At 71.4% G+C, this 115,049-nt stretch carries 98 protein-coding genes, 2 pseudogenes and 1 riboswitch (1 of these 101 running past the window's edge); of the genes and pseudogenes, 53 read left to right on the forward strand and 47 right to left on the reverse strand.

The genetic code is table 11. From position 1 onward, the window contains the following. On the forward strand, positions 1-439 hold a 439-nt coding region (locus tag QIS96_RS11345), incomplete at its 5' end, for an L-serine ammonia-lyase, iron-sulfur-dependent, subunit alpha (protein ID WP_282542365.1). On the opposite strand, the gene QIS96_RS11350 is transcribed toward QIS96_RS11345, so the two are convergent. The 3 genes from QIS96_RS11350 to QIS96_RS11360 form a co-directional block, all read right to left on the reverse strand. Further along, positions 426-2,717: a bifunctional glycosyltransferase/CDP-glycerol:glycerophosphate glycerophosphotransferase gene (locus QIS96_RS11350; RefSeq protein ID WP_282542366.1), complete on the reverse strand. Its 2,292-nt coding sequence runs from the start codon at positions 2,715-2,717 to the stop codon at positions 426-428. The two genes, QIS96_RS11345 and QIS96_RS11350, sit on opposite strands and share 14 nt — an antisense overlap. A gap of 178 nt (positions 2,718-2,895) precedes the next feature. Beyond that, the gene (locus tag QIS96_RS11355) at positions 2,896-5,148 is read right to left on the reverse strand and encodes a bifunctional glycosyltransferase/CDP-glycerol:glycerophosphate glycerophosphotransferase (protein ID WP_282542367.1); all 2,253 of its coding nucleotides are present in this window, start codon (positions 5,146-5,148) and stop codon (positions 2,896-2,898) included. Between the two features lie 898 nt (positions 5,149-6,046). Continuing rightward, a complete protein-coding gene (locus QIS96_RS11360; RefSeq protein ID WP_282542368.1) occupies positions 6,047-6,361 on the reverse strand; it encodes a DMT family transporter in 315 nt (104 codons plus the stop codon). 16 nt (positions 6,362-6,377) lie between these two features. Further along, positions 6,378-6,438, reverse strand: a riboswitch (guanidine-III (ykkC-III) riboswitch). 272 nt (positions 6,439-6,710) lie between these two features. Between QIS96_RS11360 and QIS96_RS11365 the strand changes: the two genes are divergently transcribed. Continuing rightward, a complete protein-coding gene (locus QIS96_RS11365) occupies positions 6,711-7,265 on the forward strand; it encodes a glycoside hydrolase family 25 protein (protein ID WP_282542369.1) in 555 nt (184 codons plus the stop codon). Positions 7,266-7,431: 166 nt separating this feature from the next. On the opposite strand, the gene QIS96_RS11370 is transcribed toward QIS96_RS11365, so the two are convergent. After that, complete coding sequence (locus tag QIS96_RS11370; RefSeq protein WP_282542370.1) at positions 7,432-8,127, reverse strand: FadR/GntR family transcriptional regulator; 696 nt, start codon at positions 8,125-8,127, stop codon at positions 7,432-7,434. Positions 8,128-8,422: 295 nt separating this feature from the next. On the opposite strand from QIS96_RS11370, the gene leuA reads away from it, so the two are divergent. Both leuA and QIS96_RS11380 read left to right on the forward strand, forming a co-directional pair. Beyond that, entirely contained in the window at positions 8,423-10,117 is a 1,695-nt protein-coding gene (gene leuA, locus QIS96_RS11375) for a 2-isopropylmalate synthase (RefSeq protein WP_282542531.1), read from the forward strand. Continuing rightward, on the forward strand, positions 10,117-10,944 hold the full coding sequence (locus tag QIS96_RS11380) for an ABC transporter ATP-binding protein (RefSeq protein WP_282542371.1): 828 nt from the start codon (positions 10,117-10,119) through the stop codon (positions 10,942-10,944). The genes leuA and QIS96_RS11380 overlap by 1 nt, the downstream gene beginning before the upstream one ends. Positions 10,945-11,005: 61 nt before the next feature. Here the strand turns inward: QIS96_RS11380 and QIS96_RS11385 are convergent, their stop codons facing one another. After that, positions 11,006-11,221, reverse strand: coding sequence for an EF-hand domain-containing protein (locus QIS96_RS11385; RefSeq protein ID WP_282542372.1), 216 nt, complete (start codon positions 11,219-11,221; stop codon positions 11,006-11,008). 56 nt (positions 11,222-11,277) lie between these two features. After that, positions 11,278-12,480: a YVTN family beta-propeller repeat protein gene (locus QIS96_RS11390; RefSeq protein ID WP_282542373.1), complete on the reverse strand. Its 1,203-nt coding sequence runs from the start codon at positions 12,478-12,480 to the stop codon at positions 11,278-11,280. Between the two features lie 156 nt (positions 12,481-12,636). On the opposite strand from QIS96_RS11390, the pseudogene QIS96_RS11395 reads away from it, so the two are divergent. Continuing rightward, a pseudogene (locus tag QIS96_RS11395) lies at positions 12,637-13,691 on the forward strand (RNA-guided endonuclease InsQ/TnpB family protein). Positions 13,692-13,726: 35 nt separating this feature from the next. Here the strand turns inward: QIS96_RS11395 and QIS96_RS11400 are convergent. The 7 genes from QIS96_RS11400 to QIS96_RS11430 all read right to left on the reverse strand — a co-directional run bounded on the left by QIS96_RS11400 (position 13,727) and on the right by QIS96_RS11430 (position 23,036). Next, on the reverse strand, positions 13,727-14,500 hold the full coding sequence (locus QIS96_RS11400; protein ID WP_282542374.1) for a polysaccharide deacetylase family protein: 774 nt from the start codon (positions 14,498-14,500) through the stop codon (positions 13,727-13,729). 358 nt (positions 14,501-14,858) lie between these two features. Continuing rightward, a complete protein-coding gene (locus QIS96_RS11405; RefSeq protein WP_282542375.1) occupies positions 14,859-15,362 on the reverse strand; it encodes an ATP-binding protein in 504 nt (167 codons plus the stop codon). A gap of 338 nt (positions 15,363-15,700) precedes the next feature. Beyond that, positions 15,701-16,468: an enoyl-CoA hydratase/isomerase family protein gene (locus QIS96_RS11410; protein WP_282542376.1), complete on the reverse strand. Its 768-nt coding sequence runs from the start codon at positions 16,466-16,468 to the stop codon at positions 15,701-15,703. A 68-nt stretch (positions 16,469-16,536) separates the two neighbouring features. After that, on the reverse strand, positions 16,537-17,784 hold the full coding sequence (locus QIS96_RS11415; RefSeq protein ID WP_282542377.1) for a L,D-transpeptidase: 1,248 nt from the start codon (positions 17,782-17,784) through the stop codon (positions 16,537-16,539). Positions 17,785-17,985: 201 nt separating this feature from the next. Then, positions 17,986-19,239 (reverse strand): L,D-transpeptidase, encoded by a 1,254-nt coding sequence (locus QIS96_RS11420; RefSeq protein WP_282542378.1) that lies wholly within the window; start codon positions 19,237-19,239, stop codon positions 17,986-17,988. 72 nt (positions 19,240-19,311) lie between these two features. After that, on the reverse strand, positions 19,312-21,159 hold the full coding sequence (locus QIS96_RS11425) for an ABC transporter ATP-binding protein (RefSeq protein WP_282542379.1): 1,848 nt from the start codon (positions 21,157-21,159) through the stop codon (positions 19,312-19,314). Further along, positions 21,156-23,036: an ABC transporter ATP-binding protein gene (locus tag QIS96_RS11430; protein ID WP_282542380.1), complete on the reverse strand. Its 1,881-nt coding sequence runs from the start codon at positions 23,034-23,036 to the stop codon at positions 21,156-21,158. Before QIS96_RS11430 ends, QIS96_RS11425 begins: the two co-directional genes overlap by 4 nt. Positions 23,037-23,245: 209 nt before the next feature. Between QIS96_RS11430 and QIS96_RS11435 the strand changes: the two genes are divergently transcribed. From QIS96_RS11435 to QIS96_RS11470, 8 genes are all read left to right on the forward strand, one after another. Next, entirely contained in the window at positions 23,246-24,166 is a 921-nt protein-coding gene (locus tag QIS96_RS11435; protein WP_282542381.1) for an ABC transporter ATP-binding protein, read from the forward strand. After that, positions 24,163-24,927, forward strand: a complete 765-nt coding sequence (locus QIS96_RS11440; protein WP_282542382.1) for an ABC transporter permease — start codon at positions 24,163-24,165, stop codon at positions 24,925-24,927. The genes QIS96_RS11435 and QIS96_RS11440 overlap by 4 nt, the downstream gene beginning before the upstream one ends. Before the next feature lie 25 nt (positions 24,928-24,952). Then, positions 24,953-26,263, forward strand: coding sequence for a sensor histidine kinase (locus QIS96_RS11445; RefSeq protein WP_408907163.1), 1,311 nt, complete (start codon positions 24,953-24,955; stop codon positions 26,261-26,263). Continuing rightward, positions 26,253-26,915, forward strand: a complete 663-nt coding sequence (locus tag QIS96_RS11450) for a response regulator (RefSeq protein WP_282542383.1) — start codon at positions 26,253-26,255, stop codon at positions 26,913-26,915. The genes QIS96_RS11445 and QIS96_RS11450 overlap by 11 nt, the downstream gene beginning before the upstream one ends. Positions 26,916-26,958: 43 nt before the next feature. After that, complete coding sequence (locus QIS96_RS11455; protein ID WP_282542384.1) at positions 26,959-27,234, forward strand: hypothetical protein; 276 nt, start codon at positions 26,959-26,961, stop codon at positions 27,232-27,234. A 432-nt stretch (positions 27,235-27,666) separates the two neighbouring features. Next, entirely contained in the window at positions 27,667-29,694 is a 2,028-nt protein-coding gene (locus QIS96_RS11460) for a M4 family metallopeptidase (protein WP_282542385.1), read from the forward strand. A 282-nt stretch (positions 29,695-29,976) separates the two neighbouring features. After that, positions 29,977-31,578, forward strand: a complete 1,602-nt coding sequence (locus tag QIS96_RS11465) for a M4 family metallopeptidase (RefSeq protein ID WP_282542386.1) — start codon at positions 29,977-29,979, stop codon at positions 31,576-31,578. Positions 31,579-31,845: 267 nt separating this feature from the next. Then, complete coding sequence (locus QIS96_RS11470) at positions 31,846-33,231, forward strand: maltokinase N-terminal cap-like domain-containing protein (RefSeq protein ID WP_282542387.1); 1,386 nt, start codon at positions 31,846-31,848, stop codon at positions 33,229-33,231. Positions 33,232-33,250: 19 nt separating this feature from the next. On the opposite strand, the gene QIS96_RS11475 is transcribed toward QIS96_RS11470, so the two are convergent. Next, entirely contained in the window at positions 33,251-34,558 is a 1,308-nt protein-coding gene (locus QIS96_RS11475) for an SUKH-4 family immunity protein (protein WP_282542388.1), read from the reverse strand. Next, a complete protein-coding gene (locus QIS96_RS11480) occupies positions 34,555-36,468 on the reverse strand; it encodes a HelD family protein (protein ID WP_282542389.1) in 1,914 nt (637 codons plus the stop codon). The genes QIS96_RS11475 and QIS96_RS11480 overlap by 4 nt, the downstream gene beginning before the upstream one ends. A 6-nt stretch (positions 36,469-36,474) precedes the next feature. Between QIS96_RS11480 and QIS96_RS11485 the strand changes: the two genes are divergently transcribed. Next, a complete protein-coding gene (locus tag QIS96_RS11485; RefSeq protein ID WP_282542390.1) occupies positions 36,475-36,876 on the forward strand; it encodes a hypothetical protein in 402 nt (133 codons plus the stop codon). A gap of 192 nt (positions 36,877-37,068) precedes the next feature. On the opposite strand, the gene QIS96_RS11490 is transcribed toward QIS96_RS11485, so the two are convergent. From QIS96_RS11490 to QIS96_RS11505, 4 genes and pseudogenes are all read right to left on the reverse strand, one after another. Beyond that, a complete protein-coding gene (locus QIS96_RS11490) occupies positions 37,069-37,410 on the reverse strand; it encodes a thioredoxin family protein (protein WP_282542391.1) in 342 nt (113 codons plus the stop codon). Next, a complete protein-coding gene (locus QIS96_RS11495) occupies positions 37,407-37,847 on the reverse strand; it encodes a MerR family transcriptional regulator (RefSeq protein WP_282542392.1) in 441 nt (146 codons plus the stop codon). Before QIS96_RS11495 ends, QIS96_RS11490 begins: the two co-directional genes overlap by 4 nt. 85 nt (positions 37,848-37,932) lie before the next feature. Next, a pseudogene (locus QIS96_RS11500) lies at positions 37,933-38,850 on the reverse strand (glycoside hydrolase family 16 protein); the annotation flags it as partial. A 299-nt stretch (positions 38,851-39,149) separates the two neighbouring features. After that, complete coding sequence (locus QIS96_RS11505; RefSeq protein WP_282542393.1) at positions 39,150-39,728, reverse strand: hypothetical protein; 579 nt, start codon at positions 39,726-39,728, stop codon at positions 39,150-39,152. Between the two features lie 294 nt (positions 39,729-40,022). Between QIS96_RS11505 and QIS96_RS11510 the strand changes: the two genes are divergently transcribed. The 7 genes from QIS96_RS11510 (at position 40,023) to QIS96_RS11540 (ending at position 46,375) form a co-directional block, all read left to right on the forward strand. Next, positions 40,023-40,298, forward strand: a complete 276-nt coding sequence (locus QIS96_RS11510; RefSeq protein ID WP_282542394.1) for a WXG100 family type VII secretion target — start codon at positions 40,023-40,025, stop codon at positions 40,296-40,298. 48 nt (positions 40,299-40,346) lie between these two features. Further along, the gene (locus QIS96_RS11515; RefSeq protein WP_282542395.1) at positions 40,347-40,757 is read left to right on the forward strand and encodes a hypothetical protein; all 411 of its coding nucleotides are present in this window, start codon (positions 40,347-40,349) and stop codon (positions 40,755-40,757) included. Next, on the forward strand, positions 40,754-42,334 hold the full coding sequence (locus tag QIS96_RS11520) for a WXG100 family type VII secretion target (RefSeq protein WP_282542396.1): 1,581 nt from the start codon (positions 40,754-40,756) through the stop codon (positions 42,332-42,334). Before QIS96_RS11515 ends, QIS96_RS11520 begins: the two co-directional genes overlap by 4 nt. A 7-nt stretch (positions 42,335-42,341) precedes the next feature. After that, complete coding sequence (locus QIS96_RS11525; RefSeq protein WP_282542397.1) at positions 42,342-43,154, forward strand: hypothetical protein; 813 nt, start codon at positions 42,342-42,344, stop codon at positions 43,152-43,154. Between the two features lie 8 nt (positions 43,155-43,162). Next, positions 43,163-44,026, forward strand: coding sequence for a hypothetical protein (locus QIS96_RS11530; protein ID WP_282542398.1), 864 nt, complete (start codon positions 43,163-43,165; stop codon positions 44,024-44,026). Between the two features lie 1,089 nt (positions 44,027-45,115). After that, on the forward strand, positions 45,116-45,883 hold the full coding sequence (locus QIS96_RS11535) for a bestrophin-like domain (protein ID WP_282542399.1): 768 nt from the start codon (positions 45,116-45,118) through the stop codon (positions 45,881-45,883). A 72-nt stretch (positions 45,884-45,955) separates the two neighbouring features. Continuing rightward, positions 45,956-46,375, forward strand: coding sequence for an SgcJ/EcaC family oxidoreductase (locus tag QIS96_RS11540; RefSeq protein ID WP_282542400.1), 420 nt, complete (start codon positions 45,956-45,958; stop codon positions 46,373-46,375). Between the two features lie 144 nt (positions 46,376-46,519). Here QIS96_RS11540 and QIS96_RS11545 read toward each other — a convergent pair whose 3' ends face one another. After that, positions 46,520-47,890 carry a cation:dicarboxylate symporter family transporter gene (locus tag QIS96_RS11545; RefSeq protein WP_282542401.1) on the reverse strand — a complete coding sequence of 457 codons (1,371 nt, stop codon included), beginning with the start codon at positions 47,888-47,890 and terminating at the stop codon, positions 46,520-46,522. A 195-nt stretch (positions 47,891-48,085) separates the two neighbouring features. Between QIS96_RS11545 and QIS96_RS11550 the strand changes: the two genes are divergently transcribed. The 6 genes from QIS96_RS11550 (at position 48,086) to QIS96_RS11575 (ending at position 54,472) form a co-directional block, all read left to right on the forward strand. Further along, entirely contained in the window at positions 48,086-49,711 is a 1,626-nt protein-coding gene (locus QIS96_RS11550; protein ID WP_282542402.1) for an ATP-binding protein, read from the forward strand. Further along, positions 49,708-50,406: a response regulator gene (locus tag QIS96_RS11555; RefSeq protein WP_282542403.1), complete on the forward strand. Its 699-nt coding sequence runs from the start codon at positions 49,708-49,710 to the stop codon at positions 50,404-50,406. Before QIS96_RS11550 ends, QIS96_RS11555 begins: the two co-directional genes overlap by 4 nt. Positions 50,407-50,564: 158 nt before the next feature. Continuing rightward, entirely contained in the window at positions 50,565-51,938 is a 1,374-nt protein-coding gene (locus tag QIS96_RS11560) for an extracellular solute-binding protein (protein WP_408907166.1), read from the forward strand. After that, entirely contained in the window at positions 51,935-52,813 is an 879-nt protein-coding gene (locus QIS96_RS11565) for a carbohydrate ABC transporter permease (RefSeq protein ID WP_282542404.1), read from the forward strand. Before QIS96_RS11560 ends, QIS96_RS11565 begins: the two co-directional genes overlap by 4 nt. Before the next feature lie 21 nt (positions 52,814-52,834). Beyond that, entirely contained in the window at positions 52,835-53,662 is an 828-nt protein-coding gene (locus QIS96_RS11570; protein WP_282542534.1) for a carbohydrate ABC transporter permease, read from the forward strand. A 108-nt stretch (positions 53,663-53,770) separates the two neighbouring features. Further along, a complete protein-coding gene (locus QIS96_RS11575) occupies positions 53,771-54,472 on the forward strand; it encodes a helix-turn-helix domain-containing protein (RefSeq protein ID WP_282542405.1) in 702 nt (233 codons plus the stop codon). 145 nt (positions 54,473-54,617) lie between these two features. Here the strand turns inward: QIS96_RS11575 and QIS96_RS11580 are convergent, their stop codons facing one another. Next, positions 54,618-55,643 carry a 6-phosphofructokinase gene (locus QIS96_RS11580; protein ID WP_282542406.1) on the reverse strand — a complete coding sequence of 342 codons (1,026 nt, stop codon included), beginning with the start codon at positions 55,641-55,643 and terminating at the stop codon, positions 54,618-54,620. 244 nt (positions 55,644-55,887) lie between these two features. Between QIS96_RS11580 and pta the strand changes: the two genes are divergently transcribed. From pta to pyk, 3 genes are all read left to right on the forward strand, one after another. After that, positions 55,888-57,963, forward strand: a complete 2,076-nt coding sequence (pta, locus tag QIS96_RS11585) for a phosphate acetyltransferase (RefSeq protein ID WP_282542407.1) — start codon at positions 55,888-55,890, stop codon at positions 57,961-57,963. A gap of 23 nt (positions 57,964-57,986) precedes the next feature. After that, the gene (locus QIS96_RS11590; protein WP_282542408.1) at positions 57,987-59,225 is read left to right on the forward strand and encodes an acetate kinase; all 1,239 of its coding nucleotides are present in this window, start codon (positions 57,987-57,989) and stop codon (positions 59,223-59,225) included. A 74-nt stretch (positions 59,226-59,299) separates the two neighbouring features. Next, positions 59,300-60,727, forward strand: coding sequence for a pyruvate kinase (pyk, locus tag QIS96_RS11595; protein WP_282542409.1), 1,428 nt, complete (start codon positions 59,300-59,302; stop codon positions 60,725-60,727). Between the two features lie 106 nt (positions 60,728-60,833). Here the strand turns inward: pyk and QIS96_RS11600 are convergent, their stop codons facing one another. From QIS96_RS11600 to QIS96_RS11615, 4 genes are all read right to left on the reverse strand, one after another. Beyond that, entirely contained in the window at positions 60,834-62,054 is a 1,221-nt protein-coding gene (locus QIS96_RS11600) for a hypothetical protein (protein WP_282542410.1), read from the reverse strand. Next, entirely contained in the window at positions 62,044-62,592 is a 549-nt protein-coding gene (locus QIS96_RS11605; protein WP_282542411.1) for a DUF6114 domain-containing protein, read from the reverse strand. The genes QIS96_RS11600 and QIS96_RS11605 overlap by 11 nt, the downstream gene beginning before the upstream one ends. A 109-nt stretch (positions 62,593-62,701) precedes the next feature. Beyond that, the gene (locus tag QIS96_RS11610) at positions 62,702-63,337 is read right to left on the reverse strand and encodes a DUF6230 family protein (RefSeq protein ID WP_282542412.1); all 636 of its coding nucleotides are present in this window, start codon (positions 63,335-63,337) and stop codon (positions 62,702-62,704) included. A gap of 697 nt (positions 63,338-64,034) precedes the next feature. Beyond that, positions 64,035-65,003 carry a tetratricopeptide repeat protein gene (locus QIS96_RS11615; RefSeq protein ID WP_282542413.1) on the reverse strand — a complete coding sequence of 323 codons (969 nt, stop codon included), beginning with the start codon at positions 65,001-65,003 and terminating at the stop codon, positions 64,035-64,037. 378 nt (positions 65,004-65,381) lie between these two features. On the opposite strand from QIS96_RS11615, the gene QIS96_RS11620 reads away from it, so the two are divergent. Continuing rightward, positions 65,382-66,008 (forward strand): TetR/AcrR family transcriptional regulator, encoded by a 627-nt coding sequence (locus tag QIS96_RS11620; protein ID WP_282542414.1) that lies wholly within the window; start codon positions 65,382-65,384, stop codon positions 66,006-66,008. A gap of 382 nt (positions 66,009-66,390) precedes the next feature. Here the strand turns inward: QIS96_RS11620 and QIS96_RS11625 are convergent, their stop codons facing one another. The 6 genes from QIS96_RS11625 to QIS96_RS11650 all read right to left on the reverse strand — a co-directional run bounded on the left by QIS96_RS11625 (position 66,391) and on the right by QIS96_RS11650 (position 72,959). Then, positions 66,391-67,479, reverse strand: a complete 1,089-nt coding sequence (locus QIS96_RS11625) for an alpha/beta fold hydrolase (protein ID WP_282542415.1) — start codon at positions 67,477-67,479, stop codon at positions 66,391-66,393. A 115-nt stretch (positions 67,480-67,594) separates the two neighbouring features. Then, the gene (locus tag QIS96_RS11630) at positions 67,595-69,295 is read right to left on the reverse strand and encodes an acyl-CoA mutase large subunit family protein (protein ID WP_282542416.1); all 1,701 of its coding nucleotides are present in this window, start codon (positions 69,293-69,295) and stop codon (positions 67,595-67,597) included. Positions 69,296-69,413: 118 nt separating this feature from the next. Further along, positions 69,414-70,484, reverse strand: a complete 1,071-nt coding sequence (locus QIS96_RS11635; protein ID WP_282542417.1) for an acyl-CoA dehydrogenase family protein — start codon at positions 70,482-70,484, stop codon at positions 69,414-69,416. A gap of 275 nt (positions 70,485-70,759) precedes the next feature. Next, the gene (locus QIS96_RS11640; protein WP_282542418.1) at positions 70,760-71,098 is read right to left on the reverse strand and encodes a DUF3817 domain-containing protein; all 339 of its coding nucleotides are present in this window, start codon (positions 71,096-71,098) and stop codon (positions 70,760-70,762) included. A gap of 67 nt (positions 71,099-71,165) precedes the next feature. Continuing rightward, entirely contained in the window at positions 71,166-71,675 is a 510-nt protein-coding gene (locus QIS96_RS11645) for a MarR family winged helix-turn-helix transcriptional regulator (RefSeq protein WP_282542419.1), read from the reverse strand. Positions 71,676-71,684: 9 nt separating this feature from the next. Continuing rightward, positions 71,685-72,959 (reverse strand): MFS transporter, encoded by a 1,275-nt coding sequence (locus tag QIS96_RS11650; protein WP_282542420.1) that lies wholly within the window; start codon positions 72,957-72,959, stop codon positions 71,685-71,687. Between the two features lie 142 nt (positions 72,960-73,101). Here QIS96_RS11650 and QIS96_RS11655 point away from each other — a divergent pair, with 142 nt between their 5' ends. Together QIS96_RS11655 and QIS96_RS11660 are read left to right on the forward strand one after the other, a co-directional pair. Then, entirely contained in the window at positions 73,102-74,097 is a 996-nt protein-coding gene (locus tag QIS96_RS11655; RefSeq protein WP_282542421.1) for an ArsR/SmtB family transcription factor, read from the forward strand. A 153-nt stretch (positions 74,098-74,250) separates the two neighbouring features. Further along, on the forward strand, positions 74,251-75,321 hold the full coding sequence (locus QIS96_RS11660; protein WP_282542422.1) for a glycoside hydrolase family 6 protein: 1,071 nt from the start codon (positions 74,251-74,253) through the stop codon (positions 75,319-75,321). Positions 75,322-76,235: 914 nt separating this feature from the next. On the opposite strand, the gene QIS96_RS11665 is transcribed toward QIS96_RS11660, so the two are convergent. The 3 genes from QIS96_RS11665 to QIS96_RS11675 form a co-directional block, all read right to left on the reverse strand. Further along, complete coding sequence (locus QIS96_RS11665; RefSeq protein ID WP_282542423.1) at positions 76,236-78,062, reverse strand: glycosyltransferase family 2 protein; 1,827 nt, start codon at positions 78,060-78,062, stop codon at positions 76,236-76,238. Between the two features lie 184 nt (positions 78,063-78,246). Then, a complete protein-coding gene (locus tag QIS96_RS11670; protein WP_282542424.1) occupies positions 78,247-78,441 on the reverse strand; it encodes an acyl-CoA carboxylase epsilon subunit in 195 nt (64 codons plus the stop codon). Between the two features lie 11 nt (positions 78,442-78,452). After that, the gene (locus QIS96_RS11675) at positions 78,453-79,697 is read right to left on the reverse strand and encodes a cytochrome P450 (protein WP_282542425.1); all 1,245 of its coding nucleotides are present in this window, start codon (positions 79,695-79,697) and stop codon (positions 78,453-78,455) included. A gap of 197 nt (positions 79,698-79,894) precedes the next feature. On the opposite strand from QIS96_RS11675, the gene QIS96_RS11680 reads away from it, so the two are divergent. The 4 genes from QIS96_RS11680 (at position 79,895) to QIS96_RS11695 (ending at position 83,751) form a co-directional block, all read left to right on the forward strand. Continuing rightward, entirely contained in the window at positions 79,895-80,974 is a 1,080-nt protein-coding gene (locus QIS96_RS11680; protein WP_282542426.1) for a type III polyketide synthase, read from the forward strand. Positions 80,975-81,032: 58 nt separating this feature from the next. Beyond that, positions 81,033-82,250 (forward strand): cytochrome P450, encoded by a 1,218-nt coding sequence (locus QIS96_RS11685; protein ID WP_282542427.1) that lies wholly within the window; start codon positions 81,033-81,035, stop codon positions 82,248-82,250. After that, entirely contained in the window at positions 82,247-82,783 is a 537-nt protein-coding gene (locus tag QIS96_RS11690) for a cupin domain-containing protein (RefSeq protein ID WP_282542428.1), read from the forward strand. The genes QIS96_RS11685 and QIS96_RS11690 overlap by 4 nt, the downstream gene beginning before the upstream one ends. A 170-nt stretch (positions 82,784-82,953) precedes the next feature. Then, positions 82,954-83,751: a hypothetical protein gene (locus tag QIS96_RS11695; RefSeq protein ID WP_282542429.1), complete on the forward strand. Its 798-nt coding sequence runs from the start codon at positions 82,954-82,956 to the stop codon at positions 83,749-83,751. Here the strand turns inward: QIS96_RS11695 and QIS96_RS11700 are convergent. From QIS96_RS11700 to QIS96_RS11710, 3 genes are all read right to left on the reverse strand, one after another. Continuing rightward, positions 83,731-85,251: a DHA2 family efflux MFS transporter permease subunit gene (locus tag QIS96_RS11700; RefSeq protein WP_282542430.1), complete on the reverse strand. Its 1,521-nt coding sequence runs from the start codon at positions 85,249-85,251 to the stop codon at positions 83,731-83,733. The two genes, QIS96_RS11695 and QIS96_RS11700, sit on opposite strands and share 21 nt — an antisense overlap. A gap of 169 nt (positions 85,252-85,420) precedes the next feature. After that, the gene (locus QIS96_RS11705) at positions 85,421-85,714 is read right to left on the reverse strand and encodes an MTH1187 family thiamine-binding protein (protein WP_282533136.1); all 294 of its coding nucleotides are present in this window, start codon (positions 85,712-85,714) and stop codon (positions 85,421-85,423) included. Next, positions 85,711-86,055 (reverse strand): DUF3817 domain-containing protein, encoded by a 345-nt coding sequence (locus tag QIS96_RS11710; RefSeq protein WP_282542431.1) that lies wholly within the window; start codon positions 86,053-86,055, stop codon positions 85,711-85,713. Before QIS96_RS11710 ends, QIS96_RS11705 begins: the two co-directional genes overlap by 4 nt. A gap of 199 nt (positions 86,056-86,254) precedes the next feature. Between QIS96_RS11710 and QIS96_RS11715 the strand changes: the two genes are divergently transcribed. From QIS96_RS11715 to QIS96_RS11730, 4 genes are all read left to right on the forward strand, one after another. Next, entirely contained in the window at positions 86,255-86,893 is a 639-nt protein-coding gene (locus QIS96_RS11715) for an AIM24 family protein (RefSeq protein ID WP_282542432.1), read from the forward strand. Continuing rightward, positions 86,893-87,543, forward strand: a complete 651-nt coding sequence (locus tag QIS96_RS11720; RefSeq protein ID WP_282542433.1) for an AIM24 family protein — start codon at positions 86,893-86,895, stop codon at positions 87,541-87,543. Before QIS96_RS11715 ends, QIS96_RS11720 begins: the two co-directional genes overlap by 1 nt. Beyond that, a complete protein-coding gene (locus tag QIS96_RS11725) occupies positions 87,540-88,364 on the forward strand; it encodes an AIM24 family protein (RefSeq protein WP_282542434.1) in 825 nt (274 codons plus the stop codon). Before QIS96_RS11720 ends, QIS96_RS11725 begins: the two co-directional genes overlap by 4 nt. Positions 88,365-88,507: 143 nt before the next feature. Then, positions 88,508-88,984: a MarR family winged helix-turn-helix transcriptional regulator gene (locus tag QIS96_RS11730; RefSeq protein WP_282542435.1), complete on the forward strand. Its 477-nt coding sequence runs from the start codon at positions 88,508-88,510 to the stop codon at positions 88,982-88,984. A 37-nt stretch (positions 88,985-89,021) separates the two neighbouring features. Here the strand turns inward: QIS96_RS11730 and QIS96_RS11735 are convergent, their stop codons facing one another. The 4 genes from QIS96_RS11735 to QIS96_RS11750 all read right to left on the reverse strand — a co-directional run bounded on the left by QIS96_RS11735 (position 89,022) and on the right by QIS96_RS11750 (position 94,356). Further along, positions 89,022-90,455 (reverse strand): sensor histidine kinase, encoded by a 1,434-nt coding sequence (locus tag QIS96_RS11735; RefSeq protein ID WP_282542436.1) that lies wholly within the window; start codon positions 90,453-90,455, stop codon positions 89,022-89,024. Next, on the reverse strand, positions 90,452-91,114 hold the full coding sequence (locus tag QIS96_RS11740; protein WP_282542437.1) for a response regulator transcription factor: 663 nt from the start codon (positions 91,112-91,114) through the stop codon (positions 90,452-90,454). Before QIS96_RS11740 ends, QIS96_RS11735 begins: the two co-directional genes overlap by 4 nt. A gap of 1,026 nt (positions 91,115-92,140) precedes the next feature. Further along, positions 92,141-93,097, reverse strand: coding sequence for a methylmalonyl Co-A mutase-associated GTPase MeaB (gene meaB, locus QIS96_RS11745; RefSeq protein ID WP_282542438.1), 957 nt, complete (start codon positions 93,095-93,097; stop codon positions 92,141-92,143). Positions 93,098-93,153: 56 nt separating this feature from the next. After that, positions 93,154-94,356 (reverse strand): acetyl-CoA C-acetyltransferase, encoded by a 1,203-nt coding sequence (locus QIS96_RS11750; RefSeq protein ID WP_282542439.1) that lies wholly within the window; start codon positions 94,354-94,356, stop codon positions 93,154-93,156. 136 nt (positions 94,357-94,492) lie between these two features. On the opposite strand from QIS96_RS11750, the gene mce reads away from it, so the two are divergent. The 8 genes from mce to QIS96_RS11790 all read left to right on the forward strand — a co-directional run bounded on the left by mce (position 94,493) and on the right by QIS96_RS11790 (position 105,456). Next, complete coding sequence (mce, locus tag QIS96_RS11755) at positions 94,493-94,933, forward strand: methylmalonyl-CoA epimerase (RefSeq protein ID WP_282542440.1); 441 nt, start codon at positions 94,493-94,495, stop codon at positions 94,931-94,933. A 294-nt stretch (positions 94,934-95,227) separates the two neighbouring features. After that, the gene (gene scy / locus QIS96_RS11760; protein ID WP_282542441.1) at positions 95,228-99,202 is read left to right on the forward strand and encodes a polarized growth protein Scy; all 3,975 of its coding nucleotides are present in this window, start codon (positions 95,228-95,230) and stop codon (positions 99,200-99,202) included. 183 nt (positions 99,203-99,385) lie between these two features. Continuing rightward, on the forward strand, positions 99,386-100,324 hold the full coding sequence (locus tag QIS96_RS11765; protein ID WP_282542442.1) for a coiled-coil domain-containing protein: 939 nt from the start codon (positions 99,386-99,388) through the stop codon (positions 100,322-100,324). Positions 100,325-100,414: 90 nt separating this feature from the next. Beyond that, positions 100,415-101,395 carry an ABC transporter ATP-binding protein gene (locus QIS96_RS11770; RefSeq protein ID WP_282542443.1) on the forward strand — a complete coding sequence of 327 codons (981 nt, stop codon included), beginning with the start codon at positions 100,415-100,417 and terminating at the stop codon, positions 101,393-101,395. A gap of 4 nt (positions 101,396-101,399) precedes the next feature. Next, complete coding sequence (locus tag QIS96_RS11775) at positions 101,400-102,170, forward strand: ABC transporter permease (RefSeq protein ID WP_282542444.1); 771 nt, start codon at positions 101,400-101,402, stop codon at positions 102,168-102,170. 135 nt (positions 102,171-102,305) lie between these two features. Further along, a complete protein-coding gene (locus QIS96_RS11780; protein ID WP_282542445.1) occupies positions 102,306-103,121 on the forward strand; it encodes a hypothetical protein in 816 nt (271 codons plus the stop codon). Between the two features lie 20 nt (positions 103,122-103,141). Beyond that, positions 103,142-104,458 (forward strand): ABC transporter ATP-binding protein, encoded by a 1,317-nt coding sequence (locus tag QIS96_RS11785; RefSeq protein ID WP_282542446.1) that lies wholly within the window; start codon positions 103,142-103,144, stop codon positions 104,456-104,458. A gap of 128 nt (positions 104,459-104,586) precedes the next feature. Then, complete coding sequence (locus QIS96_RS11790; protein WP_408907167.1) at positions 104,587-105,456, forward strand: ABC transporter permease subunit; 870 nt, start codon at positions 104,587-104,589, stop codon at positions 105,454-105,456. Between the two features lie 23 nt (positions 105,457-105,479). Here QIS96_RS11790 and QIS96_RS11795 read toward each other — a convergent pair whose 3' ends face one another. Continuing rightward, positions 105,480-105,812, reverse strand: coding sequence for an ATP/GTP-binding protein (locus QIS96_RS11795; RefSeq protein ID WP_282542448.1), 333 nt, complete (start codon positions 105,810-105,812; stop codon positions 105,480-105,482). 213 nt (positions 105,813-106,025) lie between these two features. Here QIS96_RS11795 and QIS96_RS11800 point away from each other — a divergent pair, with 213 nt between their 5' ends. Further along, positions 106,026-107,054, forward strand: coding sequence for an LLM class flavin-dependent oxidoreductase (locus QIS96_RS11800; protein WP_282542449.1), 1,029 nt, complete (start codon positions 106,026-106,028; stop codon positions 107,052-107,054). A gap of 83 nt (positions 107,055-107,137) precedes the next feature. Here the strand turns inward: QIS96_RS11800 and QIS96_RS11805 are convergent, their stop codons facing one another. Next, complete coding sequence (locus QIS96_RS11805) at positions 107,138-107,530, reverse strand: SCO5389 family protein (protein ID WP_282542450.1); 393 nt, start codon at positions 107,528-107,530, stop codon at positions 107,138-107,140. Between the two features lie 267 nt (positions 107,531-107,797). Here QIS96_RS11805 and nucS point away from each other — a divergent pair, with 267 nt between their 5' ends. Continuing rightward, positions 107,798-108,469, forward strand: a complete 672-nt coding sequence (gene nucS, locus QIS96_RS11810) for an endonuclease NucS (protein WP_282542451.1) — start codon at positions 107,798-107,800, stop codon at positions 108,467-108,469. 719 nt (positions 108,470-109,188) lie between these two features. On the opposite strand, the gene QIS96_RS11815 is transcribed toward nucS, so the two are convergent. The 3 genes from QIS96_RS11815 to QIS96_RS11825 all read right to left on the reverse strand — a co-directional run bounded on the left by QIS96_RS11815 (position 109,189) and on the right by QIS96_RS11825 (position 113,248). Further along, the gene (locus QIS96_RS11815; protein ID WP_282542452.1) at positions 109,189-111,615 is read right to left on the reverse strand and encodes a MalT transcriptional regulator family protein; all 2,427 of its coding nucleotides are present in this window, start codon (positions 111,613-111,615) and stop codon (positions 109,189-109,191) included. Between the two features lie 273 nt (positions 111,616-111,888). Beyond that, positions 111,889-112,203, reverse strand: coding sequence for an STAS domain-containing protein (locus QIS96_RS11820; RefSeq protein ID WP_282542453.1), 315 nt, complete (start codon positions 112,201-112,203; stop codon positions 111,889-111,891). Between the two features lie 196 nt (positions 112,204-112,399). Then, positions 112,400-113,248: a 3-hydroxyacyl-CoA dehydrogenase family protein gene (locus tag QIS96_RS11825; RefSeq protein ID WP_282542454.1), complete on the reverse strand. Its 849-nt coding sequence runs from the start codon at positions 113,246-113,248 to the stop codon at positions 112,400-112,402. 284 nt (positions 113,249-113,532) lie between these two features. Here QIS96_RS11825 and QIS96_RS11830 point away from each other — a divergent pair, with 284 nt between their 5' ends. Further along, positions 113,533-114,105, forward strand: coding sequence for a cob(I)yrinic acid a,c-diamide adenosyltransferase (locus QIS96_RS11830; protein ID WP_282542455.1), 573 nt, complete (start codon positions 113,533-113,535; stop codon positions 114,103-114,105). On the opposite strand, the gene QIS96_RS11835 is transcribed toward QIS96_RS11830, so the two are convergent. Beyond that, positions 114,102-114,668 carry a hypothetical protein gene (locus tag QIS96_RS11835; RefSeq protein ID WP_282542456.1) on the reverse strand — a complete coding sequence of 189 codons (567 nt, stop codon included), beginning with the start codon at positions 114,666-114,668 and terminating at the stop codon, positions 114,102-114,104. The genes QIS96_RS11830 and QIS96_RS11835 overlap by 4 nt on opposite strands. Positions 114,669-114,901: 233 nt before the next feature. Between QIS96_RS11835 and QIS96_RS11840 the strand changes: the two genes are divergently transcribed. Beyond that, positions 114,902-115,049, forward strand: the start of a protein-coding gene (locus QIS96_RS11840; RefSeq protein ID WP_282542535.1) for a sensor histidine kinase. 1,055 nt of this gene lie beyond the right edge of the window; 148 of the gene's 1,203 nt are visible here — the first part of the coding sequence; it begins with the start codon at positions 114,902-114,904; its stop codon lies off the right edge, out of view.

Here is a 115,049-nt window from a genome sequence, read left to right on the forward strand (position 1 = left end):
AGAAGGCATCGTCCGCTTCCTCCTCGCCGCAGGCGCCATCGGCATGCTCTTCAAGGAGAACGCCTCCATCTCCGGCGCCGAAGTCGGCTGCCAGGGCGAAGTCGGCTCCGCCTGCTCGATGGCCGCAGGCGCCCTCGCCGAAGTCCTCGGCGGCTCCCCCGAACAGGTCGAGAACGCCGCCGAGATCGGCATGGAACACAACCTCGGCCTCACCTGCGACCCCGTCGGCGGCCTCGTCCAGATCCCCTGCATCGAACGCAACGGCATGGCCGCCGTCAAGGCCGTCACCGCCGCCAGAATGGCCATGCGCGGCGACGGCTCCCACAAGGTCTCCCTCGACAAGGTCATCAAGACCATGAAGGACACCGGCGCCGACATGAGCGTCAAGTACAAGGAAACCGCCCGCGGCGGACTCGCCGTGAACATCATCGAGTGCTGAGTCCGTAGCCTGCTTCGCGGCGGTTCCCTCCGGCGGAGGGAATGCGCTTCGGGCCCACGGACGGGGCGGGCACCCGCTGCTGGAGCGGCACGACGGGGGGCAGGGCTTCGGAGGGTTCGCCGAGGATGACCCGGCGCACCACGCGCTCAGCGGCGCGGCCGTCGTCGAACTCGCAGAACCGCTCGCGGAAAGCGGCCCGGAGCCTGCGGGACTCGGCGCCCGCCCACTCGCCGCTGCGGAAGACCTCGGTGAGCCGGCCCTGGTCCGCAGCGACCGGACCCGGCGGGGCCGCGCGCAGGTCGAAGTAGACGCCGCGGGTGTCGCTGTACACGTCCCAGTCCGGGGCGAAGATCACCAGCGGGCGGTCCAGGTTCGCGTAGTCGAACATGATCGACGAGTAATCGGTGATCATGGCGTCCGAGGCGAGGCAGACCTCCTCGGGCGAACGGTGCTCGGTCAGGTCGATCAGCCTGCCGGAGCGGACGGCCTCCTGTTGTCCGGCCGACCCCTCATAGGAGTGGTGGGCGCGCAGCAGGACCACGAACTCGTCGCCCAGCGCCTCGCAGAAGGAGGCGAGTTCAAGCTGCGCGTCGAAGGTGCTGCGGTAGTCGCGAAAGGTGGGTGCGTACAGGAGCGCGATGCGGTCCTCGGGCACTCCCAATCGGCGCCGTACCGCGCGTACGTCCTCGGCGGTCGCCGTGTAGAAGGCGTCGTTGCGCGGATAGCCGTACTCGATGTTCTCGTAGCCGCCCGGGTAGACCCGCTCCCAGATCTCGGTGGAGTGCCGGTTGGACGAAAGGCTGAAGTCCCAGCGCGACACCCGCTGCAGCAGGTGCTGGAAGTTGCCGACCGTGGACGTGGCGGCCGGGTACTGGGACGTGTCCAGGCCCATCCGCTTGAGCGGGGTGCCGTGCTGGGTCTGTACGTGCACGGTGCCGGGCCGCTTGCGCACGGTCTGCTCGAAGTTGACGTTGTTGAAGGTGTACTTGGCGCGGGCCATCACCTCCCAGTACTCAGGGGTGCCGATCACCACGCACTCCACACCATCGGGCATCTGGGAGACGTTCTCTTCGGTGACCAGGAAGACCGACCGCAGGCTGGGGGCGAGGCGGGTGGCCGCGGCGTGGATGGCCGCAGGATTGCACGCGTAGCCACGCCCCCAGTACGACGCGAAGACAGCGAGGTTCTCATCGACCGGCTGCTTCAGGCACGAGCGGTACCACCGGGTGCCGGGGCTCAGCTTCCGCCGTGCCCACCGCAGTGCGACGAACATGCGCCGGACCGGCCGGCGCTTGTTGCGTCGCAGCCGTCGCACGGTGCTCAGCGCACGGAAGACCGAGTACGCACCAGCCGCGAGAAGCCGGTGCTGCACGCCCACAGAACCACCGGGTGTCAGGTAACCCGCCGGACGGTGCTGCCGGTAGAGCCGGGTGGCACGGCGGAAGAAGCGGCGGTGCAGAGACAGAGGCACGCCCCGCCACGGCGAGGTTGCCGCCTTCAGGATCCCGTGCACGCACCGGTGGAACAGCGCGCCGAGCACCGCGGGCGCCGGCTCGAGTTCGGCGGCCCTTGTCATCACCGCGTTGAACTGGTCGAGCTGTTCCATGTGGTGAGAGCCGGGCCGATGGAGCCGTTCATCCTGGCGGCGCAGCAGGTGCCTCACGCAGATCTGCTCCAGCAAACCGATCCGGTCCGCGTGCAGCGCAGCGAGGACACTCCATGCCCAGTCCGTGTACGTCCCCTGGGAGAACAGGAGTTGATGCCTGGTCAGCATTCCCCGCCGATAGGCCGCGCTCCAGGCGGGGACCAGCGGGTCGGCCAACAGCGGGTGGTCCTCAAGTCGGAAGGCCCCCTGGGGGGCGCCGGCCCAGAGCCGGGCGAGGCCTGCGCCCTGCGTGCCGTCGAACCAGTGCACACGCTCGTGGTCGAAGACCAGCAGATCGGGGTCACCCAACGCGGCCAGCCGTGCGTCCACGGCGCCCAGCGCGCCCGGCACGAGCGTGTCATCCCCCTCGAGGAAGAGCACGAACTGCCCGGTGGCGGCGGTGAGCCCGGCATTGCGTGCCGCTGCGAGCCCGGCCTGAGCACCGGAGTGCACAACCCTCACACGTGAGTCACGGGCCGCGTATGTGTCGGCAATCGATACGGGCAGGCTTCCCGGGGCTCCGACCACTGCCAGTTCGAAGTCGCCGTACGTCTGGTCGAGCACCGAGTCAAGGCAGTCGGGCAGCCGACCCTGCACTCCATGAGCCGGAACAATGATGGTGAAGCGTGGCACGTCAGCCTCTCTCAGTGGTTGATCACATGCACAGCGGCAGGCAGGCAGATGCGGCTCCGCAGGTGGGCCACACCCGCCGCGCTGCGGGGCTGCAGCCCCGTGACGGGCCGGTCGCGCCGGAAGAGGCACGCGGGGGCAAAGGGGGCGGAGAGGTGCGCCTGGCCGCCTCGTCCGGCGCTCAACGCGCCGCCATGTGACTGGAGTCGGCCTGGCCCGGCACGAGGAGCGAGGGCTCGGCGCGCGGCAGCAAGTCCTCGCCGAGCAGGATGCGGCGCACGACGCGTTCGGCGGCCTGCCCGTCGTCGTATTCGCAGAAGCGATCACGGAACGCGGCACGCCGGCCGGAGTCCGCATCGCCTCGCCAGGCTTCGGACGCGAGAAGAGCGGTCAGCTCCGCGGAGGAGGTGGTCACCTGGCCGGGGGCTTGCGCTCGGATGTCGAAGTACGAGCCGCGGACAACCTGGTACGTCTCCCGGTCGTCGGCGTGCACGACGATCGGGCGGTCCAGATGGACGTAGTCGAAAAGCAGCGACGAGTAGTCCGTCACCAGGACGTCGGAGGCGAGCATCAGGTCCTCGATCGTGGGCGCCGGCCTGCCGGCGTCCGCGGGCACACGTCCGTGGCTCACGTCGAGCAGCAGACCGCGCTCCTGGAGGTCGAGCAATTCCCGGTCATGGAACTGATCGCGCCGGTAACGGTGGTGCAGGCGAACAAGCAACGTCGTGCCGGGGTCGAGCGCGCGGGCCAGGTTTTCGAGGTCCACCCGAGCCGTATAGCGCCGGTGGTAGTCCCGGGGCGTGGGCGCGTACAGGACGACGGAGTTCCCTGCGGGAATGCCGAGCCGCCCGCGAACCTGCTCCGCACGCAGCGGGTCGGGGCGCACCAGGGCGTCGTTGCGGGGACTGCCGCTGGGCAGCGAGGTGAAGTGACACGGGTAGGCCCGGTCCCAGATCTGCTGCGCGTACCCACCGGCGACGAGGCTGTAGTCCCAGTGGTCACACTGCCGCAGCATCGATCGGATGCGGTTGTCGCTCATGACCAGGGGCCGGTCGAGCAGGTCGGTGCCCATGTGCTTGAGCGGCGTGCCCTGATGGGTCTGCACCCGGACCGCACCCGGCCGTTTCACCAGGTTGTAGGGCCAGTTGACGTTGTTGAAGAAGTACGTCGCCCTGGCCATCACCCTGGCGTACTCCGGGGAGCCAAGCACGACATGGTCTGCCCCTGCCGGCAGCTGCTCCACGGCATCGGGCCGTACGGCCCACACACCGCGGATGTGCGGGGCGAGTTCGCCGGCCTTGGCGTGCAGCGCTGCCGGATCGCCGAGGGCCCCGCCGAGGTCGAAGGCACCGTACACGGCGAGATGCGGGTCCAGTGGGCGCGCGTGAGCGATCCGCGAGGACACACGGCGTGCGTTGCGGGTCGACGCGGCTCGGGCCCGGCGCTTAACCGTGGCCGCACGGGCCCTCAGCTGTACGACGCTGCGGAAGACCGGGTAAGGGCTACCGGCGGCGAGCAGCCGGAACTGGGTACGGAGGGGGTCGTTCGGCGGGGTGAAGTCGGCCGGCACCTGGCTCCGGTAGAAGTCGGCGATGCGCCGGTAGAAGTCGGGCCGATCCTCGGCTCGCACCCGACCGCAGACCGGAAGCGTCACCAGGAAGTGGTTGATCGTCCGCTCGAACAGCGCGGGGCGCATGGGTTCGAGCTCCGGAGACCGGTCGAGGACGTCGAACAGCCTGCCGTACTGGTCGAAGATGTCGAAGTGCTCGCGCCCGGGGGTGTGAGTGATGGCACCCGCGCGGCTGCGGTACTCGAAGCACACCCGGGGCAGGCAGGCGATGCGCTCGGCACGGACCATGACCTGATAGGTGACGGGGGCGTCCTCGTAGAGGCCGGGGGAGAAAGCGAACGCGTGCCGGAGGAAGAACTCGCGGCGGAAGGCCTTGTTGCAGGCGATCAAGAACAGGTGCAGAAACTCCGGGCGTTCGAAGACGTTGAAGGTATCGGTCCCGGCGGACTCAAGCAGGTCCCGTGTCGCGCTCCGCCCGCCGCGGCCCCACCAGGACGTCCGTGCGTGGTCGAAGACCAGCACATCCGGGTCACCGGTCACCCCGAGCCGCTCGGCGATGGCCCGCAGCGCGCCGGGGGCGTAGGTGTCATCGCTGTCGAGGAAGAGCAGATAGTCGCCGGACGCCTGGGCCACGCCGGTGTTTCGCGCATGGCCCAGGCCGCCGTTCTCCGCCAAGTGAACGACTCCGACCCGTTCGTCCCGCGCCGCGTATTCCTCCAGGATCTCGCCGCAGTGGTCGGGCGAGCAGTCGTCCACCGCAATGACCTCGAAATCGGTGAAGGACTGCGTCAGTACGGAGTCGAGGCACTCTCGGAGGTACCCCTGGACCTTGTAGACGGGGACGATGACGCTGAAGCGGGGCATGTGCGGGGCGTTCCTCTTCCGGGGGCAGGTGGGCGGAGTCGAGCGAGGCTCAACGGCGGGTGACCGAGCGGTCGGCGGGCAGCACGACGGCCCGAACTGCTCCTGACGGGAGACGGCGCCGGGAGCGGCACCGGATGCGTCCGTCGAGCGGTACGGCCGAGGGCAGTCCGACGCTCACACCTGGGAACACGAGCGGGGTCGAGCACCGCGATCGACTCCCCTGGGTCCGTGAGGCGCTCGCACGCGAACTGCACGCCCCCCGGGGTGAGTGAGTCCTCAGCGTCCAGGAGGTTCAGGTGCACGCCGATGTGGTTGCCCACAGTCAGGTCACCGTCATTGAGGTGCCGAGCCGAGATCGACCGCAGGTAACCATTCGGGTATGCCTGTAACCCACGCACGGGGACGTTGACTCTGATCCGAGGCATGGCGCATCCAGGGGTCGATGAGGACGTACTTCCGTGAAAACGGGCGACGCCACGGGCGGGTTACGCCAAGTGCGGCATCCGAGGGATCGCCGTAATCGGTACGGAGCCCTTCGTAGCGTCACCCAACTGCAGTCCTGCACCGAGATGTTGATCCGCGTGGACGGTCACGCAAATGCGCACGGCGAAGGCGGACCGTGGCAAGGGCCAGGGCGGCGAGTCGACCGGCGCTGAGCGCGTGGAGCGCAAGCGGCTACGCGAGGAGAACCGCCTGGTGTGAGGGCGAGGCCGGCCGCCGCGCCCGACCGGCGGCCGACGAGCTCGCCACGAGATCACCGTGCTGCACCTCGCCGCCCGGAAGACCTGCGGTGTTCCGCGCGTCCACGCCGTACGGCGTCTGGGGCGGTGGGTGAACCACAAGCGCGTCGCCCGCGTGGTCGTCGGCCATGCCATGGCCGACCAACACAGCTACCCGCTCAGTGCAGCGCCTTGAGGCCGATCACGCAGCCGACGATGCCCGCGAGCAGTGCCAGCTTCAGCAGGGACACCGGCTCGCCGCCGAACACCATTCCGTACACCACGGTGAGCACGGCGCCGATGCCCACCCACACTGCGTAGCCGGTGCCCACCGGCAGCGTGCGCAGGGCGAAGGCCAGGCCGGCCATGCTCAGGGTGAGGCCCAGACCGAAGACGACGGTGGGCCAGAGACGACTGAAGCCCTCGGACTTGCCGAGTGCGGTCGCCCACACGGCCTCGAGAACGCCGGAGACGACAAGAACGATCCAAGCCATGACGGAACGGCTCCCTTCGGCGCCGTCGTCACATGCCGGGTACGGCGCACCTCGTCCGGGAGCCGGTCGGGCTCTGCCTCCAGAATCTCACACCCCGCGGGCCTCCCGTGGTGACCTCGACCACACTGCTCCACCCCTCCTGGCCTGCGGGTTCGCGCCGTGCTGGGCTCGTGTTCGGGCCGCGGATCAACTCCCTTGCGGCGGGCTCCCGTTGTGCCCGGCTCGTGGACGAACTGGGCGAGCCTTCCACCCTTTCCGGCGCTGCCGCGCATACGGGTTTCGGGCCCTCGGCGGCCGGGCATTTTCTCAGATCCACACCGCCCGGCCCGACCACCGGAAGGCAGCTCTCATGATCCGCGGGATAGACGTCAGCTCGTACCAGTCCGACTTCAGCACCGAAGGCGTCGACTTCGTCATCATCAAGGCGACGGAAGGCCGCTCGTACGTCAACCCCCGCATGAGCGCCCAGGCGAAGAAGGCCCGCGACGCGGGTTGCGTGGTGGGCTTCTACCACTTTCTGTGGCCGGGCAACATCAAGGCCCAGGCGGAGTATTTCGTCTCCAAGGCGGCGGAGAGAGGCGGCGACATTCTCGCGTGCGACTGGGAGCGTACGGGGGAGGGGACTTATGCGAGTAACGCGCAGAAGGACGAGTTCATCAAGGAAGTGAAAAGGCTTCGACCTTCCAACAGGTCCATCCTCTATTGCAATCGGGATTTTTGGTTGAACGTTGACCGAACCTCTTATGCGGGTGATGCTCTCTGGATAGCCGATTACGTCACCGCAGGAAAGCCCCGCATCCAGGCCAAGTGGCGTATCCACCAGTACACTTCGACGCCGCTCGACAAGAATGTGGCTGACTTTTCCAGCCGAGCGGCGATGAAGGACTGGGCGACTATCGACTGAGCTTTCGCCTCAGTCGGGTCGCCGGCGGGTCGGCCAGATAGGAGTTCATCACCTCGAAGGTCTTGAGGTGATGATCGACGAATTCCTTCGTCACTTCGTAGTGACTCAGGCGGACACGTGCAGCGTCGCAGGGCTTGCAGTACGGGCGCGGCACGGGCCGGACCCGTTACCCCCGCAACCGCGCGAGCGTCTCCCCCAGCTCCCCCCGCAGCGCCCCCGCCGCCCCCTCCGCGTCGCCCCGTTCGACCGCGTGGACGAGGGCGGCGTGGCTGTCGTCGCCGGGGTTGGGCTCGGGGGTGCGGAGGGTGAGGAGGGTCAGGAGGTCGATGAGGGCCTGGCGGAGGGCGGGGGCGAACTCGGCGAAGAGGTCGGTGAGTACGGGGTTGTGGGCGGCGTCGACCACGGCCGCGTGCAGGGCGATGTCGGCGTCGACGAAGCTCGCGTCGTCCGCCCCGGCGGCCTCGCGGCGGGCGGCGAGCGCGGCGTGCAGGGCCTCGACGTCGGCGGGGGTGCGGCGGTCCGCGGCGAGGCGGGCGGCTTCGACCTCGACGAGCATGCGGACCTCGTACACGTCGACGACGGCGGCGCGGCGCAGTCGGGTGGGCCAGTCCTCGGTGGGGTGGAGGGCGGTGACGAACACGCCTGCGCCCTGGCGGGGTTGGACGAGTCCGGCGCCGGCGAGGGCGCGGAGGGCTTCGCGGACGGTGGAGCGGCCGATGCCGAGTTCCTTGGCGAGGGTGGTCTCGCCGGGGAGGCGGGTGCCGACGGGCCAGTCCCCGGCGGTGATCCGGGTGCGCAGGCGTTCGGTGGCCTGCTCGACCAGGGGGCTGGGGCGGAGGGGTCCGAGGGGCGGCGTGGGCATGGGGTGACCTTCCAAGTGACGTCGGGTGATGGGGAGTCGGGGTCCGGCCGCACGCCGACCGAGGGGTCGGGAAACAACTTGTCTGAGGAGCTGAGGTGTGCCTAGTGTAGCGAGCATGTTCTTCTGCGGCGTTCTTCTTCTCGGCTGCCGCGGCGGGGTCTGACACGGCCGGCACCCCGCCGCGGGGTTCCGTGCTGCCGGTCACCGACCGCGAGGGACGACCGAGGGAATCAATACCGTGCACCCGACCACGCACACGTACGAACGCGACTGGAATCCGCAGGCGCCGAGCGGCATGCCGTTCCACCGCTACCGGCCCGCGCACGAGCGGGTCCCGCCGCCCGAGCCGGTCGCCCGCGACTGGCCCTCCGCGCGGATCGAGCGGGCGCCGCTGTGGGTGCCGGTGGATCTGCGGGACGGCAACCAGGCGCTGGCCGAGCCGATGAGGACGGAGCGCAAGCGGCGGCTCTTCGACCTCCAAGTGGCCCTGGGATTCAAGGAGATCGAGGTCGCGTACCCGTCGGCGAGCCGGACGGACTTCGAGTTCGTACGGCATCTGGCGGGGGCCGTCGCGCGCGGCGAGGTGCCGGACGACGTGACGGTGGTGGTGTTCACTCCGGCCCGCCGCGATCTGATCGAGCGCACGTTCGCGGCGATCGAGGGGCTGCCGCGGGTGGTGGTGCACCTGTACGCGGCGACCGCGCCGGTCTGGCGTGACGTGGTCCTCGGCAAGGGCCGGGCCGAGGTGCGGGCGATGGTCGAGGACGCGGCGCGGCTGATGGCGAAGCTGGGCGGGGACCGTCCGGGGCTGCGGTTCCAGTTCTCGCCGGAGGTGTTCAACCTGACGGAGCCGGACTTCGTCCTGGAGCTGTGCGGGGCGGTGACGGAGCTGTGGGACGCGTGCCCGGAGCGCCCGGTGACGCTCAACCTGCCGGCGACGGTGGAGGTCGCGACGCCGAACGTGTACGCGGACCAGATCGAGTACATGCACCGGAATCTGGACCGGCGCGAGTCGGTGATCCTGTCGGTGCATCCGCACAACGACCGTGGTACGGGGGTGGCCTGCGCGGAGCTGGCGGTGCTCGCGGGGGCGCAGCGCGTCGAGGGGTGCCTGTTCGGCAACGGGGAGCGGACGGGGAACGTGGACCTGGTGACGCTCGCGCTGAACCTGTACACGCAGGGCGTGGACCCGATGGTGGACTTCTCCGACATCGACGCGGTGCGGCGCACGGTGGAGCACTGCAACCGCCTCCCGGTGCACCCCCGGCATCCGTACGGCGGCGACCTGGTGCACACGGCGTTCTCGGGGACGCATCAGGACGCGATCAGCAAGGGCTTCGCCGAACACGCCCGTCGGGCCAGGGAGTTGGGGGCAACGGAGGCGGATGCGCCGTGGGACGTGCCGTATCTGCCGGTCGACCCGGCGGATCTGGGGCGGTCGTACGAGGCGGTGATCCGGGTGAACAGTCAGTCCGGCAAGGGCGGTGTGGCGCATCTGCTGCGGGCGCACCGCGGGGTGGACCTGCCGCGTGAGCTGCGTACGGAGTTCGCGCGGGCGGTGCAGGCGGCGACGGACGACAGCGGGCGCGAGGCGGACGCGGAGTCGCTGTGGGAGCTGTTCGAGGCGGCGTACGTGACGCCGGGCACGGCGGGTGAGCTGGTGCGGCTCGCGTCGTGGCGGGTGGACCGGGAGGCGTCGGGCGAGTACCGGTTCGTGGGCGCGCTGAGCGTGCACGAGCGGACGGGTGACTACGAGGGCTCGGGTCCGGGCCCGGTGTCGGCGTTCACGCGGGCCCTCGCGGCGGCCGGGGTGGACGTGGCGGTCCTGGACTTCACGGAGCACGCCACGGAGCCGGGCGCGGAGGCGCGGGCGGCGGCGTATGTGAAGTGCCGGGTGGGCGAGCGGGTCGCCTGGGGTGTCGGGATCGCGCCGGCGACGGTGACGGCCGCGGTGTCGGCGGTCCTCTCCGCGGTGAACAGGGCGCTGTGATGGGCGAGTTGATGCAGGCCGACCCGGACGTGCTGCTGCGGGCCACGGACGTCTCGGTCGTACGGGACGGGCGGGCGCTGCTCGACGGGGTGTCGTTGACGGTGCGGGCCGGGGAGCACTGGGCGCTGCTCGGGGCGAACGGCGCGGGCAAGACGACGCTGCTGCGCCTGCTCGGGGCGCTCGCGCATCCGACGCGGGGTGCGGTGGAGCTGCTCGGGCACCGGATCGGGCGGGTGGACCTGCGGGAGTTGCGCGCCCTGGTGGGGCATGTGGATCCGCGGCATCCGCTGCGTTCGCCGCTGCGGGTGCGGGAGGTCGTACTGACCGGGCTCACGGGCAGCGTGGAGCCGGTGCCGCGCCGTTCGGTGTCGGCGGAGCAACTCGCGTACGCGGACGGGCTGTTGGAGTTGCTCGGGGTGGCGGACCGCGCCGATGCGCGGTGGCCGCAGCTGTCACAGGGCGAGCGGGGCCGGGTGCTTATCGCGCGGGCGCTGCTGCCGCGGCCTCGACTGCTGCTGCTCGACGAGCCGGCGACGGGTCTGGACGTGCCGGGCCGGGAGCGGCTGCTCGAAGGGCTCGACGCGCTGCGGTCGGCGGATCCTGGGCTCGCGACGGTCCTGGTGACGCATCACCTGGAGGAGCTGCCGGAGGGCACGTCGCACGCGCTGCTGCTGCGGGGCGGGCGGACGCTTGCGCGGGGCCCGGTGGACGAGGTGCTCACCGGTGACGGGGTCAGCGCGTGCTTCGGCCTGCCGATGGTGCTCACGCGCACGGAGGGCCGTTGGCACGTACGGGCGCGGCGGCGGGCGGGGGCGCTCGCGGGGTGAGACGCGCAGTGGGCCCGCACCACTGTGGTGCGGGCCCACGGGGCGACGAGTGGGGGCCGGCTCAGGCCTTGCTGAGGTGGGCCCAGAACTCGTCGAAGGAGAGGACCTTGTCCTTGTTGGCGTCCTGCGCGCCGATGACGGCCTCCGCGACGGAGTCGGTCACGTTCCAGTCGCCGCCCTGCGCGAGCGCCTTCTTGAACTCGGCGGCGGTGATGAAGCCGTCACCGTCCGTGTCGATCCGGTCGAACTGCGCGCGTGCCTGCTCGATGTCGGCCACTGGGTCCACCCCTTCTTGGTGCTTTTCTGACGGAGGTCAGATTAATCGGGGCCGGTTCAGCGGAAGACGCCGGTGTGGCCGAGGGAGTAGCGGCCGGGCTGCGGGTAGACGGCGAGGCCGTGCGGGCCGCCGCCGACGGGGATCTTGGCGAGCTGGACGCCGGTGCGGGTGTCGATGGCGTACACCTCGGAGTCGTACCGCCCGGAGAGCCAGAGGACCTTGCCGTCGGCGGAGACGCCGCCCATGTCGGGGCTGCCGCCGTCGGGGAGCCGCCACTTCTTGGTGAGCTTGTTCTTGGTGAAGTCGAAGACGGAGATGGTGCCCTCGCCGCGGTTGGGGATGTACATCTCCTTGGAGTCGCGGCTGACGTACAGGCCGTGGGCGCCCTTGCCGGTGGGCATCAGCTTCGGGGTGGTGAACTTCTCGCCGTCCAGGACCCAGACGCCGTGCGCCATCATGTCGGCGATGTAGAAGGTCTTGCCGTCCGGGGAGATCTTGACGTCCTGCGGCATGGCGCCCTCGAAGGGCAGCTTCTGCTGGCCGACGACCTTCATCTTCTCGGTGTCGACCTTGAGGAGCTCGGCGGAGAACTCGCAGGACACGATGAAGTAGCGGCCGTCGGCGGAGAAGTCGGCGTGGTTCACGCCGTAGCAGCTGACGGGTTCGGTGTGCTTGCGCTGCATGGTCTGCGGGTCGCGGAAGACCAGCTCGCGGTCGAGCGAGGCCATGACGACGGCGTGCTTGCCGTTGGGTGTGAAGTAGAGGTTGTACGGGTCGTGCACCTCGACGTCGGGCCCGCGGCGCTTGGCGGTCTTCGGGTCGATGGGGGTGAGCGTGTGGCCGCGGTTGTTGTTGACCCAGAGCGTCTTGAGGTCCCAGGAGGGCACGACGTGCTGGGGCTGGGTGCCGACCTTGATGGTGTCGATGACCTCGAACTTCTTCGGGTCGATCACCGAGACGGTGTTGGAGTTGGTGTTGGGGACGTACACCCGGGACGGGAAGTCCTTGACGACCGGGGAGAGCTTGTTCGGCCGGTCGGCGGCGTAGACGTCCTTGGGGTCGAGGACGGGCGGCATGCCGGGCAGGCCGTCGTCCTCCTTGGGCTTCGCGGGCTTCTTCACGGCGAGGTCGGCCCGCGAGGTGTCGTCGGCGGGGGTGCCGCAGGCGGCGAGCAGCCCGCTCGCGGCGAACAGGGCGGCGCACACGGCGACACGGGTGCGCCGGGTGAGGAACAGGCGCGGCTTGTGGTGGGGGTTCATCGGTGACCTCCGAGGAGACCCTGGCCCTCAGGCCGGGGAGGAATCGGACCCCTGGGGGGGCAGGACAGGACTGGTCGTGTCGCCGCCGGGGCGATACGACATCTGCAGATCGGGTCGGGACGTCAACTGTCAGTCCTCCCAAGTAGGTTGACGTTCATGGCGAAGACGACGCAGGCGGAGACAGCCGGGCATGCCCGGTACACGTTCCGGCTGCGTCTGTCGTCCACCGCCCGCACCGCTTTGGACACGGAGTGGGCACGGTGCAGGTGGGTGTGGAACGAGTGCGTGGCTCGGTCGAAGAAGGCGTACGCGGACGGCGAGGAGTGCGGTCCGGTGCGGCTCAGCGGCATGCTGACCGAGGCACGCCGCCGTACGCCGTGGCTGCGTGAGGGTGCGTCGGTGCCGCAGCAGCAGACCATTCGGGATTTCGCGAAGTCCCGGGCGAAGGCGCTCAAGGACATCAAGGCCGGGCTGCCGCAGCATCGCCGGGGTACTGCTCGTTCGTGGTCCCGGCCCAGGCCGAGCGGCTGCCTGCGACAGGCCGCGTCCTCGGTGTCGACTGGGGTGTCGAGGAGACCGCGACCACCACCTCGGACGCGCACGATCTGCCTCATGCCGAGCACGGCAAGCAGGCCGCGCAGCGTCTCGCCCGCTACCAGCGCCGGATGGCACGGCGTCGCCGGCCGAAGGGGAAGGCCCAGTCGAAGGGCTACCGGAAGGCACAGGCGCAGGCGGCGAAGCTGCAGAAGAAGGTGACCCGGCAGCGACAGGACACGGCCCGAATGGGGTCTCCCCTGCTCGGAGCTTGTCGGAGAGCTTGGGGAAGGGCCAAGCGAGCGGTCCGTGACCATGACGCGATCGCGGTCGAGGACTTCCGGCCGAAGTTCCTGGCCAAGACCACGATAGCCCGCAAGGCCGCGGACGCGGCGATCGGTGCCACCAAGGCGGCTCTGGTCGAGATGGGCCGCAAGCACGGCCCGGACGTGCACCTGGTGCACCCGGCGCACACCACGATGGATTGCGCGGACTGCGGAGCGAGAACCAAGCACGCGCTGCCTCTCTCGGAACGAACGAATACGTGCACCGCGTGCGGAATGTCCCGGCCACGGGACAAGAACTCCGCGCGTGTGATGCTCGTCCGGGCTGGTCTCAACCCGGCTGGTGTCGAGGGCGGAAGACCTCCGGGAGCGCCGCTCCCGGAGGCGGCCTGAGCCAGGAATCCCCCTCCCCCAGGAGGGGGAGGACGTCAAGTGGTCAGCAGCTCCGTGGTGGTCACCGCGCTCAGGCGGCGGCGGTCGATCTCTTCCAGGACGGCGGGCAGCGCGGCGACCGTGTCCGCGTACCCGAAGTGCAGGCTCACCACCGATCCCTTCCTGATCCGGCCGGTGACGCGGCGCACGACGGTCGGCGCGCCCGGCGAGGTGAAGTCCAGGGAGTCGGTGTCGTACGACAGGACGTGCGGGTAGCCGGCGCGCTGGGCGAGCTTCTGCACGAGGGGGCTGGCGTACTGGGCGCGGGAGGGGCGGAACCAGGTGCCGATGGAGCCGGTGAGGTGGCGGAGGCGGTCGGCGCAGCCGGTGATCTCGGCGTACGCCTCGTCCTCCGGCAGGGAGTTGATGTCGATGTGGCGCAGGGTGTGGTTGCCGATCTCGTGGCCGCCGTCGAGGATCCGGTGGGCCATCGTCGGGTGTTCGTCGAGCCAGCGGCCGACGGCGAGGACGGTGACGCGGGCCTCGGCGCGTTCGGCCTCGGCGAGCAGGGCCTTGGCGGTCTTCGGGTCGCCCTGGCCGTGGAAGGTGAGGGCGACGCGTGGGCGGTCGCGGGGGCCGTGCTCGATCTGGCCGGGCAGTCCGGGGAAGCGGCGGGGGCCTGCGGCCGGGGGCGCGGCCGAGGGTGGGGCCTTCTTCGCGGGGGGTGTGCTCCGGGCGGTGTCGTCCGTTCCGCAGGCGGCGGTGAGCGCGCCCGCCAGGGTGAACAGGGCTCCGGTGCGCAGGGCGCCGCGGCGATCCGTTGAAGTCACCCCGCCATTTAAGGACGGAGTAGCCGCATTGGTGATGATTCACCCGAATTAGGACGTTTATGGGTCGACGTCCGGGCTACCTGGCGCACAGGGAGCACTTAACCACCGTTTACAAGGTAGGTGCCACATGTCACCATGGATTCATTTGGCCGGTCGCACCCGATCTGCCATAGTTGAATGCAACGACCCCCATTGACCCGGGCCAGGTCGTCGTAGCGGCCGTGGATCACACCCCCCGAAGATCCGCGGCGCACCACACAGAAGCCCCCGCGGCGCCGCAACACGGCGCGAGGGGGCTTCTGTGCGTACGAGGGGGCTTCTGTGCGTACGGGACAGCGAGCGCTGCCGGTACGGGAGTTCAGCGTTCGGCGATGCGCATCTCGAACCAGGTGGTCTTGCCGCGCGGGAGCAGGTCCACGCCCCAGCGGTCGGAGAGTTTGTCGACCAGGAACAGGCCGCGGCCGCTCGTGTCCATCTCCTGCACCGGCATCAGACAGGGCAGGCCGCGCGAGGGGTCGCGGACCTCTACGCGGATCCAGCCGGGCCTGCGCCCCATCTTCAGACCGAAGACGCGGGCGCCGGTGTGCCGTACGGCGTTGCCCACGAGCTCCGAGACGAGCAGCACGACGACTTCGGCGACCTGCGGGGTGAGCCCCCATTTGCGGAGTACGACGACCTGGGCGAGACGGCGCGCGGAGCCCGCGGACTCGGGGCGGGACGGGAGCGGCACCTCGGCGTCGGTGGGGTTGCCGAACAACTCCAGGGCTTTCAGGGCCTGTTCGTCCTCGACGGCCGGTGTCCACCGCACAGCGGTCGCTGCGCCGTGCCGCCGCGGTCGTTCACTGCCCTCAAGCCCCGCCATGCACCCATCATGGCGGGCCAGAGCGCCTTCCGGGGCCGTTCCTGCGGAATACGCCCCCCGGAACCATCAATTCCGGGGGTACGCACCGGCATATGCCTAAGGCACGCATGATGCCGGTGCGACCCATCTGACCTGCATTGACCCGAGGTTGACGGCCTTGGGAGGCCGCCGGAGGGCGCTCCGGGCTTAAGGTCGGCTTAAGGAACAGATAAGCCCGGACTCCGCGGATTCCACTCCCCCGTGCGCATCAACTCGCTTGACGCGTATGCCAGTTGATGCGGACGGACCGGGGGTGTGGGCGGGGTGTGGGGTGCGGCTCAGCCGAAGTGGGGTGCGGCTCAGACGAACTTGGCCTTGCCCGGACCCTCCTCGACGAAGCTGCGCATGCCCCGCTCGCGGTCCTCGGTGGCGAACAGACCGGCGAACCAGGTGCGTTCGATCGCGAGGCCGGTGTCGATGTCCGTCTCCAGGCCGGCGTCCACCGACTCCTTCGCGGCGCGCAGCGCGAGCGCCGGGCCCTGGGCGAGCTTCGCGGCCCAGGCGTGCGCCTGCTCGTACACCTCGGCGGCGGGCACGACGCGGTCCACCAGGCCGATGGCGAGGGCCTCTTCGGCCTTCACCATGCGGCCGGTGAAGATCAGGTCCTTGGCCTTGGACGGGCCGACGAGGCGGGACAGGCGCTGGGTGCCGCCCGCGCCCGGGATCAGTCCGAGCAGGATCTCCGGCTGGCCGAGCTTGGCGTTGTCGGCGGCGATCCGGTAGTCGGCGCAGAGCGCCAACTCGCAGCCGCCGCCGAGCGCGTAGCCGGTGACGGCGGCGACGACGGGCTTCGGGATACGGGCGACGGCGGTGAAGGAGTCCTGCAGGGCGCGGGAGCGCAGGACCATGGCCGCGTGGTCCATGTTCTGCATCTCCTTGATGTCCGCGCCGGCCGCGAACACCTTCTCGCCGCCGTAGACGATCACGGCGCGTACGTCGTCGCGCCGCGTGGCCTCCTCGGCGAGCTCCTTGATCCGGTCCTGCGTGGCGATGTCGAGGGCGTTCATCGGCGGGCGGTCCAGGCGGATCGTGCCGACGCCTGCGGAGACTTCGAGATTCACGGTCATAGGCGGCAGGCTAACGGGCGTTCACCCGTGGGGGGTCTGGGGGGCGTCAGCCCCCCAGAGAAAAAGAACTACTTCTCCCACTCGTCCCAGTCCAGGTTCCAGGCGTTGAGGCCGTTCCACCACTGGATCTGCTTGTCCTTGGAGTTCTTCACGATGACCACGTCGCCGATCATCGACTGGTCGAAGAACCAGGCCGCCGGGGTTTTGCTGTCGCCGCCGCCACGCTGGTCGCGCAGGCCGACGCAGCCGTGGCTGACGTTGGTGCTGCCGAACGTGGAGGGCGCCGCCCAGTAGTTGCCGTGGATGAACGTGCCCGAGGTGGACAGGCGCATGGCGTGCGGCACGTCCTTGATGTCGTACTCGCCGCCGAAGCCGACCGTGTCGCCGTTCATGCGGGTCACCTTGTGCTTCTCGGTGATGACCATCTGGCCGTTGTACGTGGTGGTGGCCGGGGCGCCCGAGGTGATCGGGATGGTCTTGATGCGCTTGCCGTCGCGCTCGATCGTCATCTTCTTCGACTTGGCGTCCACGGTGGAGACCTGGCTGCGGCCGACGGTGAACGAGACGGTCTTGGCCTGCTCGCCGTAGACGTCCGGGCGGCCCTCGACGCCGTCGAGGTTGAGCTTCACGGTGACCTTGGTGCCCGGCTTCCAGTACTTCTCCGGGCGGAAGTCGAGCCGGTCGTTGCCGTACCACTTGTGGCGGATCTCGACCTTCGGCTCGGCCTTGACCTCGATGGCCTTCTCGACGGCCTCCGGGCTCGTGATACCGCGGGTGAAGTTGACCGAGAACGGCATGCCCACACCGACCTCGGAACCGTCCTCGGGCGTGAAGTGCCCGATGAACGTGTTCTGCGGGGTGAGCGTCGTGAACGTGGTGTCCTTGGCGGACTCGCGGCCCGCGGAGTCCTTCGCCGTGGCGTGGACCTTGTACTTCGTCGACGCGGCGAGGTGGTGGTCGGGCTTCCAGGCCGAGCCGTCGGAGGTTATCTCCCCCGGTATCTCGTTGCCCTTGCTGTCCGCGACCTCGACCTCGGTCAGCTTGCCCTCCTCCGCGGTGATCTTCAGGGCGCCGTTGGTGGCCACGGACTCCGCGCCGTTCTTGGGCGCTATCGTCACCACGGCCCGCGAGGGCTCGTTGGCCTTCGCCCGGTCCGAGCCGCTGCCGCCCTTGCCCTCTTCACCGCCGGAACCCCCGCAGGCGGTCACGGCGAACAGTGCCGTGGTCAGTACGACGGTCAGGCCGGCCCGCGCCCGCCCGCTGCCGCGGCGCCCCCGCGCGCCAACCGATGCCCCCGATATCGGTCGCCCGTTCACGATGTGTCTCCCCTCGCCAGGCCTGATCAGGCCCGCCACCCCGGCGCATCTCGCGCACACCGCAAGATTACCGGGGCTGCCTGCGAGGACGACTCCCACGGAATGTCACCGTTCAGTCCCAAGTGGGGCCGACGTTCAGCCCCAGGTGGACCGAAGTTCAGCCCCAAGTGGGCGCGGCGCTCCGGGGTTTCGGCGCCCGGCTCAGCGGCGCAGTGCGGAGCCCGCCTTCCACTTGCGCCAGTCCATGTTCCAGCCGCTGAGGCCGTTGTCCGGATCGACCTTCTTGTCCTTGGAGTTGACGACCTCCACCACGTCGCCGACGAGGCTGCGGTCGAAGAACCAGCCCGCGGGCGTGTCCGCGCTGCCGCCCTTGACGTCCCGCAGGCCCACGCAGCCGTGGCTGACGTTGAGGTTGCCGAACGTGTCGGAGGGGGCCCAGTAGTTGCCGTGCAGGAAGGTGCCCGAGGTGGTGAGGCGGATGGCGTGCGGCACGTCCGGGATGTCGTACTCGCCCTTACCGTCGCCGTCCGTGAAGCCGACCGTCGCGCCGTTCATCCGTGTCACGTCGAGCATCTCGGAGATCACCATCTTCCCGTTGTACGTGGTGTTCTTGCCGCTGCCCGCGGTGATCGGCAAGGTCGAGACGAGCTCGCCGTCCTTGCGTACCTCCATGGTGTGCTCGGCGGCGTCGACGCGGGAGACCTGGCTGCGGCCGACGGTGAAGCCGAACTGCTTCTGCTGCAGGCCGAACACCTGGGGCGCGCCCTGCACGTCGCGCAGGGCGAGGTCGACGGTGACCTGGGTGCCCGGCCGCCAGTAGTCCTTGGGGCGGAAGTCCAGGCGGGTCTTGCCGAACCAGTGCCCGGCGATCTCCACGGGCGGGTTCGACCGGACCCGCACGGCGCGCTCGACGGCCTTGCGGTTCTCGATCTCCCGGTTGAACTCCAGGGACACGATCATTCCGGTGCCGACGGTGGAGCGGTTCTCCGGCTTCACGTACGCGACGAAGCGCTCGTCCGGGACGTACGTGGTGAACGTGGTGTGGCGGGCGTGCCGGCGGCCGTGGCCGTCCAACGCGACCGCGTCGACCGTGTACTTGGCGGCGAGGGCGAGGCGCGGGTCCTTCGGCTCCCAGCGCAGGCCGTCGTCGGAGATCCGGCCCTCGACGGCGGTGTCCTGCGCGTCCTGGAACTTGACCACCTTCACGGACTCCAGGCGTCCGGCGGGCACCTCGACCTCCAGCTCCTGGTCGGCACGGACGCTGCGCTCGCCGTGGCCGGGGGTGATCCGGATCGCGTCCTCGGCCGTGCCCTTGCCGAAGACCGCGTCCACGGCGCCGATCCCGGTGCCGGAGCAGCCGGTGAGGACGGCCAGGAGGGCGGCGAGGCAGGCCCATGTCAGTACGGCGGCCTTACCGGCCGGTGCGCGCTGGGCGCTTGTCGCTTGGGGGTTCACGTCCGTGACAACGACGGGGGTCGGCCGAGGGAAACGTGACTGTGCGGTGGACGGGGCTCGGCCCGCGCGGGCTCAACCCTTCACGCTGTCCCGCCAGGCTCTGTGCAGGGACGCGAACTCGCCCGTGCCTCCGGTCAGTTCGGCGGGCGGGCCGTCCTCCACCACCCGGCCGTCGGCCATCACCAGGACGCGGTCCGCGATCTCCACCGTGGAGAGGCGGTGGGCGATGACCACGGCCGTGCGGCCGTGCAGGACCGTGTGCATGGCGTGCTGGACGGCACGCTCGCCGGGGATGTCCAGGGAGCTGGTCGCCTCGTCGAGGATGAGGACCGCCGGGTCGGCGAGCAGGGCGCGGGCGAACGCGACGAGTTGGCGCTGGCCCGCCGAGATGCGGCCGCCGCGCTTGCGGACGTCCGTGTCGTACCCGTCGGGCAGGGCGGCGATGAACTCGTGGGCGCCGATGGCCCGCGCCGCCGACTCGATCTCGGCGCGGGACGCGTCCGGGCGGCCGATCGCGATGTTCTCGGCGACCGTCCCGGAGAACAGGAACGCCTCCTGCGTCACCATCACCACGCCGCGCCGCAGCTCGGGCAGGGCGAGGTCGTGCAGGTCCGTGCCGTCGAGCAGGACCCGGCCCGCCGTCGGGTCGTAGAAGCGGGCCAGGAGTTTGGCGAGGGTGGACTTGCCGGCGCCGGTGGAGCCGACCACGGCCACGGTCTGCCCGGCGGGAATCGTCAGGTCGAAGCGCGGCAGGACCTCGCCGCCGGTGCGGTACGCGAAGCTCACCGACTCGAACTCGACCGTACGGCCGGGGTGTTCGCCGTCGCGCTCGGGCAGCGGCTTCGGCTCGGCCGGCTCGGGCACCGACGGGACCTGGGCGAGCAGCCCGGCGATCTTCTCCAGGGACGCGGCCGCCGACTGGTACGAGTTGAGGAACATGCCGAGCCGGTCGATCGGGTCGTAGAGCCGCCGCAGGTAGAGCACCGACGCGGCGAGCACGCCGAGGGCGAGGGTGCCGTCCGCGACCCGGTACGCGCCCCACAGGACGATTCCGGCGACGGCCGTGTTGGCGATCAGGCGGGAGCCCACCACGTACTGCGCCATCTCCAGGAACGCCGCGCCGTTGACGCGTTCGTGGCGGCCGTTGAGCTCGGCGAACTCGGCGTCGTTGGCCCGCTCGCGGCGGAACGCGCGCACCGGGCGGATGCCGTTGACCGTCTCGGCGAACTTCACGATGACCGCGGCGATCGCGGTGGAGCGGAGCCGGAAGATCCGCCCCGCGCGTCTGCGGTAGCGCCGCACCATCAGGTACAGCGGCCCGAACGACGCCACCGCGACCGCGCCGAGCCCCAGGTCGAGCCAGAGCAGCAGCGCGGAGATGTACGCGAAGGACAGGATGACGTTGAGGAGTTCCTGCAGCCCCTCGTTGAGGAGTTCGCGCAGCGACTCGACGTCGGTGGTGGAGCGGGAGATCAGCCGCCCCGAGGTGTACCGCTCGTGGAAGTCGAGGGAGAGCGCCTGCGCGTGGCGGAAGATCCGGCCGCGCAGGTCGAGCAGCACGTCCTGGTTCACTCGGGCCGCCGCGCGGATGTACGCGTACTGCAGCGCGGCGGCCGCGGCCGCGCACAGCGCGTACCCGACGGCGACGGCGAGGAGCGGGCCGTGGTCGTGGGCGCGCACCGCGGGCACGCCGCGGTCGATGGCGTACGCGACGAGCAGCGGGCCCGCCTGCACGGCCGACGTCTGGAGCAGAAGCAGCAGCGCGGCGAGGGCGACGCGCGCTTTGAGCGGAGCGAGCAGCGAGCGGAGCAGCGCGCCGGTCGCGCCGTCCGGGGCGGGGAGGGCGTCCTGGGTGAACGGGTCGTCGCGGGGCGGAGGTTCGGGCGCGGCCTCGGGTTTGCTGTCGACGGTCGTGGTCACCGGTCCCCCTCGGTGTGCTCGGGTGCGTCGCTCGCGGGTTGCGCGGCTCCGGCCTCGCCGGACATCAGCCAGGCGTACTCGGCGTTCTCCCGCAGCAGCCGGTGGTGCGTGCCGACGGCGGCGATGCGGCCGCCGGAGAGCAGCGCCACCCGGTCCGCGAGCAGCACCGTGGACGGGCGGTGGGCGACGACGAGCGCGGTGGTGTCGGCGAGGACCCGGCGGAGGGCGGCCTCCACGAGCGCCTCGGTGTGCACGTCGAGCGCCGACAGCGGGTCGTCGAGGACGAGGAAGCGGGGTCTGCCGACGACCGCCCGCGCGAGGGCGAGCCGCTGGCGCTGGCCGCCGGAGAGGCTGAGGCCCTGCTCGCCCACCTGGGTGTCGGCGCCGTGCGGCAGCCGGTGCACGAAGTCCGCCTGGGCGATGTCGAGCGCGCGGGCCAACTCCCGCTCGCCCGCGCCCTGTTCGGCGCCCATGAGGACGTTCTCGCCGACGCTCGCGGAGAACAGCGTGGGCTCCTCGAAGGCAACGGAGACGAGGGTGCGCAGCTCCTCGCGGGGCAGCTCGGCGATGTCGACGCCGTCGAGCGTGATCCGCCCCGCCGTGACCTCGTGCAGCCGCGGCACGAGCGCGGTGAGCGTGGTCTTCCCGCTCCCGGTCGCCCCGACGAGGGCGAGGGTCTCCCCGGACCTGATGTGCAGATCGACTCCGCCGAGGACGGGCGGGGCGTCGGGCACGGCATCGGGAAACCGAAAGGTGACGCCGTCGAAGCGCAGACCGTCGGTGGTTTCGTCCTCCGCGGACGGGCGGTACGCGGGTGCCGCCTCCGGCGCCGGCTCCGGCCCCGCTTCCGCCTCCGGGGCCACGTCCAGGACTTCGAAGTAGCGGCGGGTGGCCGTGGCCGCCTCCTGGCTCATGGCGAGCAGGAAGCCGATGGACTCCACCGGCCAGCGCAGGGCGAGTGCCGTCGACAGGAACGCGACGAGGGTGCCGGCCGAGAGGGCACCGGCGGCGACCTGCAGTACGCCGAGGACGAGCGCCGCGCCGATGGCCAGTTCGGGCAGGACGACGATGACCGCCCAGATCGTGGCGAGCAGCCCGGCCTTGCGCAGCTCCGTGCCGCGCAGGGTGCCGGAGAGTGCGCGGAAGGCGCGGGCCTGGGCGCGGTGGCGGCCGAAGCCCTTGATGACGCGGATGCCGAGCACGCCCTCCTCGACCACCGTCGTGAGGTCCCCCACCTGGTCCTGGGCGCGGCGGGCGATGGCCGAGTACCGCCCCTCGAAGAGCCAGCAGACCACGACGAGGGGGACGACCGGGGCGAGCAGGACCAGGCCGAGGGTCCACTCCTGGACCAGCAGGACGACCACGCCCACCAGGATCGTCACGCCGTTGACCAGCAGGAACGTCAACGGGAAGGCGAGGAAGAGGCGCAGCATCGTGAGGTCGCCGGTGGCGCGCGAGAGGAGCTGGCCCGAGGCCCAGCGGTCGTGGAAGGCGACGGGCACGCGCTGCAGGCGGTGGTAGAGGTCGGCGCGCATCGCGGCCTCGACCCCGGCGAGGGGTCTGGCGACGAGCCAGCGCCGGAACCCGAAAAGCAGGGCCTCCCCGATGCCGAGCAGCAGGACGAACAGCGCGCCGAGCCAGACGCCGCCCGGGTCGCGGTCGGCCACGGGGCCGTCCACCAGCCACTTGAGGACGAGCGGGATGACCAGGCCCACGCAGGACGCGACGATCGCGACCACGGCCGCCGTGCCGAGCCGGGCCCGCACCGGGCGCACGTACGGCCACAGGCGCAGCAGCGTGCGGACGGCGGAGGCGGAGGGGGTGCCTCGGTCCGTGGCAGGGGCGGTGGGCGTGGTCGGCGCCTGGTCTGTGGCCATCAGGAGCGAGCTTATGGTTCACCACTGACAGTCCCAACGGGTTTTGGCACGCGGTGAGTTGGCGCCGCCAACCGGAACCAGCCAGTCCGCGCAGGGCGCCGTGCCGCCGCACCGGGCAGGTCGTACCGCCCCATCAACCGATCGGCTGATGCCGCTTCGAGCGCGATGGGCGATGCCCGTGCGCGGCCCCGGCCGGGAGGCTCGAAGGCATGGCAATCATCGAGGTAAGGGACCTGCGCAAGGTCTACGGGGGCCGGCCCGCCGTGGACGGCGTCTCGTTCGCCGTCGAGGAGGGGGAGATCTTCGGTGTGCTCGGCCCGAACGGCGCGGGCAAGACCACCACCGTCGAGTGCGTCGAGGGGCTGCGCGTCCCCGACTCCGGTTCCGTACGGGTCGCCGGGATGGACCCGGTCGCGGACCACCGCCGGGTGACGCAGCTGCTCGGCGCCCAGCTGCAGGAGAGCGAGCTGCAGGCGAAGCTCACCGTGCGGGAGGCCCTGGAGCTGTACAGCGCGTGCTACGAGCAGCCGGTCGACTGGCGGCCGCTGGCCGAGCGCCTCGGGCTCGGCGAGAAGCTGGGGGCCAGGTTCGGGAAGCTGAGCGGCGGCCAGAAGCAGCGCCTCTTCATCGCGCTCGCCCTGGTCGGCGGCCCCCGCGTGGTGGTGCTCGACGAGCTGACGACGGGGCTCGACCCGCGCGCCCGCCGGGACACCTGGCAGCTGATCGAAGAGGTGCGGGCGAGCGGCGTGACCGTACTGCTCGTCACCCACTTCATGGAGGAGGCGCAGCGCCTCTGTGACCGGATCGCGGTGATCGACCGGGGCAGGATCGCGGCGCTCGACACCCCGTCCGGCCTGATCGGGCGCTCCGCGGGCTCGACCGTCATCTCCTTCACACCGTCCCGGCCGCTCGATCCGCGCGAGCTCGCCGAGCTGCCCGCGGCGACGTCCGTGACGACGTCCGCCACGACCGGCGAGCGGGACGGCCGGATCACCGTCCACGGCACCGACGACACCGTGAACGCGGTCCTTTCGCTGCTCGCCCGGCACCACGTCACCGCCCATCAACTCCGCGTCGTGGACGCCACGTTGGACGACGCGTTCCTCGACCTGACGGGAGCCACGTCATGAGCGCCCTCACCGCCGCCACCCCGTCCCGGGCCGCCGGGGCCGTCCTCAGGGCGGAGCTGACGCTCTTCCGCCGCGAACCGGGCTCGCTCTTCTGGATCATGGTCTTCCCGACGGCGCTCCTGTCGGTCCTCGGCTCGATCCCCGCCTTCCGCACACCCGACCCGGAGCACGGCCTGCGCATGGTCGAGGTGTACGTGCCGGTGGTGGTGCTGACCTCGATGGTGATGGCGGGCATGCAGGCCATGCCGCCGGTGATCACCAACTACCGGGAGCGCGGCGTCCTGCGCCGCATGTCGACGACTCCGGTCCGGCCCACCGCGGTGCTCGCGAGCCAGATGGCGCTGCACGGCGGAGCCGCCCTGCTGTCGGCGGTGCTCTCGCTCTCGGTGGGCCGGCTCGTGTTCGACGTGGCGCTGCCGCGCCAGCTCTTCGGGTACGCGCTCGCGCTCGCCCTCTCCGTCGTCACGGCCCTCGCCCTGGGCGCGGCGATCTCGGCGGTGTCCCGTACGACGAAGGCGGCCACGGCGATGGGCGCGGCCGTGTCCCTGCCGATGATGTTCAGCGCGGGGCTGTGGCTGCCGGTGCAGGCGATGCCCGAACTCCTCGCCCGAATCATGGAGTTCCTGCCGTTCGGCGCCGCCGCACGCGCCCTGGGCCAGGCCGCGGCGGGCGACTGGCCGGGCCTCGCGCACCTGGGCGTCCTCGCGCTGTGGGCGGTGGTGCTCACGGGCGCGTCGGCCCGCTGGTTCCGCTGGGAGTGAGCCGGTGGTGCACCAGACTGTGGCCATGGGGATCAGGCAGGGCGGTACGCGGACGGCTGCTGCGCCGGAGAGGCTCGACGCGGCCGCCGTGCACGCCCAGGTCCAGCACCGCTGGGACGTCTTCCTGCGCTGGGGCCCGTACGTCCTGCTCGGTTTCACCGCCGTCCTCATGGTCGCGACCGCCGGGATGCTCCTGGAGTCGACCGCCGAGCGGTGGGCGGCCGCCGGGCTGGTCGCGGCCGGGTTCGCGCTGCAGGTGTGGTGGAGCGCGGCGGGCCGCGGGGCCGGCTGCCCGAGCCCGGCGGGCTCGGTCTACTACTGGGCTCGCTGGGCCATCGGCTTCACGCTGTCCTGGCTCGACCCGTTCGCGGCGTTCTACGCGGTGCTCGGCTACTTCGGCGCGGAGCGGCTGCTGCCGCGCCGACTCGTGCCGCTGGGGCTCTTCGCCAGCGCGGTGACGATGGCCGGTACGCAGTCGGGCGGGTTCCCGCCGAAGGACCTGGGCCAGCTCGGCCTGTTCGCCGCGGTCCTCGCCGTGCACATCGCGCTGATCTACGTGTTCGGGCAGCTCGCCCTGCACGAGGAGAAGCGGGCCACCGTGCACATGGCGGCCATCGCCGAGCTGGAGGAGACCAACGCCCGGCTGCAGCAGGCGCTCGACGAGAACGCCGCCCTGCACGCCCAACTCCTCGTCCAGGCGCGGGAGGCGGGCGTCGCCGACGAGCGGCGGCGGCTCGCCGCGGAGATCCACGACACGATCGCGCAGGGCCTGACCGGGATCATCGCCCAGCTGCAGGTCGTCTCGAACGCCGCCGACCCGGCCCTCGCCGAGCAGCACCTGAGCCGCGCCTCCGCCCTGGCCCGGCACAGCCTGGGCGAGGCCCGCCGCTCGGTGCAGAACCTCGGCCCGGCCGCCCTGGAGCACCACGCGCTGCCCGAGGCGCTGCGGCAGACGGTGACCGAGTGGGCCGAACGCACCGGCGTGCGGGCCCAGTTCACGGTCACGGGCGCGGCCGAGCCGCTGCACGACGAGATCGAGGCGACGCTCCTGCGGATCGCCCAGGAGGCGCTGTCCAACGCGGACCGGCACGCGCGCGCGGGCCGGGTGGGCGTCACCCTGTCGTACATGGCCGGCGAGGTCGCACTCGACGTACGGGACGACGGCCGGGGCTTCGACCCGCGCTCCGTACCGCCGCGCCACGGCTCGGGCGGCTTCGGGCTCGACGGGATGCGGGCGCGGGCGGAGCGGGTCGCGGGGGCCGTGACGGTCGAGTCCGAGCGGGGGCAGGGCACGGCGGTCTCCGCTCGCGTACCGTTGCTGCGCCATGACCAGTGACCCCATCACCCTCCTGATCGTCGACGACCATCCCGTCGTACGGGACGGCCTGCGCGGCATGTTCGCGACGGCGCCGGGCTTCGACGGGCCGGGCTCCGCAGAACGCGGCTTCGACGTGCTCGGCGAGGCCTCCGACGGGGTCGAGGCGGTCCGGCTCGTGGCCGAGCTCGACCCGGACGTCGTCCTGATGGACCTGCGGATGCCGGGCGGCGGCGGGGTCGCCGCCATCGCGGAGCTGACCCGCACCGGGGCGCGCGCCAAGGTCCTGGTCCTCACCACGTACGACACCGACTCGGACACGCTGCCCGCGATCGAGGCGGGCGCGACGGGCTACCTCCTCAAGGACGCCCCGCGCGACGAGCTGTTCACCGCGGTCCGCGCCGCCGCCGATGGCCGTACGGTCCTCTCTCCCGCGGTCGCGTCGCGCCTGGTGTCCCGCGTACGAGCCCCCGGCAGCGAGCCCCTCTCGACCCGCGAGCGCGAGGTACTCACCCTGGTCGCGAAGGGCACCCCCAACCGCGAGATCGCCGCGGAGCTGTTCATCAGCGAGGCGACGGTGAAGACCCATCTGACGCACATCTACGGCAAGTTGGGCGTCAAGGACCGGGCAGCGGCGGTGGCCACGGCGTACGACCGGGGCATTCTCGGCTGAGCGCCGCACCCCTACGAGACCCGAGAGGCCTGATCCCGCCACCATGTCCACCCACTTCTCGAACGACACCCTGGAGCTCTTCCTCTCCCGCGCCCGGATCTTCCCGGCGCTCGCGGTCCCGGCGTATCTGGCGTTTCTGGGCTTCCTGGTGAGCGAGGAGGGCTGGCGCTGGAGTTTTCTCGCGCTGATCGCTCTGCCCCCGGTGGCGGCGGTGCTGGGCCACGTGGCGAAGCGGGACATCCGTGCGGGACTTGGGGCAGCGGCGATCGCCCTGGCCCTTGCGCCACTGCTGGTGGTGGGGGCGGTCGAGGCGCTGTAGCGCCCCGACAGGGGCGCGGGGCTGTGACATCAGCGGCTCCGCCGCGGGGCGCGAGCAACCACGACGGCGGGAAAGCCGGACGACGGCGCCGCAGCCACGCGGCGGCAGCCGCATATCGGGCACAGCCGGGAAGGGGCGGGGAGGGGAACAGATCCGGCCCCCGCCGACCGTCCCGCCCCGCTCCGCATAGCGAACACCCTCCACCGGCCAGCGAACAGTTTCGGCCAACCTCATGGCGCGGTCATGACAGGACTGGTCACTGCTGCCACTCTTCCCCTGCGTCGAACGCGCCGGCACCCCACCTCTTCACCGTCGGCCCGCTCGTCGCACACCCCCCACCTGCACCGTGCTCTGCCCCTGTTCTGCCCGGACGGCCACCCACCGTCCGGTCCCGTCGGCCGCGCGATCCGCGGCCCGCAGAAGGAGCCAGTCGTGACACGCACCTCCCCCCGCACCTCCCCGCTCTCCCGGCGCAGACGCACCGGCGCCGTCGGCGCGCTGCTCGCCACCGCCGCCCTGCTCTCCGTGGGCCTGCAGTCCGGGCCCGCCGCGGCCGCGGGCAAGGCCGACCCGGGCGCGCTGCCCGCGAAGCTCTCCCCGTCCGAGCGCGCCGAGCTGCTGCGCGAAGCCGACGCCGAAAAGGCGCGTACGGCCAAGGAGTTGGGCCTCGGCTCGAAGGAACGGCTCGTCGTCCGGGACGTGGTCCAGGACCGCGACGGCACCACCCACACCCGCTACGAGCGCACCTACGACGGAATGCCCGTACTCGGCGGCGACCTGATCGTCAGGACCAGCGAGGCCGGCCGCACCGAGGGCGTCACCAAGGCCGCCAAGGCCAAGCTGAGCGGGGTCGACACCCGCGCCGAGGTCGCCGCGAAGTCCGCCGAACGCCAGGCGCTCGGGATCGCGAAGGCCGACGGCACCACCGAGGCCGAGGCCGAGCGCGCGCCGCGCAAGGTCGTCTGGATGGGCGACGGCGGCAAGCCGGTCCTCGCGTACGAGACCGTCGTCGGCGGGCTGCAGAAGGACGGCACGCCCAACGAGCTGCACGTCGTCACCGACGCCCGCACCGGCGAGAAGCTCTTCGAGCGCCAGGCCGTGCACACCGGCACCGGCAACACCCAGTACAGCGGCCAAGTCACCCTCGGCACCGCCCAGTCGGGCAGCGGCTACACCCTCAGCGACACCGGCCGCGGCAACCACCGCACGTACAACCTGAACCGCTCCACCTCCGGGCAGGGCACCCTGTTCAGCGGGGCCGACGACGTGTGGGGCGACGGCTCCCCGTCGAACCTGGAGACCGCGGGCGCCGACGCGCACTACGGGGCCGCGCTGACCTGGGACTACTACAAGAACGTGCACGGCCGCAGCGGCATCCGCGGGGACGGCGTGGGCGCGTACTCCCGGGTCCACTACGGCAGCAACTACGTCAACGCCTTCTGGCAGGACACCTGCTTCTGCATGACGTACGGCGACGGCTCCGGCAATGCCAAGCCGCTGACCTCGATCGACGTGGCCGCGCACGAGATGACCCACGGCGTCACCTCCAACACCGCGGGCCTCGTCTACAGCGGCGAGTCCGGCGGCCTCAACGAGGCCACCAGCGACATCTTCGCCGCCGCCGTGGAGTTCCACGCGAACAACGCCCAGGACGTGGGCGACTACCTCGTCGGCGAGAAGATCGACATCCGCGGCGACGGCACCCCGCTGCGCTACATGGACAAGCCGAGCCGCGACGGCAACTCCAAGGACTACTGGTACTCGGGCATCGGCAACGTCGACGTCCACTACTCCTCCGGCCCCGCCAACCACTGGTTCTACCTGCTCTCCGAGGGCAGCGGGCAGAAGACCGTCAACGGCGTCTCGTACGACTCGCCGACCTCCGACGGGCTCCCGGTGACCGGCATCGGCCGCGAGAAGGCCGCGCTGATCTGGTTCAAGGCGCTGACCACCAAGTTCAACTCCCGTACGGACTACGCGGGGGCGCGCACCGGGACCGAAGCGGTGGCCGCCGAGCTGTACGGCACGTCGAGCGCCGAGTACAAGGCCGTGCAGGACGCATGGGCCGGCGTCAACGTCGGCGCCCGGCCGGGCGGCGGCACCCCCGGCGGCACCGTGTACGAGAACACCGCCGACGTGGCCATTCCGGACAACGGGGCGGCCGTCACCTCGTCCATCTCCGTCGCCGACCGGACCGGCAACGCGCCGTCCGGCCTGCAGGTGGGCGTGGACATCGAACACACCTGGCGCGGCGACCTCGTGGTGGACCTGGTCGCTCCGGACGGCTCGGTCTACAACCTGAAGCCGTTCAGCTCGTCCGACTCGGCCGACGACGTGCGGACCACGTACACCGTCGACGCGTCCGCCGAACTCGCCGCGGGCACCTGGAAGTTGCGGGTGCAGGACCAGGCGTCGCAGGACACCGGCTACATCAACAGCTGGAAGCTGACCTTCCCGTAGGCCCTGTCCCGTAGCCCCTGTGGCGACAAACGGGACGACTGGGACGACTGGGCGGCGTCGGGGCAACTTGCCCCCGGCGTCGCCCAGTTCGCATACCGGATGCCACACCACGGTTATTGGTCAAGATTCGGTCAACCTGGCGACACCCCGATGACATGTACGCGCCGCCAATGACACTCTCTCCCCGCACGGCACAGCCGCAACACGGCATCAGCACCTAGTACTTCCCCGTCCGGGTGGTCCCCCACGCCGTCCGGACACCCCCACATCCAGGGAGTAAGAGTGTCGCCCCACATATCGCGTCACGTTTCCGCCAGACGAGCCACCACCGCCGTCGGCACAGCGATCGTCGCCGCCGCCCTCATCGGCACCGGCCTGAGCACCGCCAACGCGGCGCCCACCGCCGAGAAGGCGCCCGCCGCATCGCCCGCCAAGCTCTCCGCCTCGCAGCGCGCCGAGCTGCTGCGCGACGCCGACGCCGAAAAGGCCCGTACGGCCAAGGAGTTGGGCCTCTCCGGCGCCGAGAAGCTCGTCGTCCGCGACGTCGTCAAGGACCGCGACGGCAGCATCCACACCCGCTACGAGCGCACCTACGACGGACTGCCCGTCCTCGGCGGCGACCTGGTCGTGCACGAGACCAAGTCCCGTAAGACGGAAGGCGTCACGAAGGCCCGCTCCGGCGAGCTGAAGGTCGACACCGCCCGCGCCAAGGCCGCCCCGGAGGGCTCCCGCGCCGTCGTCTGGGCGGCGAGCGGCACCCCGCGCCTCGCGTACGAGAAGGTCGTCAAGGGCACCAAGAAGGACGGCACTCCGAGCAAGCTGCACATCGTCACGGACGCCCGCACCGGCAAGAAGATCTTCCAGTGGGACACCATCCACACGGGGACCGGCCACACGCAGTACAGCGGTGACGTGGAGCTCGGCAGCAAGCAGGAGTCGAGCGGCTTCTCCCTCACCGACAGCACCCGCGGCGACCACAAGACGTACGACCTGGCCAACGGCACCTCGGGCCAGGGCAAGCTGGTGGCCGGCGCGGACGACGAGTGGGGCGACGGCACCGCCGCCAACAAGGAGACCGCCGCCGCCGACGCGCACTTCGGCGCCGCGCTCACCTGGGACTACTACAAGAACGTGCACGGCCGCGACGGCATCAAGGGCGACGGCGTCGGCGCGTACTCCCGGGTCCACTACGGCGACAGCTACGTCAACGCCTTCTGGGACGACAGCTGCTTCTGCATGACGTACGGCGACGGCGAGGGCAACGCCAAGCCGCTCACGTCGATCGACGTGGCCGCGCACGAGATGACCCACGGCGTCACCTCCAACACCGCGGGCCTGATCTACAGCGGCGAGTCCGGCGGCCTCAACGAGGCCACCTCCGACATCTTCGGCTCCAGCGTGGAGTTCTCCGCGAACAACTCCGAGGACGTCGGCGACTACCTCATCGGCGAGAAGATCGACATCCGCGGCGACGGCACCCCGCTGCGCTACATGGACAAGCCGAGCAAGGACGGCAAGTCCAAGGACGACTGGTACCAGGGCATCGGCGGCATCGACGTCCACTACTCGTCGGGCGTCGCCAACCACTTCTTCTACCTGCTGTCCGAGGGCAGCGGCGCGAAGGAGATCAACGGCGTGAAGTACGACTCCCCGACCGCCGACGGCCAGCCCGTCACCGGCATCGGGCGGGACAAGGCCGAGAAGATCTGGTTCAAGGCCCTGACCACGTACATGACGTCGAGGACCGACTACGCCGCCGCGCGTACGGCGACCCTCGACGCCGCCAAGGACCTCTACGGCGCGGACTCCGCCGAGCAGAAGGCCGTCGACGCGGCCTGGGCGGGCGTCAACGTCAAGGCCGCCAAGGGCGGCAAGCAGCGCTGAACTGCGGGCGGATGAGCTGCAGTTGACGTGAACGGCGGGCGGTACCGGACCTGGTCCGGTACCGCCCGTCCGCGTCGGCCGCCGGGCCCGGGTGGGCGCGGCCCGTTTCTCGCGGCCCGTTCCTCGCGGCCCGTTCCTCGCGGCCCGTTCCTCGCGGCCCGTTTCTCGCGGCGCGGCACCGGGCACCTGAACCCCACGCATACGGGCGCCTCCCCCAGGCCCTGGGCCGCGAGGCGGATTCCCCCGGCGGGAAGGGGACCGCTACGCATGTCGGAGACCGTGCCCCGCTCCGGGACCGCACCGGCCCGGCCGTCCGCCGGCGCCGCACCGCGGCGGCTGCTCGACTCGCTCGCCCCGCTGCTGCGGGACTGGCTGCCACGGCAACGGTGGTTCGCGGGCAAGGGCCGGCCCGTCACCGGTTTCGCCCCGGTCGCGGCGACGGAACTGCGGCCGTCCTCGGCGGAGCCGGGCCTCCTCCACCTCCTCGTCGACGCCCGGCAGCCCGGCCGGGACACGGACTGCTACCAACTCCTGCTCGGCGTGCGGCGAACGCTCCCCGCCCCGCTCTCCGGCGCGCTCGTCGGCCGCCCCCGCGGCGGCCCCCTCGCCGGGCTCACCGTGTACGAGGCGCTGCACGACCCGCTGCTCGCCGACGTGCTGCTCGACCTGCTGCGCACCCCCGGCGACCTGGGCCCGCTGCACTTCGAGCGCCCCCGCGGTCCGGCCGTCCCCGGCTCCCTCGCGCCCCGCGTCCTCGACGTGGAGCAGAGCAACTCCTCTCTCGTGTACGGCGACGCGTACATCTTCAAGCTGTTCCGCCGCGTCGCCCCCGGCACCCATCCCGAGCTGGAGCTGTCCCGCGCCCTGGCCCGCGCGGACTGCCCGCGCGTGCCGACCCCGGTGGCGTGGGCGGGGGCCCGGCCGGACGGCGCCGCCGAACCGTACGTCCTCGGCCTCCTTCAGCCCTTCGTCGCGGGCGCCGCCGACGGCTGGGCGCTCGCCCTGCGCGCCCTCTCCGAAGGTGCGGCGTTCACCCGCGAGGCGGCGGCGCTCGGCCGGGCCACCGCCGAGGTCCACCAGGCCCTGGCCCGCGCCCTGCCGACGGCCACGCTCTCCCGGACCCGGACGGAGGCCCTCGCCGCGGCGATGACGGAACGCCTCCACTCCACCGCCCGCGCCGTGCCCGCCCTGCGCCCTTACGCCCCCGCCCTGGCCGCCGCGTACACCGCGCTCGGCGCGCTCGACGACACCCGCCGCATCGTCCAACGGGTCCACGGGGACCTGCACTTGGGGCAGTGCCTGTGCGGGGCCGACGGCGCCTGGCACGTCATCGACTTCGAGGGCGAGCCGGCCCGCCCCCTCGCCGAGCGCCGCCGCCCGCACCCGACCGTCCGCGACGTCGCGGGCATGCTCCGCTCCTTCGAATACGCCGCCTGCACCCACCGCGCCCCCGCCTGGGCGGCGGCCTGCCGGGACGCGTACTGCGACGGCTATGCCGAGGCCGCGGGCCACGACCCGCGCGCGGAACGGGTGCTGCTGCGGGCGTACGAGACGGACAAGGCGGTGTACGAGGTCCTGTACGAGGCCCGCCACCGCCCGGACTGGCTGCCGGTGCCGATGTCGGCGATACGGCGGTTGGCGGCGCCTCGCTAGGGGGCTCCCCCAGTACCCGTCAGTACCCGTCGACGCCGATCTCTGTGATGTTGGCGTATATCCACGACCACAGCTCGCCGCTGGGCGTGCCCTTGTCGAAGAGGCCGGGGGCGAGGTCGTTCAGCTCGTCCAGGAGCAGCAGGGCCACGTCGTCCTGGTCACCCTCCGCCGGATACGGGTGCCAGCAGGCGTTGCTGTAGCGGTGGACGGCCTCCAAGGTGCGGGTGAAGACGTCCAGGTCGGGCGCGAGGGTGACGAGGGTCCGGTCGCTCGGGCCTTCGGAGTTGCCCCGGACATGCACCGACCCCTCGCGCCGGTGCAGGTACACCTCGCCATAGGTCGAGCTGCCCAGCGTGAGCAGATCGGCGCCGGACAGCTCGTCCGCGGTGGGCGGCACCATGGCCTCCGGCCCGTACCCGTCGTACTCGGCGGCGTGGCTGTTCCACCACCTGGGCACTCCGACATCCCGCAAGTGCCGTCTGCTGACCGGGTGTTCGAGCGCATCCGGCAGTGCGTCGTCGGCGATGCGCAGTACATGCCCTGCCCCGAAGGCATCGTCCATTCGCTCGGCCGTGAGCGGCCCCTCCGCCCGCCGCACGGACGGGCCCGGACCGGGCGGCGGCTCCTGGGACGACTCGGTGTCCACGTCCCCGGCGGGCCAGTCCCGGAGCACCTCGTCGTCGGTCTCGAAGACGGCCAGGCCGTGGCTGCTCTCCCACACGTAACGCGTCCTACCGCCCGCCGAGGCGAAGGGCTCCGCCTCTGCCCAGCTCTCCGGGGCGCTCAACTCCCCTCTGTCCCACAGGTTCGGCGCGCCGTCGACCGACCCCCAGCACGCCTTGGCGACCTCCCCGGTCGGCGCCGGCACGCGCTGCCCCGTCCCCCGGTCCAGCCAGACCTCCCCCCGGTGGTCGCGGACCCGGACGAGCTCGGCACCGTCCCCGTCGAAGCACTCCACCCAGTAGTAGTCCCCGTTCAAACTCGGCTGCGCCACAAACCAGTTGACCGGCCGCCACCACGCCCACACCGTGCGCCACGGCATGCCCGGCTCGGCGGCCGCCACCCGCTCCGCGTACGACGGCTCCCCTGTCGCCAGCGCAGCGAAATGCAGCCAGGAGGCGAACTCGGCACGCGACACGTCCGCGACCCCGAACATCGCCTCCGCCTGCAGGAACACCTCGCGCCCGACCCCCGCCGAGGCCCCCGCGGAGGCCCCGGCCAGGCGCGCCCGCAGCTCCGCGCGGTCCGCGTCGAGCAGCCGCGCGGGGTCCGCGAGCACGCCGTCGAGATCGAGCCCCGGCCCGGCTTCGTCCATCTGTTCACTCATGCCGCCATGCTGTCACCCGCCACTGACAATCCGCCCTCGGGGAACGGCAGTTCACGGCTGTGCACGACGCCCAGGCCCTGCGTGGCCCGGGTGAGCGCCACGTACAGGTCGCTCGTGCGGAACTCCGCCGGCTCGACCACCACGACCTTGTCGAACTCCAGGCCCTTGGACTGCCGGGCGTCGAGGAGCACCAGCTGGTGCGTGAGGTCGGGGCCCGCGCCCGCCGTGACCCCGTCGAGCACCTCCGCGAGCTCCGCGTGCAGGGAGCGCGGCGCGATCACCGCGAGCCGTCCCTCCTCGGGCAGTTCGCGCGCGACCGCCTCGGCGACGGCCCCCGCCAGGTCGTCCGTGCGCCGCACCCACGGCCGTACGCCCGTCGACCGCACCGAACGCGGCGGCTCGAACTCGGGCGACTCGGCGCGCAGCACGTCCGCCGCGACGTCCATGATCTCGGCGGGCGTGCGGTAGTTGACGCCGAGCCGCACCATCTCCCAGCGGTCCTCGACGTACGGGCCGAGGATGTCCGCCCACTTGCCGACGCCGGCCTCCGAGCCGGTCTGCGCCGGGTCGCCGACGAGGGTCATGGAGCGGGTCGGGATGCGCCGCATGAGCAGCCGCCACGCCATCGGCGACAGCTCCTGTGCCTCGTCCACGATGATGTGGCCGAACGCCCAGGTCCGGTCGGCTGCGGCGCGCTCGGCGGCCGTGCGGTGGTCGGCCTCCTCCTGGCGCTCCGCCATCCGCTCGGCGTCGATGATGTCGTGCGCCGAGAGCACCTCGGCGGCGTCCTCGTCCGACTCCTCCTTGTCCTCGAACTCGTAGGTCCGGGAGGCGTACGACATGTCCAGGACGCCCTGCGCGTACTCGATCTGCTGCTGCCGTTCGGCCTCCTTCGCCGCCCGCTCCGCGGAGTCGTCCACGCCTAGCAGCTCCGCCGCCTCGTCCAGGAGCGGCACGTCCGCCTCGGTCCACGGCGCGCCCGGCGCGCGCCTGATGGCCTCCGCGTCGGCGTCCGGGACGTACCCGCGCGGGTCTTCGAGGAACTCGGCGAGCAGGCCCTGCGGGGAGAGCGGCGGCCACAGCGAGTCGATCGCGGCGTGCACCTCGGTGCTGGTGGCGATCTCCTTGCCGATCTGCGCGATGTCGTCGGGCCCGAGCAGGTTGGGCCCGCCGAACGGGTCCGCGCCGAGCCGCTCCACGAGCTGCGCGGTCAGGGCGTCGATCAGGGCGAACACGAAGTACGGCCGGGCCAGGTTGTGCGGCAGCTGCGTCGTGCGGGCACGGGCGCGGGCGTCCTCGGCCATGCCGCGCTCCAGGTACAGCGTGCCGTAGTCGTCGTGGTCGATCTCCAGGACCGGGTCGGGCACGGACTGCCGGTCGCGCACGGCCTGCGCGAGCGCCTCCGCCATGTCCGCGCGCCCCTTCACGGCGGCGGCCGCCGGGGTGTCCGTGCCGGTGGCGTGCACGCCGGGGTAGAGCTCGCCGACCGTCGCGAGGAGTACGCCGGTCTCGCCGAGCGAGGGCAGCACCTCGCCGATGTAGCCGAGGAACGCCGGGTTCGGGCCGACGATCAGGACGGCCCGCTTGGCGAACAACTCCCGCTCCGCGTACAGGAGATACGCGGCCCGGTGCAGCGCGACGGCGGTCTTGCCGGTGCCCGGACCGCCCTCGACGACCATGACGCCGCGGTGCGGGGCGCGGATGATGCGGTCCTGCTCGGCCTGGATGGTCTGCACGATGTCGCCCATGCGGCCGGTGCGGGCCGCGTTCAGGGCGGCGAGCAGCACCGCGTCCGCGTTGTGGTCCTCGAAGCCCGTACGGGTCGGGTCGTCGAGGTCGAGGATCTCGTCGTGGAGTTCCGTGACCGTACGGCCCTCGGTGGTGAGATGGCGGCGGCGCCGGATTCCCATCGGAGTGTGACCGGTGGCGAGATAAAAGGGGCGGGCGACGGGCGCGCGCCAGTCGATCAGGAGCGGAGTGCGCGCGGCGTCGTCGGCGCGGATTCCGATGCGTCCGATGTGATGGTGACCACCGCCGCCCGTGCCGTTATTCCCGACGGCGTGATCAATTCGCCCGAAGCAGAGTCCGGATTCGACACCGGCGAGTTCGGCGGCGCTGCGGGCCTGCTCGTCGGCGGTGATGTCCCGCTCCAGCTTGGCCTGCCTGCCGTTCCCCAGCTGCGCCAACGCGCGGCGGGCGGTCTCCTCCCGCTCGGCCCGGAGTCCGTCGAGACGGGCGTAGAGGCGGTCGACGAATTGCTGTTCACGCTGCAGCTCGCGCCGCAGTTCGTGCTGCAATTCAACGGAATCCCCGGTTGACAATTCCACTCCTCATGGGCTACGGTGTCTCTAGTTGGCCACCTTCAAGGGGAAATTCCCTTCGAATCGGTGGCCTTTTCTGTGCGTACACAGAAACACCCAATATAGCCACAGAAATGGACCGGGCGTCAAACGGACGGGGAATTCCGCCCACCCCGGCGGCGACGCAGGCACCGCCGGCGGCGACGCGGGCTACGCCTCCAGCACCCCCTCCAGCTCCTGCACCAGCTTCCGCTTCGCCCGCGCCCCCACCATCGACCGCACCGGCTCCCCGCCCCGGAACACCAACAGCGTCGGCGTCGCCATCACCGCGTACGCGAGCGTCGTCCGCGGATTGCGGTCCACGTCCAGCTGTACGACCTTCAACCGCTCCGCCTCCTCACGGGCCAACTCGGCGAGCACCGGCGCGAGTTGCCGGCACGGGCCGCACCACTCCGCCGTGAACTGCACCAGCACCGCACGGTCCGCGACGCCCAGCACCTCCGCCGCGAAGTCCTCATCCGTCACTTCCGCCACTGCAGCCGTCACCGTCATCGCCCTGTCCCCTCCGTGGTCATCGTCAGCGCGCAGCGGGGCGGCGGCCCACCAGGGGTCTCCGCCTCCGCCACCAGCGCGTCGCGGGCCCGCTCGGCCCGCGCCAACTGCTCCCCGACCTGCGCCCGTACCGAGGTCAACTCCCCGATGAGCGCGTCGAGTTCGGTGAGCTTGCGGCGGTACACGGCGAGCGAGTCCGGACACGAGTCGCCCTGCGGATGCCCGGCCCGCAGGCACTCCACGAACGGCCTGGTCTCCTCCAGGCCGAACCCGAAGTCCTGCAAGGTCCGGATCTGCCGCAGCAGCCGCAGATCCGCCTCGTCGTACGTCCGGTGCCCGTTGCCGTCCCGCCGCGCGGGCAGCAGCCCGCGCGACTCGTAGTACCTGAGCGTCCGCGTACTCGTGCCGGCCCGCTCCGCAAGTTCCCCGATGCGCATGCGTACGACGCTAGCCCTTGACCCTGACGTCAAGGCCAGCCCTCTGTGCGCCCGCCCTCTGTGCGTACGGGCGACGCCGCTACGGCTTCGTCGAGACGGACACGTAGTCCACCACCATCGGCCTGCCCGGCTCCGTGCCCGCGACCGGCGTCGCCCGCCCGGCGGCCCCGTCCGGGAACGCGCCGCCCATCGCGACGTTCAGAAGCAGGAAGTACCCGGTGTGCTCTGTCATGTCCGCCCAGGTCCCGGCGGAGAAACGGTCCTGGGACAGGCTGTGGAACCGCTCCCCGTCGACGGACCACCGCAGTTCGTTCGGCGCGACCGAGCGGTCCCACTCGAAGCGGTACGTGTGGAAGCCGGACTGGCACGTCGAGCCCGGACAGGCGCGGCTGCCGCCGAGGCCCTGCGTCTCGTTGCAGTCCCCGCCGGGGTTCACGCCGCAGTGCAGCACGCCGTGGACCCGGTCCTCCCCGTTGACGTTCTCCATGACGTCGAACTCGCCGATCGCCGGCCAGTTCTGGTAGTTCCCGCGGTACGGCGAGCCGAGCGCCCAGAACGCCGGCCAGTACCCGAGGGCCGCCTCGCCGGTCACGTTCGGCATCTGGATACGCCCCTCGATGGCAAGCACCCCGCCCTCGGGCGCCTTGAAGTCGCCGCGCCTGGTCTCGATACGGGCCGAGGTCCAGTTGCCTGAGCCGTCGCGCAGCGGGGTGATGCGCAGGTTGCCCGCGCCGTCGAGGCTGAGGTTGTCGGGCGAGTCGGTGTAGCTCTGGATCTCGCCGGTGCCCCAATTCGCGGGGCCGCCGGGGTAGTTGTGGCCGAGGTCCACCTGCCAGTTCTCGGCGGAGGGCAGCGTCCCTGCGGCCCCGTCGAAGTCGTCGGCCCACTGGACGGTCCAGCCGTCCGGCGGCGGTGGGACGTCCGCGGCAGCGGTCGGGGCCAGCAGCGCGGCGAGCACGGCCACGGCCCCGAGACCGGCGGCGAGTGCGGAACGTTTGCTCATGGAACACCTCCGTGGGGGAAGAGGGTGTCGAGCGGCGCCCTTCGCTTGAGAGCGCTCTCAGAGTTTTGTAGTTGGAGGGGGGTGGGGCGTCAATGGGGCGGGGGCGTCAACTTCCTGAAGCTGGCTGGGAGTTGAGCGGCGCGCGGGGGTGTTACGCCGGGGGGCGTTACACGGGGGGGGCGTTACGCCGGGGGGGCGTTACGCCGGGGCGAGGGGCGGGCGAACCGTGGCGGGCGTGGCTTGCATGGCAGGCCTGGCTGGCGTGCAAGGCCTGGCAGGGCATGGCGGGCATGGCGGGCCTAGTCGGCGACCCGCGCCCCGATAGCCCGCGCCCGACGCCGCGCCTCGGGGCTGAGGCCTTTGCGGCGCGGGGAGGTACGCCGGTCGTACGCGGTGGGCTGGGCCACGTAAGTCGGCGACTTCAGACCGGGTTCGGCGATGACGCAGGCGAAGCGGGGGTCACCCGCGTACCAGAGCTCACCGGTGAAGCCCCTGCGCGCGATGCGGTCCCAGGGCCGGAACACCAGACCGGACGCCTTCGGCGAGGCCGTCTTCCCCGGCTGGTCCGGGTCGGGCAGCACGAAGGAGGCCTTCCGGCCCCGCGCGTCGTACCGCACCGCCTCGGCCCGACGGTGCCAGGGATAGACCCGCAGGATGCGCCGCATCCGCCGGAACAGGAACAGCCTGCCCCCGGACTGCAGGATGTTGAACGCGACCACGCACAGCACGACGACCATGGGGACCACCGCGCCGACAGGCAGCAGAACGGTCACGAACAACGCGCCCCACCAGAGCGCCACCCACCCGAGGAACTTGGCGAGCTGCCAGGCGAAGCCGCGGGCCAGGGCGCGGGGAGTGCCGGCCGTCTCCCAGGCCACACCCCCACCGTTCCCCTGCCCGCCCCCGCCCCCGTCCGGCCTGCTCATCGCCCCCATCCCCCCATCATGGCGCACCCTCCGCACCGCCCCACCGGCCGCGCCACCCGAACCATGACCTTCCGACCAGATCCCGCCTCCCCGGAACCACACCGACGTTTCCCCACGTCAACGCCTGGGAGCGGCCACCGCAACCGACAGCGGAGCCGCGTACGACGGAGGGGGCGTGCGGTGGGCGAGGGTACGGGGTACGGCATACGCGCCGGAGAAGTCGCTTCTGCGGCAGGCAAGTTGAGCTTGGCGGCCGACGAACTGGACACGGTCAAGTCGATCATTCCTCTCGACCACCAGTGCAGCGCCCCGGACGTGATGGGCGGCGAGGAGGCGGCGCCGGCTTTCGACGAGTTCGCCGGAGCCTGGCAGCGCGAGGCGAGCGTGCTGCGGGACGCCCTGCGCGAGATCTCCCGCAAGTTGAACACCACCACGAACAACTACACGGCCGCGGAGCAGGGCGCCGAGGCCCGGCTGCACCGCGCGGCGCCCGCGCAGACGGGCTTGTCGGACTTCAACTGACATCACACACCAGGCTTTTGCAGACTCAACAACTCGGGGGAGCAAGAAATGACGGCAGCCAGGAACACCGTGCGCACGGACGACGATCTGGCAGGGCTCGACGTCTCGACGCTGCTGCGGTTCGGGCTCGGCGAGGGCAGCCGGATGCGCACGGCGCTCTTCGGCGACGGGGCCGTGAGCGCGGCCGTGACCCTCGGACGGGCGGGCGTGTACCCGCGGGCCGTGTCCTTCCTCGCGGAGGTCGTACGCAGCGGGGGCGCGGCGTACGCAGCCGGGCTCCCTGAGCCCGTCCCCGGCCGGGAGGCCGCCGACGCGGTCCGCTCCTGGCTGGAGGCCGGGGCGAGCGTGGCCCGCACGGTCGAGGACGACGAGTCACTGGCCCGCTGGCTGTCGGCGGTGGCGGAGATCATGGCGGTACGCGACATGGTGACCGCTCCGAACGAGGGGCAGGGCCGATGACCGGCGAGGACACGACGACCCGACGCGCCGAACTCGCCGCCGCGCGGCACGACATCGAGGCCGCGGACTCGAAGAACGACCTCATCACAGCGATCGACAGGGCCCTTCGGGTAGCAGCCCCGATGGGAGACCCGGCGACGATCGAGTCGGCGGCGCGGGCGTATGGGAAGGCCGCGGATCACTGTGCGCACGAGGTCCAGGCGACGGTCGAGCAGGTGTCGAGCAAGACGATCCCCGGCGCCTGGGAAGGCACGGCCAGCGGCAAGGCCGAACAGATCGTCGCGGCTGCCGCGCGGACCTCGGGCCAGATCACCCAGGCGCTCAAGGGCGGCATGCGGGCCCTCCAACGCCTCGCGGACGGGGTCCGCCAGGCCCAGTCCCAGGACCGGCCCGCCTGCGAGACGCTGCAGAGCGCACGCTCCGTGCTCGGTGGCGAGGACGGCTTCTTCGACGACCTGGTGGAGAAGGACGCCGAGGAGGCGGAGAAGGAGCGGGCGCGGGAGATCGCCAGGACCGGTGCCAAGGACAGGCACGAGGCCGCAGTCGTGGTGGACGACGCCGCGCGTGCCGCCGCCAGAGACCTCAACAAGCTGGCGGCTGAGGCCCGTTCGGGCAAGGTGACCGGCAACAGCCTCAGTCCCGTGGACAAGATGATGCTGGCCGACACGTCGTCGGTGGACGAGGAAAGCCTGGGCCGCGACCAGAACGAGATCCTCACCGCCAACGACCTGGAGCGTTCCAGCGCCCGACTGAACGCCATGAGCCCCGCGGACCGCGCCGAGTTCCAGCGGATGCTGGACGGGGCCGGGTCACCGGAACACCAGGCATACCTGATGAAGGCGCTCGCCGCCGGCCACGGCATGGCCGAGCTGAAGGACTTCGACCGGAATATCGCCGGCAGGAACGAGGACTGGCTGCGGGAGCACCTGCAGCCGGTGCGCACCGAAGTCGATGTGAACGGTGACTGGGACAAGGGCCGGGTGCCGAACACGTTCCAGCGCCAGGAGTGGGCCCAGGGCGGTTACGGCCAGGACGGCAGCTGTGTCGCCTCGTCCACCGTCCATGCCCGCGCCATGGTCGACCCCGTCTACGCCCTGCAGTTGACCGGCGGCCCCGATGGCGACGAGAACTCGGGCGACGCGTTTCGGGAACGGCTCGTGGACGAACAGCGCCGCGTCCACGAGGACGGAGACGGGGCGAACGAGGGCCTGTTCGGGCAGGGCCCGCCCGAGTCCATGGGCGACGAGGGCTGGTCGGAAGTGGCCGACAACGAGCTCAACTCGCCCACGGGCGCGGACTACGAGCGTCAGGATCTGAACAGCGCGGACGACCGGCGGGGCGCACTGCCGGAGATCGAGCGGTCCGTCGCCGAGGGCCGACCGGTGCCCATCAAGACGGAGGGGCCGGACGGCGGCCACGCTCTCGTGATCATCGGACACGAAGGGGACATGTTGCAGGTCCACAACCCGTGGGGGCAGACGAGCTGGGTCAAGGAGTCGGAGTTCGTCAACGGCACCATGGGCACGCCGACCCAGGGGCGCTTCCCCGAGGTCACCAACGTCCACCTCCCCAGGTGAGGCGCTGATGCGGAAACTGCGTAAGAGGGTCCTCGGCGGCCTCGCAGGGGCGGTGGCCCTGCTGGTGTTCGGTGGATACGTGGTCTACGAGGAGTTCATCGACACCGGAATGTGCTGTGTGGAGCCGACCGTCGACGACCTCCCCAAAGGCCCCGACGGGGAGATCGACATCGCGTCCCAGGCCTTGGAACCCAGCGTGCCCGTCGGCCACGACTTCTCCCTGCACGTACGACCCGGCGGGGACGCCGACGACTGGGAGGTCGCCGACGCCGGGGACCCGAAGGCGCTGCGCGCCAAGGGCGTGAAGACCGTCAAAGGCACCCGGTACTTCAAGTTCCGGGCCCTCAAACCCGGAGAGTCCCGCGTCGTCCTCAAGGAAGTCGACGGCGACCGCACCATGACGTATCTGATCCACGCCCGGAGTAACGACGCCGGATACGGACCACAAGACCCGGAAGTGACGAACGAGTTCCCCCTCGACCGGGAAGGCACGGAAGACCTCGGCGACTTCGAGGGCACCGTCACCCTGAAGAGAGGCGAGCACTACCTCGTCTCCAACCGGTACGGCAACCAGCCGGGCTACACCTGGACCCTCATCGAGCAGTACCACGACGGCCTGTCCGTCCCCACGGAGCCCGAGCACACGACCGGCGACCCGGCGGGCGTACGGCGGGACTGGTACTCGCTCTTCGGCTACGAGAAGGGCACAGCGAAGGTGAAGCTCTTCGGCTGCTACCGCTGCGACGGCTCCGACAAGCCCACCACCCCCGAAAGCAAGAAGTTCTCCGTGACCAAAACCCTGACCGTGGTGGTGCGTTGATGAGAGCGATGTCGCTGAGACGGCTGTCGAAGCGGGCCCGCCTGCTGGCCGCCGGGGCCGCGCTGGCGGTGTTGGGCAGCGGCGGATTCGTCGTCCACGAGGAGTTCATCGACGACCGGACCGTCTGCTGCGCCGTCCCCCCGCCCCTCCACAACGTGCCGCGCGGGCCCGACGGGGAGATCGACATCGCCTCGCAGTCCACGGAGCCCGAGGTGCTCGTCGACCACGACTTCTCCCTCCACGTACGGCCGGGCGGCGACGCCGACGACTGGCGGCTCGCCGAGTCCGGGGAGTCGGGCGGGGTCGTACGTGCCAAGGGCGAGAAGACCGTCAAGGGCACCCACTACTTTCGGTTCCGCGCCCTGAAGACCGGCACCGCCCGCATCGTCCTGAAGGAGATCGACGGCGAGCGCACCATGACGTACCTGGTGACGGCGAGGGAGGGGGAGCAGGTCAGCGGGGTCGAACACGATCCCGACGGGATCCTTCCCGCCGGCAGCAGCGCCACCCCGGCCGACGGCTACGAACCGGACGACATCCGTGTCCTGGACGCGGACTTCGACAGCACCGTCACCGTGCGCGCCGGCGAGACCTTCCGTATCGCCAACCGCTATGCCAACCAGCCCGGCTACACCTGGCAGTTCGTGACCGAGCCCGAAGGCCCGGTGTTGCGCGAGGGCCTCTCCGAGCCTCCGGCGGTCGGCGACGCGGCCGCCGCACGCCAGGACTGGTACGAGTTCAACGCCTACGACAAGGGCATCGCCAAGGTGAGGCTCTTCGGCTGCTATCGCTGCGGGTACGACGACAAGCCCACCACCGCCGAGAGCAAGAAGTTCTCCGTGGTGAAGAAGCTCACCGTGATCGTGAGTTGAGACCCTCCCGGAACCTCGTCCGTTTCACCACCAACTCCCCTACGCCCCATGCTCATTGAGCCCCCCCTACCCCACAGCTCGCACATTCGTCCACCCCGCGCCCCGCCCCGTCCCCCCTATGAGCTAAATGATCTCCGTACGTACATGACGGGGGCGTCCGCTGCACAGTGTGCTCGTGTGACTGTCATGACCGTGCGGCGCGCGGCCTCCCCGGCGCTGCGTCGCGCCCTCCTCATAACTCCCTTCGTCGGCCTGCTCCTTGCCGCCCCCGCAGCCACGAACACGGCCACGGCTGCCACGACCGCCACCCCTGCCACGACGACCACGAGCACGACCACCGGCACGAGCACGACCAGGACACCCGGGCACTTACCCGTCTCCTTGTCCGCGTCCGCGTCTGTGTCTGCCTCCGTCTCCCTTTCCCTCGGCCCCAACGGGCGGCCCCGCGTGGACAGTTGTGCCTACGTCGGTGTCGATCTCCCGCTTGAGGAATGGGGGAAGGTCGCGCGGGAGGAGGGTGTCGGCGAGGCCGTACGCAGGGCCTGTCGGCGTACGCCGCCACCACCGGCCCCGAAACCGCCGCCCCCGCCGCCTCCGCCTCCGCCTCCGCCCACCACCGCGACCCCCGAACCACCGCCTCCCCCGCCGCCGAGTCCGCCCCCGGCGAGGACCGCCACCCCGGCGCCGCCACCGCCCGAGCCGCCCGCGCCGAAGCCCAAGCCCAAACCGAAGCCGAAGCCCTCCGCCTCGCCCTTCTTCTTCCCGCCCCCGCCGCACGCCGCGCCTCAGCGGGCCGAGGAAGCGGGCAGTTCGCCGGTGACCCGGACCCTGCTGCTCGTCGCCCCCGCGGTGATCGCCGCGGCCTTCGGGGCGGCCAACTCGGGCGGCGGCGCCACAGGCCGAGCAGGCGGCGGCCGCTCTTCCTGAAGCCGGTCCTCCTGAAGCCGGTCCTCCTGAAGCCGGTCCTGCTGAAGCCGGTCCTGCTGAAGCCGCTCCCCCTGACGACCGGCCCCCCCCGACCGGACCCTGCTGACGGACCCGCCCCTGCCCCCTGCTCAGAAACGCCAACACGCCCCGAAGGGACCCAAGTTGAGCAACTGGCTCGCGCTCGCCCTAGCCATGGCGGCCGCCTGCGCCGCCGTCGTCTTCACCGCGTTCCTGCGCGACCGCCGTGTCTCCGAGGACGAGGACCCGGACGACACCCCGGACGTCATCGAGTACATGACGATGATGATCGGCGTGGTCTACGCGATCGTCCTCGGCCTGGCCATCGCCGGCGTCTGGGAGGGGAAGGCCGCCGCCGAGGACACCGCGCGCGCCGAGGCGTTCGCGCTGCACGAGATCCGCGAGCGCGCCACCGACTACCCGGACGCGACCGCCGAACGCATCCGCTCGGGCATCGACGCCTACATCGAGCACTCCCTCAAGAAGGAGTGGCCCGCCTTCGCCGACTCCGGCGAGCTCACCGACCGCGGCGACCAGCTCCTGACCGACGTACGCCGAGCCGTACTCGACCACAAGCCCCGCACCGACACCGAGAGCCGCGCCTCCTACGCCCTCGCCGACCAGATCACCGCGGCCGTGGAGGCTCGCAACACCCGGGCCCTGGACTCCGGTTCGACGCTCGGCGGGACGGTGTGGTTCGGGCTCATCGTGGGCGGACTCGTCAGTGTCGGCATGCTCTTCGCCCTGCAGCTGCGGCGCTCCCCCCGCGAACTCGTCCTCGCCGGGCTCTTCACGGCCCTGATCGCCTTCCTGCTGTTCCTGGTCTGGCAGTTCGACGACCCGGCGGCGCGGGACGCGGCAGGCCTGACCGAACCGTTCACGTCCCTGTTCCCGGAGGCGACCGGCGGGTGAGCAGAGGGGCCTCCCCTGCCTCCCCCCCAACCCCCTTGACCTCAAGCCCACTTGAGGGATCAAGCTCCCCGTATGAACACAGAAGAACAGACCACGCAGGCAGCCGACCTCGCCGCCATCCACCAGGTCGTCGCCACCGTCCAGCGGACCCAGCGGGCCAAGGACGCCGAGGGGTTCCTCAAGCTGTTCCACCCCGAGGCCCTGTGGACCACCGCCCACGGCAAGGTCCTCATCGGGTTCGACGCGATCGCCGAGTTCACCCGGGCCGTACTGCCGCAGGCCGAGTGGGACGGGGACGTCGCGTACGACGTCGTCCACGTCACGTTCCTGCGCCCGGACGTGGCGGCGGTCAAGGTGCGGCAGGCCTACCACGTGCCCGACGGCGACCCGGCCGATGACACCGAGGGCGCGCCGCTCTACATGATGAGCAGGGAGGACGACGGTACGTGGCTGCTGCACGTCGGCCAGAACACCCTGGTGCAGCACGGATGAGCGGCTAAGCGGATACGCGGACAGGGCGACGGCGCAGGCACGAACGCGCGGCGGGCCGCACCCCGTGTGGGGGTGCGGCCCGCCGCGCGTCAGTGGCCGGAAGTCCGAAGCCTGAAGTCCGGAGCCGGGAGTCCGGAGCCGGGGTCAGACCTTGAGCGACTTCTCCGTGGGCTCCGACTGCTCCGGCACCGCCGCGTCCGAAGCCTCGGAGGTCTCCGAGGACGGCGCGTGGTCGTCGACCAGGGTGCGCTCGTCGAACGGGATCTGGCCGGCCAGGACCTGCGCGGCGCGCTCCTTGTCGATCTCCTTGGTCCAGGTGCCGACGAGGACCGTGGCGACGGCGTTGCCCGCGAAGTTGGTGAGGGCGCGGGCCTCGCTCATGAAGCGGTCGATGCCGACGATCAGGCCGACGCCGTCCACGAGCTCGGGCCGGTGCGACTGCAGGCCGCCCGCGAGCGTGGCCAGACCCGCGCCGGTGACGCCCGCGGCGCCCTTCGACGCGATGATCATGAAGACCAGGAGCGAGATCTGCTCGCCGATCGACAGCGGGTCGCCCATCGCCTCGGCGACGAACAGCGAGGCCATCGTCAGGTAGATCGCGGTGCCGTCGAGGTTGAAGGAGTAGCCGGTCGGCACGGTGATGCCGGTGACCGGCTTGCTCACGCCGAGGTGCTCCATCTTGGCGATCAGCCGCGGCAGCGCCGACTCCGAGGACGAGGTGGAGACGATCAGCAGGAACTCGCGGCCCAGGTACTTCAGGAGCGAGAAGATGTTGATGCCCGTGAAGATCTTCAGGATCGTGCCGAGGACGACGAAGACGAACAGGGCGCAGGTGATGTAGAAGCCGATCATGATGACCGCGAGGGACTTCAGGGCGTCCACGCCGGTCTCGCCGACGACGGCGGCGATCGCGCCGAACGCGCCCACCGGGGCGGCCCACATGATCATGGCGAGGACGCGGAAGACCAGACGCTGGATGTGCCCGATGCCGCGCAGGACCGGCTCGCCGGCGGAGCCCATGGCCTGCAGGGCGAAGCCGCAGAGCAGGGCGACGAGCAGGGTCTGCAGGACCTCGCCGCCGGTGAACGCGGAGACGATCGTGGTCGGGATGATGCCGAGCAGGAAGTCCGCGGTGGACTCCGACGCGCCCTCGGCCTGCGCCTCGCCCGCGCCGCGCACGGCCTCGGTGAGCTGCAGGCCGTGGCCGGGCTCCAGGATGTTGCCGACGACCAGGCCGATGGCGAGGGCGACGGTCGACATCAGCATGAAGTAGCCGAGGGCGAGCCCGCCGACGGCGCCGACCTTGGCGGCCTTCCGTACGGAGCCCACGCCGAGGACGATGGTGCAGAAGATGATCGGCGAGATCATCATCTTGATCAGGTTCACGAAGCCGGTGCCGAGCGGCTTCAGCTCCACCGCCAGACCGGGGGCGGCGAAGCCGACGGCAATGCCGAGCAGCACCGCGCCGATGACGGCGATATAGAGAAAGTGGGTTCTGTCCCGCTTTGCGGCCACGGTGCCTCCTCGCACTTACGGCTCTGTGTCAACGACCCCGCCGACGCCGGCGGGGCTTCCGCCCACCTCCGGAAAACGCGGCTCACGTCCAGGCAGCGGTCCCGGAGAATATCCACCACGCGGTGACCGGGGTCACCCTTGCGTTCATTTAGTTCGCGTTTATACGAACACCCCGCGACCAGGCACCATGGCCATATGCCCCGCGTCCCCCACGTGCCCCACGTCCCCCGCCCGCGCAGCCTGGCCGGTCAGCTGTTCGCGATGCAGGTCGTGCTCGTGGCGCTCGTCGTCGCCGGGTGTGCCGTGTTCGCGTACGTCACGGCGCATCGGCTGGCCGAGGGTGCGGCGGAGCGGCAGGCGACGGCGACCGCGCGGGCCGTGGCCGAGTCGCCGTCGGTGCGCGAGGCGGTGCGGGGGCCGGATCCGAGCAGGACGCTGCAGCCGTACGCGGAGAAGGTGCGGCGGTCCACCGGCGTGGACTTCGTGACGATCATGAACACGCGGGGGATCCGCTGGACGCATCCGACGCCGCAGAACATCGGCGCGAAGTTCCTCGGGCACATCGGGCCCGCGCTGGAGGGCCGCACGTTCCACGAGACGTACACGGGGACGCTCGGCCCGTCCGTGCGGGCGGTGACGCCGATCGAGGACCGGGGGCGGATCGTCGGCCTGGTCAGCGCGGGGATCACGATCGAGGAGATCAGCGAGCAGGTACGGGACCAGGTGGCCGCGCTCGTCGGCGTCGCGGCGGCGGCGCTCGCGCTGGGCGGGCTCGGCACGTACGTGGTGAACGCCCGGCTCCGCCGGCACACGCACGGCATGAACGCGGCCGAGCTGTCGCAGATGCACGTCTACCACCAGGCGGCGCTGCACGCGGTGCGCGAGGGGCTGTTGATGCTGGACGGGCAGCGGCGGATCGCGCTGATCAACGACGGGGCGCGGGAGCTGCTCGGCCTCGGCGAGGACGCGGTCGGCCGGGGCATCGCGGAGCTCGGCCTGCCCGCGCCGTTGAGGGGTGCGCTGCTCGCTGCGGAGCCGCGGGTCGACGAGGTACATCTGACCGGTGACCGGGTGGTCGTGCTGAACACCTCGCCGGTGTCCGGGGGCGAGCGGCGCGGCACCGTCGTCACGCTCCGCGATCACACCGAACTGCAGGCGCTGACCGGGGAGTTGGACCACGAGCGGGGCTTCACGCAGGCGCTGCGCTCGCAGGCGCACGAGGCGGCGAACCGGCTGCACACGGTGGTGTCGCTGATCGAGCTGGGCCGGGCGGACGAGGCGGTGGAGTTCGCGACGGCGGAGCTGGAGCTGGCGCAGGCGCTGACCGACCAGGTGGTGACGTCGGTGGGCGAGCCGGTGCTCGCGGCGCTGCTGCTCGGCAAGGCGGCGCAGGCCAACGAGCACGGCGTGGAGCTGGTGGTGTCCGAGGACAGCCGGATCGACGACGGTCTGCTTCCGGCCTCGCTGCCGGCCCGCGACCTGGTCACGGTGCTGGGCAATCTGATCGACAACGCGGTGGACGCGGCGACGGGCACGCCGGGCGGCCGGGTTACGGTGACCGCGCGCGCCGCCGACGCGGAGCTGCTGCTGCGGGTCGGCGACAACGGCCCCGGCATCCCCGAGGACGCGGACGTGTTCCGGCGCGGCTGGTCCGGCAAGGGTCCGGGGCGCGGCATCGGGCTCGCGCTGGTCCGGCAGGCGGTGCACCGGCACGGCGGCTCGGTCGAGGTGGCCGCGTCCCCGGAGGGCGGCGCGGAGTTCACCGTGCGGCTGCCGCTGCGAGCTGCGCCGGGGCGCACGGAACGAGAGGTGACCGCATGACGGGAGCAGAGGGTTCCGGAGCCGAGATCCGGGTCCTGGTGGTGGAGGACGACCCGGTCGCGGCGGACGCGCACGTCCACTACGTGGACCGGGTGCCCGGGTTCCGGACGGTGGGGAAGGCCCACTCGGGCGCGGAGGCCCGCCGGGTGCTCGACCGGACCGAGGTGGACCTGCTGCTCCTCGACCTGTATCTGCCGGACGGGCACGGCCTGCAGCTGGCGCGTTCGCTGCGGGCGGCGGGGCATCAGGCGGACGTGATCGCGGTGACGTCGGCGCGCGATCTGACGGTGGTGCGCGAGGGCGTCTCGCTGGGGGTCGTGCAGTACGTCCTGAAGCCGTTCACGTTCGCCACGCTGCGGGACCGGCTGGTGCGGTACGCGGAGTTCCGGGGCGCGGCCGGGGAGGCGGGCAGCCAGGACGAGGTGGACCGGGCGCTCGCGACGCTGCGCTCGCCGGGCCCGGCCGCGCTGCCGAAGGGGCTGAGTGCGCCGACCCTGGAGCGGGTGACGCAGACGTTGCGGGCGGCCACGCCCGAGGGTCTGACGGCGACGGCGGCCGCGGCGACGGCGGGCCTGTCCCGGATCACAGCCCGCCGCTATCTGGAGCATCTGGTGGCGACGGGCCGGGCGGCGCGCAGCCCGCAGTACGGGCAGGTCGGCCGCCCGGAGCTGCACTACCGCTGGCTGAGCGGCTGACACACCGGCCCGCCCAGGACCGCCCAGGCCCGAACTCCCGTCCCGCGCACGGGCATTGACCCGCCTCTGACCACCGCCTTACGTTCACCGGGCAACGAGATCCTGTACGTATGGCTTACGTCTGGCTCGTAGGAGGTCATGCCGTGCCCAGAGTTCGCGTGCCCCGCCCCGGAACCGCCCTGCGCACTCCCCTGCTCCTGACCGCGGCCGCCGTGCTCGCCGCCGCCTCGCTCACCGCCTGCGGTTCGGGCGCGGAGAGTGATCCGGACGTCGTGAAGGTCTCGTACAAGCAGTCCACGGACAACCAGATCCGGGTGATGGACAAGTACCTGGGCGAGATGAAGAAGCAGTTCGAGAAGGCGCATCCGGGCAAGAAGGTGAAGCTGGTCCCGATCAAGGCGCCGGACTCGGAGTACTACACGAAGCTGCAGCAGATGCTGCGCTCCCCGAAGACCGCGCCGGATCTCGTCTACGAGGACACGTTCCTCATCAACTCGGACATCACGAGCGGCTATTTGAAGCCCCTGGACCCGTATCTGAAGAAGTGGAAGGACTGGGGCCAGTTCGTCGACACCGCGCAGGCGGCGGCGAAGGGCGCGGACGGGAAGACGTACGGCGTGCCGGACGGGACGGACACGCGGGGCCTCTGGTTCAGCAAGGACATCTTCAGGAAGGCCGGGCTCCCCGAGGACTGGCAGCCGAAGAACTGGGCGGAGATCCTGGACGCCGCCCGCACGGTCAAGAAGAAGGTCCCGGGCGTCATCCCGCTGAACGTCTACACCGGCAAGCCGGCCGGCGAGATGGCCACGATGCAGGGCTTCGAGATGCTGCTCTACGGCACGGGCGAGGACCCGATGTACGACCCGGCGAGCAAGAAGTGGGTCGCGGGCGGCAAGGGTTTCAAGGACTCCCTGAAGTTCGTGGAGACCGTCTACAAGGAGAAGCTCGGCCCCGAGGTCTCGGACGCGCTCGACCCGAACATCGGCACCCGCACCCGCGGCGAGCTGATGCCCGAGGGCAAGCTGGCGATCAACCTGGACGGCTCGTGGCTGCCGCAGGACTGGCTGCCCGGCTCGGGGCACGAATGGCCCGAGTGGTCGAAGGAGCTGGGCCTCGCGCACATGCCGACGCAACACGGCCAGGCGCCCGGGAAGGTCAGCATGTCGGGCGGCTGGACGTGGGCGATCCCCTCGAAGGCCGCCAACCCGGACCTGGCCTTCGAGTTCATCGAGACGATGCAGACCAAGGCGAACGCGCAGAAGTGGTACGTCGCCAACTCCGGCATCGCGGTCCGCGAGGACGTGGCCGCCGACCCGGCGTACGCGAAGGCGCAGCCCGGCATCGAGTTCTTCACGGACCTGGTGGAGTTCACGCACTACCGCCCGGCGTATCCCGCGTACCCGAAGGTGTCGACGGCGGTCCAGGAGGCGATGGAGAGCGTGACGACCGGGGACGCGACGGTGGCCGAGGCCGCGCGGCGGTACGACGAGGAGCTGGACTCCGTGACGGACGGCGAAGTGGTCGAGAGGTGAGCTCCGCCCCCGCCGGCCCGCGCCGCAGCCTGGCGCGGGCCCTCCCCGCCGCGCCCGGCGTGGTCCTGCTCGTGCTGTTCCTGGCGGGCCCGATCGGCTACTGCGTCTATCTCGCCTTCACGGACCTGCAGTTGACGGGTCAGGCCGAGTCGTCGTTCGTGGGCCTCGCGAACTTCAGAGAGGCCTTCGGCGACGAGGACTTCCTCAACGCGGTGTGGCTGACGCTGGTGTTCACGGTGGTGTCGTCCCTGCTCGGGCAGAACACGCTGGGCCTGACCCTCGCGTCCCTGATGCGGCGCGCGTCCAGGCCGGTGCGCACCCTGACCGGCGGGATCGTGGTGGTGGCGTGGGTGCTGCCGGAGGTCGTCGCGGGGTTTCTGCTCTACGCGTTCTTCCGCCGCGAGGGCACCCTGAACGCGGTCCTCGACTGGCTCCAACTCCCGGTCCAGAACTGGCTGTTCACGCTGCCGATCCTCGCGGTGTCGTTCGCGAACGTGTGGCGCGGCACGGCGTTCTCGATGCTGGTGTACTCGGCGGCCCTGAACGAGATCCCGCAGGAGGTCACGGAAGCCGCGGAGGTCGACGGGGCGGGCGGCTGGCGTCGGATGTGGCACATCACGCTGCCGATGATCCGCCGCTCCATCGGCACCAACCTGATGCTGAACACCCTGCAGACGCTCTCGGTGTTCGGCCTGATCTGGGTGATGACCCGCGGCGGTCCCGGCGGCCGCAGCCAGACCCTGCCGCTCTACATGTACGAGCAGGCCTTCCAGAACCACATGATCGGCTACGCGACGGCGGTGGCGCTGCTGCTGCTCGTGGTCGGCTCACTGTTCTCGCTCGTCTACATGCGCCTGCTGCGGATGGAGGCCTGAGTGTCCGACGCCAAGGTCACGATGTCCGCCCGTCGTACGACCCGCCGCCTCGCCGCCGACGCGGCGCTCCTCGTCGTGGCCGCCGCGTTCGTGCTGCCGCTCGCCTGGGTGCTGCTCTCCGCCGTGGACGCCGACGCGGACCTCAGGGTGAAGGCCCCCGAGGAGTTCACCTTCGCCAACTTCGACGCGGTGCTCGTCCCCGAGGTCACGTTCACGCCGCTGCTCAACAGCCTGATCCTGTGCGGCTGCGCCACGCTCCTCACGGTCGTGTGCGCGGCTCTCGCGGCGTACCCGCTGTCCCGCTACCGCTCCCGGACGGGCCGCGCGTTCCTGGCGACGGTCCTGTTCACGACGTGCCTGCCGATCACGGCGATCATGGTCCCGGTGTACGCGCTGTTCGTGCAGGTCGAGCTGATCGACACGATGCACGGCACGATCCTGTTCTTCGCGGCGTCCCAACTGCCGTTCGCGGTATGGCTGATGAAGAACTTCATGGACGGCGTCCCGAAGGAGCTGGAGGAGGCCGCCTGGACGGACGGCGCGTCTCCGTTCCAGTCCCTGCTGCGGGTCGTGCTGCCGCTGATGGGTCCCGGCGTCGCGGTCGTGACGGTGTACTCGTTCGTGATGATGTGGGGCAACTTCTTCGTCCCCTTCATGCTGCTGCTCACCCCCGAGCAGATGCCGGCCTCGGTCAGCATCCAGGACTTCTTCGGCAACCGCGGCACGGTGGTCTACGGCCAGCTCGCCGCGTTCTCGGTCATCTACTCCACGCCCGTGCTGCTCCTCTACCTCCTGATCGCCCGCCGCCTGGGCGCGGGATTCGCACTCGGCGGCGCCGTGAAGGGGTGAACCCGCGGGGCAGGGGCCCGTCCTTGGACGTTCCTACGGGCAGTACGCCCCGTGATCCTGGGCGAACGCACCGTAGGCGACTCTTGAGTAGCGCTCTAGCGTGACCGCGTGCATCAGAGCCAGGCCGCAGGCGCCACGCCGCCCTTCAACAACCTCGCTGCCCGGCGGCTGCGTGAAGCGCTCGGGATGGCGCACGGACACGTCGCGTACAGCCTGCGGGCCAGTTACGGCATGTCGTACGTCACGCCGGACACCGTGGCCGCGTGGGAGCGCGGCCGGGTCGCGCCCACCTCGGCCGAACTGACCGCGCTCGCCGGGGCGTTGTGGTGCGCGCCGGGCGAACTCCTGGGTGCGGCGACGACGCTGCGGGAGCACCGGATCACCCGCGGGCTCGCCTCGCAGGACGTCGCGATGGCGGTGGGCGTCGAGCACGAGGCGTATCTCCGCATGGAGGAGAGCGGGAAGTGGCGGGGCAACGAGCGGCAGTCGGCGGCGCTCGCCGAGGTGCTCGGGCTCGGGATGCGGGACTTCATCACGGTCACGGGCCGCGAGGAGCACCTCGCCGACCTGCTGCGCAGCGCGGCCACGGCCCGCTGGGAGGGGTACGTCCGGCCGGTCGCCAAGCTGGTCCCGCTCCCCCGGGCCACGGTGGAGGCGGTCCTCGACGAGCTGCACGGCGAGTACCACGCACGGATGGTGGCCACGCTCAGCTGGGGCGGAATGGAGGCCGGGGACGACGACTCGGGTCGGGAGTTCCTGGAGCGGATCGTCGAGGAGTTCTGGACGGCGATCGCCGCGCGTAGTTCTTAGGGGCGCGGGGAACTGCGCGCCCAGCCACGACGGCGGGAAAGCCGAACGACAGCGCCGCAGCCACGCGGCGGCAGCCGCAAATCGACACAGCCGGGAAGGGGCGGGTAGGGGAAAGGCCAAGGCCGCCCCAGCCCGGCAGGCGCCGTCAGAACACCGACTCCGCCTCGTCCATGCGAGCCGTCGGCACCGTCTTCAGCTCGGTGACGGCCTCGGCAAGCGGCACCATATCCACCGAAGTGCCGCGCAGCGCCGTCATGTGCCCGAACTCCCCGCGGTGCGCGGCCTCGACGGCATGCCAGCCGAAGCGCGTGGCGAGGACCCGGTCGTACGCGGTGGGGGTGCCGCCGCGCTGGACGTGGCCGAGGATGACCGGCTTGGCCTCCTTGCCGAGGCGGCGCTCCAGCTCGTGCGCGAGGGCGGTGCCGATGCCCTGGAAGCGCTCGTGGCCGAACTGGTCGATGGCGCCGTGCCCGTAGTCCATGGTGCCCTCGGCGGGGTGGGCGCCCTCGGCGACGCAGACGACGGCGAACTTCTTGCCGCGGTCGAAGCGCTCCTCGACCATCTTCACCAGGTCGGCGGGGTCGAAGGGCCGCTCGGGCAGGCAGATGCCGTGGGCGCCCGCGGCCATGCCGGACTCCAGGGCGATCCAGCCGGCGTGCCGTCCCATGACCTCGACGACCATCACGCGCTGGTGCGACTCGGCGGTGGTCTTGAGCCGGTCCATGGCCTCGGTGGCGACGCCGACGGCCGTGTCGAAGCCGAAGGTGCGGTCGGTGGAGGAGATGTCGTTGTCGATGGTCTTCGGTACGCCGACCACGGGCACACCGGCGTCCGACAGCATCCGGGCGGCGGTCAGCGTGCCCTCGCCGCCGATCGGGATGAGCGCGTCGAAGCCGCTCTTCTCGATGAGCTCCTTGGCGTTGTCGCAAGCCGCGCGGAAGCGGGCCCGCTCCAGGCGGGACGAGCCGAGGATGGTGCCGCCGCGGGCCAGGATGCCGCTGACCGCGTTCAGGTCGAGGGCCCGGTAGCGGCCGTCGAGCAGGCCCGCGTACCCGTCCTCGAAGCCGATGACCTCGTCGCCGTAGTTCGTGACGGCGCGGTGCACGACCGACCGGATCACTGCGTTCAGGCCGGGGCAGTCTCCGCCTGCGGTGAGAACTCCGATGCGCATCGTGCTGTGTCTCCTGCTCCGTAGTCGTACGCCTGAGCCGATTTTCGATTGTTCCACGCGCTTCTGGGGCACGCTTGCGGCGGGCGCTTTATCCACCCGCAAGGGTATTGTCAAGAGGGCATTCCCGCCCTATCGAGTATTTTTGTAGAGCCTTGAGCGAGCGGCCGGACAGCGGGCTCACGAGGCGCCGGGCTCGCGAGACAGCGGGCCCACGAAGCAGCGAGCGACGAAACGGAGAGCACGCGTGACGCGCAGCGTGTACGTGACCGGGATCGACCGCGGCGACGGCCGCCAGGTAGTGGAGCTGGGAGTCATGGAGCTCCTGACCCGTCAGGTCGACCGGGTGGGGGTGTTCCGTCCGCTGGTGCACGACGGTCCCGACCGCCTCTTCGAGCTGCTTCGGGCCCGCTACCGGCTGAGCCAGGACCCGGCCACGGTGTACGGCATGGACTACCACGAGGCGTCCGCGCTGCAGGCCGAGCGCGGCACCGACGAGCTGGTCTCCGAGCTGGTCGACCGCTTCCACGCGGTGGCCCGGGAGTACGAGGTGGTGCTGGTCCTCGGCACCGACTTCGCCGACACCCAGCTGCCCGACGAGCTGTCCCTGAACGCCCGCCTCGCCAACGAGTTCGGCGCCTGGGTGCTGCCCGTGGTGGGCGGCCGGAAGCAGACCGCGGAGTCCGTGACCGCCGAGGCCCGCAACGCCTACCGCGCCTACGAGGTGTTGGGCTGCGAGGTCCTCGCGATGGCGGTCAACCGGGTCGCGCCGGACGACCGGGACGTCATAGCCGAGCAGCTGACGGCCCAGCTGCCGGTGCCCTGCTACGTCATGCCGGACGCGCCCGCCCTCGCCGCGCCGACCGTCGCGCAGATCACCCACGCCCTCGGCGGCACGGTCCTGCTCGGCGACGACTCGGGGCTCGCCCGGGACGCGCTCGACTTCGTCTTCGGCGGCGCGATGCTGCCGAACTTCCTGGGCGCGCTCACGCCCGGCTGCCTGGTCGTGACGCCCGGGGACCGGGCCGACCTGGTGGTGGGCGCCCTTGCCGCGCACAGCGCCGGGACGCCGCCCATCGCGGGCGTGCTGCTCACCCTGAACGAGCGGCCCAGCGAGGAGATCCTGCGCCTCGCCTCGCGGCTCGCGCCGGGCACGCCGGTGATCTCGGTGGCCGGTACCTCCTTCCCGACGGCGGCCGAACTCTTCGCCCTGGAAGGCAAGTTGAACGCCGCGACGCCCCGTAAAGCGGAGACCGCGCTCGGCCTGTTCGAGCGGTACGTCGACACCTCCGAGCTGCTGAGCCGCCTCGAGGTGTCCCGCAGCGGCCGGGTCACGCCGATGATGTTCGAGCACAAGCTGATCGAGCAGGCCCGCTCCGACCGCCGCCGCGTGGTCCTCCCCGAGGGCGCCGAGGAGCGCGTGCTGCGCGCCGCCGACGTGCTGCTCCGCCGCGGGGTGTGCGACCTGACGCTCCTCGGCGACGTCGAGGTGATCCGCAAGAAGGCCGCCGACCTGGGCATCGACCTGGCCGACTCGCAGCTCATCGACCCGCAGACCTCGGAGCTGCGGGAGAAGTTCGCCGAGCAGTACGCGGCGCTGCGCGCCCACCGGGGCGTCACCGTGGAGCTGGCGCACGACGTGGTCGCGGACGTGAACTACTTCGGCACGCTGATGGTCCAGGACGGCCTCGCCGACGGCATGGTCTCCGGCTCGGTGCACTCGACGGCGGCCACGATCCGCCCCGCCTTCGAGATCATCAAGACCAAGCCGGACGCGAAGATCGTCTCCTCGGTCTTCTTCATGTGCCTCGCCGACGAGGTCCTCGTGTACGGCGACTGCGCGGTCAACCCGGACCCGAACGCCGAGCAGCTCGCCGACATCGCCGTCCAGTCGGCCACCACCGCCCGGCAGTTCGACGTGGACCCGAAGGTCGCGATGCTCTCGTACTCGACGGGCACGTCCGGCTCCGGCGCCGACGTCGACAAGGTCCGCGAGGCCACCGAGCTGGTCCGCGGGCAGCAGCCGGACCTGAAGATCGAGGGCCCGATCCAGTACGACGCCGCCGTGGAGCCCTCCGTGGCCCGCACCAAGCTGCCCGGGTCCGAAGTCGCCGGGCAGGCCACGGTGTTGATCTTCCCGGACCTCAACACCGGCAACAACACGTACAAGGCCGTGCAGCGTTCGGCCGGCGCGATCGCCGTCGGCCCGGTCCTGCAGGGCCTGCGCAAGCCGGTCAACGACCTGTCCCGCGGCGCCCTCGTCGGGGACATCGTGAACACCGTCGCCATCACGGCGATCCAGGCCCAGACGCCCGCCACCTGACCCCGCACCCGAAAGCAACAGTTGTGACTGCCACCCGCATCCTCGTCCTCAACTCCGGCTCCTCGTCGGTGAAGTACCAGCTCCTCGACATGCGCGACGACACCCGCCTGGCCGTGGGCCTGGTGGAGCGCATCGGCGAGGAGACCTCCCGGCTCAAGCACACCCCGCTCACCGGCGGCGGCGAGAGCGGCGGGGAGAGCCGCGAGCAGAACCGGCCGATCGCCGACCACGACGAGGCGCTCAAGGCGGTCGCCGAGGAGCTGTCGCGCGACGGACTCGGCCTGGACTCCCCGGAGTTGGCCGCGATCGGGCACCGGGTGGTGCACGGCGGCAAGCAGTTCACCGAGCCGACGGTGATCGACGACGCGGTCCTGAAGGAGGTCGAGCGGCTCATCCCGGTGGCGCCGCTGCACAACCCGGCCAACCTGACGGGCATCCGTACGGCCATGGCGCTGCGCCCGGACCTGCCGCAGGTGGCGGTCTTCGACACGGCGTTCCACACGACGATGCCGGAGTCGGCGGCGCGCTACGCGATCGACGTGGAGACCGCCGACGCGCACCGCATCCGCCGCTACGGCTTCCACGGCACGTCGCACGCGTACGTCTCGCGCAAGACCGCCGAACTGCTCGGCAAGCGGCCTCAGGACGTCAACGTCATCGTGCTCCACCTGGGCAACGGGGCCTCGGCCTCGGCGGTGCGGGGCGGGGTGTGCGTGGACACCTCGATGGGGCTGACGCCGCTTGAGGGCCTGGTGATGGGGACGCGTTCAGGGGACGTCGACCCGGCCGTCATCTTCCATCTGATGCGGGTCGCCAACATGTCGGCGGACGACATCGACGTACTCCTGAACAAGAAGTCGGGTCTGGTCGGCCTCTGCGGCGACAACGACATGCGGGAGATCCGGCGCCGTATCGACGAGGGCGACGAGGCGGCGCGGCTCGCCTTCGACATCTACATCCACCGCCTGAAGAAGTACATCGGCTCCTACTACGCGGTGCTCGGCCGGGTGGACGCGATCGCGTTCACGGCCGGGGTCGGCGAGAACGCGGCGCCGGTGCGCGAAGCTGCCGTCGCGGGCCTGGAGGAGCTGGGCCTCGCGGTCGACGGAGAGCTGAACGCGGTGCGCTCGGACGAGCCCCGGGTCATCTCACCCGAGTACGCCAGGGTCGCCGTCGCCGTGGTGCCCACCGACGAGGAGTTGGAGATCGCCCGACAGACCTACGCACTCGTGGCAAACCGAGTGGGAGAACGCAACGACTGAGCGCAGGTCCGCCCATTTGTAGATTCCGCCAGATGGAATATTCCTTAGCGAAACAAACCGATAGGATCCGTCTCATGCGCCGTTCCAAAATCGTCTGCACGCTGGGCCCCGCCGTCGACTCGTACGAGCAGCTGAAAGCTCTCATCGAGGCCGGGATGAACGTGGCCCGATTCAACTTCAGCCACGGATCCCACGCGGAGCACCAGGAGCGTTACGACCGGGTGCGTGAGGCCGCCAAGGACATGGGCCGGGCCGTCGGCGTCCTCGCCGACCTCCAGGGTCCGAAGATCCGCCTGGAGACCTTCGCCGAGGGCCCGGTCGAGCTGGTGCGCGGTGACGAGTTCACCATCACCACCGAGGACGTCCCGGGCGACAAGTCCATCTGCGGTACGACCTACAAGGGCCTGCCCGGCGATGTCGCCAAGGGTGACCAGGTCCTGATCAACGACGGCAACGTCGAGCTCAAGGTGACCGACGTCGACGGCCCCCGGGTCCGGACGATCGTCATCGAGGGCGGTGTCATCTCCGACCACAAGGGCATCAACCTGCCCGGCGCGGCCGTGAACGTCCCCGCCCTGTCCGAGAAGGACGTCGAGGACCTGCGCTTCGCGCTGCGGATGGGCTGCGACATGGTCGCGCTGTCCTTCGTGCGCGACGCGAACGACGTCAAGGACGTCCACAAGGTGATGGACGAGGAGGGCCGCCGGGTCCCCGTCATCGCCAAGGTGGAGAAGCCGCAGGCGGTCGCCAACATGGCGGACGTCGTCGCCGCCTTCGACGCGGTCATGGTGGCCCGCGGCGACCTGGCCGTCGAGTACCCGCTCGAGAAGGTCCCGATGGTGCAGAAGCGGCTCGTGGAGATGTGCCGCCGCAACGCCAAGCCGGTGATCGTCGCGACCCAGATGATGGAGTCGATGATCACCAACTCCCGCCCCACGCGCGCCGAGGCCTCCGACGTGGCCAACGCGATCCTGGACGGCGCGGACGCGGTGATGCTGTCCGCCGAGTCCTCCGTGGGCGCGTACCCGATCGAGACCGTCAAGACGATGTCGAAGATCGTCGCCGCGGCCGAGGAGGAGCTGCTCTCCAAGGGCCTGCAGCCGCTCGTGCAGGGCAAGAAGCCGCGTACGCAGGGTGGTTCGGTGGCCCGTGCCGCCTGCGAGATCGCGGACTTCCTGGACGCCAAGTCGCTCGTCGCCTTCACCAAGTCCGGCGACACCGCGCGCCGCCTGTCCCGTTACCGCGCCGCGCAGCCGATCCTCGCCTTCACCTCCGAGCAGGAGACCTGCAACCAGCTCTCGCTGAGCTGGGGCGTGGAGTCCCGCCTGGTGCCGCACGTCGACAACACCGACGCGATGGTCGACCTGGTCGACGCCGAGCTGCTCAAGCTGAAGCGCTTCAACGCCGGCGACACCATGATCATCACGGCCGGCTCGCCCCCCGGCGTCCCCGGCACCACCAACATGGTCCGGGTCCACCACCTGGGCGGCGAGAGCGCCTGACCCCAGGCACCCACGCACACGACGAGGGCGCCCTCTCCCCAGAAGTCCTGGGAGGGGGCGCCCTCGTGTGCGCGGCCGTGCCTGGTTGAGCGAAGCGAGCCTCAGCTCACTCGGTGATCTCCTGGTGGAACCCCGGAACGGTGAGCGTGCCACCGAACTGGGCCGCCTGCACCACCTTGACGTTCGTCAGGTAGATCGTGGGGATGTTCAGCGGCGGCGGGTGCTCCGGGTCGAAGGTGACCGGGATCAGACCGAAGAGGTGGCCCGAGAGACGCTCGGTGTACATGATCGTCTCGCCGTCGCGGATCGTGGACGTGGCGCCCTTCGCGGACTGGATGTGGTACGTCTGACCGCCCGGACCCTCGACCGTCTGGTGCAGGTCGCCGATGTCCGTGCCCTTGCTGATCACGTACTTCATGACCTGCTTGGTCTTGCCGCCGGCCGTCGTCACATTGACGATGCCCTTGTAGTCGGCGCCCTTCAGCAGTAGCGAGCTGGCCTCCAGGTTCCACGGGTCGTCGGGGATCGGGGCCGGCGTCGTCTCGTCGTCGCCGTCGACCTTCTTCTCCACGACGCACGGGAACGGCTTCTTGCCGTCCGCGTCCGGGGCCAGCGGGTCGGTCGCCTCCGGCGAGGGCTTCAGCTTGTCGGCTGCTTCCTTCGCCTTGTCGGCGGCGTCCTTCGCCCCGTCCGTGACCTTGTCGGTCGTGTCCTTCACACCGTCGACGGTGTCCTTCACCGGGTCGGTGACGTCGCTCTGCTCGTCCTCGGACGCGGACGGCTCCGGGGCGGGCTCCTCGGACTCCTTCTCGTCCGGGGTGAACACGTCCTTGATCGCGTCGCCGACGCCCAGCGGGTCGAGCGGGTTGGTGCTCTCGGACTCGGACGGCTCGGGCGCGGGCTCGTCGGCCTGGTCGCCGGAGCCCGCGGAGTCGCCGGAGGAGGGGGAGGGCTCGGGCTCGTCGCCCTGGTCCTGCTCGCCCGCGGACGGCGTCGAAGTCGCCTTCTCGGCGGCCTCCTTCGCCTCCTGCTCCGCCTTCTCCTTCTCCGCCTTCTCCTTCTCCGCCTCTTCCGCTTCCTTGTCCGGGGCGGTGACGCAGGGGCCGTCCCGGAACGGGTTGTCAGGGATGGGCTTGGCGTGCGCGAGGGTCGGGGTGAGACCCATGCCCATGAGGATGCTGGTGGGCATGGCGGCGATGGCGATCGCCTTGCCGGCGGGCATGTTCAGCCGCGTGATCAGCGGCTTCTTCGGGGCGGCGTGCCGCGGCCCGGTTCGGTTACGGGAACCGGCCTCGGTGCCCTCGTACTGCACCTCGTCACCCGGCACGGTGCCTCCCGTTCGTCTGGTTCATCGAGCCCGTTCCTGTCAGGTCGTCAAGCGCACCGTTCACGGCAGGCTCCGCCCGGTCGTCGTCCGTGGCGGTCCCTTCGGACTTGCGGTCCCGGTGTGCGCCCCGGGCGCCCGCGTCCCCGGCCGGAGCCCAGGAGACGCCGAGCGCGCCGCCGATGAGCGCGAGCAGGAACCCGACGAGGAATCCGCCGATGTTGGACACCACCAGGGAGACCAGCGCCAGCAGGATCGCGGCGACGCCCGCGAAGACGCGGGAGTGCGACTGATACCACATGGTGAGGCCGAGCACGATCAGCAGGACGCCGATGATCAACGAACCCGCCCCGGCGGTGGTGGCCATGGCGAGCGTCAGGTTGCCGAGCTTGATGTTGCCGTACGGCAGATAGGCGATCGGCAGGCCGCCGAGGATCGTGAGGAGGCCCGCCCAGAAGGGCCGGCCACCGCGCCAGGCCCGGAACTTCCTCCGGTGGATCTTGAGGAAGTGGTCGTTCGGCCCCTCTGTCACGGCGCTCATGGGACAACAGCTCCTTGGAACCGGCGGTACGTGAAATTCAGTGCGGATCTGCGGTGGCGGGCGGGGAGACATGCGCTCCGCGCCCGCCGAGCCAACCAGGGGCGAGTGCTTAGAAGCACTCCTTCTTGCCCTTGTGCAGCTTCATGTGAAGACCGCTCAGCTTGAAGGTGCCGGCGCTGGTCGCCCAGGCCGTCTGCTCGATGTTGCTGAGGATGGCGCGGTCGGCCTCCTGCGCGAAGCCGTTCGGGTTCGCCTGCTCCTTGCCGCCCTTCATGCCGGGGCCCTTGGTGGACTGCCCGGCGGCGACACCGATGTTGAGGCCGCGGAACTCCGCGTCGGCGTCGAGCTGAGCGACGTCGATGTAGAGGTTCTCGGCCTCGACGGGCTTGCTGCCTTCGCCGCCCGCCTTCAGCTGGAGCGTGACGTCGCCGAGGACCGGCACGTGCGACACCACGGACTGGCACATGTTGGTGATCGTGGCGTTCTTGAACGCCGAGACCGAGACGGGGTGGAGAGCCTTCTTGCCCTCCATGTCCACGCCGACGTCGACGCCGCCGTACTGGACCAGGCCCTTGCCGTCGAGCTGGTCGGCCGACACCTTGAACGACTGACCCGACACACTGAACGATGCCGCGAGCGCGCCCTGACCGAGGGCGACGCCTATCGCGGCAGTCGCCGCGACGCTCGGCACCATGACCACGGCGAACCGCTTCCACCTGGTTCCGCCACGAGCCACGGATTCCATGACTTTCCTCCTTCTCGGACGTACATCTCCGGCCCTGACTGCACCTCACGGCACAGGCGGGCAGGGATGGGAGAAGTGCTACGTCCTCGGGAAGGAGCGCCCGCGTCACAGGCGCGACTGCGCCCGAAGCACCGGCGATCACCCCCGAGCGACAACCACTGGTCGCGCCTGCACGCAACCTCTCGGACAGGCCCTGCCGTTCGGCAGAGACCCCCCTGTCCTCGACCGTCGGCGGCGCCTCCGGCCACTCGGTGGGGACCCAGGGGCCCGATGCCCCGAACTGGTCGTCGGGGAGGCGGGCATGGACCGAGCGTGGCCGATCGTGGTGCATTCGGAGCGCCTGCACAAGGGGGTTCGTTACCCGCTGGTAACGGCTGGATAACCAGGCCGCGACGGGGTGGCATCACCCGGCCACACTCGGTGCAGCCAACCCCGGGAACAGATCCGGAAATTGGCGAACGGAATCGGACAGAACGGGCCGGTCGATTTACTCCAAGTAACAGCGGCCGCGATTACCAAGTTTTGGTAAAACGCGGCCGCCGAATCGCTCTGTCGCCAAATTTTCACAAGTCCGCTGCGCGCCCGCTCGTTTAGCGCCAGGTCACCAACTGGCCCTCGGGCGAAGGCGGGCGTGACCGGTGAAGCGCGGCACAGGAAGCGTGAAGCAGCACCCGGGACGACGCCCGGGACGGTTCCGTCAGAACAGCGCGCGGGCGAGCGCCGAGCGCGCCGAGGCCACCCGCGGGTCCTCCGCTCCGACGACCTCGAAGAGTTCGAGCAGTCGTACGCGCGCGGCGTTGCGGTCGTCGCCGAAGGTGCGCTTGACCGTGTCGACCAACCGCCCGAAGGCGTCCTCGACATGACCGCCGACCAGGTCCAGGTCGGCCGCCGCGATCTGCGCCGCCACGTCGGCGGGCTTCTCGGCGGCGTCCTTGCGCACCTGCTGCGGGTCCAGGCCCTGGACGCGCTGCAGCAGTTCGGCCTGGGCGAGGCCGAGCTCGGCCTCGGTGTTGCCCGGGTCGTCGGCCAGCACGTTCTTGTACGCCTGCACCGCGCCGCCCAAGTCGCCCGCGTCCAGGGCCTGTACGGCCGCTTCGAGCAGGGCGTCGTACGGGCCGGCCTGCTCCTCGGCGGGGGCCGCGTCCTCGGTGGCGTTCGGGTCGACGGCGATGCCGGTGATGCCGAACCGCTCCTCGGCGACCTGGACGAGCTGGTCGATGGTCTGGCGGATCTGGGACTCGGGGGCCGCGCCCTGGAAGAGGGGCAGGGCCTGGCCTGCGACGACGGCGAAGACAGCCGGGATGCCCTGGATCCCGAACTGCTGCATCAGCATCTGGTTGGCGTCGACGTCGATCTTGGCGAGGAGGAAACGGCCGTTGTACTCGGCGGCGAGGCGTTCGAGCAGCGGGCCGAGCTGCTTGCACGGCTCGCACCACTCGGCCCAGAAGTCGAGGACGACCGGGACCTCGGCGGAGCGCTGCAGGACGTCGTTCTCGAAGCCGGCCTCGTCGACGTCGATCACCAGGCTCGCGGGCGAGACGGCGCCGCCGCCGCCCTGCCGCGCGTTCTCCGCGCGGGTCTGCTCCGCCTTCGCCTTGGCCTCCTGGGCCGCCTTCACCGCGGCGAGGTCGACGACTCCGCTCATGGACATGTTCCGTGGCTGCATGAGTACATCCTCCCCCTTCCGCGCGCGGCTGTGAAAAGCGCTGTGCAAAGCCCTGCCGAATCGCGTGGAAGTCCGGCAGAATCCGCGAGACAGCGACCTCGTGGACCGCGGCCCGCCCGCAGGCCCCCCGCCGGATTGCGAGGCGTACGGACAGGTCACGGTCCGGGTCCCGAGGAGGACCGGTACTGCAGCGGCGCGGGGTCCCCACCCCACACCTGTGGTTGCCGCCCGAGGGGCTCCCCGTCGAAGTCCCACGAGCTTTCGCTACGACTCGTAGCGTATATCTCAGCCAGTCCCCGCGCCCAGCCGTCGTCGGTGATCTGCCTCACGGAATCCGTGTGGGCCCCACCGGACTTACCGACGGGTATCGTCGGCCGCATGTGCCGCACACCCCCACCCGCCGGGCGCAAGGGACGCCCCCGCAGCCTTGAGGCCGACGCCGCGATCCTGTCGGCGACCCGGGAGGCCCTGGTGGACCTGGGCTGGTCGAAGCTGACGATGGGCGACGTGGCGGCGCGTGCGGGGGTCGCCAAGACGACCCTGTACCGGCGTTGGGCGGGCAAGAGCGAGCTGGTCGTGGACGCGGTGGCGGTGCTCTTCGACGAGCTGGAGCTGCCCGACCTCGGCAGCCTCGCGGCGGATGTGCGGGGCGTGGTCCTGCAGTTCGCGGCGCTGCTCGAACGGCCGGAGGCGCGTACGGCGTTGATGGCGGTGGTCGCGGAGTCCACCCGCGACGAGGCGCTGCGCGCGCGGATCCGGCACGCGATAGTGGACCGCCAGAAGCGGCTGGTCCTGGAGGGCCGGCGCCGGGCCCAGGAGCGCGGTGAACTCCCTTACGAGGCCGACGAGTCCGCGGCCTCGCGCACGGCGGACCTGATCTTCGACGTGGTCGCGGGCGCGGTCGTCCACCGCTCCCTGGTCAGCGCGGAGCCGGTGGACGGGGAGTGGGCGCGCGCGTTCACAGGCTTGCTGCTCGGGGGGCTGACCGCACCGTCGCCCGGCTGACCGCCGGTTTGGCCCCCTCCCCGCCCCTTCCCGGCTGTGCCCGATATGCGGCTGCCGCCGCGTGGCTGCCGTCAGCCACTGGGGGCCAGCCCCCAGACCCCCTCCCCCATCTCAAACGCCGGAGGGGCTGAATTTTGCGGGCTGGGGCTGCGACGAGTGCCCCGATAGGGGCGCGGGGAACTGCGCGACCAGCCACGACGGCGGCGCAGACGAAGAACGACCGGGTTCGGGGCGAAGCCCCGGTTCTTTCAGGGGCGCGGGGAACTGCGCGACCAGCCGCGACGGCGCAGCAGTCGAACGACAGCCGGGGGCGGGGGCGCAGCCCCCGGGAGCCGTCCGCTGAGGACTTCGGGAAGGGGCGGGGAGGGGAAAACCCCCCGCGTTACTGCCAGGCGCAGCTGCCCAGCGTGGCCTCGCCCTCCTCGACCAGCCGGTCCGCCTCCCGCGCAGGCAACAGCTCACTGTCCGACTCACGACACACCACCGTCCGATCCCCGTGCCCCGCAAGATCCGCGAGGATCTGGTCCCAGTGCCGGTACTGGACGTCGTGCCCGGTGTCCGCATAGCGCCGTACGACCTCCTCGCCGGGCAGCGCCGCCCGCCACGCGTCGAGCGTCGACGGCGGCACCGTCGTGTCCTTCTCCCCCGCGTAGAGGAACGCCGGGGCCTTGAGCCCGGACAGGTCGGGACCGGGGCGGTCGCAGTAGAGCCGCTGCTCGTGCACCTGCGGAGCCACATCCCCTTGCTGCCCGCGCTGGTTGAAGGTCCGCGCCCCCTCCTCGTACGCGGTGTCGGCGAAGCCGGGGATGGACTTGGCGGGGCTGTCGTCGGGCATCGCCCACCACTTGCGCGGGTCCTTGACGACAGGCCCGAGCGCGTCGGCGAGCGCCTCGTCGGACAGGGCGCAGTATTCGGGCTTCGCGCCGTACGGGGGCAGCGCGGCGGCCAGGTGGAGCGCGCGGACGCGTTCGGGGGCGCGGGCGGCGAGCTCGGCCGCGTAGGGGCCGCCGCCGGAGATGGCGATGACGGAGACCTTCTCGACGTCGAGCCGGTCGAGCACGGCGAGTGCGTCGGAGACGAAGTCGGCCTTGCCGAGCGCCGGGTCGAACTCGGTGTCGCCGAAGCCGTTGCGCTCGACGGATATCAGGCGCAGGCCCATCGAGTCCCGGGTGGAGGCGAAGAAGTCGGTCATGTGCTGGGCGCGGGCGGAGGTGCCCGTACCGCCGATGAAGAGGACCGGGCGGCCGTCGCGCGGGCCCGCGTCGGTGTAGTGCGCGGTCCGCCCGGAGGGCAGCTTCGCCGCGTGCACGTCGGGGCCGAGCGAGTCGAACTCGTCCTGCACCTCGGGCAGTCGGGGCGCGTCGGCGACGACGGGTCCCGAGCCGCCGACGAGGAGCGCGCCGACCACGGCCAGGGCCGAGGCGCCGAGTGCGGTGGCGGCGAAGTGCGTGTTGCGGCGGGGTGCGCTCAAGGTGTCCTCCGGGGAAGGTGCGTGTGCCGCGAACGCACCTACCCCGTCGAACGATCCGGAACCCTGCCTTCAGAACCCCGCGGATTCGGGCCCTTGAACCCCGAAGTCCCGGGCCCTAGAACCCCGCGGGTTCCGTGTACACGCCCCACTCGTCCCGCAGCGCGTCGCAGATCTCGCCGAGGGTGGCCTCCGCGCGGACCGCGTCCAGCATCGGGCCGATCATGTTGCCGCCGTCGCGGGCCGCCGCGAGCATCGCGTCGAGCGAGGCCCGCACCGCCGCGTCGTCCCGGCCGGCCTTGCGGCCGCCGAGGGCGCGCACCTGCTCACGCTCCACCTCGTGGCTGACCCGCAGGATCTCCAGGTCGCCGGTGACGGACGGGGTGTGGACGTTGACGCCGACGACCCGCTTCTCGCCCTTCTCCAGGGCCTGTTGGTACTGGAAGGCGGACTCGGCGATCTCGCCGGTGAACCAGCCGTCCTCGATGCCGCGCAGGATGCCGGAGGTGATCGGCCCGATCGGGTGCTGCCCGTCCGGGTGCGCCCGAAGTCCCCGCTCCTTGATCTGGTCGAAGATCTTCTCGGCATCGGCCTCGATGCGGTCGGTGAGCTGCTCCACGTACCACGAACCGCCGAGCGGGTCCGCGACGTTGGCGACGCCGGTCTCCTCCATCAGGACCTGCTGCGTGCGCAGCGCGATCTCGGCGGCCTGCTCGCTCGGCAGCGCGAGGGTCTCGTCGAGGGCGTTGGTGTGCAGCGAGTTGGTGCCCCCGAGCACGGCGGAGAGGGCCTCGACGGCGGTGCGTACGACGTTGTTGTACGGCTGCTGCGCGGTCAGCGAGACGCCCGCGGTCTGGGTGTGGAAGCGGAGCCACTGCGCCTTGTCGGTCTGCGCGCCGTAGACCTCCTTCATCCAGCGGGCCCAAATGCGCCTGGCCGCACGGAACTTGGCGATCTCCTCGAAGAAATCGACGTGCGCGTCGAAGAAGAAGGAGAGGCCGGGCGCGAAGACGTCCACGTCCAGGCCGCGGGAGAGGCCGAGCTCCACGTAACCGAAGCCGTCCGCGAGCGTGTAGGCCAGCTCCTGCGCGGCCGTCGCCCCGGCCTCGCGGATGTGGTAGCCGGAGACGGAGAGCGGCTTGTACGCGGGGATCTCGCGGGCGCAGTGCTCCATCAGGTCGCCGATGAGGCGGAGATGGGGCTCGGGCTCGAAGAGCCACTCCTTCTGCGCGATGTACTCCTTGAAGATGTCGGTCTGCAGCGTGCCGTTGAGCGCGGCCGGGTCGACGCCCTGGCGCTCGGCGGCGACGAGGTACATGCAGAAGACCGGCACGGCGGGCCCGGAGATCGTCATCGAGGTCGTCACGTCGCCGAGCGGGATGTCCTTGAACAGGACCTCCATGTCGGCGGCGGAGTCGATGGCGACGCCGCAGTGGCCGACCTCGCCGAGCGAGCGCGGGTCGTCGGAGTCGCGGCCCATCAGCGTCGGCATGTCGAAGGCGACACTCAGTCCCCCGCCTCCGTTGGCGAGGATCATCTTGTACCGCTCGTTGGTCTGCTCGGCGTTGCCGAACCCGGCGAACTGCCGGATCGTCCACGTCCTGCCCCGGTACCCGGTGGCGTGCAGCCCTCGGGTGTACGGGTACTCGCCGGGCCAGCCGATCCGCTCGAACCCCTCGTACACATCCCCGGGCCGCGGTCCGTAGACCGGCTCGACCGGGTCACCGGAGAGCGTGCTGAAGTCGGCGTCACGCTTGCGTGCGGCGTCATAGCGGGCCTGCCAGCGGCGGCGGCCGTCCTCGATGGCGTCAGCGTCCATGCTGCCAATTTACTTGGACGTCCTAGTAAATGTCGATGGCAGTCGACCGCGAGTCCCTCCCGACACCCCACCGCACCCTCTCCGACCAGCGAGAAGGCCATTCGTCCGATCTTTGCGATCAGGCCCGCAGCGCCGCCAGATGCGCGTGGCGCACCTCCGCCGTCTGCCCCTGCACCACCAGGAAGAGCCCCTCGCGGGCGAGCCGCTGCGCCGGGGCGGAGAGGCCGAAGGCCCGGCCGCCACCGACCACGATCGCCGCCGTGGTCGCCGCCCGCATCAGGTCGTACGCCCGCGTCTTGACCGCGAGCCGCGCCTCCAGGTCCTGGTCCGCCGGCACCTCGTCGACCAGGGCGTACGCGTCCCTGCGCGCGGCGTCGAGGCGCTCGCGCAGGACGCCCGCCGTGTCCTTCGCCTCCCCGTCGCCCGCGTCGCCCGCGGCGTCGAGCAGGTCGAGGGCGGCGCGGGCGACGCCGAAGACGGCCGGGTTGGTGTTGGTGTTCTTCGGGCGGTCGACGGCGGCCCACTCCTCGTACGGCTGCCGGGTCACGAGGGCCTCGGGCGGCACCGTCAGACCGTCCAGGACCAGGCCGACGGTGCGGGCGCCGGTGAGCGCGGCCAGCTGCAGCGGCGCCGTCGGCTTCAGGCCCGGCTGCTCGCGGGGTTCGGCGAGGACGAAGACGACCTCGCCGCCCTCGGTGGCGGCGCCGAGCAGGAACACGTCGTTCAGGCCCCAGCCGGTGTACCAGGGCACCCGCCCGTCGAAGCGCCAGGAGCCGTCGGGCAGTTCGGTGGCGCGGACCGGGAGCTTCGGGAAGGCGCGCAGGTGCGAGAAGGCGATCCCGGCGAGCGCCGCACCCTCGGACAGCGGCCGCAGCCACTGCTCCCTGGCCGCCTCCGCGCCCGCCATGAGGGTGCGTACGGGGGTGTGGTGCTGGGCCTGGACGAAGAACGTGGCGCAGCAGGCTCCCGCGAGCAGCTCCGCGACCTCCCGCCCGACGGCTGCGGGCGCGCCCGAACCCCCGTACTCCACCGGCGCGTTGACGCCGAGCACCCCCGAGGCCTTGACCGCGTCGATCGCCCCGACGGTGACGCCCTCGCGGTCGTGCCGCTCGGCGGCGGGCCCGAGGACGTCGGTGGCGAGCCGCCGGGCGGCTTCGACCAGGGGGTGGTTCAGGTGGGCGCCGGCCATGCGTCGTACTCCTCGGGTTCGCGGTGTCGAAGCAGAAGACGCGCAGGTCCGCGATGCGGACGTGCGCGTCTCAAGTTTCGGGGCGGGCGCTAGGGCCTGTCGTTTGGATCTTGCCGGAGTCGCGGGCCCTGGCACGCACATCTGCGGCGTTGTCGTCGGTTGCCAACGCTCCGCGTTGACGCCCTCCTCCGCCTTGCAGCTGCACGCACCAGACCCCGCTCAACTCGACCGCCCCGCACCGCCGACCAGATCCGGCCTGATCCAAACGACAGGCCCTAGGCCTTGACGGCTCCGGGCGCCGCGTCGGTCACCTTGTCGGCGAGCTCGGCGGAGATCTTGCGCTCGACGAAGAACGCGGCCGTCGGGATCGTGCCCGCGAGCAGCACCCACAGCTGCTTGCCGACCGGCCACTTCGCCTTGGAGCCGAGGTCGAAGGCGAAGACCAGGTAGACCACGTACAGCCAGCCGTGCGCGATGCTGACGACCTTCGTGAAGTCCGCGGCGCCGTCCATACTCAGGGCGTACTTGCCGATCATGCCCAGGCACAGCAGGACCAGGAGGACACCGGTGATGTAGGCCAGGGCGCGGTAGCGGGTCAGCACGGATCGCTTCATGCGTACGAGCGTAACCGCCCGTTTTGCGCGATCTTCAGGCGACCCCGCGCATCCGGGACACGGCGGCTCAGCTCTCCTCGAAGTCCTGCGCCGCCACCCGCAGCGGCCGCAGCATCGCGAAGATCTCCGCGCACTCCTCGGCGTCGTACGCGCCCAGGCCGAAGTCCATCGCCATCAGGTCGCGGGTGGCCGCGTCGACCGTCTCGCGGCCCTTGTCGGTGATGGAGGCGAGGGTGCCGCGGCCGTCGTTGGGGTTGGGCCGCTTGTCGACGAGGCCCGACTTCACCAGGCGGTCCACGGTGTTGGTGACCGAGGTGGGGTGCACCATCAGGCGCTCCCCGATCTTCGACATCGGCAGCTCGCCGGCCTTGGAGAAGGTGAGGAGCACCAGCGCCTCGTACCGCGCGAAGGTCAGTCCGTACGGCTTGACCACCGCGTCGACCTCGGCGAGCAGGATCTGGTGGGCGCGCATGATCGAGGTGATCGCGGCCATGGACGGCACGGAACCCCAACGCTGCTTCCAGAGTTCATCGGCTCGCGCGATGGGGTCGAACGACAGACTGAGCGGCTTCGGCACGCCTGCACCTTACCGGGCGGTCACATCGTGGTCAGCCCCGTCTCGGAGTACGGTCGACGCCCCGCGCGCCCGGCGCACCTCCACGGCGAGCGCGACCGAGCAGACCGTGCCGAGCACGCCCGCCCCCGCGACCACATGCGCCACCGGGAAGAACTCGGCGGCGAGCCCGGCGAGCGCCATCCCGACGCCCTGGACGGTCATGAGCCCGGCCGTCATCAGCGTCATGGCACTGCCCTTCAGGTCCTCGGGCACGGCCGCGACGAACCACTGGTCGAGCCCGACGACATAGGCGCCCGCCACCCCGGCGAGCAGCAGCAGTACGGCGCTGGCCGCGATCCCCGGCGTGACCGCGTACCCGAGCAGCGGCAGCAGGCCGAGGGCGCCGAGCGGCAGGACCAGCTTGGAGCGGGCGCTCGCATCGAGGCGGGCGCCGACGTACAGCTCGGCGGCGATATGGCCGACCGGCATCGCGCACATCAGCAGGCCGAGCGCGGCCGGGCCCGCTCCGATGCGTTCCGCGTACGGCGCGGCCAGGGCCTCCGGGGCGACGACGAAGCCGGTCGGCACCCAGAAGAGCAGCATCAGGGCGCGCAGGCGACGGTCGCCGAAGACCCGGCGGGCGGCGGTGAGCGAGTCCTTGAGCAGGGCCCCGCCGCTCGCGGCCCGCGCGGGGCGGGACCTGGTGCCGAAGCGGAGGAGCGCGGCGGAGCAGAGGAACGTGCCGAGGGTGACGGCGATGGCGCCGCGCGGCGACACCGCGGCGAGCAGCAGTCCGCCCGCGCCGAACCCGGCGAGCACGGCGCTCTGCGAGACGATCCGCAGCAGCGAGCGGCCGAGCACGAACAGCTCGCCGTCGCCGAGGATGTCGGTGAGCGCGGCCATCCGCGTCCCGGTGAAGACCGGCGCGATCGCGGCGACGGCGCAGCGCAGCGCGAGCAGCCCGCCGACGGGCGTGCCGGGAAGCAGCATCACGGCGACGCAGCCGGCGCAGAGCAGATCGCAGACGACGAGCACGCGCCGCGCGGGGTGCCGGTCGGCGACGGAGGCGAAGAGCGTGCCGCCGAGCAGGTACGGCAGGAAGCCGAGCGCGAAGGTGAGGGCGCTGAGCAGCGGGGACCGGGTCAGGTCGTAGACGAGCACGGTCAGCGCGAGCTCGCTGACGACGACGCCGAGCAGCGAGAGCAGATGCGCCGCGAACACCGCCCGGAACTCGGTCACGGCGAACAGGGCGGCATAGCGCGTACGGCCGGGGCTGCCGGGCCCGGCGACGGGTGAGGTGGACATGCGAAGCAGCCTGCCGCCGCCCCGACCCCGCCTCCAGATATTCGCCCCGTACCGAATCCGGGCGCATTCCCGGCCCCGGTTCCGGGCAACATGTCCTGGAGACAAGGGAGTTGTGTGCGTACCGGGAAAGGGGCGAGGGGCGATGGCGTTACGCCTTGTACTCGGGGAGAGCGATCTGTTGCGCTGCCGCTTCGCGCTGTCCCCGCTGTGGGAGACGCAGCAGGCGGTGCGCACCCTCGCCCGCCCCGAGCACCACGGCTACCACCTGCCCTGGATACGCCGCACGCGCGCGGCCGCGGCCGGCCTCGACCTGGCCCCGCTGTGGCTGCTCATGCCGCAGCGCGGGCACGGCGCCGACCTGCTCTCGCCGCCGCCGCTCGGCCCCACGGCCTCGTTCGCGGAGGAGATCGCGCGGGTGCGGGCCACCGACCCGGAGACCGCCCGGGTCGACATCGCCAAGTCGCTCGCCGACCAGCCCGGCGGCCTCACCTCCGCGCGCGGCCGGGCGATGCTGGCGGACCCGGAGCGGGCCGTGCGGGACCTGGCCGACCTCCTCGAATGGGCCTGGGAGGCGCTGATCGAGCCGGACTGGCCGCGGTTCCGGGCGCTTCTGGAGGCGGACGTGGCGTACCACTCGCGTCGGCTCGCGGAGGTCGGATTCGGGTGCCTCCTCGGCGAGTTGAGCCCGCGGCTGCAGTGGGCGGACTCCACGCTGACGATCACGCAGACGAAGGGCGAGCACTCCCGCGTCCTGGATGGCAGCGGTCTGGTCCTGATGCCGTCGGTCTTCACCTGGCCGGAGACGGTGGGCGGCATCGACGAGCCCTGGCCGGCCGCGGTGATCTACCCGGTGCGCGGCATCGGCGGCCTCTGGACGGAGCCCTCGGCCCGTACGCCGAAGGCGCTCGCCCGGCTGCTCGGGCGGGGGCGGGCGGACATCCTGTGCGCCCTCACCGAACCCGCCGCGACGACGACGCTGGCGGAGCGGCTCGCGCTGGCCCCGTCCTCGGTCTCGGCACACCTCTCGGCGCTGCGCGGAGCGGGCCTGCTGACCTCCCGCCGCCAGGGCCGGCAGGTGCTTTACGAGCGCACGCCGCTGGGGATCGCGCTGGCGGGTTCGGAGGGGCCGCGCCCCTGACCCGTACGGCCGACCGGCGAGCCGCCTCCTGGTCCACCGTCAGCCACCGTCACCCCACTGACCTGGTCCGACACGGTGTCACACCGCGATGACGGCGCGCCCGTTATGCCACGATTGCCCGGTCCTTTCGTGCGCCGTAGCCAAGGGGGCAGGATGCCCGCCCACACCCGCACCGACCACCACCGCAGCCGCCTCGGCCGCCGCGTGCGCCTTGTGCGCCGTCGCCGGCTCGCGCGCGGCGGGGCCGCGCTCGCCGCGCTCGGGCTCGTCCTCGGCTGCAGCCCCGAGTCGGACGACCCGCAGACCAAGGACGCGGCGCTCGTACGCGGGCCGTCCAAGCCGTCGGGCTCGCAGTCCGAGTTCTGGGTGGACCCGAACAGCCCGGCCGCCCGGCAGGTCGCGCAGTGGCGGGCGAAGGGCCGTGACTCCGACGCCGACATGATCCGCCGCATCGCCGACCAGCCGATGGCCGTATGGCCCGCGGGCGACGACCCGGGTCCGACGATCAAGGCGGCCACGCGCGGCGCCGAGAAGGCGAACCGGACCGCGGTCCTCGTCGCGTACAACATCCCGCACCGCGACTGCGGGCAGCACTCGCGGGGCGGCGCGGCGAGCGCGGACGCCTACCGGCAGTGGATCGGCGCGTTCGCCGACAACATCGAGGACAGCAAGGCCCTGGTGATCCTGGAGCCGGACGCCATCCCGCACCTCGTGGACGGCTGCACCCCGGCCGAGTACCAGGAGGAGCGCTACCAGCTGATGTCCGAGGCGATCGACCGCCTCAAGAAGCAGCCCAACGTCAAGGTGTACGTCGACGCCGGCCACTCCGCCTGGATCCAGGACCGCGGCCGGCTCACCCAGGCACTGTGGAAGGCGGGCATCGACCGCGCCGACGGCTTCGCCCTGAACGTCTCCAACTTCCAGACGGACGCGGCGACCAAGACGTACGGCAAGGACCTCTCGAAGCTCCTGAACGGCAAGCACTTCGTGATGGACACCGGCCGCAACGGCAAGGGGCCGTTGCCCGGCGGCGACGAGGCCTGGTGCAACCCGCCGGGCCGGGCGCTCGGCAACCGCCCCAGCACGAAGACCGGCGACCCGGTCGTGGACGCGTTCCTGTGGATCAAGCGCCCCGGTGAGTCGGACGGCGAGTGCAGGGGTGGCCCCCCGGCGGGCAAATGGTGGCCGGAATACGCCCTGAACCTCTCCCGCAACTCGGGCTAGCCCTCTCTTCCTTCTCCCCACCCCGCCCCTTCCCGAAAGTCCTCAGCAGACAGCTCCGGGGGCTCCGCCCCCGACCCCCGCACCCCGGGGCTGCCGCCCCTGACCCCTGCTTCGGGGCTGCCGCCCCGAACCCCCACCACGGGGCTCCGCCCCGGACCCCATCCCGGGGGCCAGCCCACGGCCCCCTCCCCCAAGCTCTCGGCTTCGCTCGAGCAGGGGGACCCCCATCTCAAACACCGGAGGGGCTGGATTTTTCCCCCCGAGGCCGTGAGCTGAATGCCCCCGGCTCCCTTCAGATGCGGGGGGGGCGAATTACCCCGCCCCTCAGATGCGGGGGCTGGAGATTCTCGCAAGCTGAGGGCAGGGCTGAACTTTCCGATCTGGGGCTGCGACGGCGCCCCGACAGGGGCGCGGGGAACTGCGCGACCAGCCACGACGAACCGGCAGCCAAACAACAGCCGGAGTCCGGGGCGCAGCCCCGACACCGGGCCCCAAGGTCAGCAGCGCCTAACAGGGGCCGGGGGCTGCGCCACCGAAAGCGGGGTCCAAGGTCAGCAGCCCCAGGCAGGACCGCGGCCGCGACAGGGCCCCGACAGGGGCGCGGGGAACTGCGCGACCAGCCACGACGAACCGGCAGCCAAACAACAGCCGGGGACCGGGGCGCAGGGGCGACAGCCCCGGGCAGAGGGGCGGGGGGCGGCAGCCGCCCGAGGCGGATCCGGGGCGCAGCCCCGACACCGGGATCCAGGGGCGGCAGCCCCGGGGAGAGGGACCGGGATGCCAGCCCCGGACCGAGACGCGGGGCGGGGGCGGCAGCCCCGGACCGAGAGGCGGGGGCGGCAGCCCCGGCAGGGGGCGGGGGCTGCAGCCGCCGAAGGGGTTCGGGGGGGGCAACCCCCGGGTTCGGAAAGGGCTCAGCTGCCCCCGCTGGGCGTACTGGACACCCGAGTAGTAGCCGTAGGCGCCGCACTGGGCGCCGCCTGAGTGGTCGGGGTCGTGGTCGACGGCGCCTGCACCGGCGTCGTCGGGAGCAGGACCGGTTCGAGCTCGGCCGCCCCACGCCGCGAACGGAACTCGCCGAAGGCCCAGATCGTCGCGGGCGCGAGCGAGATCACCAGGCCCAGGACCGCCCAGGTCCACATCGCCGCATGATGGTGCCCGAGCACGAACGACGCGGCGAGCGACACCGCCAGCAGCGCCGCCCACGACAGGTGGACGCGGAACGTCAGCAGCCGGTCGGGGCTGGCGTCGTCCCCCTTGGGCGTGACCACGAACCGGCAGGGCCGCCGCAGCACCGCCGCCCCCAGCGACTTGGCGTAGATCGGCGCGGAGAGCGCGGACATCGCCATCCCGGCGAGCCCCCCGGAGCCTTCCGGTTCGTGCGGGGAGACGTTGTGCCGCCGGTTCCACAGGTAGAGCCCCACCTGCAGGGCCGCGGCGTCGCTGTAGAGCATCAGCCAGATCGACGCGGCGACCTGCGTCCCGGACGCCCCGAACCACAGGAACAGGAAGCAACTGAGGATGCCGAGCGTCCAGTTGACCGCGGTCATGGGGTAGTAGACCAGCATCAGCGAGTAGTTGAAGAACCGTCCGGGCGGCATCCGGAAGGGCGCCCGCCAGTACTGCTTGATGACCGTCTCGTACGTGCCGCGGGACCAGCGGAGCTGCTGCGTGAAGAAGTCGGTCCAGGAGGCCGGGCCCTCGCCGACGGCCAGGACGTCCGGGGTGTAGACGGAGCGCCAGTGCCGGCCGGTGCGCGGGTTCTTGCGGCGGTGCAGCTCGAAGCCGGTGGCCATGTCCTCGGTGATCGAGTCGTAGAGGCCGCCGACCTGCTTGACGGCGGATATCCGTACGGCGTTGTTGGTGCCGACGAACATGGGGGCGCGGTAGGCGTTGCCGGCGCGCTGGATGAGCGCGTGGAAGAGGAACTGCTGGGACTCGGCGGCCTTGGTGACGGGGGCGTCGTAGTTCCCGTACACCTGGGGTCCGACGACGAAGGCGACGTCCTGGTCGCGGAAGTAACCCATCATCCGCTCAAGGAAGTTGGGGAGCGGGACGTGGTCGGTGTCGACCGAGGCGAAGAACTCGTACTTGTCGCCGTGCATCGCGAGCCAGGCGTTGTAGTTGCCGTGTTTCGTCTTCGCCTTGTGGACCCCGCTGGGCCGGTTCCACTCGGGGACGCCCTTGCGGGAGAAGTGGCGTACGCCGAGTTCGGCGCAGAGCTCCTTGGCCTCCTGGTCGTCGCCCTCGTCCAGGAGCCAGACGTCGACGACGCCGTCGTGGCGTATCTCGGTCGCGCCTTCGAGGGTGGCGCGGACCATGGATATGGGTTCCTTGCCGGGCACGTACGTGGTGATGAAGGCGACGCGGGTGCCGGGTTCGGGGCGTACGGGCACGGGGTCGCGGGCGACGAACGTGGCGTGCGCGATGGATATGACGTTGATCAGCATGAACAGCTCGATGCAGCCGATCGCGACGAGCATCGTGACGTCCAGCCAGACCAGCCAGCGGTCCCCGCCCTCGCGCTGCGTCCAGTGGGTCGGCCAGACGAGGTAGACGAGCAGGAGGCCGGTGAGGACGGGGGCGAGCGTCATCAGGAGGACAGCGCGTATTCGGTGCGGCTCGGCGGAGAGGAGCCTGGTGTACTGCACGCGGTAGCCGCCGTGGTCGCCGCCGGCCGGCTCGGTGAGCGGCCCGGCGAGGGTGCTGTGGGTGTCGTATCGGTAGCACTCCGGCCGCACAGCGCCTCCAGGTCTTCGATGATCTGGCGATGGCCGGTTCGGGAGACGAACAGGCCAATACCCTTACAAAAAGGGAGATTTCTCGGCGTGTCGAACCGGGCGCGTCCGTGTGAGCGGTTTTACGGCGAGCGGTTTCACCGGGCTCGCGGAGGGGACGGCCGTCGCCGCGGGGGCGGCCGGGGCGTCAGCGGCGCGGGGACGCCGCGCGGGCCCGCCAGGAGTGCGCCGGGAGATGCGGCGGCTGATGGTCCCAGCCGGCCCGGCGGGAGCGCGGGCGCGGGTCGGGCAGTGTGTGCGACCCGCGCACCAGCGCGATGAAGACCGCGGTGAAGGCAGCGAGTTCCAGGTGGTTCGGGCTGCCTCGGACGACCTTGATCATGTGACGGCGTATCACCAGGAGACCGGCAGCGCCTTGGGGCCGCGGATCAGGCCCCCCGTCTGCCACTCGATCCGCTCGGGCGGCACCGCGAGCGCGAGTGCCGGGTAGCGGTCGAGCAGGGTGGCGAGGATGATCTCGGACTCCATCCGGGCCAGCATCGAGCCGACGCAGTGGTGCGGGCCGTTCCCGAACGCCATATGGGCGATGGGCCCCCGGTCGAAGTCGAGCGCGTCGGGGTTCGGGAAGGCCTCGGGGTCGCGGTTGGCCGCGAGGTACGACGAGTAGACCGCCTCGCCCGCCCGGACCACGACGCCCGCGATCTCGACGTCCTGCGTGGCGATCCGCGGCAGGCCCACTCCGCTGCGGTGCGGGATGTAGCGCAGCAGCTCGTCGACGGCCTGCGGGATCAGCTCCGGTTCGGCGCGCAGCCGCTGAAGTTGACGCGGATGGGTGAGCAGCGCGTACACCATGTTGGCGCTGTTGTTGCGTACGGCGTGCGCACCGCTCACGAGGATGGCGGTGGCCAGGGAGATCGCCTCCGGCTCGGTGATCTCGCCGGCGTCGGCGGCCGCGGCGAGCACGCCTGCCAGGTCGTCGGCCGGCTCCTCGCGCCGCCGGGCGAGCAGGTCGACGACGCACTCGCGGACCGTCATCCTTGCGTCGCTGCTCCGCTCGGGGGCCGGCCCCGGAGTCATGATCAGGTTCGCCCAGGACGTCATGTCCTTGCGCATGTCCTGGTCCATGCCGAGCAGGTCGGCGACGGCCGCGAGCGGGAAGGGGCCGTGCAGGTGCTCCACCAGGTCCGCGGGTGAGCCGTGCCGCTCCATCGCGTCGAGGAGGCCGTCGGCGGTGCGCTGTGCGGTGGGCCTGAGCTTCTGCATGCTCTTGCCGGTGAACGCCCGCGCCACCACCCGCCGCATGTCGTTCAGGCGGGGCGGGTCGGCGTAGTTGAGGGACGCCTGCTGGGAGGCGATGGCGTGCGGCGAGGAGCTGGTGACCGTGCGCCCGACCAGCTCCGCGCGGCTGAAGCGCGGGTCGGTCGTCGCCGCCTTGACGTCGGCGTAGCGCGCCATCAGCCAGGCGCTGCCCTCACCGAACGGCAGCTGTACCCGAGTGGCGCGCCCGTCCTGCAGCCGGGCGTGCAGGAAGGGGTCGAACTCCAGGCCCTGGAGGTCGTCGAGGCTCCAGCAGTGGACCGTCTCGTCCGAAGCCCGTTCCGTCTCCGGGCCGAGGGGCGCGCGCGGCTCTGACGTCATGCTTCATCTCCCTGTTGCGTTGTCGGCTTCCTTGTCGCTCCCGGTCTCTCCCGGCGGTCGGTTCCGCGGGACGCGGGCAGCGGCATGCCTTCCCTCTCGTCGCCCGACCCGCCGCGCGCGCCGTCCAGCGTCACCGGTTTGGCCCCGTCCCCGGGGGATCAGTCCCGCGCGCGCATTCCGCACCGGTCCGTGAGGCTGTGTCCGAACAGGAAAGGAGAGCCGCCGTGGCGACTCTGTGCAGACCAACGGTGTCCGTTCCCGACCATGTGATCACCATGGAGCAGACCCTCGACCTGGCCCGGTCCGTGCACGCGGACCACCCACAGCTCGACCTGGCCCTGCGACTGATCGAGAACACCGGCGTCGCGAAGCGGCACCTGGTGCGCCCGATCGACGAGATCCTCAAGCACCCCGGCTTCGAACAGCGCAACGCCGTCTACGAGGTCGAGGCCAAGGCGCGCGTCCCGGAGGTGGTGAAGCAGGCGCTCGCCGACGCGGACCTGCGCCCGACGGACATCGACCTGATCGTCTACGTGTCCTGCACCGGCTTCATGATGCCGTCGCTGACCGCGTGGATGATCAACACGATGGGGTTCCGCACCGACACCCGGCAGTTGCCCATCGCCCAGCTGGGCTGCGCGGCCGGCGGAGCCGCGGTGAACCGTGCGCACGACTTCTGCACGGCGTACCCGGAGGCGAACGCGCTCATCGTCGCCTGCGAGTTCTGCTCCCTCTGCTACCAGCCGAGCGACCTGGAGGTGGGAAACCTGCTCTCCAACGGCCTGTTCGGCGACGGCGTGGCCGCGGCGGTGGTCCGTGGCCGCGGCGGCACCGGCATCGAACTGCGCCGCAACGGCTCGTACATCATTCCCCGAACGGAGGAGTGGATCGCATACGAAGTGAAGGCGACCGGATTCCACTTCCGGCTCGACCGGCGCGTTCCCGGAACCATGGAGCCGCTCGCGCCGGTGCTGAAACAGCTGGCCAGCGCCCACGGATGGGACGCCGCCGCCTTGGACTTCTACATCATCCACGCCGGCGGCCCACGGATCCTCGACGACCTCAGCAAGTACCTCGGTGTGGCATCCGAAGCATTCCGCTTCAGCCGGACCACACTGACCGAGTACGGCAACATCGCGAGCGCCGTCGTCCTGGACGCGTTGCGCCGGCTCTTCGACGAGAACGACACCCGCGACACCGCGCGAGGCCTCCTGGCGGGGTTCGGTCCGGGCATCACCGCCGAGGTCGCACTGGGCAACTGGAGCACCGGGACGTAAGGCCGCCTGGACGAGCACGCCCAGGCGGAGAGACCGCGTCACGGAGGAATCGACAACGATGCTGAGGGACGGCCCCGACACCGCGCAGCCACCCGTCACGCACTGGCCGGCACTGAACCTGGACGGGGTCGACTTCGACCCCGTCCTCGCCGAGCTGATGCGAGCAGGGCCGGTGACCCGCATCAAGCTCCCCAACGGCAGCGGCTGGGCCTGGCTCGTCTGCCGGTACGACGACGTGCGGACGGTGACCAACGACCCGCGGTTCAGCCGCAAGCTGGTCGTCGAGCACGACGTCACCCGCCTGGCCCCGCACTTCATCCCCGCCCCCGGCGCGGTCGGCTTCGAGGACCCGCCCGACCACACCCGGCTGCGTCGCGCCGTCGCCGGGGCCTTCACCGCCGCCGGTGTGGAGCGGCTCCGTACGCGGGCGCAGAAGATGCTCGACGGCTTCGTCGAGGGGATTCTGCGCGACGGACCGCCGGCCGACCTGACGGAACGGCTGCTCGCGCCGTTCCCGCTCGCCGTCGTGTGCGAGCTGATGGGCGTCCCGGAGGCCGACCGCGCCCGGGTGCACGAGTGGACCGCCCTGATCCTGTCCTCGGCCCAGGGCGCGCAGCGCAGCGAGCAGGCCAAGCAGGACATGCTGGCCTACCTCGGCGCCCGCCTGCGGGAGGGGCGCGGGACGGACGGCGACACGGTCATCGGGCTGCTCGTGGAAGCCGTCGAAGCCGGCGAGGTCACCGAGGAGGAGGCCACCGGGCTCGCGCTGCTCATCCAGATCGGCGGCGAGGCGGTCACCAACAACGTCGGCAACATGGTCTACATCCTGCTCACCCGTCCCGACCTCCTCGAACGGCTGCGCAGCACCCCGGAGTTGAGGCCCTCCGCGCTCAACGAACTCCTTCGCTACATCCCGCACCGCAACGCCGTCGGGCTCTCCCGGATCGCCCTGGAGGACGTCACGATCGCCGGCCAGCTCATCCGCGCGGGCGAAGCGGTCTACGTCTCCTACCTGGCCGCCAACCGCGACGCGGACGTCTTCCCCGAGCCCGACGAGCTACGGCTCGACCGCAGCCCCAACCCGCACGTCTCCTTCGGGTACGGCCCGCACTACTGCCCCGGAGCCGTGCTCGCCCGCCTGGAGTCCGAACTGCTCATGGACGCGCTGCTCGACCGGTTCCCCGACCTGCGGTTCAGCGTCTCCACGGACGAGTTGCGCTGGCGTCCCGGTGCGCTCATCCGGGGGCCCGAAGGTCTCCCGGTGACCTGGTCATGACCGCGCACCTCGCCCGCTCGGGACTGCTCGTGCCGCCCGGCAAGGGGCGGACCCTGGTCACCCCGGCCCAGCAGGTCACGTTCAAGGTCACCGGGGAGCACTCCCGGGTCACCTCCAGCTTCGAGGTCGTCGTACCGCCCGGCTTCGACGTCGGGGCCCATCTGCACACCCGCAGCGAGGAGCTCTTCTACGTCCTCGAGGGCGAGCTCGACGTGATGGCGTTCGAGCCCCGCGTCCGCAGCGGCGACGACTGGCGGCAGTGGCAGGCGCTCGACGGCCGCCGGGTCGTCCGTGCGACGCCGGGGACCGTGATCGTGGTGCCGCCGGGCTGCCCGCACGCCTTCGCCAATCCGACGGGCGAACCGGCCAGGATGTTCTTCCAGGCCTCACCGCCACCGGACCACGAGCGGTACTTCGAGGAGCTCCTCACCCTGCTCGACGCCGGTACGGCACCGGACACCGAGGCGATCCAGGAGCTGCGGGCCCGCTACGACATCGAGCAGCTCACGCCGCTCCGCCACGACCTGACCTGACCTGACCGCCGACTCGGCTTCGCTCTCTGCCAGTTCGACGCTCAGTCGTCCCTTCGTTCAGCCGTTCCTTCGTTCAGCCACTCCTTCGTTCAGCCACTCCTTCGTTCGGCCCTTTCGCAGTTCCCCATTTCCGCAGTTACCCCATTCCGCCCTCATGCTCGGGAGATCTCATGCTGTGCACTCGGCGCACGCTTCGTACCGCCCTGCGTGTCCTGCCCGCCTCGGCGCTCGTCCTGGCCTCCGTGGCCATGGCTCCGGCCACCGCCGCCGAATCCCTGCCCGCCCACTGGTGCACCGTCAACGGGGAGGAGGCCCCTCCCGGTGAGCGGGTGGAGGGAACGCCGGGCCCCGACACGATCATGTGCGAGGGCGACGTGCAGAACGCCATCGTCTGGGGCGGCGGCGGCGCGGACAACATCCGGGTCAAGGGCCTGGTCGTCGACTCGTCGATCCTCGGCGGCGAGGGCGACGACCGGATCCAGGTCAACAACCTCTTCCCCCGCAACGCCGACTCGATGGTCCGTGGCGGGGCGGACGACGACACCATCATCACCGCGGTCGTGGTGGGCACGGCCGAGCACGGCGCCACCGTCCACGGCGACCACGGCGACGACGAGATCACCACGGGCACCGTGCAGGGTCAGCCCGGCACGTACCAGCGCGGCGGCGGCCAGGTGTTCGGCAACGACGGCGACGACGTGATCCGCACCAGCTCGGTCGACCTCGGCGGCCGGGTCGTCGGCGGCAGCGAGAACGACGTCATCGAGCCCAAGTCGCTGGGCGTCGAGTCCTCCGGGACCGTCCAGGGCGGGCCGGGCAACGACGTGGTCCAGGCGCCGGGCGGCGGGACCCTGACCATCGGCCCCGGCTGGGCGCAGGTCGACGGCGGTCCGGGAACCGACACGTGCAATGTGGAGCACGCCTCGACGGGCGACCGGATCCGCAGCTCAGTCGCGGGCTGCCCCTGACGGACGGCGGCCCCGGTGGGCGCCGTGGGTGCGCTCCACGGGCAGGCCGCCGGGCAGCATGAGAAAGGTCAGGACGGCCCCGGCGACGAAGATTCCCGCCGCTGCCGTGAAGACCGTGTGATAGCTCTCCAGGGCGGCCCGCGCCACGACATCCGGCGTGGGCCGCCTGCCTGCCAGATGCGCGGCCGCGGAGCCCGCGGCGAGGGTGCTCATCAGCGCCGTGCCGACCGAACCGCCGGTCTGCCGCATGGCGTTGACCGTGGCCGAGCCGACGCCGGCGTCGCGTGGGTCGACGCCCGCGGTGCCGAGGTTCATCGCGGCCGCCGTGATCAGGCCCATGCCGAGGCCGGTGGCGACCTGGCCCGGCACGATGTCCACGACGTACGGGCTGTCCGGTGAGAGGCCGGTCAGCCACGCCATGCCGGCCGCCGCGAGCAGCATGCCGCCGCTGACCCGCGCACGCGCGCCGAGCCTGCGGAACAGGCCCGTACCGCTGCCGATCGCGCTGAGCATGACGCAGCAGGACATCGGCATGAAGGCGAGCCCGGTCCTGGCGGGACCGTAGCCGCGGCTGTGCTGCAGGTAGTACGCGAGGAACAGGAAGACCCCGAACATGCCGAGGCCGGTGATGAACACGGCCACGAGAGCCGTCCCGCGGACCCGGTCGAGGACGATGCGCAGCGGCAGCAGCGGGTTGCGGGCCCGGCTCTGCCACCGCACGAAGCCGGCGAGCAGTACGGCGCCGGAGGCGAGGAAGCCCCAACTGCCGGGCGACGACCAGCCGTTGACGCCGGCCTGCGCGAGGCCGTAGACCACGCAGAAGAGTCCGGACGAGGCCAGGGCGGCGCCGGGCAGATCGAGTCGGGGCGGGGCGGTGGGCCGTTGCCGCCGGAGCAGCAGCGCACCTCCGGTGACGGCGACCGCGGCGAAGAGGACGTTGACGTAGAGCGTCGAACGCCAGCTCAGGTGCTCGGTGAGCAGGCCGCCCAGGAGCAGGCCCACCGCGCCGCCCGACGCGGCGAGGGCCCCGAACACGCCGAAGGCCTTGCCGCGTTCGGGGCCGACGAAGGTCGTGGTGAGCAGGGCAAGGGCGGCGGGTGCGAGCAGGGCGGCGCACACGCCCTGCAGGGCGCGGGCCGTGACCAGCATCTCGAAGCCGGTCGCGGCGCCGCCGAGCGCGGAGGCCGCGGCGAAGCCGATGTGGCCGATGAGAAAGGCGCGCCGGCGCCCGCACAGGTCGGCCACCCGCCCGCCGAGCAGCAGCAGCGTGCCGAAGGCCATGGCGTACGAGGTGACCACCCACTGGCGGCGGCTGTCGGAGAAGGCGAGGTCGGCCTGGGCGGAGGGCAGGGCGATGTTCACGATGGTGGCGTCGAGGACGACCATGAGCTGGGTGAGGCCGATGACCGCGAGGATCTTCCAGCGGCGCGGGTCGGGCGGCGCTGCGGTCTCGTGCTGCCCGCGGCCGGTGCGGGTTCCGCCCGTGGGCTCCGTTGCCATGCCGACTCCGTGAGGTGCGCGGGATCCTGCCTGAGCCCATCTGACCTGCTGCGGGGGCGGTGCGCATCCGGAGGAACCCCGGCATGCGGAACCCCGGCTTGCGGAGGAACCCCGGCAGGCAAAGAGCCCCCGCCGGGGCGGGGGCTCTCGGGGCGCTTCGCAGGGGCCGCTAGTCGGCGAGGTGGCGCTCCACCGTGTCGACCTTGGAGGTCATGCCGTCCGTCACGCCGGGGCGGATGTCGGCCTTGAGGACGACGGAGACGCGCGGGGCGCGGGCCTCGACGGCGGCGACGGCGCGCTTCACGACGTCCATCACCTCGTCCCATTCGCCCTCGATCGAGGTGAACATCGCGTCCGTACGGTTCGGCAGGCCGGACTCGCGGACGACGCGGACGGCGTCGGCGACGTACTCCCCCACGTCCTCACCGACGCCGAGCGGGGTCACCGAGAAGGCGACGATCATGCGGTGACCGTGCCTTCCTGGCGGGCGCGGGAGGCGATCACGGCGGCCTCGGCCTCGCGCTTCAGCTTCTTCTCGGCGAAGAAGCCGCCGGTGGGCAGCACGGAGAGAACGAAGTAGAGCGCGGCCCGCTTGACGTCCCACTTGGTGCGGTTCCAGGCGTCCAGCCAGAACAGCACGTAGAGGACGAACAGGATGCCGTGGATCGCGCCCATCACCGGCACCGCGTTGAAGTCCGTGGTGCGCTTGAGCACCGAGCAGACGAGCAGCAGCAGGAACGAGATGGCCTCCGGCGCGGAGACCAGGCGCAGGCGGCGGAGGGCGGAGGCGGTCTTGAGTTCCACGGGTCACCTTCGTCGGGGGGCGAATGCGGTAGGGGGCTCGCTTGCGCCGATCTTCTTGTGAAAGCACGCACAAGCTCGCTCCATTGTGGCAGCTGTCTTTGCCGACTCTTTATCAGGGTCGGGTTTCAGGGTCGGCTCAGGGACGGGTCAGGGTCGAAGGCCCTGTTCGTCCGGCGTACGCGCCGACTAACGTCGAGCCGTGGCTCAGTTCCGACTGCAAGGCAGCAAGGTGCTCGCCGTCTCCATGACGGGCGACGCCGTGAAGGCGAAGAACGGCTCGATGGTCGCGTACGACGGCCAGATGGCGTTCAAGAAGATGTCCGGCGGCGGCGACGGCATCCGCGGGATGGTGACGCGGCGCCTCACCGGCGAGCAGATGACCGTGATGGAGGTGAAGGGGCACGGCACCTGCTTCTTCGCCGACCGCGCGAGCGAGATCAACCTGGTCCAGCTGCAGAACGACACGTTGTACGTGGAGTCGAGCAACGTGCTGTGCACCGACGGCGGGCTGCGCACCGGCACCAGCTTCACCGGTCTGCGCGGCGCCTCGCAGGGCAACGGCCTGTTCACGACGACGATCGAGGGCACGGGGCAGGCGGCAATCATGTCGGACGGCCCCGCGGTGGTGCTCCGGGTGTCGCCGCAGTACCCGCTGAGCGTCGACCCGGGGGCGTACATCGCGCATCAGGGGAACGTGAGCCAGAGCTTCCAGTCCGGCGTGAACTTCCGCACGCTCATCGGCGAGGGCTCCGGGGAGTCCTTCCAGATCCGCTTCGAGGGCGACGGCCTGGTGTACGTCCAGCCCAGCGAGCGGAACACGATCGGCGGGGAGGTCTGATGCCGTTCCGTGAGGTCAACCCGAAGATGGTCGAGGCCACGGTCGCGCCAGGACAGCGGCTCTTCAGCCAGCGCGGGGCGATGCTCGCGTACAAGGGCGAGGTGTCTTTCACGCCCAACATGCAGGGCGGGCAGGGCGGTGTGATGTCGATGGTCGGGCGCCGGGTCGCGGGCGAGGCGACGCCGCTGATGACCGTCGAGGGCAGTGGCACGGTGCTGTTCGGGCACGGCGGCCACCACATCGAGGTGATCAACCTCGCCGGGGACACGCTGTACGTGGAGGCGGACCGGCTGCTCGCCTTCGACGGGACGTTGGAGCAGGGCACGATGTTCATGGGCTCGCAGGGCGGCGTGATGGGCATGGTGCGCGGCCAGGTCACGGGGCAGGGGCTGTTCACGACGACGCTGAAGGGCCACGGCGCGGTGGCGGTCATGGCGCACGGCGGCGTCATCGAGATCCCGATCACCCCGCAGTCCCCGGTCCACGTCGACCCGCAGGCATACGTCGCACACCACGGGGACGTACGCAACAAGCTGTCCACCGCGCTCGGCTGGCGGGACATGGTGGGGCGCGGCTCGGGCGAGGCGTTCCAGCTGGAGCTGTCCGGAAGCGGCGCGGTGTACGTCCAGGCATCGGAGGACAAGCTGTGAGCACGCCATACGGACACGCGGCGCACGGGCAGCCGGGCGGCCCGCAGGTCCTGGACCCGACGACGCTGCCGAGCGACGACAACGTCAATCCGTACACCTTCTGCGTGGAGTTGCAGGGGAGCCAGTGGTTCCTGCAGAAGGGGAAGATGATCGCCTACTACGGGTCGATCGACTTCCAGGGCATCGGGCACGGCCGCCTGGACCGCCTTGTGCGCACGTCGTTCCATTCGCCACTGCACGCGAGCGACTGGGTGGTGGCCGAGGGCAGCGGCAAGATGCTCCTCGCCGACCGGGCCTTCGACGTCAACTCCTTCGATCTGGACGAGGGCAACCTGACGATCCGCTCCGGGAACCTGCTCGCTTTTCAGCCAACTCTCGCGCTGAAGCAGAGCATCGTGCCGGGCTTCCTGACGCTCATCGGCACGGGCAAGTTCGTGGCGGCGAGCAACGGTCCGGTGGTGTTCATGGAGCCGCCGATCCGGGTGGATCCGCAGGCCCTGGTGGGTTGGGCGGACTGCCCTTCGCCGTGCCATCACTACGACCACGGGTACATGACGGGCGTCATGGGAGGCGTGCGCGCGCTGACCGGTCTCGGTGGGGTCTCGGGCGAGGAGCACCAGTTCGAGTTCGTGGGCGCGGGTACCGTGCTGCTGCAGTCGTCCGAGGCGCTCCTCGCCGAGCAGGCGACGGGGGTCACGCCGCAGGAGCCCGGGGTGCCGGGCGGCGGCACGGCGGGCGGGCAGGGCGGACACGGCGGTGGGCAGGGGGCACCGAGACTTCCCGGCCAGCTGGGAGACCTCCAGCGTCGCTTCGGGCTGTGAACGGTAGTCTGCGGAGTGTGACGGCCTCGAACAACGGCGTTCGAGCAGCGGCGAGAGCCGCCCCGCCGAGGCCGTCCGGACCGTGTGCGCCGTCACACCCCCCACACTCGTTCACTTTTCAACTTCTTAGGTAGAATCGATACATGGAGACCGAAACTGCCACCCACTGGCTGACCGAGGCCGAGCAGTGTGCGTGGCGCACACACCTCGAGGTCAACCGGCTGCTCACGTACCAGCTGGAGAAGGATCTGCAGCCCTTCGGCCTCACCATCAACGACTACGAGATCCTGGTCAACCTCTCCGAGTCCGAGGACCTGCGGATGCGGATGAGCGACCTGGCGACGGCCACGCTGCAGTCCAAGAGCCGTCTCTCGCACCAGATCACCCGCATGGAGAACGCCGGACTCGTCCGCCGCGAGCACTGCGAGTCGGACCGCCGCGGGCTCTACGGAGTCCTCACCGAGCAGGGCCTGGAGACCATGAAGAAGGTCGCCCCGCATCATGTGGAGTCCGTGCGCAAGCACTTCATCGACATGATGGACCCCGAGGCGCTTCAGCAGCTGCGCGCCACCCTCACCCCGATCGCCGAGCGCCTGCGCGCGGAGCGCGGCCGCCCCTGAATCTCGTACGGCAGGCTCTGCACGGGTCGAACTCCCGCTAGCTCAGCGGCAGTTCGACCCGGAACAGGGCCCCGCCGGCCGCTGATTCACCGACGGTCAGACGGCCGCCGTGACGGTCGACCACGTCGCGGGCGATGGCCAGACCGAGGCCCGCACCGCCGTCGTCGCGGCTGCGGGCGTCGTCGAGGCGTACGAACCGCTGGAAGATCCGCTCCCGCTCCTCGACCGGCACCCCGTCCCCGTCGTCCGCGACCGTGAGGACCGCGCGGCGGCCCTCGGCGCGCGCCTCGACCGTGATCCGGGAGTGCGCGTGCCGCTGCGCGTTGTCCACGAGATTGCCCAGCACCCGGCCCAACTGCGAGCGGGAACCGGCCAGTTCGGCGCCCTCGACGACGGTCACCGCCACCGGGATCCGGTCGCCGGCGCGCTGCGAGACCTCCTCGCGCACGAACGCCGCCAGGTCGAGGCGCGCCTCGCCCGGCCGCTCCCCCGCGTCGAGGCGGGCGAGCAGCAGCAGGTCGGCGGCGAGCTGCTGCAGCCGTACGGTGTCCTCGACCGCGCCGTCCAGGTCCAGCAACTCCGGGTGGGCCGCGGCCACTTCGAGCTGGGTGCGGAGCGAGGCGATCGGGCTGCGCAGCTCGTGCGAGGCGTCCGCGACGAACCGGCGCTGCCGCTCCACGCTCGCCTCCAGGGCCGTCAGGGTCTCGTTGGTGGTACGCGCGAGCCGCGCCACCTCGTCGTGCGAGTCCGGCTCGGGCACCCGCCGGGAGAGGTCCTCCGAGGCCGTGATCGCGGCCATCTCGGCGCGGATGCCCTCCACGGGGCGCAGCGCGCGCCGGGTGACGAGCCAGGTCGTGCCGCCGACCACCACGAGCAGGGCGGGAAAGCCGATCAGCATCGAAGTGGCGGCCGTGCTGACCGCGCTGTGCTGCGCCTCCAGGGGCGCGCCCGCGTAGACCAGGACCTTCTCGTCGCGGTGGTCGCTCACCTCGACCTCGGCGAAGCGGTACTCGGCCTCGTCGCCGTCGACGGTGGCCCGGCCCGTGCTGTGCCGGCTGACCTCGCCGAGCTCGCCGGCCTCCGGGGCGTCCTGCTCGTCGTCCCCTCCCTCTCCTCCTTCGCCGTCCTCCTGGCGGGCATCGGGGTTCCGCACCGGCCGGACCTCGGCCACACCGGTCCCCCGGACCGCCTCCAGGTCCTCCGAGGCGGCGAGCACCCGGTCGTCCTCGTCGACGACCTGCACCGGATGGTCCTCGCCGTCGGGGAGTTCGAGGCCCTTGTACGGGGTACGGGCGGCGATCTGCGAGGCGACCTGGCGGGCCGCGTTGTCCGCCTCGGCGTCGGCCTGGTCGCTCAGGTTGCTGCGCAGCGAGAGCAGCACGGCGACCCCGGCGGCGACCAGGGCCACGGCGACGACGAGGGTGGCGCCGAGCGTGGCCTTCGCGCGGATCGACCCGAACATGCGGCTCACCGCGACTCCAGGCGGTAGCCGGCGCCGCGCACCGTCTTGATGAGGGTCGCGCCCAGCTTGCGGCGCAGGGCGCTGATGTAGACCTCGACGATGTTCGGGTCACCGTCGTACGCGAAGTCCCAGACGTGCTCCAGGATCTCGGCCTTGGACACGACGGTCCCGGCGCGCGTCGCGAGCTGCTCCAGAACCGCGAACTCCTTTGCCGTGAGCGTCACTTCGCTGCCGTCGCGGTGGACCCTGCGGGCGGCCGTGTCGATCTCGATCGCGCCGAGCGAGATCACCGGCGAGGGCCCGCCGGTGCCGCGCCGCCGCAGCAGCGCCTTGATCCGGGCGACCAGGACGACGTACGAGAACGGCTTGGTCAGATAGTCGTCGGCGCCGGTGTCCAGGCCCTCGGCCTCGTCGTACTCGCCGTCCTTGGCGGTCAGCATCAGGATCGGCACGTCGTGTCCTGCTGCGCGCAGGGCGGCGCAGACGCGGTAGCCGTTCATGCCGGGCAGCATGATGTCCAGTACGACCAGGTCGTACACGCCCTCGCCGGCGCGGTGCAGGCCTTCCAGGCCGTCGTGGACGACGTCCACGGCGTAGCCCTCGGCGGTGAGGCCCTTGGCCAGGGACAGGGCGAGTCTCTTCTCGTCCTCGACGATCAGCAGGCGCATGGGGATCAGGGTCCCAGACGGTTCCTGAACGGTTCCTGAAGGCGGGTTTCTTTCCCGTAAGCCCTGCGGACAGCTCCGGGGGCTACGCCCCCGCACCCCCCTTCCCGGGGCTACGCCCCACCCTCTCTGCCCGGGGCTGCCGCCCCTGGCCCCCACCGCGGGGCTCCGCCCCGGACGCTGTTTCGGGGGCCAGCCCCCGGACCCCACCCCGGGCTCCGCCCCGGACCCCACCTCGGGGGCCGTTCCGGGGGCCGTTCCGGGGGCCGTTCCGGGGGCCAGCCTCCGGACCCCCGCTCCTCAAACGCCGGAGGGGCTGGGTTTCCCCCCGATGCCGGGTGCTGGATTTGCCCGCCCTCAGATGCCAGAGGGTGGATTTACCCCTGGGGCGGGATCTTGCGAACTCGGGGGAGCGACGGGCCCCGACAGGGGCGCGGGGAACTGCGCGACCAGCCACAGCGGCGCGGCAGCCGAACGACAGCCGGGACCGGGGTCCGGGGCCGCGCCCCGAAGCTGCCGCAGGCTTTCGGGAAGGGGTGGGGAGGGGATCAAAGAGAGCCCGTCCGGCGCTTGAGGACGAGGCCGGAGGCCGACGAGGGAAGCGGGTCTGGGGCGCAGCTCCAGAAGACCGAACCCTGGACGACGGCGCGGGTCGGCCCAGCTGGACCGCCGAGCCGAAGCCAGGACTACCGCCCGGGACGGGCCACTTGGACCGCCGAGCCCAAGCCAGGACTACCGCACGGCCCCGACCACCTGGACCACTGAGCCCGAGCCACAACCACCGCACGGCCCCGACCAGCTGGACAGCTGAGCCCAAACCACGACCACCGGCCCGGGACGGACCACCTGGACCACTGAGCCCGAGCCACAACCACCGCACGGCCCCGACCAGCTGGACAGCTGAGCCCAAACCACGACCACCGGGCCGGGACGGACCACCTGGACCACTGAGCCCGAGCCAGAACCACCGCCCAGAACAGACCAGTTGAGCCCGAACCGCAACCACAGCCCGCCCCCGACCGCCCCCGCTCAGGACGACGTAAGTCCCGCCACCAACTCATCCGCCCCCGCATACGGATCCAGCTCGCCCGCCACGATCCGCTCGGCGAGGGCGGACAGGCGGCGGTCGCCGTGCAGGTCTGCGATGCGTTCGCGGAGGGCCGTGACGGCGATCGTCTCGACCTCGCCCGCGGCCCGCGCCCTGCGGCGCTCGGCGAGCACGCCGTGTTCCTCCATCCACGCGCGGTGCTTCTCCAGGGCCTCGACGACCTCGTCGACGCCCTCCCCGCGCGCCGCGACCGTCTTCACGATCGGCGGCCGCCAGTCGCCGGGGCCGCGGGATTCACCGAGGCCCAGCATGTGGTTGAGCTCGCGGGCCGTCGCGTCCGCACCGTCGCGGTCGGCCTTGTTCACCACGTACACGTCGCCGATCTCCAGGATTCCGGCCTTCGCCGCCTGGATGCCGTCGCCCATGCCGGGGGCGAGGAGTACGACGGACGTGTCGGCCTGCGAGGCGATCTCCACCTCGGACTGGCCGACGCCGACGGTCTCGACGAGGATCACGTCGCACCCGGCCGCGTCCAGGACGCGGATCGCCTGCGGCGCGGCCCAGGCGAGCCCGCCGAGGTGGCCGCGGGTGGCCATCGAGCGGATGTAGACCCCCGGGTCGGAGGCGTGGTCCGACATCCGCACCCGGTCGCCGAGCAGCGCACCGCCGGAGAACGGCGAGGACGGGTCGACGGCGAGCACGCCGACCCGCTTCCCGGCCCGCCGGTACGCCGAGACGAGCGCCGACGTGGAAGTCGACTTGCCGACACCCGGCGAGCCCGTCAGGCCCACCACGTACGCGTTGCCGGCGAGCGGGGCGAGCGCCGCCATCACCTCGCGCAGCTGCGGGGACGCCCCCTCCACCAGTGAGATCAGCCGGGCCACGGCCCTCGGCCTGCCCTCGCGTGCCTGAGCCACCAGGGTGGGGACGTCCTGCATCTCTGCTCCCGTTCTGTTGCTACGCGTACGAACGACGGACGGTGTACGTCAGGCCGTCAGGCCTTCGGGACCTTGACGACCAGCGCGTCGCCCTGACCGCCGCCGCCGCACAGCGCGGCCGCGCCGACGCCGCCGCCCCGGCGCTTCAGCTCCAGGGCGAGGTGCAGGACGAGACGGGCGCCGGACATGCCGATGGGGTGGCCGAGGGCGATCGCACCACCGTTGACGTTCACCTTTTCCGGGGTAACGCCCAGGTCCTTCATTGACTGTACGGCGACGGCGGCGAACGCCTCGTTGATCTCGATCAGGTCGAGGTCGTCGACGCTCAGGCCGTCCTTCTTCAGGGCGTGCAGAATCGCGTTGGACGGCTGCGACTGCAGCGAGTTGTCCGGGCCCGCGACGTTGCCGTGCGCGCCGATCTCGGCGATCCAGTCGAGGCCCAGCTCCTCGGCCTTGGCCTTGCTCATCACGACGACCGCGGCGGCGCCGTCGGAGATCTGCGAGGCGGTGCCCGCGGTGATCGTGCCGTCCTTGGCGAAGGCCGGGCGGAGCTTGCCGAGGGACTCGACGGTGGTCTCGCCGCGGATGCCTTCGTCCTTGGCGAAGACGACCGGCTCGCCCTTGCGCTGCGGGATCTCGACCGGCGTGATCTCGGCGTCGAAGAGGCCGTTCTTCTGCGCGGCCGCGGCCCGCTGGTGGGACTGCGCGGCGATCTCGTCCTGCTCGGGACGGGCGATGCCGAGGCGGGTGTTGTGCTTCTCCGTGGACTCGCCCATGGCGATGCCCTCGAAGGAGTCGGTCAGGCCGTCGTGCGCCATCGCGTCGAGCATCTCGATCGCGCCGTACTTGAAGCCCTCACGGGACTTGGGGAGCAGGTGCGGCGCGTTGGTCATGGACTCCTGACCACCGGCCACGACGACGTCGAACTCGCCGGCGCGGATCAACTGGTCGGCCAGGGCGATCGCGTCGAGCCCGGACAGACACACCTTGTTGACGGTGAGCGCCGGGACGTTCATCGGAATGCCGGCCTGCACAGCGGCCTGCCGCGCGGGGATCTGCCCGGCCCCGGCCTGCAGGACCTGGCCCATGATCACGTATTGGACCTGGTCGCCGCTGACGCCCGCGCGGTCGAGCGCGGCCTTGATCGCGACGCCGCCGAGGTCGGCTCCGGAGAAGGACTTGAGGGAACCAAGGAGTCGTCCCATGGGCGTACGGGCCCCTGCGACGATCACCGAGGTCGTGCTGTTCGTTCCAGACATGAGGCGCGGCCCCTTGGATGAGGAGTGAACGAGGGTTTACCTCAAATGTACTGAGCGGTACCGCCAGAGGTCACCGGCCTGCCGGTGTGATCGCGCGCACGTTGCGTGACGAGGGTCGAGGCGCTGCACTGTTCGCATGCTGACACGCATCGACCACATCGGGATCGCCTGCCACGACCTGGAGAAGACCGTCGACTTCTACACGTCGACGTACGGCTTCGAGGTCTTCCACACCGAGGTCAACGAGGAACAGGGGGTGCGCGAGGCCATGTTGAAGATCAACGAGACCTCCGACGGCGGCGCCTCCTACCTCCAGCTCCTCGAGCCCATCCGGGAGGACTCCACCGTCGCCAAGTGGCTGGACAAGAACGGCGAGGGGGTGCACCACATCGCCTTCGGCACCGCCGACGTCGACGCGGACGCTGCCGCGATCAAGGACAAGGGTGTGCGGGTGCTCTACGGCGAGCCGCGGATCGGCTCGATGGGGTCCCGGATCACCTTCCTGCACCCCAAGGACTGCCACGGAGTCCTCACCGAACTGGTCACTTCCGCGACGGAGCCCTCTCAGGACCACTGACCTCCGCTTCCCTGGGCCGGTAGGGTTGGGGGCGGCCGTCGCGTGGATCGGGCGGCCGTTGTCCGGGGTCCGGGGTCGCCCCGGGGTCACTGGGGGTCGAGCGGCGGCTGCGTCTGGGCGGCAGCCCCTCGAACGCCGTTGATCTGTCACCATTCCCCGGGGGCCCCGTTCGGCCGATGAACGGTGCTCGCTTGCAGAACTTGCGACCAGGAGTGGGGCTCCCCTGCTCTGGGGGCACCACCCAGCGACAGCTGGGGGAGATGCCGAGAGCTCGGGGAAGGATGGGACCGCGCAGTGCGGGGCTACGAACGCCAGGACAACTCGCGGGCTGAGACCGGCCGGACCGACAGTCTCTCGCGGTTCGAGGCCGAGATGGATCGGCTGAAGACCGAGCGGGAGAAGGCCGTTCAGCACGCCGAGGACCTCGGCTACCAGGTCGAGGTGCTGCGCGCCAAGCTGCACGAGGCACGCCGCAGCCTCGCGTCCCGTCCTGCCTACGACACCGCCGATCTCGGTTACCAGGCCGAGCAGTTGCTGCGGAACGCCCAGATCCAGGCCGACCAGCTGCGCGCCGACGCGGAGCGCGAACTGCGGGACGCCCGCGCCCAGACCCAGCGCATCCTGCAGGAGCACGCCGAGCAACAGGCCCGCCTGCAGGCCGAGCTGCACTCCGAGGCCGTGTCCCGGCGCCAGCAGCTCGACCAGGAGCTCAACGAGCGCCGCCAGACCGTCGAGTCGCACGTCAACGAGAACGTGGCCTGGGCCGAGCAGCTCCGGGCCCGCTCCGAGCAGCAGGCCCGCCGCCTCGTCGACGAGTCGCGTACGGAGGCCGAGCAGGCGCTTGCCGCCGCCCGCGCCGAGGCCGAGCGGCTCACCACCGAGGCACGGCAGCGCCTCACCAGCGAGGCCGAGGCCGGCCGGGCCGAGGCCGAGACGATCCTGCGCCGGGCCCGCGCCGAGGCCGAGCGCCTCCTGAACGCCGCGTCGACGCAGGCCCAGGAGGCCGCCGACCACGCCGAACAGCTGCGTTCGACGACGGCGACCGAGAGCGAGCAGGCCCGCCGCCAGTCCGCCGAGCTGAACCGCACCGCCGAGCAGCGGATGACCGAGGCCGAGACGGCGCTGCGCGAGGCGCGGGCCGAGGCGGAGAAGGTCGTCGCCGAGGCCACCGAGTCCGCGTCGAAGGCCCTGGCCACCGCGGAGGCCACCAACGAGCAGCGCACGCGTACGGCCAAGGAGCAGGTGGCCCGGCTCGTCGGCGAGGCGACCAAGGAGTCCGAGGCCGCCAAGGAGGAGGCCGCGCAGGCCCTCGCCGACGCCCGCGCCGAGGGCGAGAAACTGATCGCCGAGGCCGCCGAGAAGGCTCGTACGATCACGGCCGAGGAGACCGCGACGCAGCTGGCCGCGGCCGCGCGCAGCGCCGAGGAGGCGCTCAACAAGGCCGCGGAGGACGCCAAGAAGACCACCAAGGCCGCGAGCGACGAGGCGGAGCGGATCCGCAGCGAGGCCGAGGCCGAGGCGGACCGCCTGCGCGCCGAGGCGCACGACATCGCGGAGGAGCTCAAGGGCGCCGCGAAGGACGACACCAAGGAGTACCGCGCCAAGACGGTCGAGCTGCAGGAGGAGGCGCGCAGGCTGCGCGGCGAGGCCGAGCAGCTGCGGGCCGAGGCGGTCTCCGAGGGCGAGAAGATCCGCGCCGAGGCCCGGCGCGAGGCGGTGCAGAAGATCGAGGAGGCCGCGGCCTCCGCCGAGGAGCTGCTCACCAAGGCGCGCGGCGACGCCGAGGAGCTGCGCACCGCGGCCAGCGCGGACGCCGAGAAGGTCCGTACCGAGGCCATCGAGCGCGCGACGTCGTTGCGCAAGCAGGCCGAGGAGACCCTGGAGCGCACCCGCGCCGAGGCCGAGCGGCACCGCGACGAGGCCCAGGAGCAGGCCGAGGCCACCAAATCGGAGGCCGAGGAGGCCGCGCGGCAGCTGCGCCAGGAGGCCGACGAGGCGATCGAGCGCCGACAGGCCGAGGCCGCCGAGGAGTTGACGCGGCTTCGCACCGAGGCCGAGGAGCGCCTCAGCTCGGCGGAGACGGCGCTGCAGGACGCCCGTACCGAGGCCGAGCGGATCCGGCGCGAGGCCGCGGACGAGACGGAGCGGCTGCGCACCGAGGCCGCCGAGCGCGTGCGCACGCTGCAGGCGCAGGCCGAGAAGGAGGCCGAGCGACTGCGTGACGAGGCGGCCGCGGAGGCCTCCCAGTCGCGGGCCGAGGGCGAGGCCGTCGCCGTACGCCTGCGCAGTGAGGCCGCGACGGAGGCCGAGCGGCTCAAGGCCGAGGCGCAGGAGACCGCGGACCGGGTGCGCGCGGAGGCCGCGGCCGCCGCCGAGCGGGTCTCCACGGAGGCGGCCGAGGCGCTGTCCGCCGCCCAGGAGGAGGCCGCGCGGCGCCGCCGGGAGGCCGAGGAGCTGCTCAACTCGGCGCGTACGGAGGCCGATCAGGAGCGGGAGCGGGCCCGCGAGCAGAGCGAGGAGCTGCTCGCCGCGGCGCGCAAGCGGGTCGAGGAGGCACAGGCCGAGGCGCATCGCCTGGTCGAGGAGGCGGACCAGCGGGCCGGCGATCTGGTCGCCGCGGCCGAGCTGACGGCGCAGCAGGTGCGGGACTCCGTGGCCGGTCTGCACGAGCAGGCGCAGGAGGAGATCACCGGCCTGCGCTCGGCCGCCGAGCACGCCGCGGAGCGCACGCGCGGCGAGGCCACCGAGGAGGCGGAGCGGGTCCGCTCGGACGCGTACGCGGAGCGGGAGCGCGCGGCCGAGGACGCGGCGCGGCTGCGGCGTGAGGCCCAGGAGGAGACGGACGCCGCCAAGTCCCTTGCGGAGCGCACGGTTTCGGAGGCGCTCGCGGAGGCCGAGCGGCTCAAGTCGGAGGCGACGGAGCACGCGCAGCGGGCGCGTACGGAGGCGTCCGAGCGGCTCTCCACGGCCGAGCAGGACGCTTCGCGCACGCGCGCCGAGGCCCGCGACGACGCCAACCGGATCCGTACGGACGCGGCGGAGCAGGCCGACCGCCTGATCGGCGAGGCCAGTTCGGAGGCCGAGCGGCTGCAGTCGGAGACGCAGGCCGCGGCGGAGCAGCTGCGCACGGAGACGCAGGCCGCCGCCGACCAGCTGCGTACGGAGACCGAGGCCGCGGCCGAGCAGTTGCGGGCCGAAAGCCAGGCCGCGGCGGACCAACTGCGCGCAGAGACCCGCGCGGAGGCGGACCGTCAGCTGGCCGAGGCGAGCGGCGAGGCGGAGCGGCTGCGCGCGGAGGCGGCGGAGACGGTCGGCTCGGCGCAGCAGCACGCGGAGCGGATCCGCAGCGAGGCCGAGCGGGTCAAGGCGGAGGCCGCCGCGGAGGCGGAGCGGCTGCGCGCCGAGGCGCAGGCCGAGGCGGAGAAGACGCGCGACGAGGCCCGCGCGGACGCCAACAAGCGTCGTACGGAGGCCGCCGAGCAGGTCGACAAGCTGATCACGGAGTCGACGGCCGAGGCGGAGAAGCTGACGGCCAAGGCGCGCGAGAAGGCGCTGAAGACGACGGCGGACGCGGAGACGCAGGCGGACACGATGGTCGGCGCTGCCCGCAACGAGGCGGAGCGCCTGGTCTCCGAGGCGCGTACGGAAGGCCACTCGATGGTCGAGAAGGCGCGTACGGACGCGGACGAACTCCTCGTCGGCGCACGCCGGGACGCGACCCAGATCCGGGACCGCGCCGAGGAGCTGCGCGAGCGGGTCACCGGCGAGATCGAGGAGCTGCACGAGCGGGCGCGGCGCGAGTCGGCGGAGCAGATGAAATCTGCGGGAGAACGCTGTGACGCCCTGGTGAAGGCGGCCGAGGAACAGTTGGCCGAGGCGCAGGCGAAGGCCAAGGAGCTGCGGGCGGACGCCGATTCGGAGGCGAGCAAGGTGCGCATCTCCGCCGTGAAGAAGGCGGAGGGGCTCATCAAGGAGGCCGAGCAGCGGAAGGCCGAGGCCGTGCGGGAGGCCGAGCGCGTCAAGTCGGAGGCCGAGCGCGAGGCGGCGCGGCTCGTCGAGGAGGGGCAGCGCGAGTTGGACGTCCTGGTGCGCAGGCGCGAGGACATCAACGCCGAAATCTCCCGCGTTCAGGACGTCTTGGAAGCCCTGGAGTCCTTCGAGGTGCCCTCGGCGGGCGGCGGCGGGAAGGCGGGCGGCGGCTCCGGCGGCGTCAAGGCCGGTGCGACGGTCGGGGCCCCTCGTTCGGGTGGGAAGTCGTCCGAGAACTAGCCGGAACGCCATCTTCCGTGCTCGGCAAGGGTGTTGGGGCACCCCGCTGGCAAGCCGTCCGGCCATGAGCCACCCAAAAGGGGTGTCATTCTCCAGATCAAACGGGCAACTGCTCGATGACACGCCGCTTCGACCCCTAGGATTCCTCCTAACACCTCACCGGTCTCAGTTGACAGGAACCCCATGAGCGACACTTCCCCCTACGGCTTCGAGCTTGTGCGGCGTGGGTACGACCGCGCTCAGGTGGACGAACGTATCTCCAAGCTCGTCTCCGACCGTGACTCCGCTCTCGCTCGTATCACTGCTCTGGAAAAGCGCATCGAGGAGCTCCACCTCGAGACGCAGAACGCCCAGGCGCAGGTGAACGACGCGGAGCCGTCGTACGCCGGCCTCGGCGCCCGCGTCGAGAAGATCCTCCGGCTCGCCGAGGAGGAGGCCAAGGACCTGCGCGAGGAGGCCCGTCGGGCCGCCGAGCAGCACCGCGAGCTCGCCGAGTCCGCCGCCCAGCAGGTGCGCAACGACGCCGAGGCGTTCGCCGCCGAGCGCAAGGCCAAGGCCGAGGACGAGGGCGTCCGGATCGTCGAGAAGGCCAAGGGCGAGGCGAACGCGCTGCGCACCGAGGCCCAGAAGGACGCGCAGTCCAAGCGCGAAGAGGCGGACGCGCTCTTCGAGGAGACCCGCGCCAAGGCCGCGCAGGCCGCCGCCGACTTCGAGACCAACCTCGCCAAGCGCCGCGAGCAGTCCGAGCGCGACCTGGCCTCGCGTCAGGCCAAGGCCGAGAAGCGCCTCGCCGAGATCGAGCACCGCGCCGAGCAGCTGCGCCTGGAGGCCGAGAAGCTGCGTACGGACGCGGAGCGTCGCGCGCGCCAGACGGTGGAGACCGCGCAGCGTCAGGCCGAGGACATCGTGGCGGACGCCAACGCCAAGGCCGACCGCATCCGCAGCGAATCCGAGCGCGAGCTGGCGGCCCTGACCAACCGTCGCGACTCGATCAACGCGCAGCTGACCAACGTGCGCGAGATGCTGGCCACCCTCACCGGTGCCGCCGTGGCCGCGCAGGCCGCGCCCGGCGGCGAGGAGGAGCCGGTCAGCCGCGGTGTTCCCGCGCAGCAGACCCGGTGATCGCACGGCTGCTGCCGTGATGCGCTGAGCCGGAGCGAGCCCCCTGTCACTCAAGTGGCAGGGGGCTTTCTCCCGTTTTAGCGTGGCCGCATGATCGAGCTCGAGGGCCTGACGAAGCGGTTCGGGGAGAAGGTCGCGGTCAACCACCTCACCTTCACCGTCAGACCCGGCGTCGTCACCGGCTTCCTCGGGCCCAACGGCGCGGGCAAGTCGACCACGATGCGGATGATGCTGGGCCTGGACCGGCCCACGGCGGGCGATGTGCGGATCGACGGCCGGCACTACGACCAGATCCGGCACCCGCTCAAGTACATCGGCGCCCTCCTCGACGCCAAGGCCATGCACGGCGGGCGCAGCGCCTTCAACCACCTGCTGTGCCTGGCGCAGTCCAACGGCATCCCGAAGTCGCGGGTGGCCGAGGTGCTCGACACGGTCGGCCTGACCGCCGTCGCGAAGAAGAAGGCCAAGGGCTTCTCGCTCGGCATGGGGCAGCGGCTCGGCATCGCGGGCGCGCTGCTCGGGGACCCGCAGATCCTGATGTTCGACGAGCCGGTCAACGGCCTCGACCCCGAGGGCATCCACTGGATCCGGAATCTGATGAAGGGGCTCGCGGCGCAGGGCCGTACGGTCTTCGTCTCCTCGCATCTGATGTCCGAAATGGCGCTCACCGCCGACCACTTGGTCGTCATCGGCCAGGGCCGTCTCCTCGCGGACACCTCGATGGCCGACTTCATCCGGCAGAACTCCCGGTCGTACGTACGGCTGCGCTCACCGCAGCAGGAACGGCTCAGGGACGTCCTGCGGCAGGCCGGGATCCCCGCTGTCGAGGCCGGAAACGGAACCCTGGAGGTGGACGGCGCGCGGTCGGAGCAGGTCGGTGAGCTGGCCGCCGAGCACCATCTCGTCCTCCATGAACTCAGCCCGCAGCAGGCGTCCCTGGAGGAGGCGTTCATGCAGTTGACCGCCGAGTCGGTGGAGTACCACGCGCATTCCGAGACGGGGCCGCCGGACACCAACGGGTGGGGCGAGCAGTGGGCACGGCAGCAGCGGCGGACGAAGGCGGGGAGTTGAGCGGATGTCCTCGGGACGCGTACTCAAGTCGGAGTGGACCAAGATCCGTTCGGTGGCGTCGACGGTGTGGACCCTCGGCCTCGCCGTCGTCGTGACGATCGGGCTCGGCCTGCTCATCTCGATCCTCGCCAAGAACGACTTCGCCGACATGAACGCCCGTGACCGGCTCACCTTCGACCCGACCGCGATCAGCTTCGCGGGCATGGGGCTCGGGCAGCTGGCGATGATCGTGTTCGGGGTGCTCGTGGTGTCGAACGAGTACAGCACCGGGATGATCCGCACCTCGCTCGCGGCGGTGCCGCAGCGGGCGGCGTTCCTGTTCAGCAAGATCGCGGTGGCCACGGGGCTCGCCCTCGTGGTGGCCATGGCGACCAGCTTCATCACGTTCTTCGTCGGCCAGGCCGCGATGGGCGACCAGCGGGCGGCGCTCGGCGACCCCGGGGTGCTGCGGGCGGTGATCGGCGGCGGGCTCTACATGACGCTGATCGCGGTCTTCTCCATGGGCGTCGCCGCGATGCTGCGCAGCCCGATGCTGTCGCTCGGCATCCTCATGCCGTTCTTCTTCCTGGTCTCCAGCATCCTCGGCAACGTCTCGGCCACGAAGAAGATCGGCCAGTTCCTGCCGGACCAGGCGGGCCAGAAGATCATGCAGGTGGTCAGCCCGCTGGACGACGACACTCCGTACGGGCCGTGGGGCGGGTTGGCGATCATGGTGGGGTGGGTGGCCGTCGCCGTCTTGGGCGGGTATGTACTGCTCAAGCGGAGGGATGCGTAGGGGTTGCGTGGGGCGCCTACGGGGTTGCCTCTGATTGTTTCGTCGGCGGGTGCGGGCCGTCTCGGGCTGAGCGCGCAGTTCCCCGCGCCCCTTCGGGGCGCACCCGCTGAGGCCGGTCGTCAGCAGGAGGCAGTCATGGAAGGGCGGACTCTTCTCGAACTCGGGCTCGCCGTCGTGCCGTTCGAGGAGCCGTTGACGTATCCGGGGCGACCCGTGCCCTGGCCCGCCCTGCTGCGCGGGGACCGGCTGCTGCGGCTCGACGGCGCGGAGGGTCCCCTCGGTGCGCTGCGCGTCGAGCGCGGCGGGCCCCGGCTCGACCAGGTCCTGGACGACCTGGAGCGCCGCCACCCCGTGCTCGCCGTCGGCTCCAACGCCTGCCCCGCCCAGGTCGCGTACAAGCTCAGACAGCGGTCCCTCGGCTCGGACGTGCCGATGATCCCGGTCCCGGTGCGCGGCATCGGCGTCGGGTGCTCCGCACATGTCGGGCGCGCCGGGTATGTGGCCGCCGCGCCCTACCCGGACCCGGACCGCAGCCGCACTCTCGTCCTCAGCTGGCTCGACGACGCGCAGCTGGCCGCCGTGGACGACACCGAGCTGCCGAACTACCGGCGCCGCTGGCTGGACGAGACGTACGTCATGGGCTCCGGGGCGTGGATCTACACCGGCGAGCGGGGCGTGCTCGCCGGGCCCGACGGGCTGCCGCTGGCCGCGGGCGAACAGGGCGCGCTGCTCGCCGGGCTGCTCGCGGCCTCGGCGGCGCTGCGCGCGCTGCTCGGGCCCGACGCGCGGTCCTGGGTGAAGGCGGCGCGGGCCGACGCGGCCGTGCGCGACGAGGCCGCCCGGCTCTTCGCGGACGAGTGTCGGGTCATTCACCCGACTTGGCCGGAACCGTCAAGGCGTGGATATCCTCCTAACCCTTACGGGGGCGTGAGCACTGCCCCGACGACCTGACCACTCGATGGGTGCGGAGAATGATCGAGGCAACCGGCCTGACCAAGCGCTACGGCGCGAAGACGGCCGTGTACAACCTTTCCTTCCAGGTCCGGCCGGGCACCGTCACCGGCTTCCTCGGGCCTAACGGCTCGGGCAAGTCCACGACGATGCGGATGATCCTCGGGCTCGACAACCCCACGTCCGGGCGCGTCACGATCGCCGGACACCCCTACCGCAAGCTGCCGAACGCGCCCCGCCAGGTCGGTGCGCTGCTCGACGCCAAGGCGGTGCACGGCGGCCGGCACGCCCGCAACCACCTCCTCTCGCTCGCCCAGCTGTCCGGCATTCCGGCCAGCCGGGTCGACGAGGTACTCGGCGTCGTGGGCCTGCGGGACGTGGCGAAGAAGCGGTCCAACGGCTTCTCCCTCGGCATGGGGCAGCGGCTCGGCATCGCCGCCGCGCTCCTCGGCGACCCGCAGGTGCTGCTCTTCGACGAGCCGGTCAACGGCCTGGACCCGGAGGGCATCCTCTGGGTCAGGAACCTGATGAAGTCGCTCGCCGCCGAGGGCCGTACAGTCTTCGTCTCCTCGCACCTGATGTCCGAAATGGCGCTGACCGCCGAGCACTTGATCGTGATCGGCCGCGGCCAGCTGCTCGCCGACATGAGCGTCCGCGAGTTCATCGCGGCCAACTCGGCGGGCTTCGCGCGCGTACGCACGCCCGAGACCGAGCCGGAGCAGCGCGAGAAGCTGACGTCGGCGCTGACCGAGGCGGGCGGCCAGGTACTGCCCGAGCAGGACGGCGCGCTGCGCGTCACGGGCCTGCCGCTGCCGCGCATCAGCGACCTCGCGCACGACGCGGACGTACGCCTGTGGGAGCTCTCGCCGCACCAGGCGTCCCTGGAAGAGGCGTACATGCGGCTCACGCAGGGCGCGGTGGACTACCGCTCCACGGCCGACCAGCTGGGCGGATTCCAGCAGCCGCAGGCCGCGGGCATGCCGCCGGGGATGGCGCCGGGCATGGCGCCGCCGGTGCCGGTGCCGGGTCAGGACCAGCCGGGCTGGTACCCGCCGCCGGCCCCGCAGCAGGGCGGCCGGCCCAACCCGTACGCGGCTCAGCAGGGCCAGCCCCCGCAGGCTCAGCCTCCGCAGGCACAGGCGCCGGAGCACACGGCGATGCTGCGCACGCTGCCCGCCCCGCAGGAGCAGCAGGCGCCGGAGCACACGGCGATGCTCCGCAAGCTCCCCGAGCCGCAGCAGCCTCAGCCGGGACAGCAGGCCCAGCAGCCGCAGGCCCAGCCGCTTCCGCCCGCCGCAGAACCGACCAAGAGCGACGACGAGGACGCCACCCGATGAGCACTCCACCCCCGCCCTCCGCGCCGCAGCAGCCGCCCCACCAGCCCCCGTCCATGCCGCCCGCTCCCCCGCAGGGCCAGCCCGCGCAGCAGCCGCAACCGCAGCAGCCGCCGCAGGAGCACACCGCGATGCTGCGCACCCTGCCGGCCCCGCAGGACCAGCAGGCCCAACAGGCCCAGCAGCAGTGGCAGTCGGGCCCGCCCGTGGACACGTACGTCTCGCCGATCCCGATCACGAAGACGAACCTCGGGCACGCGCTCGCCTCGGAGTGGACGAAGATCCGCAGCGTGCGCTCCACGATGTGGACGCTCGGCGTGATGCTCGTCCTGGTCCTCGGCATCGGCACGCTCGTCGGCGTCGTCGCCGCCGCGTCCGACGTGAGCAGCACCGGGGCGTCCGCCATCGGGCTCGGCTCCTTCGGCGTGATGCTCGGCATGCTGTGCGTGGTGACGCTCGGCGTCCTGACCATCGCCTCCGAGTACGGCACCGGCATGATCCGTACGACGACCACCGCCTGCCCCTCGCGCAGCCGCATCCTGGCCGCGAAGGCGATCGTGTTCTTCGTCCTGGTCTTCGTCATCACGACGATCGCGACCGCGCTCGTGGCCGCGCTGCAGACCAGCATGGTCGACGCGGTGAGCGCGACCGGCGAGGAGTGGCTGCGCGGCACGGTCGGCGTGGGCCTCTTCGTCGCGACCCTCGGCCTGCTGTCGCTCGCCGTGGGCGCCCTCGTACGGCACTCCGCCGGGGCCATCACGATCATGATCGGCGTGGTCCTGCTGCCGCTGGTGCTCGCGATGTTCATGTTCTCGGAGTCCATGAAGGACGTGCAGGAGTTCCTGCTGCAGTACTCGATCCCGAGCCAGCTGGTCGCGCTGTACGGCGACTCGCTCGCCAGCTCGGGGCCGACGGGCTGGGAGCCGCTCTGGATCATGCTCGGCCTGGCGGCGCTCGCCCTCGCCGGCGCGTTCGCCTCCACCGAGTCCAGGGACGTCTGACCCCGGGCCCCGCGAAGGGAAGCTCAGAACCTCGGCGCGTTACGGGACCGCTGCACCCGCGTGGTGCGGCGGTCCCGCGCGTTCCAGCACGCCTTGTGCCAGTGCCTGCGGTCGTCGACGCCCGCGCCGTGCTCCGGCCAGGCCACCACGTGCGGCACGGACGAGCGGATCTCCTGGTCGCAGCCGGGGCAGCGGTACGTCTTGCCGGGCCCGCCCGAACCCGCGACGTGCCGGACGCTGAACTCCTCGCCCTGCCACGACTCGGTGAACTGATGCCCGCCGTAACGCGGACGGTCGTCGTCCGCTCCCCTGCCGTTGGAGCCTGCGCCCTTGGGGCGGTTGCGGCGCGGAGACACGGGACACCTCACGTGCGTACGGAAGCCGGTGGACCGCTCCAGCCTACGCGCCGCCGGTCGGGGTACCCGAACCTCGCCGGGACGACCGTCCTTCCGGGGCACTCTCCCGTATGAAAATGGGCCAACCTGTATGCCAGGCCGTGCCTTTGGCACGTGCTGCGCGTTGTTGCCCTTAGGGGATGGGCCGCGTCGGCGCCGAGAGGCAGGAGTGCGATGCGTGTAGGAAGTTTTGTACTGGCCGCGCAGTTTCCCGGCCAGGGCCAGGGAGAGGCGCTGCACCGGGCCCTGCGCATCGGCGAGGTCGCCGAGGAGTCCGGACTCGACTCGGTCTGGCTGGCCGAGCACCACTTCGTGCCGTACGGGGTGTGCCCTTCGGCGACGACGTTCGCGGCGTTCCTGCTCGGCCGCACCCGGCGCATCCGCGTCGGCACCGCGGTGAGCGTGCTGCCGACGCAGCATCCGGTGGCCCTCGGCGAGCAGGCCGCGCTCCTCCACCTCACCAGCGGCGGCCGCTTCACGCTCGGCGTGGGGCGCGGCGGTCCGTGGGTGGACCTGGAGGTCTTCGGCAAGGACGTCGGGGCGTACGAGCACGGCTTCCCGGAAGCCCTCGACCTGCTCCTCGACTGGCTGCGCGAGCCACGGGTCGGGGCATCGGGCGAGCAGTTCAACTTCCGTGAGGTGGCGGTGGTTCCGCGTCCCGACGAGGCCCTCGCCGGACCGGCGGGACCGGAGGTCGTGCTGGCCTGCACCTCGCCGGCGAGCGTCCGGCGCGCGGCCGAGCGCGGACTGCCGATGCTGCTCGGCATGCACGTCGGGGACGAGGAGAAGGCCGAGATGGTGGCGCTGTGGCGGTCCAGCGCGCTCGCCGCCGGGCACTCTCCGGACGTCGTACGGGCCGCGGGGCATGTCTCGGCCGGGGTGGCGCAGGTCGCGGACCGCGGCGCGCAGGCGGCGGAGGCGCTCCTGAAGGCGATGCCGGGCTGGCTGAAGCAGGGCCTGGACGCGCATGTGACGGTCGACGGCCGGGCGCGGCGGATGCGGGACCCGCTCGCGTACACCGAGATGCTCTGCCGGATCCACCCGGTGGGCACGCCCCGGCTGTGCGCCGACCGGCTCGCCGCGACCGCGGAGCGCACCGGCATCACACGGTTCGCGCTGCTCATGGAGGGCTCCGGGGACCTGGCGGCGACGGAGGAGAACGTGCGCCGGATCGGCGCGGAGGTGCTGCCGCAGCTCGGTTGAGGGACCGTTCGTGCACGTATGACGACCGGTGGGCTGCCGCCCCGGACTGACACCTCCTGCGTACGGGACGGCAGCAACAGGTCTCAGCAGTCCCGGAGTTCCGGCGACTGGTTCAGCAACTGGCCCCGTACGGAAGTGAACTTGGCGTGGCGGTCGTCGGCCTCGGAGCCGAGCGGGAAGACCGCGACGCGATGACAGTTCTGGAAGGCGAGACGCACTCCGAAGTGGCGCTGCAGCGCCCCTCGTATCGCGTCACTCGCGAGTGCACGCAGCAGTTGACCACGCGCCTGCTCGTTCGGCGGCGGCGTCTGGTTGTCGGCGAACTCGCCGCCGTCCACCTTCAGCTGGGCCACCAGAGAGCTGATCATCTCCCATGCGTAGGGCAGGGAGGTCCGGACGCAGTCGACGAATGCGGCTTCGTCGACCTCGCCTCGCTCGGCCTGTTCCAACAGTGCCGGTGAGACGTCGAGCGACATGGGTTCTCCTCTCGCACCCCCGGGGAGCGGGGGCTGACGGACAGGCAAGGGCGACGCATACGCAGCGTGCACGCGTGACGACGACCCGCTTCCAACGGTATGCAACCTGTCCTGCCCGCACCAGGAGAATGCACGCACAACCGGCCAGGGGCGAACGGTGTTCTTCCCGGTAAAAGGGACGGAGTTCACGGCTCCGTCCGCCCGGTGCGGGCCGTTCCACGAGGGCGTTTCGCGCGGAGCGGGGGGTGTCCAGTAGCGTTGCCGACCATGCGTCTCGTCATCGCCCGCTGCTCCGTCGACTACGCGGGCCGGCTCACCGCCCACCTCCCCCTCGCGCCCCGCCTCATCCTCGTGAAGGCGGACGGCAGTGTCTCGATCCACGCGGACGACAGGGCCTACAAGCCCCTGAACTGGATGTCCCCGCCGTGCACCCTGAAGGAGGGCTCGGGGGACGACGCCGGCGTCTGGACGGTCGTGAACAAGGCGGGCGAGAAGCTCATCATCACGATGGAGGAGATCCTGCACGACTCCTCGCACGAACTGGGCGTCGACCCCGGCCTCATCAAGGACGGCGTGGAAGCGCACCTCCAGGAGCTGCTCGCCGACCGGATCGAGACACTTGGCGAGGGATACACCCTGATCCGCCGCGAGTACCCGACGGCGATCGGCCCGGTCGACATCCTGTGCCGGGACGCCGACGGTGCGACGGTGGCGGTGGAGATCAAGCGGCGCGGCGAGATCGACGGCGTGGAGCAACTCACGCGCTACCTCGACCTGTTGAACCGTGACCCGCACCTGGCGCCGGTGAAGGGGGTCTTCGCGGCCCAGGAGATCAAGCCCCAGGCCCGCGTCCTCGCCACGGACCGCGGCATCGACTGCGCGGTCCTGGACTACGACGCCTTGCGCGGCATCGAGGACGACAAGCTGCGCCTGTTCTGAGTCTTCGTATACCGGCCCCCGCCCCCACCTGGTCGACTCGGGCCCCGTCCTCCTCCCCTCTTCTTCCCCACCCCGCCCCTTCCCGAAAGTCCTGCGGACAGCCCCCGGGGGCTCCGCCCCCGGCCCCCCGCTCCTCAAACGCCGGAGGGGCTGGATTTTGCGGGACGGGGCTGATCGGCTGATCTTTCAGGGGCACGGGGCTGTGACATCTGCGGCTCCGCCCCGTGGACCCGACCGGTCACGGACGACAGCCGGGGCCCCGACAGGGGCGCGGGGCTGTGACACTTGCGGCACCGCCGCGTGGGCGCGACCGGTCACGGACACAGCCGGGGCCCGACAGGGGCGCGGGGCTGTGACACTTGCGGCACCGCCGCGTGGGCGCGACCGGTCACGGACACAGCCGGGGCCCGACAGGGGCGCGGGGAACTGCGCGACCAGCCACAACGAAGCGGACAGCCGAACAACGACCGAGGGCCGGGGGCGAAGCCCCGGCTTTTCAGGGGCGCGGGGAACTGCGCGACCAGCCACGACGAAGCGGGCAGCCGAAGAACGACCGGGGCCGGGGCGCCCGGGGCGAAGCCCCCAGGCGGAGTCCCGCAGCCGGGGGCCGGGGCGGAGCCCCGAGGCAGGGGGTCGGGGCGGCAGTCTCCGGGGAGGGCGCTGCGGACTTCGGGAAGGGGCGGGGTGGGGAACAAGCAAGCAAGCCAGGCCCCCACCCCTCACGCCACCGAGCCCTCCGACGCAGTCGGATCAGCCGGATCCGTCGACGAGCCCTCGCTCGACGGACTCCCCGCCGCACTGCTCGCCGGCTCACTGGAGTCGGGCGCGCTCGACGTCGGATCCGGATCCGGCGAGGACGGCGGCGGCTCGGACGTGGGCGGCTTCGACGTCGTAGGCGGCTTGGAAGAGCTCGGCGGCTTCGAGGACGTGGGCGGCTCGGAAGAGCTCGGCGGCCGCGACGTAGAAGGTTCGTCCGAGGGCGACCCGCTCGGGTCCGGGGACTCGCTCCCGCTCGGGCTGTCCGAGGGCGCCCCACTGCTCGGCGTACCCGAACTGCTCGGCGCGGACGGAACCGCGGGACCACTGCTCGGGTCGTCGGACTCCGGCCGCTCCGCGGGCAGTTCGTCCTGCTGACCCGTCGTACGGTCGGGCCTGACCGACTCGGCCGGCTGTTCGTCGTCGGAGATCGCCCCCAACGTCACCACGGTGCCGAGCACGGCGGCGAGCAACGCCCCCGCACCCGCCGCGGCGAGGTTGCGCCGCGTACCGGCGACGGCAACCCTGCGCGTGCCCTCCTCCCGCGGCTCGGGCGCCGTACGGCTCAGCACCGTCTGGATCTCGTCCGGTTCGAAGCCGGGGCTCGGCAGCGCCGCGGCCACCCCGCGCGGCGGCGACGCGGGCCCCTCACGCCGGCTCACCGGAAGTCCCGTGGGCGGCGTCGTGCCGTCCCGGTCGGAGACCAGGGCGAGCGCCCTGCGGCCCGCGACGGTGCCCCGCTTGTCGGCGAGGGCGCCCCGCATCCCGATGGACGCCTCCAGCTCGCTGCGGGCCCGGTCGAGACGGCCGCCGAGGAGCGCGAGCACGCCCAACTCGTGGTGGAAGTAGGCCTCTTCGGCGACCTCGCCGGCGAGCCGCGCCGCCTCCTGGCCGACCCGCAGCACCCGTTCCCAGGCGCCCCAGGCGAGCCCCGCCGCGAGCGCGGGCGACGCGGTACGGGCGAGCAGGACGGCGGAGCCGAGGTGGCCCGGCTCCGTGCCGGGCACGAGGGCGGTGAGGGCGGCGAGCAGCGCGTCGGACTCGGCGGTGACGCGTTCGGCGGTGACCGAGGGGTGCCCCGCCCACCAGGCGTAGTGCTGGGCGGCGGCGTGCGCGCGGGCGGGCGCGGCGTCCCCGTACCCGGCGGCTTCGAGCTGGGTGAGGACGCCCGCGGCGAGGCGGTGGCGCGCTCCGGTGGGGCCGACGAGCCCGACGGCGGCGAGCTCGCCGAGCGCGGCGTCGGCGTGGGTGTCGCCGACGAGGGCGGGCAGATGCGCCTGGTGCGGCACCTCGCCGCCGAGCGCGACCGCGAACTCCAGGGCGGCGCGGGCGGATTCGCTGAGCCGGGAGGCGAGCAGCGCGGCGGGCGCGGCGGCCTCGGCGAGGGAGGGCAGCGGTACGGGCTCGACCTCCTCCGGGCCGCCTTCGGCGTCGGCCGCGTCGGCGAGCAGCTGGTCGCGCTGCCGCAGCAGCGCGCCGGCCTGCATGAAGCGCAGCGGCAGCCCTTCGGACTCGAACCACAGGTCGCCGGCGAGCGCCTCCTCCTCGTCGCCGAGGGGGCGGCCCGTGGCGAGTTCGAGGAGCTTGCGGCCGGCGGCCCGGTCGAGTCCGCCGAGGAAGACCTCTTCGAGGCGCGAGTCGGCGGCCGGCGCGGCGACGACCGGGGTGGCCGCGAGCAGGAAGGCGCACTCCGGGGCGGCGTCGAGGAAGTCCTGCAGGGCCGCGCCGCCGAATTCCAGGTCGTCGAGGACGACGACGGCGCCGATGTCGTGGGTGTGACCGCGGAGTTGGGACTCGTCGGGCCGGTGTCCGGGCGAGGCGTACACGGCCTCGTACAGCTCGTGGAGGAGTTCGGCCGGGGTGCGGCAGTGGCCGGAGAGCCGGACGACGGCGTCGGGCGCGAGGTCGGCGCAGTCCTCGGCGACGGCGTCGAGCAGCGCGGTGCGCCCGGAGCCCGCGGGTCCGGTGAGGCGTACGGAGCGGCCACGGGCGAGGAGTCGGGTGAGCCGCTCGCGGACCTCCTGGCGCTCCAGGAGCGGCGGGCGGACCACGGCGAGGCCGGGCGGCGGAGGCGGCACGGAGGCGCCGGCGCGGGCGGCCCGCTCGTCCGCCTCGTACCGCTGCGGGCGCGCGGGCTGCACACCGGGCGGGCATGGCTCGATCTCGCTGCCGTCGACGGGGTTGACGGTGAGGAGATAGTCCCCGGAGGTCACCTGAACGGTGCGCACGGGCGCGGCGGTTCCGTACTCGGGCGTCGTGGGGTAGCCCCGGCTCGCGGAGTTCGGGGAGGAGTCGCGGTGCGGCCTGGCCGGGTGCGCGGGGGTCGCGGGGATGTGGGGGCTGCGGCCGTCCTGGCCGTGCTCCTCGGGTCCCCGGCTCGTCGGGTCCATGGTCAAAGCCCCCAAAAGCTTCGTACGCCTTGGCTTCCCCGGCCTTTCGCATACGGCTCTGTCGCTTCTGGTCCGGCACTCACGGATCGGTGAGCGACCGAACCTTAGACCGTGGTACGGCTTCGCGGAACACCGGGGTGGTGCGCCGTCCGGGACGTCCCGGTCTCACCGGGATTGTCGAGGCGGCGCTCGTCGTGCGGCTGGTGCGACTTGCGCGGTTTGTGCGCCTTATGTGGCAGATCCTGCTGCTCACGCCGTGGGCGATGACGCCTGTCACAGGGGATGCGCCCCGATGCCGCCCTCGATGGCGAGGATGCGGTGCAGCCGGGTGGCCACGAGCAGTCGCTGCATCTGCGGCGGTACGTTGCGCAGGACCAGGCGGCGCCCGCAGCGGCCGGCCTGGCGGTGGGCGCCCATGATGACGCCGAGTCCGGTGGCGTCGAGGGCGGCGAGGTCCGACAGGTCGAGCACGAGGTCGCCGGCGCCCTCATCGAGGGCCGAATGCAGGGCAGTTCGGGCGTCCGCCGCGCTTCGGACGTCGAGGCTGCCCCCGACGGTCAGCTCGGCGTGGTCGCCCCTGATGTGCATATGCGCTCCCCGAGAGTGCTGTGGCGTCGTCGCCACCGTCGTCCGTTAAGTCCCAACTGTGGTCTCACTGAACTGACTGGCTCACGGACGCAGAAGTTGTCGTCCGTGAGCGAACCGATACGCAATTCACCCCTGCGGGGGACCCGGCCGGTCCGCGTACGGGTCGCGTGCGGATGTCCGGCCGGGGTACGGCAGTTCAGTGCTGGTAGAACCCCTGCCCGCTCTTGCGGCCGATGTCGCCGGCGTCGACCATGCGGCGCATCAGCTCCGGCGGAGCGAACTTCTCGTCCTGGGATTCCGTGTAGATGTTGCTGGTCGCGTGCAGCAGGATGTCGACCCCGGTCAGGTCGGCGGTGGCCAGAGGGCCCATCGCGTGGCCGAAGCCCAGCTTGCAGGCGATGTCGATGTCCTCGGCGGTGGCGACGCCCGACTCGTAGAGCTTGGCGGCCTCCACCACGAGGGCCGAGATCAGCCTAGTGGTCACGAAGCCCGCGACGTCACGGTTCACGACGATGCAGGTCTTGCCGACCGACTCGGCGAACTCCCTTGTGGTGGCGAGGGTTTCGTCGCTGGTCTTGTAGCCGCGGACCAGTTCGCAGAGCTGCATCATCGGCACCGGCGAGAAGAAGTGCGCGCCGACGACCCGCTCCGGACGCTCCGTCACGGCCGCGATCTTGGTGATCGGGATGGCGGAGGTGTTGGAGGCGAGCACCGTCTCGGGGCGCACGATCTTGTCGAGCGCACGGAAGATCTCGTGCTTGACCTCGAGCTTCTCGAAGACGGCCTCGAGCACGATGTCCGCGTCCGCGGCCCCGTCCAGGTCGGTGGTCGTGGTGATCCGGGCGAGCGCGGCTTCCGCGTCCTCGGCGCTGAGCTTGCCCTTGCTGACGAACTTCTCGTACGAGGCCTTGATGCCGTCGGTGCCACGGGTCAGGGCCGCGTCGGTCACATCGCGCAGAACCACGTCCCAGCCCGCCTGAGCGGAGACCTGAGCAATACCGGACCCCATGAGTCCGGCTCCGACGACGGCGAGCTTCCGTGCCACTGTGTGATCCCCTTTGACAGTTGCGGTCTTACCCGCGGTTCACAACCAACTCTTCGGCGGAGACTAGCGGGCGTGAGCGCCGGTTGGGGGCCTACGAGATGCGCGTCACGTCTCATCTGACGGACATCACACCGGTCCACCCCTCGGACATGCGATCAGCCTGTCCGCACCGCGCAGTTGGGGCGTTTTCCACCGGAAGGTCCGCGCTCCGGCGGCGGCGTCGGAGGCCCTGCGGGCCGGTCGGGCCCGAGCCGCTGTCGGACCCCCGGAGTAACCTCGACGGCATGGTCATTCTGTCGCGCATCTACACCCGCACCGGGGACGACGGCACCACCGCTCTGGGCGACATGAGCCGCGCCCCCAAGACCGATCTGAGGATCGCGGCGTACGCGGACGCCAACGAGGCCAACGCCGCCCTCGGCACCGCGATCGCGCTCGGCCACCTCGGCGAGGAGATCGTCAAGGTCCTGACCCGCGTCCAGAACGACCTGTTCGACGTGGGCGCGGACCTCTCCACCCCGGTCGTCGAGAACCCGGAGTACCCGCCGCTGAGAGTCGAGCAGTCCTACGTCGACAAGCTGGAGGCGGACTGCGACCACTTCAACGAGCAGCTGGAGAAGCTCCGTTCGTTCATCCTGCCCGGCGGCACGCCCGGCGCGGCCCTGCTGCACCAGGCGTGCACGGTCGTGCGGCGGGCCGAGCGCTCCACGTGGGCGGCCCTCGAGGTGCACGGCGAGACGATGAACGCGCTGACGGCCACGTATCTGAACCGCCTCTCCGACCTGCTGTTCATCCTGGCCCGGGTCGCCAACAAGGAGGTCGGGGACGTGCTGTGGGTGCCGGGCGGCGAGCGTTAGCGCACGCTCGTGCGGGGCTCGGCTCCCTGGGGCGCCGGCTCCGTCTTCGGGAACAGCGTGTACGAGGCCGCGATCACCACGTTGATGCCGATGACGAAGAGCATCTTCTGCTGCCACTGCTCGAGCGTGCCGGTCTGCCCCGCCTCCCCCACGTACCAGATCGCGCCCTGCAGCAGCCCCGTCGCGATCACCGCGGCCAGCACCCAGCGGGCCGCCAGCTTCCACTCGTGCACGGCTCGGGCCATGCCGTACCGGGGCGTGGCCGGCGGCGGGCCGTCGAAGAAGCGGTGGGCCACGCGGACGTCGACCCACTTGATCGTGTAGTGGCCGAGCGCGACCGAGTAGCCGATGTAGACCGCTGCGAGGCCGTGCTTCCAGTCCGGCACCGCACCGCCCCGCAGGTCGATCGCGGTGGCCACGAACAGCACGACTTCGAGCAGCGGCTCGCAGAGCAGTACGGCGATGCTCGCGCGCGGCATCTTCGCCCCGTACCGCAGGGCGAGACCCAGCGCGAGCAGCACCCAGAAGCCGACCTCGCAGATGACGATGAGCGTGACGATCACGGGACTCTCCTCTCGCGGTCCCTCAAGCGTCCCGCCCGCCGCGCGGGCCTTCGTCGTCTGCACAGACGAAGTCCGCGTACATCGAAGGATGCAGTCCCGGCCGCTCCCCCATCGACCCGCGTACGGACGCCACGGCCGGGTCCGCCGTGTTGGATGGACGGGTGACTTCCGAGAGCCCGCCCCGCGCGGCGGACCGCCCGCAGGAATCGCAGGCACCGCCGCGCCGTGCGCCCCTGCCCCGGCCGCACCGCGTCGACGTCCTGATCGCCGTGTCCGGACTCCTCGGCGGCTTCGGCCTGTGGGGCCTCGGCATCGGGCTGCGCACACCGCCGTTCCCGGCGCTCCCGGACGCCTGGCTGCTGCTGCCGCTGGTCCTGATGT

The organism is Streptomyces cavernicola, assembly GCF_029968035.1.
Lineage (GTDB): Bacteria > Actinomycetota > Actinomycetes > Streptomycetales > Streptomycetaceae > Streptomyces > Streptomyces cavernicola.

Bases quoted from the DNA above. Each gene is read 5' to 3' on its own strand.
- QIS96_RS11355 (WP_282542367.1), bottom strand. From the start codon at position 5,148: ATGCCCCGCTTCAGCGTCATCGTCCCCGTCTACAAGGTCCAGGGGTAC.
- QIS96_RS11360 (WP_282542368.1), bottom strand. From the start codon at position 6,361: ATGGCTTGGATCGTTCTTGTCGTCTCCGGCGTTCTCGAGGCCGTGTGG.
- QIS96_RS11365 (WP_282542369.1), top strand. From the start codon at position 6,711: ATGATCCGCGGGATAGACGTCAGCTCGTACCAGTCCGACTTCAGCACC.
- QIS96_RS11370 (WP_282542370.1), bottom strand. From the start codon at position 8,127: ATGCCCACGCCGCCCCTCGGACCCCTCCGCCCCAGCCCCCTGGTCGAG.
- leuA (WP_282542531.1), top strand. From the start codon at position 8,423: ATGCCGTTCCACCGCTACCGGCCCGCGCACGAGCGGGTCCCGCCGCCC.
- QIS96_RS11380 (WP_282542371.1), top strand. From the start codon at position 10,117: ATGGGCGAGTTGATGCAGGCCGACCCGGACGTGCTGCTGCGGGCCACG.
- QIS96_RS11390 (WP_282542373.1), bottom strand. From the start codon at position 12,480: ATGAACCCCCACCACAAGCCGCGCCTGTTCCTCACCCGGCGCACCCGT.
- QIS96_RS11405 (WP_282542375.1), bottom strand. From the start codon at position 15,362: ATGGCGGGGCTTGAGGGCAGTGAACGACCGCGGCGGCACGGCGCAGCG.
- QIS96_RS11410 (WP_282542376.1), bottom strand. From the start codon at position 16,468: ATGACCGTGAATCTCGAAGTCTCCGCAGGCGTCGGCACGATCCGCCTG.
- QIS96_RS11430 (WP_282542380.1), bottom strand. From the start codon at position 23,036: ATGGCCACAGACCAGGCGCCGACCACGCCCACCGCCCCTGCCACGGAC.
- QIS96_RS11435 (WP_282542381.1), top strand. From the start codon at position 23,246: ATGGCAATCATCGAGGTAAGGGACCTGCGCAAGGTCTACGGGGGCCGG.
- QIS96_RS11440 (WP_282542382.1), top strand. From the start codon at position 24,163: ATGAGCGCCCTCACCGCCGCCACCCCGTCCCGGGCCGCCGGGGCCGTC.
- QIS96_RS11445 (WP_408907163.1), top strand. From the start codon at position 24,953: ATGGGGATCAGGCAGGGCGGTACGCGGACGGCTGCTGCGCCGGAGAGG.
- QIS96_RS11450 (WP_282542383.1), top strand. From the start codon at position 26,253: ATGACCAGTGACCCCATCACCCTCCTGATCGTCGACGACCATCCCGTC.
- QIS96_RS11455 (WP_282542384.1), top strand. From the start codon at position 26,959: ATGTCCACCCACTTCTCGAACGACACCCTGGAGCTCTTCCTCTCCCGC.
- QIS96_RS11470 (WP_282542387.1), top strand. From the start codon at position 31,846: ATGTCGGAGACCGTGCCCCGCTCCGGGACCGCACCGGCCCGGCCGTCC.
- QIS96_RS11475 (WP_282542388.1), bottom strand. From the start codon at position 34,558: ATGAGTGAACAGATGGACGAAGCCGGGCCGGGGCTCGATCTCGACGGC.
- QIS96_RS11480 (WP_282542389.1), bottom strand. From the start codon at position 36,468: ATGGGAATCCGGCGCCGCCGCCATCTCACCACCGAGGGCCGTACGGTC.
- QIS96_RS11490 (WP_282542391.1), bottom strand. From the start codon at position 37,410: ATGACGGTGACGGCTGCAGTGGCGGAAGTGACGGATGAGGACTTCGCG.
- QIS96_RS11495 (WP_282542392.1), bottom strand. From the start codon at position 37,847: ATGCGCATCGGGGAACTTGCGGAGCGGGCCGGCACGAGTACGCGGACG.
- QIS96_RS11515 (WP_282542395.1), top strand. From the start codon at position 40,347: ATGACGGCAGCCAGGAACACCGTGCGCACGGACGACGATCTGGCAGGG.
- QIS96_RS11520 (WP_282542396.1), top strand. From the start codon at position 40,754: ATGACCGGCGAGGACACGACGACCCGACGCGCCGAACTCGCCGCCGCG.
- QIS96_RS11525 (WP_282542397.1), top strand. From the start codon at position 42,342: ATGCGGAAACTGCGTAAGAGGGTCCTCGGCGGCCTCGCAGGGGCGGTG.
- QIS96_RS11530 (WP_282542398.1), top strand. From the start codon at position 43,163: ATGTCGCTGAGACGGCTGTCGAAGCGGGCCCGCCTGCTGGCCGCCGGG.
- QIS96_RS11540 (WP_282542400.1), top strand. From the start codon at position 45,956: ATGAACACAGAAGAACAGACCACGCAGGCAGCCGACCTCGCCGCCATC.
- QIS96_RS11550 (WP_282542402.1), top strand. From the start codon at position 48,086: ATGCCCCGCGTCCCCCACGTGCCCCACGTCCCCCGCCCGCGCAGCCTG.
- QIS96_RS11555 (WP_282542403.1), top strand. From the start codon at position 49,708: ATGACGGGAGCAGAGGGTTCCGGAGCCGAGATCCGGGTCCTGGTGGTG.
- QIS96_RS11570 (WP_282542534.1), top strand. From the start codon at position 52,835: ATGTCCGCCCGTCGTACGACCCGCCGCCTCGCCGCCGACGCGGCGCTC.
- QIS96_RS11580 (WP_282542406.1), bottom strand. From the start codon at position 55,643: ATGCGCATCGGAGTTCTCACCGCAGGCGGAGACTGCCCCGGCCTGAAC.
- pyk (WP_282542409.1), top strand. From the start codon at position 59,300: ATGCGCCGTTCCAAAATCGTCTGCACGCTGGGCCCCGCCGTCGACTCG.
- QIS96_RS11605 (WP_282542411.1), bottom strand. From the start codon at position 62,592: ATGAGCGCCGTGACAGAGGGGCCGAACGACCACTTCCTCAAGATCCAC.
- QIS96_RS11610 (WP_282542412.1), bottom strand. From the start codon at position 63,337: ATGGAATCCGTGGCTCGTGGCGGAACCAGGTGGAAGCGGTTCGCCGTG.
- QIS96_RS11615 (WP_282542413.1), bottom strand. From the start codon at position 65,003: ATGCAGCCACGGAACATGTCCATGAGCGGAGTCGTCGACCTCGCCGCG.
- QIS96_RS11620 (WP_282542414.1), top strand. From the start codon at position 65,382: ATGTGCCGCACACCCCCACCCGCCGGGCGCAAGGGACGCCCCCGCAGC.
- QIS96_RS11630 (WP_282542416.1), bottom strand. From the start codon at position 69,295: ATGGACGCTGACGCCATCGAGGACGGCCGCCGCCGCTGGCAGGCCCGC.
- QIS96_RS11635 (WP_282542417.1), bottom strand. From the start codon at position 70,484: ATGGCCGGCGCCCACCTGAACCACCCCCTGGTCGAAGCCGCCCGGCGG.
- QIS96_RS11640 (WP_282542418.1), bottom strand. From the start codon at position 71,098: ATGAAGCGATCCGTGCTGACCCGCTACCGCGCCCTGGCCTACATCACC.
- QIS96_RS11650 (WP_282542420.1), bottom strand. From the start codon at position 72,959: ATGTCCACCTCACCCGTCGCCGGGCCCGGCAGCCCCGGCCGTACGCGC.
- QIS96_RS11655 (WP_282542421.1), top strand. From the start codon at position 73,102: ATGGCGTTACGCCTTGTACTCGGGGAGAGCGATCTGTTGCGCTGCCGC.
- QIS96_RS11660 (WP_282542422.1), top strand. From the start codon at position 74,251: ATGCCCGCCCACACCCGCACCGACCACCACCGCAGCCGCCTCGGCCGC.
- QIS96_RS11670 (WP_282542424.1), bottom strand. From the start codon at position 78,441: ATGATCAAGGTCGTCCGAGGCAGCCCGAACCACCTGGAACTCGCTGCC.
- QIS96_RS11675 (WP_282542425.1), bottom strand. From the start codon at position 79,697: ATGACGTCAGAGCCGCGCGCGCCCCTCGGCCCGGAGACGGAACGGGCT.
- QIS96_RS11685 (WP_282542427.1), top strand. From the start codon at position 81,033: ATGCTGAGGGACGGCCCCGACACCGCGCAGCCACCCGTCACGCACTGG.
- QIS96_RS11690 (WP_282542428.1), top strand. From the start codon at position 82,247: ATGACCGCGCACCTCGCCCGCTCGGGACTGCTCGTGCCGCCCGGCAAG.
- QIS96_RS11695 (WP_282542429.1), top strand. From the start codon at position 82,954: ATGCTGTGCACTCGGCGCACGCTTCGTACCGCCCTGCGTGTCCTGCCC.
- QIS96_RS11700 (WP_282542430.1), bottom strand. From the start codon at position 85,251: ATGGCAACGGAGCCCACGGGCGGAACCCGCACCGGCCGCGGGCAGCAC.
- QIS96_RS11705 (WP_282533136.1), bottom strand. From the start codon at position 85,714: ATGATCGTCGCCTTCTCGGTGACCCCGCTCGGCGTCGGTGAGGACGTG.
- QIS96_RS11720 (WP_282542433.1), top strand. From the start codon at position 86,893: ATGCCGTTCCGTGAGGTCAACCCGAAGATGGTCGAGGCCACGGTCGCG.
- QIS96_RS11730 (WP_282542435.1), top strand. From the start codon at position 88,508: ATGGAGACCGAAACTGCCACCCACTGGCTGACCGAGGCCGAGCAGTGT.
- QIS96_RS11740 (WP_282542437.1), bottom strand. From the start codon at position 91,114: ATGCGCCTGCTGATCGTCGAGGACGAGAAGAGACTCGCCCTGTCCCTG.
- meaB (WP_282542438.1), bottom strand. From the start codon at position 93,097: ATGCAGGACGTCCCCACCCTGGTGGCTCAGGCACGCGAGGGCAGGCCG.
- QIS96_RS11750 (WP_282542439.1), bottom strand. From the start codon at position 94,356: ATGTCTGGAACGAACAGCACGACCTCGGTGATCGTCGCAGGGGCCCGT.
- mce (WP_282542440.1), top strand. From the start codon at position 94,493: ATGCTGACACGCATCGACCACATCGGGATCGCCTGCCACGACCTGGAG.
- QIS96_RS11765 (WP_282542442.1), top strand. From the start codon at position 99,386: ATGAGCGACACTTCCCCCTACGGCTTCGAGCTTGTGCGGCGTGGGTAC.
- QIS96_RS11770 (WP_282542443.1), top strand. From the start codon at position 100,415: ATGATCGAGCTCGAGGGCCTGACGAAGCGGTTCGGGGAGAAGGTCGCG.
- QIS96_RS11775 (WP_282542444.1), top strand. From the start codon at position 101,400: ATGTCCTCGGGACGCGTACTCAAGTCGGAGTGGACCAAGATCCGTTCG.
- QIS96_RS11780 (WP_282542445.1), top strand. From the start codon at position 102,306: ATGGAAGGGCGGACTCTTCTCGAACTCGGGCTCGCCGTCGTGCCGTTC.
- QIS96_RS11785 (WP_282542446.1), top strand. From the start codon at position 103,142: ATGATCGAGGCAACCGGCCTGACCAAGCGCTACGGCGCGAAGACGGCC.
- QIS96_RS11790 (WP_408907167.1), top strand. From the start codon at position 104,587: ATGCTGCGCACCCTGCCGGCCCCGCAGGACCAGCAGGCCCAACAGGCC.
- QIS96_RS11800 (WP_282542449.1), top strand. From the start codon at position 106,026: ATGCGTGTAGGAAGTTTTGTACTGGCCGCGCAGTTTCCCGGCCAGGGC.
- QIS96_RS11805 (WP_282542450.1), bottom strand. From the start codon at position 107,530: ATGTCGCTCGACGTCTCACCGGCACTGTTGGAACAGGCCGAGCGAGGC.
- nucS (WP_282542451.1), top strand. From the start codon at position 107,798: ATGCGTCTCGTCATCGCCCGCTGCTCCGTCGACTACGCGGGCCGGCTC.
- QIS96_RS11815 (WP_282542452.1), bottom strand. From the start codon at position 111,615: ATGGACCCGACGAGCCGGGGACCCGAGGAGCACGGCCAGGACGGCCGC.
- QIS96_RS11820 (WP_282542453.1), bottom strand. From the start codon at position 112,203: ATGCACATCAGGGGCGACCACGCCGAGCTGACCGTCGGGGGCAGCCTC.
- QIS96_RS11830 (WP_282542455.1), top strand. From the start codon at position 113,533: ATGGTCATTCTGTCGCGCATCTACACCCGCACCGGGGACGACGGCACC.